This window comes from Candidatus Hydrogenedentota bacterium (genome assembly GCA_013359265.1).
Lineage (GTDB): Bacteria > Hydrogenedentota > Hydrogenedentia > Hydrogenedentales > SLHB01 > JABWCD01.
Genome location: JABWCD010000017.1, coordinates 1 through 114,903, shown reverse-complemented (window position 1 = coordinate 114,903; position 114,903 = coordinate 1). Strand labels below are relative to the sequence as shown.

81 protein-coding genes, 2 tRNA genes and 2 pseudogenes are annotated in these 114,903 nt (G+C 59.6%); 36 read left to right on the top strand and 49 right to left on the bottom strand.

Annotated elements, in window-relative coordinates:
- Nucleotides 1–268 precede the first annotated feature (268 nt).
- From HUU46_15875 to HUU46_15860, 4 genes and pseudogenes are all read right to left on the bottom strand, one after another.
- Nucleotides 269–475, bottom strand: a complete 207-nt coding sequence (locus HUU46_15875; GenBank protein NUM55122.1) for an RHS repeat protein — start codon at nt 473–475, stop codon at nt 269–271.
- 43 nt (nt 476–518) lie between these two features.
- Nucleotides 519–1,295 carry a DUF4265 domain-containing protein gene (locus tag HUU46_15870; protein NUM55121.1) on the bottom strand — a complete coding sequence of 259 codons (777 nt, stop codon included), beginning with the start codon at nt 1,293–1,295 and terminating at the stop codon, nt 519–521.
- 58 nt (nt 1,296–1,353) lie between these two features.
- A pseudogene (locus HUU46_15865) lies at nt 1,354–1,515 on the bottom strand (HNH endonuclease).
- Between the two features lie 430 nt (nt 1,516–1,945).
- On the bottom strand, nt 1,946–3,394 hold the full coding sequence (locus HUU46_15860; GenBank protein ID NUM55120.1) for a hypothetical protein: 1,449 nt from the start codon (nt 3,392–3,394) through the stop codon (nt 1,946–1,948).
- 498 nt (nt 3,395–3,892) lie between these two features.
- Here HUU46_15860 and HUU46_15855 point away from each other — a divergent pair, with 498 nt between their 5' ends.
- Nucleotides 3,893–5,503, top strand: a complete 1,611-nt coding sequence (locus tag HUU46_15855) for a wax ester/triacylglycerol synthase family O-acyltransferase (GenBank protein ID NUM55119.1) — start codon at nt 3,893–3,895, stop codon at nt 5,501–5,503.
- A gap of 22 nt (nt 5,504–5,525) precedes the next feature.
- Here HUU46_15855 and HUU46_15850 read toward each other — a convergent pair whose 3' ends face one another.
- The 5 genes from HUU46_15850 to HUU46_15830 all read right to left on the bottom strand — a co-directional run bounded on the left by HUU46_15850 (nt 5,526) and on the right by HUU46_15830 (nt 12,396).
- Nucleotides 5,526–5,828: a hypothetical protein gene (locus HUU46_15850; GenBank protein ID NUM55118.1), complete on the bottom strand. Its 303-nt coding sequence runs from the start codon at nt 5,826–5,828 to the stop codon at nt 5,526–5,528.
- A 143-nt stretch (nt 5,829–5,971) separates the two neighbouring features.
- Nucleotides 5,972–7,096 carry an SGNH/GDSL hydrolase family protein gene (locus HUU46_15845; protein ID NUM55117.1) on the bottom strand — a complete coding sequence of 375 codons (1,125 nt, stop codon included), beginning with the start codon at nt 7,094–7,096 and terminating at the stop codon, nt 5,972–5,974.
- A complete protein-coding gene (locus tag HUU46_15840) occupies nt 7,093–8,022 on the bottom strand; it encodes a GDP-mannose 4,6-dehydratase (protein ID NUM55116.1) in 930 nt (309 codons plus the stop codon). The genes HUU46_15845 and HUU46_15840 overlap by 4 nt, the downstream gene beginning before the upstream one ends.
- A 6-nt stretch (nt 8,023–8,028) precedes the next feature.
- On the bottom strand, nt 8,029–9,336 hold the full coding sequence (locus HUU46_15835; protein ID NUM55115.1) for a UDP-glucose/GDP-mannose dehydrogenase family protein: 1,308 nt from the start codon (nt 9,334–9,336) through the stop codon (nt 8,029–8,031).
- 42 nt (nt 9,337–9,378) lie between these two features.
- Nucleotides 9,379–12,396: a sulfatase-like hydrolase/transferase gene (locus HUU46_15830; GenBank protein ID NUM55114.1), complete on the bottom strand. Its 3,018-nt coding sequence runs from the start codon at nt 12,394–12,396 to the stop codon at nt 9,379–9,381.
- Nucleotides 12,397–12,586: 190 nt separating this feature from the next.
- Between HUU46_15830 and HUU46_15825 the strand changes: the two genes are divergently transcribed.
- On the top strand, nt 12,587–13,603 hold the full coding sequence (locus tag HUU46_15825; protein NUM55113.1) for a sulfotransferase: 1,017 nt from the start codon (nt 12,587–12,589) through the stop codon (nt 13,601–13,603).
- A 27-nt stretch (nt 13,604–13,630) separates the two neighbouring features.
- Here HUU46_15825 and rfbC read toward each other — a convergent pair whose 3' ends face one another.
- Complete coding sequence (gene rfbC / locus HUU46_15820) at nt 13,631–14,191, bottom strand: dTDP-4-dehydrorhamnose 3,5-epimerase (protein NUM55112.1); 561 nt, start codon at nt 14,189–14,191, stop codon at nt 13,631–13,633.
- 220 nt (nt 14,192–14,411) lie between these two features.
- Between rfbC and HUU46_15815 the strand changes: the two genes are divergently transcribed.
- On the top strand, nt 14,412–16,298 hold the full coding sequence (locus HUU46_15815; GenBank protein NUM55111.1) for an HAD-IIIA family hydrolase: 1,887 nt from the start codon (nt 14,412–14,414) through the stop codon (nt 16,296–16,298).
- 61 nt (nt 16,299–16,359) lie between these two features.
- Entirely contained in the window at nt 16,360–16,926 is a 567-nt protein-coding gene (locus HUU46_15810) for an SIS domain-containing protein (protein ID NUM55110.1), read from the top strand.
- A gap of 42 nt (nt 16,927–16,968) precedes the next feature.
- Here the strand turns inward: HUU46_15810 and HUU46_15805 are convergent, their stop codons facing one another.
- Nucleotides 16,969–18,285 carry an NAD(P)/FAD-dependent oxidoreductase gene (locus tag HUU46_15805; protein ID NUM55109.1) on the bottom strand — a complete coding sequence of 439 codons (1,317 nt, stop codon included), beginning with the start codon at nt 18,283–18,285 and terminating at the stop codon, nt 16,969–16,971.
- A 145-nt stretch (nt 18,286–18,430) separates the two neighbouring features.
- On the opposite strand from HUU46_15805, the gene HUU46_15800 reads away from it, so the two are divergent.
- From HUU46_15800 to HUU46_15790, 3 genes are all read left to right on the top strand, one after another.
- Nucleotides 18,431–19,345 (top strand): hypothetical protein, encoded by a 915-nt coding sequence (locus HUU46_15800; protein NUM55108.1) that lies wholly within the window; start codon nt 18,431–18,433, stop codon nt 19,343–19,345.
- 124 nt (nt 19,346–19,469) lie between these two features.
- Nucleotides 19,470–20,309 carry an alpha/beta fold hydrolase gene (locus HUU46_15795; GenBank protein NUM55107.1) on the top strand — a complete coding sequence of 280 codons (840 nt, stop codon included), beginning with the start codon at nt 19,470–19,472 and terminating at the stop codon, nt 20,307–20,309.
- 191 nt (nt 20,310–20,500) lie between these two features.
- Nucleotides 20,501–22,831: a hypothetical protein gene (locus HUU46_15790; protein ID NUM55106.1), complete on the top strand. Its 2,331-nt coding sequence runs from the start codon at nt 20,501–20,503 to the stop codon at nt 22,829–22,831.
- A 1-nt stretch (nt 22,832) separates the two neighbouring features.
- Here the strand turns inward: HUU46_15790 and HUU46_15785 are convergent, their stop codons facing one another.
- Entirely contained in the window at nt 22,833–24,413 is a 1,581-nt protein-coding gene (locus HUU46_15785) for an exo-alpha-sialidase (protein ID NUM55105.1), read from the bottom strand.
- A gap of 380 nt (nt 24,414–24,793) precedes the next feature.
- Between HUU46_15785 and rpmE the strand changes: the two genes are divergently transcribed.
- The 6 genes from rpmE (at nt 24,794) to pssA (ending at nt 29,443) form a co-directional block, all read left to right on the top strand.
- Entirely contained in the window at nt 24,794–24,997 is a 204-nt protein-coding gene (gene rpmE / locus HUU46_15780; GenBank protein ID NUM55104.1) for a 50S ribosomal protein L31, read from the top strand.
- An 18-nt stretch (nt 24,998–25,015) separates the two neighbouring features.
- Entirely contained in the window at nt 25,016–26,077 is a 1,062-nt protein-coding gene (prfA, locus tag HUU46_15775) for a peptide chain release factor 1 (GenBank protein NUM55103.1), read from the top strand.
- Nucleotides 26,077–26,970: a peptide chain release factor N(5)-glutamine methyltransferase gene (prmC, locus tag HUU46_15770; protein ID NUM55102.1), complete on the top strand. Its 894-nt coding sequence runs from the start codon at nt 26,077–26,079 to the stop codon at nt 26,968–26,970. The genes prfA and prmC overlap by 1 nt, the downstream gene beginning before the upstream one ends.
- Before the next feature lie 161 nt (nt 26,971–27,131).
- Nucleotides 27,132–27,830 carry a DNA repair protein RadC gene (gene radC, locus HUU46_15765; protein NUM55101.1) on the top strand — a complete coding sequence of 233 codons (699 nt, stop codon included), beginning with the start codon at nt 27,132–27,134 and terminating at the stop codon, nt 27,828–27,830.
- Nucleotides 27,827–28,513 (top strand): phosphatidylserine decarboxylase family protein, encoded by a 687-nt coding sequence (locus HUU46_15760; protein ID NUM55100.1) that lies wholly within the window; start codon nt 27,827–27,829, stop codon nt 28,511–28,513. Before radC ends, HUU46_15760 begins: the two co-directional genes overlap by 4 nt.
- 18 nt (nt 28,514–28,531) lie before the next feature.
- A complete protein-coding gene (gene pssA / locus HUU46_15755; GenBank protein ID NUM55099.1) occupies nt 28,532–29,443 on the top strand; it encodes a CDP-diacylglycerol--serine O-phosphatidyltransferase in 912 nt (303 codons plus the stop codon).
- On the opposite strand, the gene HUU46_15750 is transcribed toward pssA, so the two are convergent.
- Both HUU46_15750 and HUU46_15745 read right to left on the bottom strand, forming a co-directional pair.
- Nucleotides 29,350–30,897: an AI-2E family transporter gene (locus HUU46_15750; GenBank protein NUM55098.1), complete on the bottom strand. Its 1,548-nt coding sequence runs from the start codon at nt 30,895–30,897 to the stop codon at nt 29,350–29,352. The genes pssA and HUU46_15750 overlap by 94 nt on opposite strands.
- A 174-nt stretch (nt 30,898–31,071) precedes the next feature.
- A complete protein-coding gene (locus tag HUU46_15745) occupies nt 31,072–32,406 on the bottom strand; it encodes a sterol desaturase family protein (GenBank protein NUM55097.1) in 1,335 nt (444 codons plus the stop codon).
- A gap of 201 nt (nt 32,407–32,607) precedes the next feature.
- On the opposite strand from HUU46_15745, the gene serC reads away from it, so the two are divergent.
- Nucleotides 32,608–33,702 carry a 3-phosphoserine/phosphohydroxythreonine transaminase gene (gene serC / locus HUU46_15740; protein ID NUM55096.1) on the top strand — a complete coding sequence of 365 codons (1,095 nt, stop codon included), beginning with the start codon at nt 32,608–32,610 and terminating at the stop codon, nt 33,700–33,702.
- A gap of 70 nt (nt 33,703–33,772) precedes the next feature.
- Here the strand turns inward: serC and HUU46_15735 are convergent, their stop codons facing one another.
- Together HUU46_15735 and rffA are read right to left on the bottom strand one after the other, a co-directional pair.
- Complete coding sequence (locus HUU46_15735; GenBank protein NUM55095.1) at nt 33,773–34,807, bottom strand: GHMP kinase; 1,035 nt, start codon at nt 34,805–34,807, stop codon at nt 33,773–33,775.
- Nucleotides 34,808–34,823: 16 nt separating this feature from the next.
- Nucleotides 34,824–35,969, bottom strand: a complete 1,146-nt coding sequence (gene rffA / locus HUU46_15730; GenBank protein ID NUM55094.1) for a dTDP-4-amino-4,6-dideoxygalactose transaminase — start codon at nt 35,967–35,969, stop codon at nt 34,824–34,826.
- 272 nt (nt 35,970–36,241) lie between these two features.
- Here rffA and HUU46_15725 point away from each other — a divergent pair, with 272 nt between their 5' ends.
- The 4 genes from HUU46_15725 to HUU46_15710 all read left to right on the top strand — a co-directional run bounded on the left by HUU46_15725 (nt 36,242) and on the right by HUU46_15710 (nt 39,470).
- Nucleotides 36,242–38,113: a family 20 glycosylhydrolase gene (locus HUU46_15725; GenBank protein ID NUM55093.1), complete on the top strand. Its 1,872-nt coding sequence runs from the start codon at nt 36,242–36,244 to the stop codon at nt 38,111–38,113.
- 366 nt (nt 38,114–38,479) lie between these two features.
- Nucleotides 38,480–38,555, top strand: a tRNA-Gln gene (locus HUU46_15720).
- 41 nt (nt 38,556–38,596) lie between these two features.
- Nucleotides 38,597–38,671: transfer RNA gene (locus tag HUU46_15715), tRNA-Glu, on the top strand.
- 370 nt (nt 38,672–39,041) lie between these two features.
- Nucleotides 39,042–39,470: a hypothetical protein gene (locus tag HUU46_15710; protein NUM55092.1), complete on the top strand. Its 429-nt coding sequence runs from the start codon at nt 39,042–39,044 to the stop codon at nt 39,468–39,470.
- Between the two features lie 400 nt (nt 39,471–39,870).
- Here HUU46_15710 and HUU46_15705 read toward each other — a convergent pair whose 3' ends face one another.
- A complete protein-coding gene (locus HUU46_15705) occupies nt 39,871–40,566 on the bottom strand; it encodes a hypothetical protein (GenBank protein NUM55091.1) in 696 nt (231 codons plus the stop codon).
- 178 nt (nt 40,567–40,744) lie between these two features.
- A complete protein-coding gene (locus tag HUU46_15700; protein ID NUM55090.1) occupies nt 40,745–41,623 on the bottom strand; it encodes a restriction endonuclease in 879 nt (292 codons plus the stop codon).
- Between the two features lie 1,457 nt (nt 41,624–43,080).
- Here HUU46_15700 and HUU46_15695 point away from each other — a divergent pair.
- Nucleotides 43,081–44,184 (top strand): hypothetical protein, encoded by a 1,104-nt coding sequence (locus HUU46_15695; protein ID NUM55089.1) that lies wholly within the window; start codon nt 43,081–43,083, stop codon nt 44,182–44,184.
- On the opposite strand, the gene ftsA is transcribed toward HUU46_15695, so the two are convergent.
- The 4 genes from ftsA to cysC all read right to left on the bottom strand — a co-directional run bounded on the left by ftsA (nt 44,165) and on the right by cysC (nt 50,454).
- On the bottom strand, nt 44,165–45,448 hold the full coding sequence (gene ftsA, locus HUU46_15690) for a cell division protein FtsA (protein NUM55088.1): 1,284 nt from the start codon (nt 45,446–45,448) through the stop codon (nt 44,165–44,167). The genes HUU46_15695 and ftsA overlap by 20 nt on opposite strands.
- Nucleotides 45,449–45,596: 148 nt before the next feature.
- Complete coding sequence (locus HUU46_15685; GenBank protein NUM55087.1) at nt 45,597–47,507, bottom strand: hypothetical protein; 1,911 nt, start codon at nt 47,505–47,507, stop codon at nt 45,597–45,599.
- A 295-nt stretch (nt 47,508–47,802) separates the two neighbouring features.
- Complete coding sequence (locus tag HUU46_15680; GenBank protein ID NUM55086.1) at nt 47,803–49,746, bottom strand: hypothetical protein; 1,944 nt, start codon at nt 49,744–49,746, stop codon at nt 47,803–47,805.
- A gap of 96 nt (nt 49,747–49,842) precedes the next feature.
- Nucleotides 49,843–50,454, bottom strand: coding sequence for an adenylyl-sulfate kinase (gene cysC / locus HUU46_15675; GenBank protein ID NUM55085.1), 612 nt, complete (start codon nt 50,452–50,454; stop codon nt 49,843–49,845).
- A 308-nt stretch (nt 50,455–50,762) separates the two neighbouring features.
- Here cysC and HUU46_15670 point away from each other — a divergent pair, with 308 nt between their 5' ends.
- From HUU46_15670 to HUU46_15660, 3 genes are read left to right on the top strand one after another with little or no spacing between them, the layout of a single operon-like run.
- On the top strand, nt 50,763–51,464 hold the full coding sequence (locus tag HUU46_15670; protein ID NUM55084.1) for a DUF1080 domain-containing protein: 702 nt from the start codon (nt 50,763–50,765) through the stop codon (nt 51,462–51,464).
- 41 nt (nt 51,465–51,505) lie between these two features.
- The gene (locus tag HUU46_15665; GenBank protein ID NUM55083.1) at nt 51,506–52,114 is read left to right on the top strand and encodes a lysophospholipid acyltransferase family protein; all 609 of its coding nucleotides are present in this window, start codon (nt 51,506–51,508) and stop codon (nt 52,112–52,114) included.
- Nucleotides 52,107–54,422, top strand: a complete 2,316-nt coding sequence (locus tag HUU46_15660) for a hypothetical protein (GenBank protein ID NUM55082.1) — start codon at nt 52,107–52,109, stop codon at nt 54,420–54,422. The genes HUU46_15665 and HUU46_15660 overlap by 8 nt, the downstream gene beginning before the upstream one ends.
- Before the next feature lie 22 nt (nt 54,423–54,444).
- On the opposite strand, the gene HUU46_15655 is transcribed toward HUU46_15660, so the two are convergent.
- Nucleotides 54,445–55,761 carry a hypothetical protein gene (locus tag HUU46_15655; protein ID NUM55081.1) on the bottom strand — a complete coding sequence of 439 codons (1,317 nt, stop codon included), beginning with the start codon at nt 55,759–55,761 and terminating at the stop codon, nt 54,445–54,447.
- A 185-nt stretch (nt 55,762–55,946) separates the two neighbouring features.
- Between HUU46_15655 and HUU46_15650 the strand changes: the two genes are divergently transcribed.
- On the top strand, nt 55,947–57,173 hold the full coding sequence (locus HUU46_15650; GenBank protein NUM55080.1) for a M28 family peptidase: 1,227 nt from the start codon (nt 55,947–55,949) through the stop codon (nt 57,171–57,173).
- On the opposite strand, the gene HUU46_15645 is transcribed toward HUU46_15650, so the two are convergent.
- A complete protein-coding gene (locus tag HUU46_15645) occupies nt 57,170–57,613 on the bottom strand; it encodes a VapC toxin family PIN domain ribonuclease (GenBank protein NUM55079.1) in 444 nt (147 codons plus the stop codon). The two genes, HUU46_15650 and HUU46_15645, sit on opposite strands and share 4 nt — an antisense overlap.
- A gap of 396 nt (nt 57,614–58,009) precedes the next feature.
- On the opposite strand from HUU46_15645, the gene HUU46_15640 reads away from it, so the two are divergent.
- The 7 genes from HUU46_15640 to HUU46_15610 all read left to right on the top strand — a co-directional run bounded on the left by HUU46_15640 (nt 58,010) and on the right by HUU46_15610 (nt 67,032).
- Nucleotides 58,010–59,815 carry a glycosyltransferase family 1 protein gene (locus HUU46_15640; GenBank protein ID NUM55078.1) on the top strand — a complete coding sequence of 602 codons (1,806 nt, stop codon included), beginning with the start codon at nt 58,010–58,012 and terminating at the stop codon, nt 59,813–59,815.
- Nucleotides 59,815–61,857, top strand: a complete 2,043-nt coding sequence (locus HUU46_15635) for a hypothetical protein (protein NUM55077.1) — start codon at nt 59,815–59,817, stop codon at nt 61,855–61,857. The genes HUU46_15640 and HUU46_15635 overlap by 1 nt, the downstream gene beginning before the upstream one ends.
- A gap of 134 nt (nt 61,858–61,991) precedes the next feature.
- Nucleotides 61,992–63,191 carry a branched-chain amino acid ABC transporter substrate-binding protein gene (locus tag HUU46_15630; GenBank protein ID NUM55076.1) on the top strand — a complete coding sequence of 400 codons (1,200 nt, stop codon included), beginning with the start codon at nt 61,992–61,994 and terminating at the stop codon, nt 63,189–63,191.
- Between the two features lie 33 nt (nt 63,192–63,224).
- Nucleotides 63,225–64,187, top strand: coding sequence for a branched-chain amino acid ABC transporter permease (locus HUU46_15625; protein ID NUM55075.1), 963 nt, complete (start codon nt 63,225–63,227; stop codon nt 64,185–64,187).
- Nucleotides 64,188–64,193: 6 nt separating this feature from the next.
- Complete coding sequence (locus HUU46_15620; protein NUM55074.1) at nt 64,194–65,279, top strand: branched-chain amino acid ABC transporter permease; 1,086 nt, start codon at nt 64,194–64,196, stop codon at nt 65,277–65,279.
- Nucleotides 65,276–66,307 (top strand): ABC transporter ATP-binding protein, encoded by a 1,032-nt coding sequence (locus HUU46_15615; GenBank protein NUM55073.1) that lies wholly within the window; start codon nt 65,276–65,278, stop codon nt 66,305–66,307. Before HUU46_15620 ends, HUU46_15615 begins: the two co-directional genes overlap by 4 nt.
- Nucleotides 66,307–67,032 (top strand): ABC transporter ATP-binding protein, encoded by a 726-nt coding sequence (locus HUU46_15610; protein NUM55072.1) that lies wholly within the window; start codon nt 66,307–66,309, stop codon nt 67,030–67,032. The genes HUU46_15615 and HUU46_15610 overlap by 1 nt, the downstream gene beginning before the upstream one ends.
- On the opposite strand, the gene HUU46_15605 is transcribed toward HUU46_15610, so the two are convergent.
- The 5 genes from HUU46_15605 to HUU46_15585 form a co-directional block, all read right to left on the bottom strand.
- On the bottom strand, nt 67,008–68,471 hold the full coding sequence (locus tag HUU46_15605) for a hypothetical protein (protein ID NUM55071.1): 1,464 nt from the start codon (nt 68,469–68,471) through the stop codon (nt 67,008–67,010). The two genes, HUU46_15610 and HUU46_15605, sit on opposite strands and share 25 nt — an antisense overlap.
- 196 nt (nt 68,472–68,667) lie before the next feature.
- Entirely contained in the window at nt 68,668–69,147 is a 480-nt protein-coding gene (locus HUU46_15600) for a hypothetical protein (protein NUM55070.1), read from the bottom strand.
- Between the two features lie 146 nt (nt 69,148–69,293).
- Nucleotides 69,294–69,710 (bottom strand): hypothetical protein, encoded by a 417-nt coding sequence (locus tag HUU46_15595; protein ID NUM55069.1) that lies wholly within the window; start codon nt 69,708–69,710, stop codon nt 69,294–69,296.
- The gene (locus tag HUU46_15590) at nt 69,688–70,296 is read right to left on the bottom strand and encodes an RNA polymerase sigma factor (GenBank protein NUM55068.1); all 609 of its coding nucleotides are present in this window, start codon (nt 70,294–70,296) and stop codon (nt 69,688–69,690) included. The genes HUU46_15595 and HUU46_15590 overlap by 23 nt, the downstream gene beginning before the upstream one ends.
- A complete protein-coding gene (locus HUU46_15585; protein NUM55067.1) occupies nt 70,296–71,210 on the bottom strand; it encodes a DUF4097 family beta strand repeat protein in 915 nt (304 codons plus the stop codon). Before HUU46_15585 ends, HUU46_15590 begins: the two co-directional genes overlap by 1 nt.
- Nucleotides 71,211–71,540: 330 nt before the next feature.
- Between HUU46_15585 and HUU46_15580 the strand changes: the two genes are divergently transcribed.
- The 3 genes from HUU46_15580 to HUU46_15570 all read left to right on the top strand — a co-directional run bounded on the left by HUU46_15580 (nt 71,541) and on the right by HUU46_15570 (nt 72,687).
- Nucleotides 71,541–71,951, top strand: coding sequence for a hypothetical protein (locus tag HUU46_15580; protein ID NUM55066.1), 411 nt, complete (start codon nt 71,541–71,543; stop codon nt 71,949–71,951).
- Nucleotides 71,952–72,058: 107 nt separating this feature from the next.
- Nucleotides 72,059–72,286, top strand: coding sequence for an AbrB/MazE/SpoVT family DNA-binding domain-containing protein (locus HUU46_15575; GenBank protein NUM55065.1), 228 nt, complete (start codon nt 72,059–72,061; stop codon nt 72,284–72,286).
- On the top strand, nt 72,286–72,687 hold the full coding sequence (locus HUU46_15570) for a type II toxin-antitoxin system VapC family toxin (GenBank protein NUM55064.1): 402 nt from the start codon (nt 72,286–72,288) through the stop codon (nt 72,685–72,687). The genes HUU46_15575 and HUU46_15570 overlap by 1 nt, the downstream gene beginning before the upstream one ends.
- A gap of 92 nt (nt 72,688–72,779) precedes the next feature.
- On the opposite strand, the gene HUU46_15565 is transcribed toward HUU46_15570, so the two are convergent.
- Nucleotides 72,780–75,827: a sigma-70 family RNA polymerase sigma factor gene (locus tag HUU46_15565; GenBank protein NUM55063.1), complete on the bottom strand. Its 3,048-nt coding sequence runs from the start codon at nt 75,825–75,827 to the stop codon at nt 72,780–72,782.
- A gap of 165 nt (nt 75,828–75,992) precedes the next feature.
- Here HUU46_15565 and HUU46_15560 point away from each other — a divergent pair, with 165 nt between their 5' ends.
- Entirely contained in the window at nt 75,993–77,711 is a 1,719-nt protein-coding gene (locus HUU46_15560) for a DUF4962 domain-containing protein (GenBank protein NUM55062.1), read from the top strand.
- Here the strand turns inward: HUU46_15560 and HUU46_15555 are convergent.
- The 9 genes from HUU46_15555 to HUU46_15515 form a co-directional block, all read right to left on the bottom strand.
- Entirely contained in the window at nt 77,697–80,048 is a 2,352-nt protein-coding gene (locus HUU46_15555) for a YfhO family protein (GenBank protein NUM55061.1), read from the bottom strand. The genes HUU46_15560 and HUU46_15555 overlap by 15 nt on opposite strands.
- 12 nt (nt 80,049–80,060) lie before the next feature.
- Nucleotides 80,061–82,421: a YfhO family protein gene (locus HUU46_15550; protein NUM55060.1), complete on the bottom strand. Its 2,361-nt coding sequence runs from the start codon at nt 82,419–82,421 to the stop codon at nt 80,061–80,063.
- Entirely contained in the window at nt 82,403–84,871 is a 2,469-nt protein-coding gene (locus HUU46_15545) for a YfhO family protein (GenBank protein ID NUM55059.1), read from the bottom strand. The genes HUU46_15550 and HUU46_15545 overlap by 19 nt, the downstream gene beginning before the upstream one ends.
- 65 nt (nt 84,872–84,936) lie before the next feature.
- Nucleotides 84,937–85,752, bottom strand: coding sequence for a polyprenol monophosphomannose synthase (locus HUU46_15540; GenBank protein ID NUM55058.1), 816 nt, complete (start codon nt 85,750–85,752; stop codon nt 84,937–84,939).
- A gap of 79 nt (nt 85,753–85,831) precedes the next feature.
- The gene (locus tag HUU46_15535; GenBank protein NUM55057.1) at nt 85,832–86,986 is read right to left on the bottom strand and encodes an acyltransferase; all 1,155 of its coding nucleotides are present in this window, start codon (nt 86,984–86,986) and stop codon (nt 85,832–85,834) included.
- Nucleotides 86,987–88,126 (bottom strand): acyltransferase, encoded by a 1,140-nt coding sequence (locus HUU46_15530; GenBank protein ID NUM55056.1) that lies wholly within the window; start codon nt 88,124–88,126, stop codon nt 86,987–86,989.
- A complete protein-coding gene (locus tag HUU46_15525) occupies nt 88,123–89,322 on the bottom strand; it encodes an acyltransferase (GenBank protein ID NUM55055.1) in 1,200 nt (399 codons plus the stop codon). The genes HUU46_15530 and HUU46_15525 overlap by 4 nt, the downstream gene beginning before the upstream one ends.
- Before the next feature lie 80 nt (nt 89,323–89,402).
- Nucleotides 89,403–90,422 (bottom strand): SGNH/GDSL hydrolase family protein, encoded by a 1,020-nt coding sequence (locus HUU46_15520; protein NUM55054.1) that lies wholly within the window; start codon nt 90,420–90,422, stop codon nt 89,403–89,405.
- A gap of 22 nt (nt 90,423–90,444) precedes the next feature.
- Nucleotides 90,445–93,042 carry a hypothetical protein gene (locus tag HUU46_15515; GenBank protein NUM55053.1) on the bottom strand — a complete coding sequence of 866 codons (2,598 nt, stop codon included), beginning with the start codon at nt 93,040–93,042 and terminating at the stop codon, nt 90,445–90,447.
- Nucleotides 93,043–93,118: 76 nt separating this feature from the next.
- Here HUU46_15515 and HUU46_15510 point away from each other — a divergent pair, with 76 nt between their 5' ends.
- Nucleotides 93,119–94,894 (top strand): hypothetical protein, encoded by a 1,776-nt coding sequence (locus HUU46_15510; protein NUM55052.1) that lies wholly within the window; start codon nt 93,119–93,121, stop codon nt 94,892–94,894.
- Here HUU46_15510 and HUU46_15505 read toward each other — a convergent pair.
- The 10 genes and pseudogenes from HUU46_15505 to HUU46_15460 all read right to left on the bottom strand — a co-directional run bounded on the left by HUU46_15505 (nt 94,853) and on the right by HUU46_15460 (nt 111,305).
- Complete coding sequence (locus tag HUU46_15505) at nt 94,853–97,201, bottom strand: YfhO family protein (protein ID NUM55051.1); 2,349 nt, start codon at nt 97,199–97,201, stop codon at nt 94,853–94,855. The genes HUU46_15510 and HUU46_15505 overlap by 42 nt on opposite strands.
- Nucleotides 97,202–97,235: 34 nt before the next feature.
- On the bottom strand, nt 97,236–99,161 hold the full coding sequence (locus tag HUU46_15500) for a hypothetical protein (GenBank protein ID NUM55050.1): 1,926 nt from the start codon (nt 99,159–99,161) through the stop codon (nt 97,236–97,238).
- Nucleotides 99,139–100,833, bottom strand: a complete 1,695-nt coding sequence (locus tag HUU46_15495) for a hypothetical protein (GenBank protein NUM55049.1) — start codon at nt 100,831–100,833, stop codon at nt 99,139–99,141. The genes HUU46_15500 and HUU46_15495 overlap by 23 nt, the downstream gene beginning before the upstream one ends.
- A gap of 141 nt (nt 100,834–100,974) precedes the next feature.
- Complete coding sequence (locus tag HUU46_15490; GenBank protein NUM55048.1) at nt 100,975–102,645, bottom strand: hypothetical protein; 1,671 nt, start codon at nt 102,643–102,645, stop codon at nt 100,975–100,977.
- A gap of 41 nt (nt 102,646–102,686) precedes the next feature.
- Nucleotides 102,687–105,203, bottom strand: coding sequence for a response regulator (locus tag HUU46_15485; protein ID NUM55047.1), 2,517 nt, complete (start codon nt 105,201–105,203; stop codon nt 102,687–102,689).
- Nucleotides 105,204–105,264: 61 nt separating this feature from the next.
- Nucleotides 105,265–106,176: a diacylglycerol kinase family lipid kinase gene (locus HUU46_15480; GenBank protein ID NUM55046.1), complete on the bottom strand. Its 912-nt coding sequence runs from the start codon at nt 106,174–106,176 to the stop codon at nt 105,265–105,267.
- Nucleotides 106,177–106,242: 66 nt separating this feature from the next.
- Entirely contained in the window at nt 106,243–107,034 is a 792-nt protein-coding gene (locus HUU46_15475; protein ID NUM55045.1) for an aldolase, read from the bottom strand.
- Between the two features lie 460 nt (nt 107,035–107,494).
- Nucleotides 107,495–107,841, bottom strand: a pseudogene (locus tag HUU46_15470) (ATP-binding protein).
- 243 nt (nt 107,842–108,084) lie between these two features.
- Entirely contained in the window at nt 108,085–110,118 is a 2,034-nt protein-coding gene (locus HUU46_15465) for a radical SAM protein (GenBank protein ID NUM55044.1), read from the bottom strand.
- Nucleotides 110,115–111,305: an NDP-sugar synthase gene (locus HUU46_15460; GenBank protein ID NUM55043.1), complete on the bottom strand. Its 1,191-nt coding sequence runs from the start codon at nt 111,303–111,305 to the stop codon at nt 110,115–110,117. The genes HUU46_15465 and HUU46_15460 overlap by 4 nt, the downstream gene beginning before the upstream one ends.
- A 1,194-nt stretch (nt 111,306–112,499) precedes the next feature.
- Here HUU46_15460 and HUU46_15455 point away from each other — a divergent pair.
- Nucleotides 112,500–114,638 carry a hypothetical protein gene (locus HUU46_15455; GenBank protein NUM55042.1) on the top strand — a complete coding sequence of 713 codons (2,139 nt, stop codon included), beginning with the start codon at nt 112,500–112,502 and terminating at the stop codon, nt 114,636–114,638.
- Nucleotides 114,639–114,903 lie beyond the last annotated feature (265 nt).

Here is a 114,903-nt window from a genome sequence, read left to right as displayed (position 1 = left end):
GCGCCACCGGTGCAGGAGCGGAGCAGGCAATGCGCGGCGCGCCTCCGGCGGCCAGCCGGGCGCGTGCCGTCTCGAGAATCGCCGCGCGTACGCTTTGGTGTTGCCAATTACGCACCAGGTTTGCCCCAGGACAAACCAAATCCGGTCAACCCCCTGCCCACAATCGCTGCCGGCAAGGAGCGTTGTGGGACTGATTCCCCTGATTTCCCAAAATAACAGGTGAGTGTTCCTAGTTGTCCCAGCGAGTACTATGCACTACTACAAATACTTATATAGCACCAAATTCGTAGTCTGTCCCCGAATTCCCCATGTAAATACCACTGCCCGACGGCGACACGATCTTCGTCAGGTGGTTCAGCGCGTCGTATTCGTAATCCGTCTCGACCAGCAGCGCATCGGTCACCTTCGTCAGGTTCCCGTTCAGGTCGTACTCGAGCGTCGTCTCGTTCGCTTCCGCGTCAATGACCTTCGTCAGCCGCCCGCCGCCCCCACAGCCCGAACACCCGCTAGAGAATTACCTACTTCAAACGCCCAGTTTCGTATTGTAATCTTTCACTTAGCTCTTGTTGGTGTAGGTAGTCTGCAACTCGCTGCGCGAAATGCGACTGAGCACTGACTGCAAGCAAATCGGTACTCGACCATTCCATTTCACACCCCAAATCCTGGATAGCGCCCACTATTTCACTACGCGCTTTGGAACCTTTTGTTTCACCGAACCAAACACGGAAAGTGTAGTTCTGAGAAGCTATAATTATAGATTTAACTAGAAACTTTCTGTTTGTTTCTACTATGTCTCCAAGATTAATATCGTACGCATAAAATGGTATACAGCATACTTCGAAAGCATACTGTCCAACGCGCCGCGCCCATAATTCTTCCACCTCTGGCGGGGCGAAATCATCATGTACATTGACAATACACGCTAAAATTAGAAAGTCTGCGCGCTGCCCCCATATTGGATTCCTGTGAAACCTACACAGGATCTGTTCCATCTCGTTGCCATTGAAATCCTGCAATTTCACCGACGGATCAAAATGGAGAAGTGTTAAGGTATCGCCCCAACCCGTGTCGCCTTGGCATGTTACAATCGAAGATTCAGAAAGACATCGTCCAAATCTTGGATTTTTGAATAGTCGCTCCTGCAGAATATCCCACAGTTCACGCGGGTGATCTGATCTGAACAAATAGTTGACTACAGGCCTGTCGGTATCGATCTCTGTCATGCTATAGCTATACGCGCCGCCAAACTTGTCCAATGCACTACTGATTGCGTCCTTCAGGGAATCCCTGTCCATAGTATCTGCCCTGTCGGCGTGAAATTGTAGTCTGAGAGTTTTCATTATTGAATTTGCATTAGCGATGATGAGGGGGAAGTGTAACCGGTGCTGCGCGTGCCCCTTTAGAGCGATTACAGTGTTTACATGTTGACTGAGCGTTTTCTGCTGTCGCGTTTCCGCCTTTAGATCGCGGGACTACGTGATCTACTTCTTCAACGGGATCTCCGCAATATGTACAATTGGGGTCTTTTGCCTTTTGATCCCGCTTGGTTTTTTCAGAAAATGGTTTTCCGGCAGATTCACCACCTGCAGAACCTGTCTTCGGCGCGGAAAATTCAGGGACAGACTGCGATTTAAGTTCATTTCAACCGCTCTTCGCCATTCCCCGTAGCGCCGCCGTGTGGAGGCAGCTTGGGCTGAGGTTTGCGCCCGCGTTTGGGGGGCTGCTGGAGACGTCCGACGAGGCCCTCGAGTTGTGCAGGAATCTCTTTTCCACCGCAGGGCGCGGTGGTCGTCGTCGGAGCAAAACACATCGGCGCGGCGGTAGCCCCGTTGCGTGACGTGATGGGCAAACTCCGGCGCCACGATGCGTGCGACACGGCTCATGAGCGTAAGAATACCTCGGATCGGCCAGAGAGAGCACGTAGTCTGCCTGATTTCCGTAGTAGTCAATTCGTGATCCGTCCCTGAATTTCCCGTAGGTACATAAACACTCGACCGCTTGGATAGTAACTTTGTGTCGAGGGATACCAGACGGGTTCGATGACGACCTGTTGCTTCGTTGGCCACGTTCGGACGGGAATCCCTTCGAAGACGTCCCACACCCCGGTAGTACCGGCGGGGATCATGCTTGGATCCGGTTGAAAGATCAGCGGGCCGTTCGATCGCGTAAGCAAGACAAAGCCGTTGTCGTAGTAGCGAACCACGGCTGCAGGAGTTTCCACGAAACTTGCTTGGACCGGACGTCCGAGATCAAGAAAATACACGTCGTCCTCGGCTGTACCGGGGGCGTACCAATCGCTCGCGAACGCCGCCGCATTATCGAGCTTTGCAGCAACATAGCTGTAGAAGATTGCGGGCCGATCCGGACGTTCGCCAAAAAACGGCCGAGGTTGGCCCCCCACGTCAATTGACTTGCCCGTGGGCACTCGCCTTGGTTGGAGGTAGTTGATGTCGCAAATCTTGACGTGTGGGTACTTCACGGCACGTTCCCGTCGTGATGCGCTCGTTCGCTTGTAACCGTTGAGACCATCCCACGGACGATAGAATGTGTCGCGGACCAATTCGTCACCCGCATTTTGCAAATGCAAGCGAGCCTCCGTACCCCACATGAAGCTGGTGGCATTGCTTTCCGAGACATCGTAATCGATCCAGTCGTAGTAGGCCTCGGGCAGTCGGTAAGCCTGATTGCCGAAGATTTTCTTCGCCCCAATCGCCATTCTAAGTTCTCGAAGGAAGAGAACGCCGCAGTCGTCATACGTCTTATCGGGGTGTTTATCGGTCCAGCGTTTCTTGACTTCATCCGGCAATGCCCAGCTCCCTATGTAATCGAAGAAGACCCCATCATAGCGAGACTCTTCCAGGTCGCTTTTTATGGACGCGACAAAGAAACGGCGAAACTCCGGTTCGGCGTAATCAAAAAAGTACGCCGGATGAACTGCGCCTGCGCCTTGCATGGGGGTGGCCGGATTGACTAGCCATTCGGGGCGTCCGTGGATTTCGCGCAGCAGGCCGATCATCTTCGGAAAGAGGCGGTAATAGGGGTCTTGGTCCGCCGACCCTTCACGCACAAGCTCCTTTTCGTAATAACCGTTGAACCACCGATAGATAAAAAACTCGCACCCGGCCTGATGTAATTCGTCCAAGTTTGTTCCCTCGAAATTCTTGTAGCCGTTGGTCAGGCAGATACGAAAACGCTTGAGATACGCAACCCCTGCGTTCCGGTCCTTGGACGCTTCCTCGCTTGCCGGTGGATCAATGAGACCGCTATTGAAGAAGATGAATTCCCCCTTTTCCGCTGCCGGGATGTTGGCCGGATAGAACGAAACGTCACCCCAAGCACCGAGTGCGCTGCTCCAGACCGCCAACACCAGCCAAGTGAATGGGGCTGATTTCATAGCGATGCTCTCCTTCGAATTGCAGTTTTCTTGGATATTCATATAATGCGATTAGCGTTCACTCCGGGGAAAATCAAGACAATCAGAGATTATACCGGCTGACTACGAATACTCAAGTCGATGTATTTTATCCATTTACTTATTTTACGCAGCTAATTTGTCAGTCAAATAGGGGTCGTTTCGCATGCTGCGACGGACCCGAGGCCCAATTTGTCAAGAGTGTTACCCTTGTTTCGCGCGGCGGCGTTTGGCGGCGCCGGACTCCCGTGCTCGGGAGCGCCATGTCCGGCAGCGCCCGGTACCGAGAATGAAATCGCCCTCCAAAGCATCGGCGAATGCGCGGGAGTGCAACACCGTGGGCGAAGAAGTAAGCGGAGTCGCGAGCGGAGACCCCACGCCGCGCGGGACCGGCGTGTGAAGGGTCACATGTCTTGATTCGATACGTTTCAATCGGTCGTATGTTAAACTTGCAGCGGGAATTTGACTGAGGGCACGCGGATGGCCACGCCCAATCTGAAACGGCGGTTGTCGCCGATGGACGCCTTCTTCCTGTATTTGGAGCGGGAAGAGGAGCCCATGAACGTCGGGTTCGTGGCGCAGTTCGAGGGGAAGATCTCGCCCAAGCAATTCCGCTCGCACATCGAATCGCGGCTCCATCTAATTCCACGCTACCTCCAACGCGTAGTTCCAGCGCCGCTCAATGTCGGCCTGCCGACCTGGGAATTCGATCCCGGCTTCGATATCGGCAACCACATTCACTACATCAAATGCGACCCGCCAGGCGACGATGATGCGTTGCGCCGCACCTCCGAGCGACTGTTCCGCGGCACGCTCGACCGCGGCAAGCCGCTGTGGGAGATTTACGTCATCCACGGGATGAAGGGCAACCGCACGGGGATGGTGACGAAAATCCACCATTGCATGGTGGACGGAATTGCGGGCGTCGCGCTGATGTACGTCATCTTCGACGCGTGGCCGAAGCCCGAAAAGGTTAAAAAGCAGAAGTACAATCCCGCGCCGATTCCCAATCAGGCGCAGTTGTTGTACGACGCGTTGTGGGACAACGCGATCGATGCGCTGGACCATTGGGCGCGGTTCCAAAAAGGACTCGCGGACTACGCGCGCGGCTTTACGTCGTCGCAAACGCTGGACGCGGTGAAGGAATTCGCCGCGTCGATGCGGGACTTCTTGTCGCCGGCAAAGCGGATGCCGTTCAACAAGGCGTTTTCCGGCGAGCGCAAATTCGCGTTCGCGGACTTTTCGTTCGCGGAGGCACGGGCGATTCGCGCGGCGTGCGGCGGCACATTGAACGACGTCGCGCTCACGGTATTGAGCGGCGCGTGCCAGCGCTACGCGTTGATGCACGGGGAGAAACTGCGCAAGCGTTACCTGCGCGTGCTGGTGCCGGTGAATATCCGCACCGAAGACGAGCGCGGGGCGATGGGCAACCGGATATCGTTTCTGCCGGTCGAGATTCCCCTCGAAGTGAAGGACCACATCGAGCGCCTGCGCATCATCAACGAAACGACGCAGGAACTGAAGCAGTCTCGCGTGAGCGAGGCCGTGGGGCTGATGTTCAATGCGTTGCAGGGCGCGCCGGCGCCGTTGCAGGCCTTGGCACTCGGCAGCGCCGCACGGCCCACGGTGCAGCAGGCGTTGGGGATGGTCTGGCAGGTGCCGCCGATGCACCTAATCTGCACGAACGTGCCGGGACCGCAGATTCCCCTGTATTCGGTGGGCAAACGGTTGTTGAACTACTACGGACTGCTGCCGATCGCGCTCGAGATGGGAATCAGTTGCGGGATCACCAGCTACGATCAGCGGCTGTTTATTTCCTTCATCGCGGACGGCAATGCGGCGCCGGACGTCGACAAGCTGATGGACTTCATGCGCGAGTGCTTCATCGAACTGCGCGCTGCCGCGGAAGTGAAGGAGCGGCACGTCGTCGAGCTGGCGCACGCCATCCGCGCGCAGGAGGCGGAAATGGCGCGGGGCAACGGCCACGACAATGGCAACGGCGCGGTGAAGCGGCGCGTTCGGAAACCCAAAGCGGACACGCCCAAAGCGATTGCGGTCGCCCCAGCCGACACGGCGGCGAGCGTCAACTGACCGCGGCGCCGCCGCGCGCCCGCTATGTCTCCCTGCCCGCAGACTCCGCTTCGAGGCGCGCGAAGTATTTCGACAAGAGGTCGAAGCTCTTATCGACGGTCTTCGAAAAATCCTTCAGCGAGTGGCGCAACGTGCGCTGCCATTCCTCGACGAGTTTCTGGCCTTCCTTGGGCATCCACTTCGCGCTGGCGACGGCATGGCGAATCGCCTTCTCCGATTGGTCGTTCAGCGAGGTTAGAAGCAATGCCGCGTTCCCGAACGTCGCCCGCTCGAATTCAACCAGGTTGCCGGCGAACTTCGCGGCGCGCGCCGCGGTCGGTTCCATTGGTACGCGCGGCGCCTCCCGCTTCGTTCGCGAAGCGCTGGTCTTCCGCGCAGTCCTGGGCCTCGTTCGCGCAGCACGCTTCTGTCGCGGCGATCCTTCCGGATTCACACTCGCCATCTGCTGTGATTCTTTCTCTTCAACCACTAGCGTCGTCCTCCTCCGCCGGGACCGTCCCGTCTCGATGACCCTCTCATGCGGGAACGTGGCGCGGCTGACTCGCGTTCCGCATCGGGCGCCTGCCCGACTTGTTCCACGGCTGCCAGCGTTTCGGGGGCGGTCGAATCGTATATCGCTACGGCCAGCGCCGCGCCGACCTTGCGGTGACCATCCGGAGACAAGTGGATGCCGTCGACGAAGTCACTGTCGTGAAAGATAACGTCGCGCGAAAGATCGACGAAAGGCACGTTCGCTGCCCGGAAATCGGATACGTGATCGCGCATCGCCTCATACCGAATTCGGCTCATATTGGATGGGAGCAACGCTACCAGCGTTCGTGTTGTACCGCGCAACGCCTCCGCAAACTCGACAATGGCCGTCACGTTCGCCCGTTCCGGCGATCCATAGTACTCGTCAATTCGCCACTGCTGGCGTGGTGGTCGAAGCCAATCCAGGTCGAACCGCCGCGCCGCCGCGATACGCGCAATCTGTACGCTCTCCACGAAAGCCGACGACGGCGGCTGCTCGGGGAATCCGACGTCTTCGCTCGTGAGTTGGGCGACGGGCGGGCGTTCAAAGTCTCGCGGTATGACGCAAAATACGACCAAGTCGGGATTGAGTCCGGTGAGATAGCGCTCGTACAAGCGCGCCATCTGCGTCGTGGAATAGCCGTTTACACCGGCGTTGATTACCTCGGTATTGCCAAGCTTTCGTTCCGCGATTGACGTGAATAGTTCGTCTTGTCGGACGTAGATGCCGCCCCACGTGACCGAGTCACCGAGGCAAACCACGCGCTGTTTCGCGGGGTCGCGTGTGTCGAGCGGCCGCGCGTCGCGCACACCGAAAGAATTAATGACGATTGGGTTGCCGATAAAGGATGACTTCTGGTTGGGCTTGATCCGGTAGCCGAGATCGGGGTTGCGCTCGTATAGGACAGGGTTCGCTACGCCCAGAATCCGGAGTATCAACTCGAGAATCGCGAAACTCAGCGCAATTACGATTAGGCCGTTGCGTACCGCCGTGAATACCGCGCGCGCTTTCTCCGTGGGGTGCGCGGCCGCCCGCTCGGCGCCGGCCGGCGGTGATTCGGGCTCCGCGCGCACGGTGCTCATGGCGCGTTTCGCCAGTAACCCAAAAGGTCGTCGAGCACCCGCTCGAACGGCAGTTCCGGAGTCCACCCTGTTTGGGCCTTGAGCTTCTCGTACGAACCTGAGATTTCCGGTACATCCACGGGCCGCATACGGGTCGCATCCTGTTTCACTTCGATGGGCACGGTCGCGCGCGCGAGCAAGGTCTCGAGCGCGGCGCGAATCGTGCGCCCTATGCCTGAGCACACATTGTACACCTCTCCCGGCCTTCCCGTGAGCGCCGCGAGTTCGTAGGCGCGAATTACGTCGTCGACGTGCAGGAAGTCACGCGCGGCATCGATATTGCCGACGTGCAGCACCGGCGGCTGTTCGCCGCGTTCGATTCGCGCGACCTGCCGCGCGAAGTTGGACAGCACGAAGTGATCGGACTGCCCCGCGCCGGAATGGTTGAACGGACGCATGCGCACGACGTTTGCCCTGTTCGCCCGGTAGGCATATTCGCAATAGAAATCGGCCGCGGCCTTGGAAATCGCGTACGGCTCGCGGGGAACGAGCGGATGGTCTTCCGTGACGGGGACGGACCGGGGCGCGCCGTATACCGCGGCGCTTCCGACGAAGACGAAGCGGGCGCGCGGATGAATCACGCGCGTGCATTCCAGCAGGTTAATCGTGCCCTGCACGTTCACCTGCATCGTCGCCCCGGGATCGGCGGAGGACGACGGGACGAACGTGACTGCCGCAAGGTGGAATACGTGACTCAGCCCATCGGTGCGCGAGATGAGCTTGCGCACCTGTGCCATGTCGGTTATCTCGCACGCGAACCGGTTGGGGCCTTCGGGCTGCCCGGGCATTACCGCTTCCCGGACGTGCCACTCTCGGCCGCGAAGGTATTTCGCGAGGATACCCCCCACGAACCCGTTCGCGCCGGTTATGAGAGCTACGCGCGGCATCGTCGACTAAACCGCAGCGCGCCCGATGCTGAAATACCGGAAGCCATTTTGAGCGAGAACCTTCGTCGTGTAAAGATTGCGTCCGTCAAAAATGACGCGCTCGCGCATGAGTTTCGCCATGCGTTCGTAATCGGGCCGGCGGAATTCGTTCCACTCGGTGCAGATGACAAGGCCGTCGGCGCCTTCGAGCGCCGCATAGCTCTTCTGGGCGATTTCGATCCGGTCGCCGTAGTGGCGCCGCAACGACTGGTCCGCAACCGGATCGTGGACGACGACCTTCGCGCCTGCGGCCAGCAGCGCATCGATAACGCGCAGCGCGGGGCCGCCGCGAAGATCGTCGGTTTTCGGTTTGAAGCTTGCTCCCCAGATGGCGATGTGCTTCTTCGCGATGTCGGCGCCGTAGTAATCGAGGATTCGCTTTACGAACGCATCTTGCTGCGATTCGTTCACGGCGTGCACCGCATCCAGGAGCGGGCTTGGAATACCGCGGTTTGCGGCGAGGTGCGCGCAGGCCTGTACGTCCTTGGGAAGGCAGGAACCGCCAAAGCCCACGCCCGGAAACAAGTAGGACGGGCCGACGCGCGAGTCGGCGGCGAGGCCCTCGCGCACTTCCGCGATGTCCGCGCCGTACGCTTCGCACAGGCGCGCAAACTCGTTCATGAAGGAAATGCGTGTCGCGAGCATCGTGTTGACCGCGTACTTCGCCATCTCCGCGCTGCGGATGCTCATCGTCAGCAACGGCTTTCCCGTGCGAAGGAACGGCGCATAGAGCTCGCGCATGATTTCCGCGACGCGCACGTCCTCGCATCCGACGATGATGCGGTCCGGGCGCATGAAGTCGTCGACCGCCGCGCCCTGACGCAGGAACTCGGGGTTGACGACCACGTCATACGGGTGTTCCGTGAGGCTTTTGAGCGCGAAGCGAATTGCCTCCGTCGTTCCGACCGGACAGGTGCTCTTGTTGACGATGATGCGGTAGCCCGTCATGGCTTTGCCGACGCTTTGCACCGCGGCGAACACCGCGGACGTGTCCGCTTCGCCAGCGTCGCCGGCGGGTGTTCCGACGCAGATGAACACCAGCAAGACATCGCTGACGGCCGCCGCTGCGTCGGTCGTAAACTTGAGGCGTTCCTCCTCGACGTTTCGCGCGACGAGCTCTTCGAGGCCGGGTTCGTAGAACGGGAGCTTGTTCGCGTTGAGGCCGTCGATGAGTTCGCGATTGGTGTCAACGCAGGTGACATAGTGGCCGGTTTCGGCGAGGCCCGTGCCGACGACAAGACCGACATGTCCGGTACCAATTACTGCAATACGCAAAGGACGATTTCTCCAGTGATCTTCTGATGCGTCAGGGCGATGTTACGGGCCCGTGTATCCCAATGCTTTTAGGGCTTCCTCCTGCTCTGCGCTTATTGCATACTCCGGCTTCTGGGCGTTCTCCGCGGCGTATTTCCGCATGGCCTCGAGCGTTTCGCCAAGCTTCTGTTCCTCGGCGTCGCCGGAACCGGCGAGGTTCTTCTGCTCGCCGGGATCGTTTGCCACGTTATACAGTTCGACCGGCGGAAACTTGCGCTTATTCTCGTTGGAATGAATGAGCTTGTACAGCGGGGTGCGGAGGGCGCGCAGTTCGATGCCCTCGAAATTGAGGTGCGAATAGATGTAACCGCCGGAGACATCCCGGAAGTCCGCCGAGATTTCTTTCGCAAACAGCGGCTCGCCCTGCATCTTCGCGTCAGCAATCCGCTTTGGATCGGCGTTTGCCATTTGAAGGATTGTCGGGCCTACGTCAACGTGGCGTGCCAGAAACTTGGATTCCGCGCCGGCCAACTGGTTTTTCGGCAGTTTAAACATCAACGGCACGCCAATTTGTTCGTCGTATAGGCTCAGGCCATGCCACCAGCCGCCGTGTTCATGGAATTCCTCGCCGTGATCTGCGGTGAACACGATGAGCGAATCGTCGTAGAGGCCGCGCTGCTTGAGTCCCTCGATCAGATCGCCAATGTATTTGTCACAGTATTCGATCTCGCCGATGTATGCGCTTTGCAGTTTCTCCTTCCACTCGACCGGATCGATGTCGGTGCCCATGCGGACGCGCGCATAGCCGACACCCGGCTGCGTACGGTCCATGTATGGGTCGTGCGGGTCCATGTAATGCAGGAAGAGGAAAAACGGCGCGTCTTTCGGGCGCTGCTCCCCGTCCAGCCACTCGGTGGCGGTCTTGGTGACCACCTCCGCCGGTTGATAAAAGTCCCTGATGTTAATCTTGCCGCCGGTCAGCTTGCCGACGACTTTCGACCAGACCTGGCGGACGACTTTGTACAGGACCATCTTCTCCGCAGACTGGTTCGCAAACAGGACGTAGCGCGGCCGGAGGTAGTCGTACTCGACGTATCCCTGCCCGTAGTTGTACGTGTCGGCGATATTGGGGTTGTTGCAGTACCCCTGCGTGTAGTAGCCGACGTCGCGCAGGACCTCCGGGAACGTTACGGTCTCGTCGGAAAGCATCGCGCTTTTCTCGTACGCGCCGTGTGTTTCCGGATACTTGCCTGAAAAAATGGTCGCGAACGACGCCTTTGTCCACGACGACTGCGCGTAGCAATCGGTGAAGAGTACGGAGTCCTTCCGCAGGGCGTCAATCGCGGGCGTGATTGCGCGGGCCGATGCGTCGTACGCCTTGAGATAATCCGCGCGCAGCGTGTCCACCGCGATGAATATAATGTTTGGACCGTTCGCACCGGCGACGGGGGCGAAGTCCGTCGCCTTCGCGTCAGTCTTGTTGATGCTCGCTACGGCAAGGCCGAGGAACAAGAAGGCCGCATATCCGGCGGCGGTGGCGCTGATTGCAGTGCGCCTGCTCGATTTCGTGAAGGCCACTACCAGAAAACCAACGATGCAGAAGCCAATACCTAGCGCGAGCGCCGCGCCGCCCAGCATCGCCAGCTGCTTCGCCGAGAGCATATGTTCCGCGTTGACATCTTGAAAGAAGCGGAACCCACCGACGATAAGAGTTGCCGCAGCAACACTGCCGCCGAGGCAAAGACCGAAGACGGACTGTGACTTCAGGAACCGATCCAGCACGAGTGCAATAAACGTCAATCCTGCGGCAATGCCGAGTCCGACGCCGATGAAGCACATGCCGTAGACGAGCGGGCCCCACCAATAGGCAACGGCTTCCTTCAGGTTTGCGGCGTTGCTGATGAGCCAGCCCGCTTCGGCAAATCCCGCGAGGCAACCCGCGAACACGCCGCCCGCAATTCCGGCCAATACATAGTTCGCCAGCTTGTTCCGATAGCCGGATATTTCGTCGTGCGAGAGTTCGAGAAGCGTCTCCTCACCGGCGGCGCTCAGGCGCAGTTCCGCCAGTTTGGCCTGGACCTGCGCGGCCGTCGGGCGCGAACGGAATGCGAGAATCGGCAATCCGATCAGGTACGGCGTCACGTCGCCCACCCACCAGCCGAGGTGAAAGAAGGTCAACGCCGCTGCGGCGCCGGATTGTCCGCCAAGCAGGGCGACACCGACAATCTCGCGCGCGCCGAGTCCCCCCACCGTCGGCGCCAACACCGTCGAGTAGATGACCAGGGGGCTTGCGAACAACACGTCGAAGATGCTGGTGTGCTCGGTCCGAATCGCCATCATCGTGCAGAAGTACATAAGCGCGGTAGCCGCGTGGACGATGAAGCCGAAGAATACCGCCAGCAAGAGGTCAGAGCGTTTGCCGCTGTATGCCGTGATGGACGCGCCAAGCTTGTTGACCTTGGTTCGAATGAATCCGGGAGTGGGAAGGGCCATCACGACAATTTGGATCACGCGCGGGTTGAGCAGCGTAATGAAGGACACGGCAACGAACCCGCCGAGCACGATCAAAGTGGCGGCAAGCATCGGAATGCTGAAGCTGAGTAACTTGAAGCCCATTGGAAAAGTAACGAACACGAGAAATGTAAGCGCGATGAAGCCGATGAGTTTTTCGATTGCGATCACCGTCGTGCACTTGATGACTTCGCCGGTGTAAAGCGCGGAGTCGTAAAGCCGGTAGCCGTCGAGACCGATCGTGCCGGGCAGGAAGATTCCGAACGTTCGGCCGATAAACCAGCTTCCGACCATGTACCAGAAGGGAATGTGAAGGCCCTGACCACGCAATAAGATTCGCCAGCGCAGCACGCCGCAGAGCATGCCCGTCACGCGGACGAGTACGGCGGCAGTCAGCCAAAAAGCAAGGCTCGGCGCGCCTGCATCGCGGACCTCCGCGAGCATGTCGCCGGGTGTTACGCGTTGGAACTTGTCGGCGGGCAACCCGAACCAATCGGGGAAGAAAAGCAGTGCAAATAATCCGGCCGCGATCGATGCCTTGACGACGAATAGAACTAACTTCTTGGCCATGTGCGAGATAACGCCCCTTACTATCGTAATGGTCAGCAAGTCACCCGGTGGAACAAGCCGGATTCTAACACGCTGGGAATAAACGGGCAAACGAATGAGCGCGCCTTTTCCGTATCGGCGTGGAGTTGCGAGGGGGGCGACGCATCGTTAGAGTACCCGAATTCATCCGCGGACTTGAGAAGGAATCGTGATGTCTGTCCAGATGCTCTTTGTCATTAGCTCTCCCCGCTCAGGCAGCACCATGCTCGAGCGGATGCTCGAATCGCACTCCATGATCAAAGGCGGACCGGAACCGCATCTCTTGACGCCGCTTGCGCACCTCGGCGTGTGGGGGAAGGTGGACAAGGCGCCGTACGATCACGTGCTCGCCGCGGAATCGCAAAAACTCTTTGTCGACGGGCTGCCGAACAAGGAACAGGATTACTGGGACGCGTGCCGCGCGTACTGTGACGTGTTGTACGGACGGTTCATGGAGGGCAGCGGGAAGTCCGTCTGCCTTGACAAGACTCCCGCGTACGGGTTGATCCTGCCGTTCATGATGAAGGTGTTTCCCGACGCGAAATACGTGGCCTTGACTCGGCACCCGCTGGCTACGTTTTCGTCCTACGCGAATTCGTTCTTTGACGGGGACTACCAGGCCGCGCAGAACTACAATCCTATCCTGAATCGATACGTTCCAGCGATGGCCTCGTTCCTGCGGCAGACACAGGTGCCGTTTATTCATGTCCGGTACGAAGACTTGGTGAAGGACCCCGAAGTGTGGATGGAAAGAATCTATGCGCACATTGGCGTGCCGTTCGAGAAAGAAACGATTGACTATGGAGAACGCGGCAACGCGGAGCGTAGCAATCAAGGACTTGGCGACCCGATTGGCGTCAAACAGCATTCGCGTCCGACCACCACGTCGGTCAAGAAGTGGGTCGAAGACCTCGCCACAGACCCCGCCAAGGAAAAGCTGATGCGCGACGTCATCGCGCAGTTGGATCCCGAAGACATCAAGACCTGCGGGTATCCGCCGGAATCGATCTGGAAACCGCTCGACGAATTCGGCGGCAAACCGGTCCAGCGCAAGAAGGCCCCACTGGACCGCTATCGGTTGCAGCGCAAGATGATCGTGAAGCTGCGCGCGCAGGCGCAAAAGGGCGGCATGTTTCGAAAGGCGCTCAAAAAGATACAGTTGGTATGCGACGTGCTGCTCAGAGAATGATTGCGGCGACGGGACGCGAAGAAGGCGTCAGGCGTCGTACCTGAAGTTGTATTCCGCTTGATCCAACGTCGGCGCCGCGGCGTCCTTCGGAGAAATGGTCGTCGGGGCGATCGGCCATTCGATGGCGACAGCAGGATCGTTATACACGAGGGAACGTTCGGCGTCACGGTTCCAGGGACCGGTGCACTTGTAGAACAGGAGCGAGTCGTCCTCGAGCGCGATAAAGCCGTGGGCAAACCCCGCCGGAATCCACAAGGCCACGCCTGATCCGCCGCGCAGTTCCTGGCTGACCCACTTTCCAAACGTGGGCGAACCCTTCCTCAAATCGACCGCGACATCGAAGATTGCTCCCGCAAGCGCATACACAAGTTTGCCCTGCGCGTGCGGTTCGATCTGATAGTGCAGGCCGCGAAGTGTGCCCTTCGATGACTTGCTGAGGTTGTCTTGAACGAACGCCGAAGGCAACCCCGCCTCGGCAAACTTGTTTGCTACAAACAACTCGGTGAAGTATCCGCGTTCGTCTCCAAACACCGGGGATTCAACAATGACGACGCCGTCAATTGCGGTCGGAACTACCTTGACCGGCATGACACCTCCTACCATATCGCGTCGGACCTGAAGGCGGGAGTGTAAGAGATGCGGTGGGCGCGTGCAACTTGCCGGTGGATGCGTGTCACGGGCGCTCAGCCGTCCACGAACGAATTCGGCCTTCCGGCGAATGTTGCGCCGGTTTACGTGCTGGGGTACCCTACCCGTTTATCCATTGGGGATTTTTTGTGCGAAATTCGGCATTGAGAGAGGCGCGGCCGTGATTACAAACGCGGTCATTGCCGCAGGCGGTTTCGGCACGCGCATTCGGTCGGTGACGGGCGACTCGCTGCCGAAGGCGCTGCTGCCGGTCGCGGGCGAACCGATCGTGTTCCGGCAGTTGCGCTTACTGAAAAGGTACGGCGTCGAACACGTCGTGGTGCTCGCCGGCCATTTGGCGGACACGCTGCGCGCCTCGGTCGAACCGGAAGCGAAGCATCTTGGCCTCGCCCTCGAGTTTGTTGTCGAAGCGACGCCATTGGGGACCGGTGGCGGCCTTCATGCCTTGCGTGACTGTTTTGGCAAGGACCATTTTCTATTTCTTTGCGGCGACATCGCGCTGGATATGGACCTGGAACGGCTCGTCGATGAGCACATGGAATCGGCCGCGGCCGCGACAATCGTCGCGCATCCAAACGATCATCCGCACGATTCGGACTTGATTGCTACGGAAGAGGACGGGCGCGTGATTGCGATCATGCCGCGCGGCTTGCGTCCACCGGGTTTCTACCGCAATCTCGTGTTCGGTTCGGTGTACTGCCTGTCTCCGCGCGTGTTCGATTACGTACGCCCGAACGAAAAGCAGGACCTGAACAACGACATCTTCCCGCGCATGATTTGCGCGGGGGACCGCGTGTGCGCGTACAACACGCCCGAGTACCTGCGCGACGTGGGGACGGCCGAACGCCTTACGATGGTCGAGAAGGACATCGCCAGCGGCTACATGGAATCGCTGCATTACTCGCGAAAACGCCCCGCGGTCTTCTTCGATCGCGACGGCGTGCTCAATGTCGAACTGGGCGGCCGCGGCATTACGCATATCGACGAACTCGAACTGATACCCGGCGCGGCGGGCGCCGTGCGCGCGGTCAACAATGCGGGCATGCTGGCGGTCGTCATCACGAACCAGTCCCAGGTGGCGAAGGGCTTCATTACCCCGAAGTATCTGGAGCGGATTTTCGCCAAGTTGGAAACGCTGCTTGGAGAAGAGGGCGCGAAACTCGATCGGATTTATTACTGTCCGCACCATCCCGAACAGGGGTTCCCCGGCGAAGTGCCCGAACTCAAGATCGCGTGCGCATGCCGGAAGCCTAAGCCGGGGATGTTGCTGCGCGCCGCGCGAGAACTGCCGATCGATTTGCCAAACTCGTGCTTCATCGGCGATACGCAGCGCGACGTCGTCGCGGCACACCGCGCGGGGGTTGCGGCGTACGGCGTTCGGACCGGGAAAGCGTGCCGCGACTGCACGGGCGGCATTCAGCCCGTGCTGATGTTCAACGATGTGCGCGAGGCCGCGCTGTTCGCCGTGCGCAATCTGCCGGAAGCGGAGTTCTGTGTCGACGAGATAAACCAGCGCATGGGCGCGACGCAGCAGCGCCCGTTGACCGTGGCGATATGCGGCCCGCAGGCCGCGGGAAAGACCACGTTGGCGCACGGGATCGCGCGCGCGTTGCGTAAACGCGGCGTTCTTGTTAATCACATTTGCGCGGACGATCTGCGCCGCTATCACGGCGGCGAGGGCGCGGTCGTCGCTGACGTCGACGCGTACCAGGCGCTGTTCGAATCGTTCGCGCAGGGCGAACCGCACGCGACGACCGCAGACGGCCGGCCAGTCGAGGCGGACGCGGCGGTCAACGTATTCGAGGGGATATTCGCGTGCGTGCCGGAACTGCGGCCTAATATCGACTACGCAATTTACGTCGACGCGCACACCTTCGTACTGGAAGACCGTCTCGCGATGATCGGCCATTGGATGGGCATGCGGCTGAACGACGTCGAAGACCTCCTGAACAAGGCCCGGGCCGGCGAGTGGGCCGCTGCCCGGCAACAAATCGATTTCGCCGACGCAACCGTGCGTATCTCGCAATTGGTTTCGGCGATTGAATAGTGACCGTGTGTCGGCCAGACCGGATCGACCCACATAACTGTCGAGTTGAAGGAAAATGAACATGACGCATACGCAATACGTTTCGGATTATCTCGCGGGCTTGGTCAACGTATTGGAGAACCTAGACCGCGGCCAGATCGCCAATTTCATCGGACTGCTCGATCGCGCGCGCGACGAGGGCCGGCAGATATTTATCTTCGGCAACGGCGGGTCGGGCGCGAATGCCTCGCACATCACCGGCGACTTGGTAAAGGGCGCGAGCTACAAGCGCGAGAAGCGTTTCAAAATGATGTGCCTCAACGACAACGACGCGGCGGTCCTTGCGTACGCCAACGACGTGGGCTACGACGATGTGTTCGTCGAGCAGTTAAAAAACTTCTTGAATCCGGGCGACGTCGTCATCGGAATCTCCGGCAGCGGCAATTCGATTAATATTCTGCGCGCGATGGAATACGCCAACGGACGCGGCGCGGAGACCGTCGGTTTCTGCGGCTATCCGGGCGGAAAGCTCGAGTCAGCGGCCAAGCATGTCGTCCACGCGAACATCCACGACATGCAGTTTGCCGAAGACGTCCACCTCATCGTGGGCCACATTGCGATGAAAGCGCTCGGCGGCGCCTGCTACTAGTAGTCGGCGCCAGACCCCGGCTGCGCTAGACCGCGACCAGCACTACGCCTCCGGTTTCCGCCCTGCCGATTCGTGCTTTGCTTCATACCGCTGCCGTCCGCCGGTTATCAGGCGCGCGGCGCGGTTCCACGTAAGGTAACACCACGCCCACTGCATGAACACGAGGACACGATTCTGGAATTGGACAAGGTGCATCAGGTGTACAAACAGCCACATGAGCCACGCGACAATTCCCGACAGGTGAAACTTGCCAAACGTCGCGACCGCGGCGCCACGCCCTATCGTCGCCATACTGCCAAGGTCCCGGTAGTGAAACGGTTCCGTGTTCTGGCCGGCAAGTCGCCGCTCGATCATCTTCGCGGCGTGGCGTCCCTGCTGCACGGCGACTTGTGCGACGCCGGGCAGCGGCCTTCCGTTTTGGTGCGAGTAACACGCCATGTCCCCAATGACGTAGATGTTTGGATGCCCTTTTATCGATAGGTCTGGCTCGACGACGATGCGTCCGGCGCGGTCGGTTTCCGCGCCCGTCGCGTCCGCAAGTGAGCGGGCGAGTTTCGTCGCGCCAACCCCGGCTGCCCAGAGAACGGTCATCGTCTTGATGGTTCTGACCGCGTCCCCCTGCTGCACCTCGACCTCCTCGCGGGTGATCGCGGTCACCTTCGTTCCGGTCATCACTTTCACGCCCAAATGTTCCAGCGCGAGTTGCGCCTCGCGAGACAAGTCCGGCGGGAACGGCGGAAGCACGCGGTCAGCATGCTCAATCAGGATCACTTCCGCGTCCGCTGGGCTAACGCGGCGAAAATCGTGTGACAGTGTGTACATGGCGATTTCTTTGATTGCGCCCGCCATCTCCACGCCCGTGGGCCCCGCGCCAACGATAACGAACGTGAGAAGCCGCTTTATCAGTTCCGGGTCCGACTCGCGCTCCGCCAACTCAAACGCGAGCAGAATCCGCCGCCGGATTTCGGTCGCCTCTTCGATGGTCTTCAATCCCGGCGCAAGACGCTCCCATGCGTCGTTTCCAAAATACGAGTGGCCTACACCCGCCGCGACGATGAGGCTGTCGTACGAAAGGCTCCCTTCGCGGTAGATCAACTTCCCGTTGGCGACGTCGAAATCCTCGGCTTCGATCAACAGAACGTTCAGGTTTCGCTGCCGCTTAAGGATTGATCGTAGTGGCGTCGCGATGTTGGCGGGCGACAGCGCCCCTGTCGCCACTTGGTAGAGCAGCGGTTGGAACAGATGAAAGTTGCGCTTATCCACCAGCGTCACCTTCACCGGCGACCATCGCAGGCAACGGGCAGCGTGCAATCCGCCGAAGCCTCCGCCGACAATCACAACGTGATGTGGGGCTAACAACCGTGTGTTCCTCCGTCCGCGTTAACGTGGGTTCCGCCGAATTGTGCACCGAACCGCTCTCAAAGTTCACCCACGTACTGTCAAGCGTGACGAGAATGCGGCCAAAGCGTAGAATTCACCGGACGACGAACTGAGGGAGACCACCATGCGCACCATCGCGATTGCGGTATTGTCTATCGCCGCGGCGTCCACGGCGGGCGCGGGCACCTACTACGTGCCGTTCGATTTGCCCGACCAGGTGTTGCCGTTCGACGTGTTCGGCAATCCCCCGGCAACGGTCCTTGCACCGGCGGGGGTATACCAGGGGACATCCGACGATACCGTCATGGAAATCGCCGGCGGAAACCTCGTCGCGAGCGACCCGACGGGCGGCAACGTGGGGGAGTACAGCGCGTTGGCCTTGGTCGCCGGGCCGCCGGACAACCAGTTCACCGGCGGCGCCATTGTGCGCGCTACAATCCTGGGCGCAACGTTGGAGGCCGTGCGCGACGGTCTCCTGCCGGGCGTCGCGGTTGGCATCACGCTCGTGGATACCGCAGACAATACATATTTCCTCGCCGCGATCAATCGGACGACCGCGGGTACTGACTACTTCGACAACGCCGTTCTTGGCGGGCTGGTGAACGAAAACCTCCTAACGCCGGGTACCGGGTATTTTGCCGTATGGCAGGCGGGCCCGGGCGTGACATCCGCCGTCGTTGCGGTCACGCCGATTTCCGCTGGCGCGCTGCCCGATACCGAACTCCGCGTCGATTTCGATGCGTCCGCGGTGGCGGACTTCGCGGTGAATGGCATCGCACTCCAGTCCGGGCACGCCCTCGATGCCCAGCCCGATCGGGCCGGAATTGTGGTCATGTCATGGGGAAGGCCCACCGGAAACCCGTCGTATTCCGGCGTTACGTTTGGCAGCTTGCGCGCCGACGGCGATGAAGTTCCAGATGGTGGCGATCCGGTGCCCGTGCCGGCTTCACGCGCCGGATTCGTTGTTGCCATGGCGGCTGCCATTGCGTGTGCCGGACTGGTGCGAATGAAAAGATCACATACGCGTTCTTCTATTTAGCCCCCGGAAACTAGCATTCTGCGAAAATTGACCCTTGACATTAAGTGCTATAATCACCATAGAATCACGTTAGACGGCGGTTAGATCGGGGTCTCGGGGTTAGACGCCGTCCCGGGCAGGAGTCATGCCGCAGAAGAAGCAGTTGCTCGTCAAAGACCATGTCCCGATGCATTTACCCATCTGGCGGGAATCGCTGATGGGGGTGGATTACGTTCGACTGAAGTCGTCTCTTGTGTACTATGGAATTGGTACTCCAAAGGGAGACGGTTCCGCGGTCGTCATGGTCCCCGGTTTCCTCGCGATTGACGTCTATCTCATCGAACTGTACGCGTGGCTGTGGAGATTGGGTTACAAGCCCTACATGTCCCACATCGGTCAGAATGCCGAATGCCCCAACATTCTCATCGACCACCTGATGGAAACCGTCGATCGGGCGTACCTGAAAACCGGGAAGCGCGTCCACCTCATCGGACACAGCCTCGGCGGGGTCCTGTCGCGCAGCGCGGCCGTCCTCCATCCCGATCGGATAGCGACGGTGATCACATTGGGTTCGCCGATTCGCGGCGTACGTGTGCATCCATGGGTGCTCGGCTCGGCGGAACGGGTGAGGCAGAAGATCTACAACCGCCGCCACCTATTTCCGCCGCACAAGCCCCACGACCACCAGTGCTACACGTCCCGATGCATGTGCGGGTTCTCCTGTACGTGGCGCGAAGGTTTCCCCGATACCGTCCGCCAAGCCGCCGTGTATACCAGGACCGACGGCATCGTCGACTGGAAGGTCTGCATCAACGACGATCCGAAGACCAACTTCGAGGTCTGCGGCACGCATTGCGGCCTCGCGTGGAACCCCGAGGTCTACCGGATCATCGCCGAACAACTGGCCCTCCCACCCCTCCGCAAACGCAAAGCCCGCACCAACGGCGCTCGGCGCTCGCGCAAACCGTTGGCGAAAACCGCCTGACTCGACCTCTCATTCGGCCCCGCCTTGGCGAAACGGATAATCGCAAGCTAACCGGTGCGCCACCGTAGCATTGTTGCTAAATATAGGCAGCGGATGTACGATTAGGTTCGGCATTCGCAAGGTTGTCCGGCGACATTGGGCTGGTCGTTCTGTGCACAGTTCCGGAAATTGCACGGGGGAGGTGGGCCTGTATGCCGTATCGCGCCATATCCGTCCAGGCCGTGAGACTCGCGTTTTGGTCATTACTCGTTCTCGCCCCAGCCCTGTCCGCGCAGGAGAAATACGCGGATTCCCCGGACGGCGTTTGGCTGGATTTGTCCCACGCCGACATTCAAAGCATTCCCGACAAATCCGATGACCTAAAGACGATTGTGCGGCCCACAGCTTACCGCGACGTTTGGTTGGACGAAGAGGCTTTGGCCGGCGCGCTGAGCGCAGCGCCGCTCGAAGTCATAGGAGACCACAACTTCGCGGCGAAAAGCGGCGCAACACTTTGGCTCCCGATGCCCGATGGCAGCAACGTCGAATTCGCTGTGGTCGAGTCGCCAATTATGGAGCCGGAATTGGCGGAGGAATACCCCGACATCAAAACGTACTCCGGCAGATCGTTGGACGGCAGAGACCTATTCGTCCGTCTTGACCGCACGCCGAAAGGGTTTCACGCAATCGTGTTGGGGACAAGCCCGGTTTACATCGACCCCTACCGGCAGGAAGGCGTTTACGTTACGTATTATGCAAGCGATTATCCCGCAGATGAAAACGCACTCGCGTGCGCAGTCGAAGGCTCGGATGACGTCGACGAAGCGAAAGGCGGGGGCGGGCTGGCGCTTCACGGTGACACGCTGCGAAACTTCCGACTTGCGGTTGCGTGCACCGGCGAATATGCAAACTTTCACGGCGCGACGACCCCGGAAACCAAGGGCAGCGCCGTGGCCGCCATCGCAACGACCGTCAATCGCGTTAACGGTATTTACGAGAGCGAACTGGCGATCCGCTTAACGCTAATCGGACAGAACAGCCAACTGGTCTATATCGATCCGGCGACCGACCCGTTTACCGGCACGAGTTCGGACGCGCTGATCGCAGACTCCCAATCCGCCATCAACAGCACGATCGTATCGACGAATTATGACATCGGGCATACGCTAGCGACGACAGGCGGCGGGCTTGCCGAACTGGGATGCGTTTGCAACGACAACAAGAAGGCGATGGGCGTTACCGGTATTGACACGCCGATCGGCGATCCGTTTGATATAGATTACGTTGCGCACGAGATAGGCCACCAGTTCGGCGCCAACCACCCGTTCAACAGCAAGAAGGGGAAGTGCAAAGGGCAGCGCGTCGCGTCAAGGGCCTACGAACGCGGCTCCGGATCAACCATCATGTCCTACGCTGGCATTTGCCCGAAGCCCAGCGGCGGCGACAACATCGAGTTGCATTCCGATCCGTTCTTCCATTCCGAGAGTCTGCGCGAGATACAGGCATTCGTCGCCGCGAAGACGACGTGCCAAACCAGTTCTGCGACGGGAAACCTCGGGCCGATAGTCGATGCCGGCGCGGATTATTCGATCCCCAAGAAGACCGCATTTGTGCTTACTGCAACAGCGGACGATGCCGAAGGCGATCCCGTTTCGTACTCTTGGGAGGAGCGCGACCTGGGTCCGGTCCAGGCCATTACCGATCCAGACAACGGCAAGAGCCCGCTGTTCCGCTGCTTCCCACCCAAATTAGATCCGTGGCGGATGTTCCCTGAGTTGCTGCTCGTTCTGGGCGGAAACGCCAACTACAACGACTTCTATGAACTGCTCCCTTCGCAATCCCGCACGATGAAGTTTTGGGTGGTCGCACGAGACGGCCGCGGTGGTTTTGGAAGTGACGAGACCCAAATCCGAGTCGTATCTACCGCCGGGCCGTTCAAAGTTACGTATCCGAATACTCCTGTCGTCATAACAGGTGGCGCCAAGAAAAAGGTGAAATGGGATGTAGCCGGCACTAACCTCTCGCCGATCAGTACCGCCAACGTGCGTATACTTCTCTCGATCGACGGCGGCGTGACCTTTCCAACCGTCCTCAAAGGCTCCACACCCAACGACGGCTCGGAAAAGGTGAAGTTCCCGAAAACCGGCACGCTGACGGCGCGCGTGAAGGTCGAAGCGGTCAACAACATCTTCTTCGACATTTCGGACAGGGATTTCGGAATCGACGGCGGGTTCAGCATCATTGGTACCTGGAATGATAGCGGTTCAATCCAGACGGCGCCGTCTCGCTACACATTCCACGACGCCACGACATTGACGTGGTGCTTCAATCCGCCCGATTACACGAACTGTCCCTATGTCAACTACCCATACACGTTCGAGCAAGTGGACGATTCGGAGCACCCGTGGGCGTTAACCATTCCTTCCTCCGGGGTGTTTTATTTTGAAATCATCGACAATAACACGATGAACAAGTACATCCGTCTGGGGGTCTATCCTGACCATTTTGACGTGGCTGCGGGCACGCTTACGCGGCAACCATAGCTCAGTCAGGCGACTTCAGGCGAAATTCCTTGTCGCTCCTGTCTCGAATGTTGAAATTGTTCTTCGAGTAGATTCGAACAATATAGCCGTCGCCCTCGGAATAGTTTTCGGGTACGCGCCAACGGAATAATCCATCGTTGTCAGTTGATGCCTTCATCGTTGTTACGAAACTGCTGAAGCGAAACAGTTCTAACCGGACCTTTCCGCCGGTATTGCCGGTCGACTTCCATTCAATCGTTCCCTTCTTGCCGAGCTTCCACTTCTCGCCGCCGTTCGGGGTGGTCAGGGTGAGCGTTCCGGGATACGGCGGCCCGCTGATCGAGCGCCAGAGGTCGAGTTGGGCATTGCCTTCGGTGTGCCACAACACGGCCCAGTGTCCGTCCTCATCCGTTGCGATCGACGGCCCCCAGTCGTGTAGCGAATTGTTGTTGTCCGCGACAAGGCCCGCATCGGTGGGCGTCGTCCACGTCGCGCCATTATCGGACGACTCCGACTTGTACAGTTCGTAGTTGGCGGAGCCGGCTCGCTGCCAGACGACGACCCACCTACCGTTGCGGTCCGTAGCAATATTGGCGTTGACATCGTCATCGCTTTTCGGCGGAATCGTCGAAAGCAATTTCCTGTTGCTCCACGTCATGCCATCGTCGTCAGAATACGCCGAATAGACATCGTACCGCTGGCCATCGGCGTAGTATCCGTCCCATACGATAACCCAGTTGCCGTTGCCGTCGGCAGCGAGACGCGGCGTGTCTCGCACGCCGGTTTCCATAATGAGTTGGTCGTTCACAAGGGTCTGCGGGGACCATGTATCGCCATCATCCGTGGACCGAGAATACACGATATCCGGCGGGTCCTGACCGTCGGCGCCGGTTGAGACCCATGCGCAAATCCACGTGCCTTCACGGTCACTCGCAACGTACGCGGTATGGTTACTCGGTCCGGTGGAGTTGAGCTTCTGCTTGGTGGACCAATTCGCCCCGTCCGTGGAAACCGAGTATGCGATGGACAATGGTTGATCCACACCCATCGTTGGGGGATTTGACGGTTGATGCGTTTGCCAAACAATGATCCAATTGCCAGTACCGTCCGATGCGACGTGCGGATAGTCTACGTAAGGGTTAAAGGGGTCGAAAGACGTGTAGTCCAATTCTACCCTGTCCGACCAAGTTGCGCCATTGTCCGTGGAAATCGCCGTGAATATTCCGTAGTTCCCCATCGTGTTGTGGTCGCCTTTCCAGACGCAGACCCACTTACCGTCGCCGTCGGTGGCAATTTGCGGAACGGTGTCATCCCGCGTATCGCCGCTATTGCTATTCACGAACGTTGGATCGGACCACGTGTCCCCGTCGTCATCGGATCGTATTGCGGCGATGTCGTACTGAAACGAACCGCTCTGGTTCAGCCGCTCGTACACTGCTACCCAGTTCCCGGCTCGATCCGTCGCGACGCGGACATTTCTTTCAAAGAAGGTGTCGGGCAAAACCCCATCGATGCGTTCCGCGCCCTGAAAATCTACCGCCCAAAGTGGGCCCGCACAGAGAGCGCAGGAGACGGATATTGCGACGCACGTGAAGGGACGCATACATGGTTCTCCCATGGTAAGAGTACGACCCGTTCGCCGGAGCTTGCAGCGACGCCAGTCTAGCACGGATTCGCGGGACTGCCAACGGAATCCGGACGCGCGTGCCGCTTTCGGGATTTGGGCACTTCCTCCGTTGCGAACGGTGTTGCGGGTCCGGCTGGCGCTGGTCTGGGATTGGGTCCTAATCACGAGAACCTATGACCTGCTAAAGCGCACATAGACATCGGCTTATGGCGACGACCCGAGGGTGATGCAACCGATTGGGTAAGCAGTTACGTTGAAATGACCACGCCCATTTGGTAACCTATGGCGTTTGCGACGAATCCCAAAATGGCCGCGTGTGGCGCTGGTCGGCCCGCGGCCTGTTCAGGAGAGGTACCGTGAAAGAAGGCATACACCCGAACTACGTTGAGTCCAAAGTCACGTGCGCGTGCGGAAACACGTTTACGACGCGTTCCGTGAAGCCGGCGATCAACGTCGAAATCTGCTCTGCCTGTCACCCGTTCTTCACCGGCAAGCAGAAGTTTGTCGACAGCGAAGGCCGCGTGGACCGCTTCAACAGGAAGTACGGGAAGAAAAACTAAGCCCGTATGGAGCGCGTGATGTACGACAGGCTCCTCGCCCTGTGCGGGGAGCACGAGCGAATGTCGCGCGAGATGGCGACGCAGGAAGTCGCCACCGACCCCGAGCGTTACCGTTCACTCGCAAAAAAGGTAAAGTCGATCGAGGAAACGGTCCAGGAATTCCGCCGCTACCAGCGCATCGAGAAGCACCTTGCCGAGGCCGAGCAAATGCTCCGCGAAGAAACCGATCCCGAACTTCGCGCTATTGCGGAAGAAGAGCGTGACAGCACCACAACGCAGCTCCACGACCTGGAACAGGAACTGCGTATCCTCCTCATCCCCAAGGACCCCAACGACGAGAAAAACACGATTGTCGAAATTCGCGCGGGGACCGGTGGAGAAGAGGCGGGCCTGTTCGTCGCCGATCTCACGCGCATGTACACGCGCTATGCCGAACTAAAGAGCTGGAAGATGGAAGTGCTCGGCTCCAACCCGACCGGTCTCGGCGGGTACAAGGAAATCAGCTTCAAAATTTCCGGCGACAGCGTGTATAGCCAATTGAAGTACGAAGGCGGCGTGCACCGTGTGCAGCGCGTGCCGGCGACCGAAGCGCAGGGGCGCGTGCATACTTCGGCGGTGACGGTGGCGGTATTGCCCGAGGCGGACGAAGTGGACGTGCAGATCGATCCGACGGAACTCCACATCGACGTGTACCGTTCGTCCGGTGCGGGCGGTCAGCATGTAAATACCACCGACTCCGCCGTTCGCATCACGCATATTCCTACAGGGGTCGTCGTCGCCTGCCAGGACGAACGGTCGCAGCACAAAAATCGCGCCAAGGCAATGTCTATCCTGCGCGCGCGGCTCCTCGCGCACAAGCAGGAACAGGAAAACGCGAAGCGTTCCGCCGATCGCAAGAGCCAGGTGGGTAGCGGCGACCGCAGCGAACGTATCCGCACCTACAATTTCCCCGACAACCGGTGCAGCGACCACCGCATCAAACTGACGTTGCACTCGCTCGACCGCATCATGGAAGGCGAACTGCAGCCGGTCATTGACGCGCTCATCTCCGCGGACCGCACCGCGAAACTCTCCGAGTAATGGCCACTGTCCTGGACCGCATTCACGACGCGGTCCAATTGCTGGCGGAAGTCAGCGACACTCCTCGCGCAGATGCCGAATTCCTCATGGCGCACCTGTTGGGTGTGCCGCGTTCGCGCTTGCCGCTCCATTACGGCGAAGATGCCGACGTTCCCGAGTTTCAAATCTTCGTGGAACGCCGGCTGGCCTGCGAACCAATCCCGTACATCCTTGGCGAATGGGAGTTCTTCTCGATACCCATCAAGACGCGCGCGCCGGTGCTCGTGCCGCGGCCCGAGACGGAGCATCTGGTGGAAGTCGTGCTGGAGGAGTTGCGTGGCAAACGTTTGCGCAGTCGTACCGAGACCGCCCCGCAGGGTCCGGAGATCGGCGCGCCGCCGCGCATTCTGGAGTTATGCACGGGGACCGGTTGCGTGGCAGTCGCTATCGCGAAGACTTTCCCGGGCGCGCAAGTCGTAGCGACGGACATCTCCGACGACGCGCTCGCGCTCGCAAATGAAAATGCCGGGATGCACGGTCTGAAATCTCAAATCTCAAACTTGAAGGGTGACTTGTTCGATGCGCTCGGCGAAGGCATTGGTCCATTCAATGTGATTTGTGCGAATCCGCCATACGTGGAAGACGACGCGTTTCCGGGCCTTTCGGCAAGCATTCGATTGTACGAAGACCCGCGCGCGCTGGTCGCCGGGCCGGACGGGCTTGATGTAATTCGCCGAATTGTTGCCGGTGCGCCACGATATCTGGTTGATGGCGGCCTCCTTGCGTTGGAGATTGGCGAGGGGCAGTATGATGCGGCGCGGCCGCTTCTTGAAGCTGCCGGTTTCCGAGACGTCCAGGCGCGAAACGATCTTGCGGGGATTCAGCGAATAGTGTTGGGTCGAAAGCAGGCATAGGTGTCGCAACACGGGCGCGCGTTCGCACGAAGCACCATTGAGTGCCGCGCGGCAGCGTCGCCTTGGAATTCTGCGGGCAGACAACTTCTGATACGTATCCGATTTCGAGTACGAGCATGAGCACGAATTGGAATGCCAATTACGTTTGAGGTGATTGGACGATGGAATACCCCCAATACTCCACCGCTGTCCGCGAACTACCGCCCGAGGAACGGCCGCGGGAGCGCCTCGCGAAACTGGGCCCGGAAGCACTGAAGGACGCCGAATTGATCGCGGTCATCATCCGTTCCGGCACGCGCGACATGGGTGCGGTGGCGTTGGCGGAGAACATCATTCGCAAGTTCGGCGACCTGCGCGGCGTGTCGCGCGCCTCGATCGACGAACTTAAGGCCGGAGTAAAGGGGTTGGGCGAAGTCAAGGCAATCGAGATCAAAGCCGCTCTCGAACTCGGTAAACGCCTTGCCGCACATACAGCCGATCAGCGGCCAAGGATATCGAGCGCGGAGGATGTGTCGCGTTTGCTGATGGTGCCCTTTAAGGACTGTGAGATCGAGGTGTTCAAAGCGTTGCTGATGAATCCTAAGAATGAAGTGATAAAGGTTGCGGACGTGTCGCGCGGGAGCCTCGATGCGTCCGTCGCGTTGCCGCGCGAAGTGTTCCGGCAAGCCGTCCGCGACGGCGCAGTGTCCGTCATCGTTTGTCACAATCATCCCAGCGGCGATCCCGAACCGAGCCGCGCGGATATCGCCCTGACGCGCAGGTTGCAGGAATCGGGCGAATTGATCGGAATCACGCTGCTCGATCATATCGTCTTCGGCGACGGGCGGTACGTGAGCCTGAAGGAAAGGGGCCTGATGTGACCCATCGGTTTAGCGCCGCGACAGAAGCGTGGAAGTTGCGGCGATTCACGCTGTCTGCTTCCGTGTGTTTGGGGTGTCTGGTCATCGTCGCCATCTTCTTCGTCGGGCGGGGATTGTTCGCGGCGGTCTTGCTGACGGCGTGGGTGCTGATCGCCGCAGTCGATGTGTTTTCCGCGTACTTCTTCCGCGATCCTGTCCGCTCCATAACACCCGAGGCCGGCGCCGTCGTGTCGCCCGCGGACGGCACCGTGGTAGGCATCGAGGACCTGCCGTCAACATCCCACTACCCGGGGCCGTGCAAACGTTTATCCATCTTCCTGTCCGTTTTCAACGTGCATGTGAACCGCGCGCCATTCGACGGTACAGTCGAGTCAGTCGCCCACAAACCGGGCGAGTTCAAGAACGCCATGCGCGCGGACACCACCGACGTCAACGAATCGAACACGATTCGTATGCAAACCGCACGTGGATCGATGACGGTGCGGCAGATTTCCGGCCTCATCGCCCGGCGCATTGTCTGCAAGGTCAAAGTGGGGGAGACTCTCGCCAAAGGCGAGAAGTTCGGCATGATTAAGTTCGGCTCCCGCACGGAGTTATACCTGCCCACCGACGCGGAGATATGTGTTAAACTAAAGGACAAGGTACAGGGTGGCGCAACGGTGGTCGCCCGGTTCCCGGAATAGAGGTACGCAGTAATCGCCATGTTGCACGAGAAAAAGCCGCGCAAGCGGCCGAACATCGCGCGCGGGATTCGCCTCGCCACCGCGCAGCGCCGCAGGAAAATGAACCGGCGCCGTCCCATCAATGTGCTGGCCAGCGGCATCACGACGCTGAACCTGTACTTTGGAATCGCCGCCATTTTCGCGGCCATTGAAGGCATGGGCCTGAAGGACTCGGCGGAACAGGCACTTCAATTCCAAAAGGCGGCCTACTTCATTCTGGCTGCGATGGTGGTGGATACAATGGACGGCGCGATCGCGCGCATGACCAAGAGCGTGTCGGAGTTTGGCAAACAACTCGACAGCCTGTGCGACGTCGTGTCGTTCGGCGTCGCGCCCGCGGTTCTGATCTACACGATGTTTTTGCCGGGTGAGACGGGATACTTCCTGCGGACGGGCGCGTTTATCGCGATCATCTACGCGATCTGCACCGCGCTGCGTCTCGCGCGATTCAACGTGTTCCAATCGGAAATGCGCGAATACTTCATCGGCCTGCCGAGCCCTGCCGCCGCGGCTACTGTCGCCACGTTCGCGCTGTTCACGATCGCGACGAACTTCACGCCAAGTTTCTGGGTGTTCGGTCCGCCGATGCTCGCACTCGCCATTCTTATGGTAAGCACGGTGCAGTATCCGAAGAACAAAATGAAGAGCCTGCTGCTGTCGCCGCGCCTGGGGTTCCGTTTCCTTGTAGTGTGCGCGGTTGCAATCGCCGTATTTGACATGGCACGGCGCAAGGACCCCGCGTTGGTGCTGTTCCCGGTAACCGCGGCGTACGCGCTGTTCGGGATCGGCGATACAGCCTACCGGAGGTTCTTTCGGCGTTCGGCGTCGTCGTCCCCCGGAGGCGCCGGTTCGTCGACTGCATCGCCCGCGAAGACCGGCGACGCTTTGTAGTAGGCGACCCCCTCGACGACCAGCACCTTTAGCGCGGCCGCGATTGGCACCGCGAGCAGCAGCCCTAGGAAACCGAGAAAGTTTCCAAACACCATAATCGCGAGGATCACCCACACCGGGTTCAGTCCGACCTGCTCGCCGACGATCTTCGGGGTCAACACGTTGCCTTCGAGGAATTGTGCAACGCCGACGACGGCCAATACACCAATCAAGTGCCAGTCAATTCCGTGCTGCAATATGGTCAACAGAATGCCGAGAATCGCCGTTGTGGCCACGCCAACGAATGGAATGAAGGACGCCATGATCGAGAACATGCCGATGACGATGGCGAACGGGACGCCAAATACGAGGAACCCGATTGTGTACATCACGCCAAGGCAAATGCACACCGTCATTTGGCCACGCAAAAAGCTGCGCAACTGGTCGTCAATTTTGCCGAGTATCGAGAGCGTCTTCGGCGCGTAGCGCGGCGGTATCAACGTGCGCGCGGTTGCTTTCAACGGATCAAAATCCTTGAGAAGATATCCGGCGACAATTGCAAACAACGCGAAGTTCGCAAGGAACAACAGCAAGTTCACAAAACTTTGACCGATACTCGCGACGAACCCGAACAGGTTCACGCCCGCCTGCTGTCCAAACGACGCCAAACTGCTCGCGTGCGTCTTCATGAACTCGACCGTGAAATCGCGCACATTCTTCCCAATGAACTCGGCCAGTAGTGCGCGCGCATCCTTTTCTGCGGCTCCATCCGCATGTGGCTGCGATTCCGCCGCCGCCGCTTCGCCGGTCGCCGTGTCAGCCGGATCGGCCGCGGGCGCGGCGTCTTCGGCGGGTTCCTGGTCTCCGGTTTCCGCAACTCCGGATACGCCCTCGGAAACTGACTTTGGCGGCTCCTGTTGCTCATTCAGCTCCAAAAGGTTCACCAATTGGTTGACCGGCAGAAGGTCGAACAGTCGATCCAGCAGCGCATTCCCGCCTGTCTTGGCCGCGCCCGCGTGGGCCATGGCCGCGTCCCACTCGGTCTCGGAGATGCCGCCGCTGCGGTCCGTGTCGAAGAGAATGAAATCGTTGCTGTCGAATCCGCGATCGGGACGCGTTAGTTCGCTCAGGCTTATCGCGCCGTTTCCGTTCTTGTCAATCGCATCGAACGGGTACACGCCGCGCGCGGACGCGACCAAGGTGCTTGCCTGATGAAACACGGACGGAACGATAATTAGCGGGACGCTGAGGAGGAGCACGACGGCGACGAACGCAAGGCCGACAATCGTCGCCATGCGCGGGATTCTGCGCGCCTCGAAAAAATCGACTACGGGGTCGAGCACGTATGCGACGAGCAGGGCCAGGAACAATGGGACCAGCACCGGCCGTAGCGCATAGGCAAGCAGCCCAAGCAAGACCAGCGCGATCAACGCACCCGCCGCCCGCACCCATGGGTTCTCAATTACTGTGCGCAATCGTCACTCCTTGCTATGTGTACTCGATGACTGCCTATCGGGAAGGCGCCGCATTCTACCATCAGACACCGCACATAGCGTATTTGGACGTGGTTGCGCTGTTCGCAGAGGTGCGGAGAATCGATGCCTGTGCAAGCGGCCGTGCGCGTGGCGCGCGGAAGGAATCTTGAGCGTTTACTTCGCCGCGGGGGCCGCGTCCTGTTCCAGCGGAAAGTCTGGCATCCGCTCGTCCTCAACAGGGGCGATGGTGTCGGGTGCGTACGCGACGGGGCCGAAGGGGCGCGTGAAGACGGCGCGGTACTGAAGCAGCCAGACGAGCATACCCATTGAATAGATCGTTCCGGCGGCCGCGGCGATCACGCCAGCCGGCGAATCCAACCCGAAGGTGAGGCTTGCGAAAATGAACGCAGCCACCGACATTACGGGTTGGCGCGCGATCTCCAGTCCCAGCGCCCAACGCTTCGCCTCGAGAATCCCTCCAATGCAGACAAGCGTCATAATGACCAATCCCGCGACGCCGGCGCGGGTCTGCCAGATCATGTCGGTCTCGTAGCCGAGGAACACGGTCCCAATAACGAGCGCGGGGACGAATTGAAGCAGTGTGTACAGGCTGAGCCCAGCGGGAATTCGTGGGTTATATTTCTCATAAAACTGCTTCGTGAGGTACGCCGGCGGACCCTGCTTTTCGAGCCCTTGCGGCCGCCACGCCGGTTTCTTGAACCAAATCAGCAATCGGTCCTGCCAGCGGGGCGCCTTCACGGCGAGACGCCAAAGGTCTACCCAGTAATGGATATCCGCCCAAACGGGGTTCCAACTGCGGAGCGGCGTCGCCGTTCCGTATATCGGTTCCTCCTCTTCCGCGGCAAATGTACCGAACATTTTGTCCCAGATAATCAGAATTCCGCCGTGGTTCTTGTCTATATATTTCGGGTTCTTCGCGTGGTGAACACGATGGTGCGACGGTGTGTTCAGGAACCACTCGAGCGGTCCGAGCTTTCCGATCGTGCGTGTATGAATCCAGAATTGGTAGAGCGTATCGATCGACGCCATCGTGATAAACAGCGCGGGGGGAAATCCTACGAACGCGAGCGGCAGATAGAACAACCAGAAAAAACAGCCTTGAAACACGCCCTGCCGCAGTGCAACGGTGAGGTTGTACTCCTCGCTCTGGTGGTGTGGGATGTGCGATCCCCACATGATGTTTATGTCGTGGCTGCAACGGTGCGCCCAGTAGTACATCAGGTCGTACCCGAGCAGGCACGCAATCGCCGCCCAAACCGAAGATGCGGAAATATCGAAAAGCGCGTGGTTGGAATAAATGTAGACGTACCCGCCGCCGATGATGGATTTCAGGAAAATCCCACCCACCTGATCGATGATGCCCATGCTGAGGTCGTTGATGCTGTCGGCGTAGCGATAGACGCGGCGCTTGATGAGGTAGCCGACAAAGATTTCGAGAAAGATGAGTACAAAGAAAAATGGAATGGCCATTTCAATGAGATTGACCATGATTGGACTCCCGGTGACGCTGGGCAGCATCATACTGCGGCCAGACCTACCGGTCAATAGGGTCTTGCTCCGCGTGCGCATAGTTGATAGCTGTGCAAACGCTGAGGTAACCTATCTGGATTTAGCGACAGCGTATTCGACGCGCGAAATGGGGGAGACTGCATCCGCGCGGCGCGAACATACCGGAAGGAGTACATTATTATGGAACAGCGCGTACACAACTTTTCCGCGGGCCCGGCGGGGCTGCCCCTGGCGGCGCTCGAAGAGGCCCAGCGCGACCTGCTGGCGTACCCCGGCGCGGGCGCGTCCATCATGGAAATCAGCCACCGTTCGAAAACCTTCGAAGCGGTGCTCCAATCGGCCAAGAGCAATATCGTCCAACTGCTGAACGTGCCGTCGAACTACAAGGTCCTGTTCCTGCAGGGCGGCGCGTCGATGCAGTTCTCGCAGGTGCCGATTAATTTCCTGCGCGGCACGGGCAAATCGGCGGATTACATCATCACCGGCGCCTGGGGCAGCAAAGCCATCAAGGAAGCGAAAAAGGAAGGCGCGGCGCGTGCTGCGTGGAGCGGCAAGGAACAGGGCTTTAACCGCGTTCCCGCGCAGAGCGAACTCGACCTCGACGCAAACGCCGCCTACTGCCACTTCACGACGAACGAGACCATCGAGGGCGTGCAGTTTCAGGCTGAGCCGAATGTGGGCGGTGTGCCGCTCGTGTGCGACATGTCCTCGGACTTTCTATGCCGCCCGTTCGACGTGAGCAAGTACGCCTTCATTTACGCCGGCGCCCAGAAGAACATCGGCCCGGCAGGCGTCGTCGTGGTCATCGTGCGCGAGGACATGCTGGCGCGCGTGCCGGAAGGCCTGCCGTCGATGCTCGATTACAAACTTATCGCGGAGAACGATTCGCTCTACAACACGCCGCCGTGCTTTGCGATATACATGGTGATGCTCGTCACGAAGTGGCTGGCGAGCGACATCGGCGGCCTCGCGAAGATGGAGGCGATCAACAATCAAAAAGCCAAACTCCTCTACGAGGCGATTGACGCTAGCGGCGGCTACTACCGGGGCCACGCCAAGCCGGACTGCCGCTCGCTGATGAACGTGACCTGGCGCTTGCCCAGTGAGGAACTCGAAGCCAAGTTCGTAAAGGAAGCCAAGGCCGCGGGTATGGACGGCCTCAAAGGCCACCGCAGCGTCGGCGGCATCCGCGCATCGATTTACAACGCGATGACGGTCGAGGGCTGTAACGCACTGGCCAGCTTCATGGCGGATTTCAAATCGAAGAACGGCTAAGTCCGCCGTTGTTACTACTTGCCTCCGACCTGTCCGGCGAGCTTGGCGCGTCCGACAGGTCGGACTCGTGCTATCCTGCCGCGCGCCAGGTGACCGTGCCTTGCGGTTCGAAATTGAAGTCTATGGGCTGGCCACCCATATCGCCCAATCGCCGCATGATCACATGCCGTTTGTCGAACGGCGCGAACACCAGCAAGTAACCGCCGCCGCCCGCGCCGAGGATTTTTCCGCCGGTCGCGCCGAGCTTGCGCGCCTCCTCGTACATCTCGTCGATGCGCGTGTTCGTGATTCTCGACGCGATCCGTTTTTTCTGCTCCCACGACGCGTGCATGAGTTCGCCGAATTCGCTTAGCCGTCCCTGAAGCAGCGCGTTCTTCATCTGGACGCACAGGTCCTTGATCGCATGCGTCGCGCGAAGCGCGTCATCGTCACCGCGTTCGATATGGGCAATCTGCTCGTCGATGATGCCCGCGGATTGTCTCGTCTGGCGCGTGTAGCAGAGCACGAGCGAGTAGTGCAGTTCGAGCAGCGTTTCGGGACTCAAACGAAGCGGATTGACGATCGCCTTCTCCGCGTCGTATTCGATGAAGTTGAACCCGCCAAACGTCGCGCCATACTGGTCCTGCATGCCGCCCTTCAATCCCAAGTCTATTCGTTCGATTTCGTAGGCGAGTTCCGCAATCTCATACGAAGTAAGCGGGCGCTTGAAGAACTCCTTGAACACGCTGACAAGAGCGACCACCATCGTCGACGAACTGCCGAGACCGCTGCCCGGAGGCGCATCGCTGTGCATGAACAGGTCGAAACCTTTGGCGGGCGCGCCGCGCCGAAGCTTCGCGATGACCGCCTTCGCAAGATCCAACTCGCCGTCCATGACAAACGCCTGCTTCGTCGAATACTTCGCGACGATGTCGTAATCGAGCGAACGCACTTCGATTGTGTCGTCCGTCCGCGGACGGCAGCTCACGTAGGCGAACTTGTCGATAGTCGCGCTGAGCGTGCATCCGCCGAACTGCGAACGATAGGGATCGACATCGGTGCCGCCGCCTGCAAAACTGATTCGCAGCGGGGCCTTCGCGCGGTAAATCGGAATGGGGCGGGGCATTGCCGGGCGCGGCCCGCTACCCCGCGCCATAGCTCGACACGGCGTCGACAACGCGTTCGAGTTCCTCGTCGGCCATGCCGTTGAACATCGGCAGACGGAGCAAGCGATCGCTGATGTCCTCCGTCACGGGGAAGTCGCCCTCGCGGTAGCCGAAGCGCATGCCCATGTCCGAGGTGTGGAGCGGCAGATAATGAAACACCGCGGTGATGTTGTGTTCCCTGAGGTGCGCGATTAGCCCCTGCCGCGCGGCGAACGACGGCATGAGCATGTAGAACATGTGGTAGGCCTGGTCGCAATGCTGCGGGACAACCGGCTGCCGCACACCGTGCGCCTCGCACCAATCGCCGAGCTCCGTCGCGTAGGTTACCCATATTCGCTTGCGCCGCGCCTGAATTTCGTCGCGGCGCTCCAACTGCGCGTAGAGAAACGCGGCGAGCATGTCGGACGGCAGGTAGCTCGACCCGAGGTCCACCCACGAATACTTGTCCACCTGGCCGCGGAAGAACCGGCTGCGGTTCGTTCCCTTCTCGCGCAAAACTTCCGCGCGGTCCTCGAACTTCCATTCGTTGATGAGCAGGGCGCCGCCTTCGCCGCACGTAAAATTCTTCGTCTCGTGAAAGCTCTGCGTGGCCAATACGCCGAAGGTCCCCAGCCACTGGCCCCGGTATTTTCCGAAGAGACCGTGCGCATTGTCCTCGATTACGGCCACGCCGTGCCGATTCGCAATGTCCATGATGGCGTCCATCTCGCAGCCCACGCCGGCATAGTGCACCGGCAGAATCGCGCGCGTCCTCGGCGTGATGAGGTCTTCGAGGACGGACTCGTCCATGTTGAGCGTGTCCGGCCGGCAATCGATGAACACCGGCTTGGCCCCGCGGAGGACAAACGCGTTAATCGTCGATACGAACGTGAACGACGGGCAGATGATCTCGTCGCCCGGCTGGATATCGAGCAGCAACGCCGACATCTCCAGTGCATGCGTGCACGAGGTCGTCAGCAACACCTTGTGAACGCCGAGCAGGGATTGCAGCAGGCCGTGGCATTTCTGTGTGAACGTCCCATCGCCCGCGACTCTCCCGGACGCCAAGGACTGGGCCATATACTCGAGTTCCTGCCCCTGCGGGAGGACCTTGTTGAACGGTATTGCGTGCGAGTCGTGCATCGATGGGCGTGGCGTAGGACGGGCAGAAGAAAGCTGGACTTCCTGACCTGCGTGCAACACAGCCTCCTTAGACAAAAACAACGAACACCCCCTGCCTGCGAATTCTCGCTATCAACGGCAGCTATGTCAAGCGATATTGACTCGGAAATGTGTGGCGGTTCAGCGCAATGTGCGAAATGACCAATCGCGGCCCGAGGCGTCGTGTCCCACCCGATTGAATTCAAAACGCCGCTAACCCTACGATCTCCGCGGGGAATTCAAAGGGGGTTGCCATGACTCGCGTTCACGTCGTTACATCAATAATGTGTATCGTCGCCGGGCTACTCGTCATGGGGTGCAGCACGATGCCCGGAAAAACGGCGGCGCGCGGAAATTCTCGCGACGAACGCAGCCCCGCCATCGCAGGCTGGCCACTCTTACCGATGCCGCGGCAAATGGAAGTGACTCGAACGTTTCGCAATCGCGGCGTGTGCGAAAACGGGTTCGGCCCGGTTGATGCCGTAATCGATCCACTCCGAGTTCCGCATCCTCAGGGATACGAGTTGACCATCGCCGCCCGGCGCGGCGGTCGATCGCCGCTGGTCAGTATCGTGGCCCACGACGAAGCGGGAGCGTTCTACGCGAGCCAGACGCTGAAACAGATCGCGGAACAGGCGCGAGTGAAGGGTTGCGTTCCCGCGTGCCGAATTGTGGATTGGCCCGACTTTCCCGACCGCGGCGTGATGCTCGACGTCGCCCGCTGCAAAGTCCCGGAGATGAAGACGCTCTACGAACTCGTCGATCTCTTCGCCTCGTGGAAATACAACCAGCTTCAACTCTACACCGAACACACCTTCGCCTATCGGAATCATCCCGCCGTGTGGCAAGACGCATCGCCGATGACGCCACAACAAATTCAGGACCTCGACGCCTATTGCCGCGCGCGCTACATACAACTTGTTCCAAATCAGAATTCCTTTGCGCACATGCGGCGCTGGCTCATGCTGCCCGAATACGCAGCCCTCGCCGAGACTGCCGGCGGCGGCGATTTGTGCCCCACCGATCCGAAGTCCATCGAACTCTTGCGCGACATGTACGCTTCACTGCTGCCGAATTTCTCCAGTTCGATGGCCAACGTCGGCTGTGACGAAACGTTCAGTATTGGCAAAGGCCGCAGCAAAGACGCCGTGGCGGCACGTGGCGCAGGCCGCGTGTATCTCGAATTTCTCCTGCAGATTCACGGAATTGTCGCCGCGCATGGCCGGCGCATGCAGTTCTGGGCGGACATCATCAACAACAATCCCGAACTCATTCCCGAACTGCCCAAGGATGTCATCGCCATGGAGTGGGGATACGACAAAGGGCATCCGTATCCCGAGCATACAAAGCGATTTCACGACAACAACGTCGCGTTTTATGTTGTGCCCGGCACGTCCTCATGGAACTCGCTGCTGGGTCGCACCGACAACGCGCTCGCAAACCTGCGCGAGGCCGCCGAGAACGGGCGTAACAACGGCGCCCGGGGATATCTCGTCACCGACTGGGGCGACGGAGGACACTGGCAGTTTCTTCCAGTTTCGTTCCTGCCATTCGCACACGGCGCGGCAGTGAGTTGGTGTCATGACGCCAATCACAACGCCGACCCAGCAGCACTCGCCGACGCATACGCATTCCGTGATTCCGCCGGCGTCATGGGACGGCTGGCATTCGATTTGGGCAACGCCCACCAGTTGTCGGGCATCACTCCTGGCAACAGCACGGTCTACTACATGTTCCTGCAACGTTACTTCAGCCGACCTTTGGACAACAGCGGACTCGACACACTCAACCCGGAAAACCTCGACAAGACGGCCGCGCGCGTCGACGAGCTGATCGCAAGAATCGACGGCGCAAAAATGGATCGCGCCGACGCCGACCTTATCAAGGCCGAATTCCGCATGAACGCCGCCATGGCCCGCTTCGCCTGCCGCCTCGGCGCGGCGCGCCTGCGCGCGGGAGCGTGCCTGACCGCGGAACTCCCCAAGGACCTGCGCGCGCAACTCGCCGCCGAACTCGAACCGCTCATCCCCGAGTTCCGCCAACTCTGGCTCGCCCGCAACCGCTCCGGCGGCCTCAAGGAAAGCGCCGGAACGCTGGAAAACATCCTCGCCGAACTCAAGAAGTAGCACCCGCCCTCGGGCGTCGGCACCGCCCGTTCCCGCGATGACGTACTGCGTCCTCTTGAAATCCACGACATACCCGATAGACCCGACATACCCGATCATCATCTTCTCTGCTGAACCCGGAACCCGATACCTGCTCGCCTGCATCACAGTCCAGACGCCATTGACCATTTGACGCATCTCTCCGACGTCAACGACATACCCGACAGACCCGATAGACCCGATAGACCCGACACACCCGATCGTCATCTTTTCTGCTGAACCCGGAACCCGGACCCCGGAACCCGCTACTCTCCCCTTTCCCAACTCCCACGCCATCGCCCAAAACCTTGACTTATTTCCAACCCATTCGATACGATCCCCCCATTCTGCCGGATAGCCAAACTGGTAAGGCGCCTGCCTCTGGAGCAGGAGACTCTAGGTTCGAATCCTAGTCCGGCAACCATCAGCCAACACCAGGGCGGCCACGCGCCGCCTTCGCTGTGCGGCCCGTTCATCTAGGGGTTAGGATGCGGGATTCTCAGTCCCGTCACAGGGGTTCGAATCCCCTACGGGCTGCCATTCTTCAAGCTCTCCAACCAGTTGCTCGGGGTTCATCCAATCTGATTCAGTAGCGCCCGGTCTCCGCGCCGGGCGGTGTTCGCATTAAATCGTGGCGCCCGGTCTCCGCGCCGGGCGGTGTTCGCATTAAATCGTAGCGCCCGGTCTCCGCGCCGGGCGGTGTTCGCATTAAATGGTAGTAGCGCCCGGTCTCCGCGCCGGGCGTTACGCGTGATTGGCACCGTCTTTTGCGCAGGCCTTGCGGCTTGTCGTCCATAGCTTTCGCGAAGGAGGAAGCGAAACACGGTGCCTGTCCCTCCTTGCAGTGCATTTCGAGCCACAAGTTCAATCTGGATGAACCAGATGGTAGTATGGCGCCGGAGGAAGATCGATGGCGACCCTACGCGCAGCCGAATTAGACGTCCAAACCTTGGACGGTACCGTCACCGTCGCATACAAGAAGCACGGGCGGGACTGGCACGCCACCGCCCTCCAGTTCGATTTGGTCGGTACGGGCGGGACGCGGGAGACGGCCCTGCGAGAGCTTCAAGAGCTATTCGAGACTTACCTCTCCGCCGTGCTCGAGACCAAAGGCCGCGTCCGGTTCTACAACCCGAGTGACGCGCAGGATTGGGAGGTAAAGGACAAAGAATACTTTCGTGTCGTTTGCATCGTCTCCGCGGAATCGAGTCATGCACGGTCCTACCCTGCGCCAAGTCTCGACGACATCGACACACTCCGGCGCATTAAGTCTCGCATCAAGAGCGTGAAGCTAACTCCCCTATTGATTCGCGTCAATCGATTTTATCGGTGTTTGTAGCGCCCGGTTTCCATGCCGGGCGGTATTCGGCGCGGCTGGAACCGCCATATTCAATTGACGCCGACCACTGGCTGGCTGAACGTGTCCGGTCCGATTTCACTCCACGATTTTATCCGCAAGTGCCAGCACTTCAATATTGCCTCGCTTCCTCGCTTCATGACTACCTCGCTATTCGCTATCTCGCCCCACTCGTTCCCTAGCTTCCGCTTGGGAACGCACTCTTGAGAAGCTCCGCTTCGCTCTTTCGCACGCCAACCCGACCGCAACATGGGTTTTCGCGGGCAAACAACCCGACGAAGAGAGATAACTTGCGCGCCCTTGCATACGACCTCGTTCCAAGTTGTACTTGGGAATGATGCACCCTTACGGGCACAATAAAGAGCAGCGCAGAATCTCGAAACTAGCCCTCGGTCAACGTCTGTTCAATCTCAGCTAAAAGGCCTTCCATGTCAACCAGACTTCGAATATTGTTCTTCACATAAACTTGCCAAGCATGTTTGGTGAGATTCTTGTCTACTACTATGCGTATTGGATGCCATCCGTTCGAGGCAAGCACTGCTCTTTTTTGATTCCAACGCTCAGCGCCTTCGTGAAATCTCTCGCCGTCAATCTCGATTCCGATCTTAGTAACGCGCTGGTCAGTCCGTCGAATCAGGACAATCGGAATATCTACCTCATGAGTACCCAGAATACTCCAGTTCGAGAATCCGATAATTGCTTCATACTCCGGTTTACCTTCCAGTTCACTCTTCAGTTCCCATCTGATTTGCTCCTCGACTCGCGACCCGACTGTCCGGCTTCGAATTAGTGAGCGTCTGGTTTTTGCCGCCGCTTCCTGCATCAGACCTCGTGCCCATCTTTGCTTGCCAGCTTCTGCTCGTGAATACTCAAGTTTAAGTGCGCTTAGCCAACGCTGAAGGGTGCGTCGAGTGAACTGAACGCCGGACACCCGACGAAGTTCCACATAAATCTCCGACGCCGAAAGCCCCTTGGCATGAAGTTCCGTCAGAACATGATCCAGTTCTTTCCCAAGCGCATTTTCCACCGCACGAACAATGTCGCCGCGCAGAGGAAGACATTGGTTTTTGATCTCCATCTCCAGAGTACTCCCAGTTGTTGGAGCGGCGTACTACGTAAATCAGCGATGCTGGCAGGCGACCAAGAAATTGGTTACACATTAATAATAACATAATTATATAAATAATAAAATAATGTAACTGCCGTTATAAATACTTGGTAAATCCTGGACTCTATTTTACCCGTATTAAACCGGTTCAGTAAGTATACAGCTCCCGTACATTGACAAATGGCTTGCCGCTCTCGGCCGCGCGCCGAACCTTTCTCGCCATGACTTCGGCAAATGGCAGCCTCATCTTGAGCATTTCATAGAGATCGAGCCCATCCATGCAAACCACGCGCTTTCCCCTTCCAAACGCTTCAAGGCCCTCGGCGGTGAAGCCGCTTTGACTGACAAATAGGCCCCGCGACCAAGCCGCCTTGTCTGCCACCTTACCCTCAAATGCCCGTAGTTCCGTCGCTCCTATGGCTGGACCCGTCCACTTCGCTTCGAGTAGGTACGTTTCGCCAGAAAGCTCGAAGCTGCCATCGATCTGCTCGCCGACTAACCGGAATGATGCCCGTGCCGCCAAGCCATTCGCGTCAAATAACTCCTTCAGGAAAGCTTCAAAGGCGTATCCTCGCGGATGCGGTTCGAGTTTGCTGAGTTCGAGTAGCTTCTGCATAAGCAATTGCGCGCGAGACAAATCGAACTCAGTAAGAGGTTTGGAAGGGGTTTCAGACGACTTAGCACTTGGCCGCTTCCCGCCAAGGCGCTCAATTAGTTCATAGAATCGTTCCTGCGCGTCCGCGATGCTTTCTGGGTTACCTTTCCGTCTACGGGCGTCCTCCCGGTACTCCCAGAGCGCCAGCAACGTGCGGATTCTAAGTTGCGGGTCGCAACTCTTTAGAAAAAAACGTAGGCGCTTGGCCTTACTTGTCCCTTCGACCTCGAATTTTGCATCATCGATATCCACGTTGAGTTCGTCAACAAAGAATTCCGCGAAAGTTCGGTCGGAAAAATCAAGGACGTAGCCGCCGCCCATTCCAAACAAATCTGCAATTAGCCTCATATCGAGCGGTCGAATTGTTCCCATCAGATTTGGACTTTCTATCGGCAGTAAGGAAGTTCGTTGGCTGACCATCGACTACGGGCCGCATCGCGAACCGACTCTGACTGATCTATCTATTGTAGTTTCTATTGTAGTAGCTCGTTCTGCCGATCTGCCAGCCTTGTGCTGAGTTGGTCGCGCGCCGCGTCACGATCCTCGAGTACCTCGGCAAGAGCATCTACGCGCGAAGGATCTCTTTCGCCGGGGCATTCGCAGCTGCGCAACTGGCTGTCCGTTTATACTTGTTCACCGGGTAGCTGTCTTGTCTGGCCTGCTCCAGCCAGTTTGTCGAAATCTGGTCCAAATTCGCAGTCAATACAGAATCTGTCAAGCCAATACAGGTCGCAACATACAGCAGCGTGCTATCATTCGCTCGTACTATCCGTTAACCAAACACGGCCTAATCTGCGCGGGCGCCCATCGTTTCTCAATCCAACCCGACTCGCCCGAGCTTGTCCTCCATAGCCCGCAAGGCGCCGGAGGGACTCGTCCTTCGTAGCCTTCAAGGGCGAAGGAGGATGCAACACGCTGGTCTAATGGTTAGGGGAGGGGTAGCACATGCGCGCCGCGTCCCCGTGCGTCCGCCCACGGCTTTTGACTCGTTACGAAGTTTCCACTTCGTAATGACCTCTTGAAAAGCTCCGCTTTGGGCAACTGGAGTTCCACGTGGCTAACGAAACATCGCCCCCGCGTCCCCGTGGTCAACTCATCCGCGCCAACTTCTCCAGCCAGGCGTCAACAAGGACATCCATGTCCTCCGTAGCTTTAACGAAGGAGGAGCGTTTCATACTGCGCTCTTTGCGTTCTTTCGCGGCTAATGACGCATCGCCCGATGTCCATATCCCTGCGGAACCCCGAACCCGGCTTGTCCTCCGAAGCCACCTCGGCAAAGGTGGATACTCGGACCCCGTGTTCATTCGTTCGCGACTGTGCCGCCCCGGCCAATCCGCGCCTCAGTACACCCCCCCGGGGGTGCAGAACCCACGGCGACCGAAAAATAAGGACTTACGACGATTTTGCCCCCCTGCCCCCCCTTGAATCGTCAAAAAAAAGTCCGTCACCCCCCCCGGCAGCGTACCGTCCAAAGCCCGCTAGGCGTACGAGGAAGCAAGGCTTCCGTAACCGTCAAGGGCGAAGGAGGCACTCGTCGTCCGTAGCCCATAAGGGCGCAGGAGGATGCAACAAGCTGGGCATATAGATGGAGGTCATTGACTCGCATTGGCGCGGGGAGTCCCGCGTTTACGCGGTTTGGTGTTCGGAGTTCCGCGATTACGCGCGTCTAGTCGTGTGGGTTCGCGTGCGGCCCGGAGCAACGGGTACCATGTCCTTGAACTGCCGAATTGAATCCGTTTCATCCGTGTAATCTGTGGCTACCACGACTGTATCTCGACGTCAGTCTCGTTGGCGTGGAACGTGAGGCTAATCGAACGGGGGAGCGCGCCATGAAATCATCCCGCGGTACGTGGGGAATACGGTTGCTGATACGCGCGCTCACGCTTGCGCTGGGCGTGCTTGTGTTCTGGCTGTTGGGCTTTCTGCTGGGGGACATCGCGTCAATCGAGGGACCGGACTACTCGGAAATCGAGGCGAAGTACGTCGATCCGGCGTTGTACGAGCAGCAGTCCGCGCTGCAACAGCAGATCACCGATCTGGAGCGCGAGATTACGGGCGCGCGCGAGCAGCAGGAGATTGTCCGTTCGAGCTCGCAGAACCTGCAGAACACGATCAACCAGATGTTGCAGTTGCAGCGAATCAGCGTGGAGAAGAATGTCGCTCAGAACGAGACGGACAGGGCGACGCTGGCCACGAGTCAGGCGAGTTTCCTCGAGTATCAGGCCAAGTTCCAGGAACTCAACCAGCAGATCGCCAGGCTGGTGTCGCAACAGCAGAAGCTCGAGCAGGAAAAGAGTACGCTCGACCGGACGATCGAGGAGAACCGCAAACCGGCGGAACGCGAGTTTCAGGAGCTTAATCAGGCGCATCGCATTCGGCTGGCCGCGTACCAGTTGGCGTTGCTCGTGCCGGTGCTGCTCGTCGCGGCGTATTTCCTGGCCAGGCGGCGCGACAGTCTCTACTACCCGCTGTTTCTCGCGGTTGGCGGCGGCACGCTCGTGCGCGTTGTCATCGTTATTCACGATTATTTCCCCGAGCGTTACTTCAAGTACATCATCACGATTGCGCTCATCGTGGTGGTCGCGCGCCTGCTGATCTTTGTGATTCGGCTTGTGGCCCACCCGAAGCGTGAGGCGATCGTGAAGCAGTACCGGGAAGCGTACGAGCGGTTCCTGTGTCCGGTGTGCGAGTATCCGATCCGCACCGGTCCGCGGAAATGGTTGTATTGGACGCGGCGCACGGTCCACAAGGTCCTGCTTCAGCCGGGGTCCGCGGACTCGATCGAGCCGTACGTGTGCCCCGCGTGCGGCTCGGCCCTCTTCGAGCCGTGCGATGCGTGCAAGAAGATGCGCCATTCGATGCTGCCGCATTGCGAGCATTGCGGCGCGGCCGTCGATCCGGTGAAGGACAGGGTTACAGGAAGTAGCGCTTGAGAAAGCGCGCGGCGCGGCGCGAGACCGACACCATCGAGCCGCGCGGTTCGATGCGGCCGTGGCGTGCGGCGGCGCGGTACTCGAAAGCGTGGCGCACGATGCCCACCGCCGCGGAAAACTCCGGCGCCTGGACCGCGTGCGGCAGGACTTCCACGCCCGTGGGCACGCCTACGCGGCAGGGCACCTGGAAGACGGCCTCGGCCAGGTTCGTGTAGTTTTTGATCGAAGCGGCGCCGCCCGTCAGCACGATGCCGCGCACGAGGTTCTTCAGCAGGCCTCGCGCCTGGATATGCTGGCGCACTTTCACCAGCAGTTCCTTCGCGCGCTCGTAGACGATTGCATCGAGGTCTTCGCGATCGACGACCGACGGCGAGCCGGGGACGTTGCTGCGCAGTTTGACGCGCGTGGTGTTGTCGTCGCCGTTTGCGCCGTGCGTCTCCGCCGTTTCGTCGAACTCTTCGGTGATGCACGTGTCGGAGATGCCGTAGTCGAGGATCAATTCGTCCGCTTCTTCGAAGCTGACCTGGAGGCCCGCGGCGACGTCGCGCGTGATGTGGTAGCCGCCCCACTCGAAGCAGTGCGTGCCGAGGATGCGGAAGTCGCGGTAGATGGCGAGTCCGGTTATGCCGCGGCCGAGATCGAGGACGCCAACGCCGAGCTCGAGGTCTTCCGGCGTGAGGCATCCGAGCGCCGACGCAATCGGAAGGAAGATCATATCTTCGAGTTCGCGGCCCTGCGACTCGATGCAGGTGATGATGTTGTCTTCGATCACGGCAGGCAGGCGCGCGAAGTGGATGCGCGTCTTCAAGACCTGGCCGCGAATGCCGATGGGGTCGATGACGCGCATGTCGTCGACGTACCATTCCTGCGCGCTGATAGAGGATGTGACGCGTTTGCCCGCGGCGAGAATGTCGCGCGAGGCAATGTCGCGCGCTTCGATCATGTGGGAATGCTCGACGATGTCGCGCTCGATCTTGCAGGTGCCTTCGCGGATGAACGTTTCGACTTTCTTGCCGTTCACACCGCAGAAGACCGACGTGATCTTGGTGCGCGATTCCTTCTCGGCGAAGTTGAGCGCGCGCTTGAGGGAGAGTTGCGCCGCGGCGCGATCCTGGATTACCCCTTGCGACACGCACCCGTGCGCGGGCGCGGTGCCGTGGCCAATGACGTGAATGGTGCCGTCGAAGTCGCGGCGCGCCACGAGGGCGCGGATGTCCCGCGAACCGAAATCAACAACGCTGACTACCTCGCCTCTACCTCGCACGATATGTCCCCATTTCTATCCGATGCGCGCGATCGCCTGTCCCCGATCGCGCGCGGTGCCTGCTTGCGTCCCATTGAGTCAACGCTCCCTCCCTCGATTCCGCGCGGGAAGGGATTTGCCCCGGCCGCGGGATGCGGGCCGGGAATCGCTAAAAGAGCAAATCGTCGCCCGAGGCGCCGGTCGCTCCTTCCGCGTTGCGAATCTGTTCGATTGTCTGTTCGATGTCCGCGACGGACGCGCGCTGCCGGTTCAGGGCTTCGCGGGCGCGTTCCATGACGCTCTCGTTGTCCGCCTGTTTGCGCTGCAACTGCTTCACGGACTGGCGCGCGTCTTCGAGCTTCACGCGGGCGTCCTGTTCGCCGCTGAGCGTCGTGTCGAGAATTTCCTTCGCCTGGGATTCGAGCGTGCGCGCTTCGTCCAGGGCTTCCATGGCGGCGCCGCGCTGGCGCGTGGCCTCGTCGCGTTGCGCTTCGAGTTCGCGGATGCGCCGTTCGATGTCCGATATGCGGGATTCGATCCCGTCGAGGCTGCTTTGCATCGCCTGCGTGTGCCGGCCGCGGTCCAACAGGAGCGCGCGGCGTTCGCTAACCGCGGTTTCCGCTTCGGCGACGCGCGTTTCGCACAGTTGCACGGAGTTGCGCGAGGCATCGATCGCTTTGACGCCTTCCTGAAGCCGCGTTTCCGCGAGTTTGACGCGGGCCTCGGCTTCGGACGCCTGCGCACGGGCGATGCTCGCCGCCGCCTGCATGGCGAGAAGTTTCGCGTCGGCGATCGAACCGTGCTTTACGGCCCGGCGCGCGGTGTCGAGGAGGTGGGTCGCGGGGTCATCGGACTCGAAGGGTTCGTCATCGTCCGCGGCCGAAATAAGCACTTTGTCGTCATCGTCTTCGTGTACGCGGTCCGCGCCCCACGCGTCTTCGAGCGCGGGAATGCTGTCGTCGGCGCTAGCCACGTGTACTTGCTCCGGCGCCTCGAACGGCACGTCCACCGTTTCGGCGCGCACGGGCAGTGGCGGGGGTGCAACCGCTTCGACGGGACGCGCCGACCAGAACGAAAGATAGTCTTCGCATTCGCCGAGCCAATTCACCAGTATCGCGTCCTCGGCGCGGTCTTGCGCGTCGCCGTACACACCGCCGAACGCGTAGGCGAGTTCGAAGAAGCGGTCGTCGCGCGCGGCGCGGTTGCCTTCCACGAGCACGCTCATTCGTTCCATCATCTCCGCTGCACGGCGCGATCCTGCCCAGCCGTTTGCCGTCGCCCGCTCGAGGAGATCGCGGATGCCTTCGTGCATCGAGGCGAACACAGGGCCCAGCGCGGCGTCGTCTTCCTGTTCGATCCGCACAAGGCAATCGCACAGGCGGTCCAACACGACGGCGGAGTCCGGCGGCGCGGTTGGCGGCACGTTTGGCGCCATGTTTGTCAGGGCGGGCGGCTCGTCGCGCGGCATTTCGAGCACGGGCTCGGGCGCCGACTGCGCGAGCGCATCGATTTCATCCAACTCGAATACTGGCGGGGCCGCGGGGGCAGGTGCTTCCTCCGCGCCGGAAACGTCCGGGATTTCGCCCAGCTCGATTTCCTCGACGTCTTCGTCCGTGAAGGGCCGTTCCGGTTCCAGGATTCGGAGCGCCGGGCCGCGCGTTTCCGGTTTGGCGGGGCGGCGTTCGTCTTCGTCGCGGACCAGGACGAGGCCTTTGGCTGCGATGTCTTCGAGCGCGAGTTGGTAGCGCTCACGCCATTTGCGGATGACGCCCGAGCGGACCTTATCGACGATGAGATCGCCGACCATCAGGCAAAGAATCTCGTAGCTGTCGGCGAGGAAGGACACGCACTCGTTGGCGCGCCCGGCGTTTTCGTAGGTTTGGAGGACGCGTCCCGTTTCGGTGAGCGCCTCGACGAGGTCCTGCCACCGCTGCTCGACCGCAATCTCCACGGATTGGATGAGGTAGTTCATGCACTCGTCCGACCAGTGCTCCTGCGGGGCGCCGTTGCGCGCTTTGACGAATTGTCGCTGGAAACGCCCCAGCGCGGTAAGCAGGCGTTGTGTTGGGTCACTTGTCATAGCTGGGTCTTCCGCAAGGTTGTCGGTTACCGGGAGTGGCGGGGGAGGGGGGGTGTCGAAGCCCGGCTCGGTTTCGTTGGTATGTCCCTCGTGTTCGCTGGTAGATCGGTCGAGAATCCGAAGGGACAGACGGCTCCATGACCGGGACTTTTGGCTGAGTCGACCAAAGCGCATAGTGCTCACCCCTACCTATTGCTCGATTGTAGCACAAAGGGCGGGCATACGCAACATATTGTGGTGGAAGGGTGAATTGATACGAAATTGTCACCTGACTCGTGGCCCTCTAGTCAACCAATTACCCTGCCCTCACCCAGATTTCGGTACCTTCAATGGCGGTGTGGGGCCGGTAGTGGGTGCGAACAAAATCCATCAAAATGGGGTAGCGCTCTTCGTGCGGAATATCGTCGATAAGCGGGTACTTGCCGCGGTAAATGAGGTACTTCACGTTATTCACCTTGAGGTCCTCAATAATTTCTCTTTGAAAGATGTCCGGAGTTGCAAACCATAGTACCGGAAAGCGTGTCGGTGCGGGTTGATTCAACAAGTAGTACCACGAGGCTTCCGAGGTGAGCGTGAATACGGACTCGCCGGGGCCGAGGTTCGATTTGAGGTATGCGACGGTCTCCCGCGTGGCGGAATCGACGAACTGCGCGTCGGCAATTCGATACGGAAAGTTCGCTTCCAGGTGACGCGAGCGGCGCGCATCGTCGGCAATGCAGAGGCACGCGAGCGCCAATGCGGCCAGCGCGGCGTAAGCGACGCCGCGACTGCGATTCGCGGCGAGAATTGGCCGCGCGATGTGCTTGCCTAGAATCACAAGCGCGAGAATGGAGATCGGCAATAGACTGTAGGCCACGTGCTCCCAGTCTGCGCGCCCGGTTGCGTTGCGAACGTAGAGCAGGGAAATGACCAGCAGATGACACTCGATAAAGTATTGTTTCACGAATGCGCGCAGGCCGGCCATGATTCCGCCGCCGTTGTATACCTCCCCAATGAATCGGCTGCACATCCACAGCACGATGGCCGCGTATACGATGGTAACGCGCAAGTACGGCGAGAATGCGATTGGGTAGATGTGGCCGTCGGACAGTTCCTTGTAACGCGGCATTGTCAGGAACACGAAGTCGATGAATGCGCCGAACTGTCCTTGCAGGAGCGTCCCGAGCAATGCGGTCGCGGCAACCGCGCCGAGCACGCACCCGGCTACAAGCGCGACTCGCACGTGACGCGAGGAGTTCACCAAGTAGTACACGGTACTTACTGCGAATACGAACGAAACCGACAGGTAGAGTCCACGCTCGATAGAATATGCGAATGCGCCCAGTGAGATGAAGGCCAAAATGAAGCCCGCCGGACCGATCGCGAAGGACTTTGGGATTGCGGCTTTGCTTGATTCAAACAACGCGGCCGACGCGAGCAGACTCGCCATGAGTAAGACGTCCCGCGGCGGGAAGATGAGCAGAAGGCGCGGGTAACAGACGTAGCTTTTGTCGATGAGATGCCGATAGAAGAAGGTCGAAAACTCGCGCTGCATGAGCGCCAATATGCACAACGCCGGAATGGCGAGCCGGTAGTCGCCTTCGAAGGCGACGAATATGACGGCGGCGAGTAGCACCCACCCGATCACTTTGAGCGCGGACTCGAGCGTGCGCACACTCCCGATCGAGCGGCCGAACAGTTTGAACGCGAGCAACGACCGGTAGGGGTCCTGGAACAGGCCGTGGAGAAAAATGACGTCGCGGTAGGGGGCCTTGCCGTGTTCGAGCGACACGGCGGTCCCGAGGCTCTCGCCTTCGTGAAATGTGTCGAACGTCCCGGAGGCGTGGTAGGTGGGAACAGTGAGCGAGACCAGACCGGAGAACACCACGAATACTACGACGATCGCAATGCGCAGTGCGCGCGGAATCGTCGAAGCATCGTTCGAATCGGGGGGGGATTCGCGACTGAAGAGGAGGCGATTGAGCGCGCGAACTCTCACGGCGGTGATAACGAGCAGAAGCACCGACGGCATTAGTACAAATACCGCGAACCGAACCTGGTTGTTGGCGGGGTTGAAGCCTTGGCGGGCGAGGTCGCCGATTACGTTTAAGGGATTGCGAAACGGAAGCCGAATATGCTCCCACAATGCATAGCCAACACCGGATCCCGCCGCGAGCACACCAAGAAAAAACGCTGCGCGGAACAAGTTTCGCGCAGCGTTATGAGATCGCTCGTTACTCAAGGGACCAGTGTCGGGCATCGACAATTTCCAATGTTTGCGATTGACAAAGCCCCGGAAACGGTACAATCTGGGCGAACGCGGCGTGGCGCGCGGCGTTCCCTCCCCCGAAATCGACTAGGAGACGATTCCCTTGCCGCGTAGATACGCGAGGACTTTCTCCGTGCTTTCGTCAAGACTTTCAGCGCCGGTGTCAACGACCAACTCGGCATTCTCCGGCTCTTCGTACGGCGCGCTGATGCCGGTAAACTCCTTGATTTCGCCCGCGCGTGCCTTCTTGTACAGGCCTTTTGTATCGCGCTGTTCGCAGGTTTCCAGCGAGCACTGCACATAAACCTCGACAAAATTGCCGTCTCCGGCGATTTTGCGCGCCTTGTCGCGGTCCGCGCGATAGGGCGAAATGAACGCAGTCAATGCGATAACACCCGCCTGCGTGAACAGGGCCGCGACTTCGCCGATTCGGCGGATGTTTTCTTCGCGGTCTTCGGGCGAAAATCCGAGGTTCTTGTTCAACCCATGCCGTATATTGTCGCCATCGAGGACATAGGTGCGGCACCCCGCGTCGTGCAGGGCGTTTTCGACCGCGTGAGCCAGGGTGGACTTGCCGGAACCGGACAGTCCCGTGAACCAAATCACGACCGCTTTGTGGCCATTTTGCTTCTCGCGGTCGGCCTTCGTGATGTCTGCATGGTGCCACGTGATGTTCGTGGCCTTTACCTGATCTGCCATGAATCGCTCCATTTCGTTTACAGTTTTCGGCCCAGCAGCGCGGGCAGCACGGAAGCGTAGCAAATGAAGGGCACATAATCGAGTTTTTCGGGTTCGGGGAATTGCTCGCTCAGGAGGAGGCCATCGCCAAGTTCTCGCCAAGAGTCTTGCTCTGAATACTTGATTCAGGCCCTTGATATGAGCATGATTCGCGCACTATCCGATGGGTCACACCGGTCCGGTGCAGCGGGAAGTTCTACATGTCATATTCGGGAGTTGCCACCATGCGAAATCACACCGAGAAATTTGCGCGGCGAAGTTCGATTCTGATGGGAATCTTGTGTTCGCTGTGTATGGCGGGCATCGCCGAGGAAGCAGCGATCGCCGATCTGCCCAAGGCCGGTATTGACGGCAATGGCCCGGGGTGGCGCGCACTAACGGAGGCGGATTTTGTAAACGTGAACTGCGCGCCGGACACATGGTCGTTCAAGGACGGCATGATTCAATGTACCGGCACGCCGGTGGGCGTCATGCGAACGAAAAACAAAGTCACCAATTTTGAGTTGGTTGTCCAATGGCGTCACCTGAAATCGGCGGGCAACTCCGGCGTTTTTGTGTGGGTGACGGACGAATCGCTGAAGGACCTGCCGCCGAACAAGCTGCCGCACGGCGTGGAAGTCCAGGTACTCGATCACGGGTACAAAGAGAAATACGAGAAAGAAACCGGCAAGAAGGGCGACTGGTTTTCCACCAATGGCGACGTGTTCCCGGTGGGCAATACGAAGATGACGCCGTTTCCGCCGCTATCGCCGGATGGTTCGCGCAGTTTTCCGCGCAAGGAACTGGCGAAAGGCGCCGGGGAATGGAACCACTATTACGTGCGGGCGATCAACGGCGAAGTGCGGTTGTGGGTGAACGGCGAAGAGGTTTCGGGCGGCACCAACACGACGCCGAGCACGGGCTATCTTGCGTTGGAATCCGAAGGTTCGCCGATCGAGTTCAAGAATCTGCGCATTCGCGAATTGCCATAACAGGCGAAGAACCACCACAGGCCTTGCCGAAGGCGCAGCGATTGCACTATACGATTTTCGATACCCCCGTGTTGACGCCGGTGCTGCGCGTGATGGCGCATGCGACGCTGCAATTGCTCGGGTGGCGTGTGGACGGGCTGCCGCCTGACGAACCCAAGTACGTCGCGACGTTTGCGCCGCACACGAGCAATTGGGACCTGCCGATGGTAGTCCTGTTCGGATTGGTGCTCGATGTGAAGCTGCTGTGGATGGGAAAAATCTCGTTGTTTCGTTGGCCCGTCGGCGGGTTTCTCCGCTGGCTGGGCGGCCTTCCGGTAGACCGCGGCAAGGCGAACAACACGGTACTTCAAGCCATTCGATACATTGAGGATCGCGAGCGCATCGTGATTGGCATTGCGCCGGAGGGGACCCGCAGCAAGGTGACGGAGTGGAAGATGGGTTTCTATCACATTGCGAGTGGCGCACGGGTCCCCGTCGCCCCGGCGTATCTCGACTACGCGCGCAAATGCGGAGGGTTTGGTCCGATGATGATACCTGCGGGAAACATGGACAAGGAGGTACAGGAATTGCGCGCCTTCTACTCGCGTATCGCAGGAAAGCGCAGGCACGCGGCTGCTATCGAGGCAATGGGTACAAACGTCCATGACTAACCGCATTGCAGCCGCCATGACAATTCTCGTCGCCGCGAGTGCTGCCCCATGTTGGGCGTCTGGAAACGAAATATTGCCGACGGGCGACGCGCGGCCCGCCGTCGCCAGCGCGCATTTTCCCGATTGCGTTCACGAGTTCGTCTGGCGAAACTGGACAGCCGTGCCGCCGGCGAAGTTGGCGGGCGTGTTGGGCGCGACGGAGAACGATGTCGCCGCGATCGCCGAATCTATGGGGTTGCCGCGCGATGCGACGGTTGAGCCGTCGATGCGCCGGCGCGGTTACGTGACGCTTATCCGGCGCAATTGGCACCTTTTGCCGTACGAACAGTTACTCGAACTTCTCGATATGACAGCGGATGAGCTCTCCGTCATGCTGCGCGAAGAGGATTTTCTCTGGGTCAAGCTTGGCCGCGTCAAACCGCAGTGCGAGCCGTTGCGATACGCCGCGCCTGACGACGCGGCGAAGCAGCGCGCGGCGGAAATCCGCGCCGTTATTGAAAAGGACTTCGGGGCGGATTTGAATCGTCCGCGCGAACCGAGGTTCGATTTCGTGAGGCAACTTGCGGAGCCGATGCCGAATTACGCGTCTCGTAGTACTGCGTCTGCCGTATCGGGCGACATTCGCATCGTGTATTCGTATGTTGCGGTCTACGGCGACCCATTGATGAACCCCGAGTTGAATCCCTATCCCGACGGACTGTTGCAGCGGCTTTCGGCGAGCGGCATCAACGGAGTGTGGCTGCAAGGATTGTTGCGCGATCTCGCGCCCGGGGGCGATGTGTTTCCTGAGTTTGGCGTGGGCCATGAGAAGCGTCTCGCAAATCTCCGCGCGATGGTGGCTAGGGCGAAGCAATTCGGTATCGACGTCTACCTGTATTTGAACGAGCCACGCGCCATGCCGCACGGTTTCTTTGAGAAGCGGCCGGACATCGCCGGCGCGAAGGAAACGGAATTGACGGCGCTATGTACGTCACAGTCCGCCGTGCGCGAATGGATGGGCAATGCGCTTGCGCACATTTTCCGCGAAGTGCCCGGCCTTGGCGGAGTCTACACGATTACCGCGTCCGAGAACCTGACGAACTGCGCGTCGCACGGCGATTGGGGATCGTGCGCGCGCTGCAAGTACCGCGGTGACGGCGACATCATCGCGGAGGTGAACGCAGTCATCGAAGAAGGCGTGCATCGCAGCGCGCCCGAGGCCAAGGTCCTGGTGTCGGATTGGGGCTGGCGCGGGCATGGCGATGCGCCGGACATCATCGAGAAGCTGCCGAAATCCGTTTACCTCATGTCGGTCAGTGAATGGCACCTGCCCATCGAGCGCGGCGGCGTCACGAGCAGCGTGGGGGAGTACTCGATTTCATCGGTCGGGCCAGGCCCGCGCTCGTTGAGTCATTGGAAGGTCGCGAATGGTTTGGGACTCAAGACCGGCACCGAGATTCAATTCAACAATACCTGCGAAATCGCGAGCATTCCGTATCTACCTGTACTTGATTTGGTCGCGGAGCATTGCAGCAATCTGGAATCGAAAGCGAATCTTGACGCGTTGTTTATCGGGTGGACAATGGGCGGGCATCCGTCGCCAAACCTGATGATTCCCGAGCGGTTCAATCGTACGCCGACCCCCGGCATCGACAGTGTGCTCGACGAACTCGCGCGCGAACGCTTTGGCGAGACCGGCTCGCCGCACGCGCGCAAAGCGTGGACGATGTTCAGCGAGGCGTACCGCGAGTATCCGTTTCATATCAGCGTCGTCTACACCTCTCCGGTACAATGGGGCGCGGCAAATCCGCTGTATCCGACGAAGACGGGGTATAGCGCAACGATGTGGGGCATTCCGTACGACGATGTGAACGGCTGGCGCGGTCCGTATCCCGCGGAGGTGCTGGCGGCGCAATTCGAGAAGGTGGCCGCGGGATGGCAGCCGGCGATTGACGAGCTACAGAAGGCGGTTGACGCCGCGCCCGAGAATATGCGCGGGACCGCGCAGGCGGATCTCCGTTACGCACGGGCGGCAGCGATCCATTTCCAATCGGTCGCTAACCAAACGCGGTTCGTGAGAGCGCGCGATGCGCTGGCCGATACGGCGAATCCATTGTCCGATGACGAACGCACAGTGCGGCGCGCACAACTGACGCAACTCCTCGAAGCGGAACTTGCGCTCGCGCGGGAGTTGTACGCGCTGACGTGCGAAGATTCGCGCATCGGCTTCGAACCGTCGTGCCAGTACTTTTACCTTCCGCTCGATTTGGTCGAGAAGGTTGTCAACTGTCGCTGGCTGCTTGGACACATTGGGGAATGGGCCGCGTAGCACAGGTGTGACCGGCGAGTGTTTAAGTCTCTTTCCAATACCCCGGCAGGCCGGGCTTGGTTTGGACTACGATTTCACGGATCGCCTTGCGCGTATCGGGTCCGAGATGGACGTGATTCTTGCTGAAAACGACACCGGTCAGCACGCCCCACAGACGCGCGTAAACGTAATCTTTCATTGCGTCCGGAAGCGCGTCGAACTGCTGCGAATAGATCAGGTAGCTCAAAGGAAACTTGAACAGGCGCGTCTGAAGGTCGAAATCGCGTAATGACCGTCCTTCGGCGTCCCGCGGACCCAGTCGCGCGAACACATCGGCGAACCCCGACGTGCCGCTGACCGGGGACGCCATGGGCGCTTCGCCTGCGAACACCATGTAATCGACCAGCCGGTCACCAATCCCCTTGATGATGTGCTGCGTGGTTTCGGAAAGTGCGGCGGGATCGCGGTTTAGTATCTTGTCCACTTCGGCCTGCCGGGCCAGGGCAATGCGCGTCTGAAAGTTGGCCTCCGTGAGCAAGTTGTGCATCCGCGTCTGGTGTTCCAGAACCAAGAGCGCGACAATATCGCTGTGCGGGACCAATTGTTCTTCGAGGACGGTGCGATTGTCGAGTGTTAGCCGGTTAGCCCCCGCCTCCATGTTGACCGTTGCGTCGCGCTCTGTTTCCGTTGCGATGACATTTCCCATGTGGCGCATGTTTCCATGCTGGCCCGTCACGTACCACCCGCCCCAACGTTCCTCCCACGGGCTGGCTTGGGTGGTCACGAAGGATCCGGCCTTCAAGATTGGATACCCGTCGGCCGCGGTGAAAACGGAGCGAACGATGTGGCCGGGTACGCCGCCCGTCAGGACGGAGCCGTGGCATTGCAGGCACATATCGCGCTGGCGCACGAATTGCGGCCGCTCACTCCGCTCCTGCACGAGCGTGTAGAAAACCGTGCCCAAGTCCGGATCCGTCGCGGAGATTTCGACGACTTCACCGCCCGGCACGCGTCCGATGTATACGTCGTCGTTGAAATAGATGGACCGTGGGTTTGCCGGAGAGATGAATTGAATTTGAAGACTTGTCTTTGAAAACACCAGAACTTGCGATTCAACGGGAATCGAGAACGCATCGAGTAAGGACTTTACATAACCAATCCCGGGTTCGTAGCCAAGCGCTGCTGTCCCGTTGTCAATTGCGGCCTGGAGCCGCGAGACGGCGTTGTTCGGAACTGCTTTGCCGTATTCGATTGGTGGCGCGTCGAATTCGTCGTCGGCGATTCCGGCAAACGGAAACAGGTGGGCAAGCAGGACGACAACGCCCCCACTAACTCGCAGCTTCGGATTCCCCTTCTTCATTGAAAGCCTCAACGCGCGGCCCGGCGACAGCGCCAGCAAATTCTGCGCATTCGTACAATCCCCCACGCGACAGTACCCAATTCGACGCGTGAACGCAACGTGGCGGGTCGGCCTGCGCTTAGATTGTTGGCGTTTGCATCGACTACGATAGCGCGGAACGGCGAACGCAAGGCCGCGGGGAACCCATGTTACGCGACGATCAAATCCGGGCATGTGCCCAGTACGTGTTGCAGCGGGCGAGGTTTGTCATCGAAACCTATGGACCGCGTCCGCCGGGAAGCGAAGCGGAACGCAAGACACAAGAGCTGGTGAAGGCGGACCTCGAGGCGTGCTGCGATGGCCCGATAGCGTTTGAAGAGTTTCACGTCGCACAAAAAGCATTCTTCAGCATGCAGGCGGTCGGCGGTGTGCTGACCTTGGCCGGCGTGGGGCTTTACTGGATTCACCCCGCGATTACGCTGCTGACGGGCATCGCCACCGTGACGGTCATGTACAATCAACTGCTCCGCTACCGGCTGTTTCTCGATCCGTTCTTTTCGAAGAAGCCGAGCTACAACGTGGCGGGGCGCCAGTCACCGTCGCGCGGCGTAGAGCGGCGCATCATTCTCAACGGACATCCTGACGCCGCATACGAATGGCGGTTCAACTATCTGGCGCCAAGGTGGTTCCCACTGATCGTGCTGTACACGTTGGCGGGCATGGTCGTGCTGTTGGCGGGCTCGGCGATTGCCACGATCGCGAGCATCGCCGCGCCGGTTGCGTCCGCGACGTTGGTGAATGTCATCGGCATAATCATTTTACTGCTTGCTCCCGCGGGTTTCGTCGGTATTCTATTCAACAATCTGAGCGTCGTCGCGGGTGGCGCGAACGACAACCTGAGCGGGACGTTCATAGCTGTCGGCATACTTCGGGCGATGCGCGAGCATGGCATCCGGCTCGAGCGGACAGAGTTGATGGCTGTGATTACCGGCTCGGAAGAAGCGGGCCTGCGCGGCGCGAAGGTCTGGGCAGAACGCCACAAGTCCGAATGCAACGATGTTGAGACCATCGTGATCGCGCTCGATACGTTTCGCGATTTGCCGTATCTCACGATCTACAACCGCGACATGAACGGCACCGTCGCGCACGATCAAATGGTCTGCGATCTGCTCAAACGCGCGGCGCTTGCAACGGGACGCGAATTGCCGTTCGGATCCATTCATCTTGGGTCTTCCGATGGCGCGGCGTTCACGCAGGCGGGCTTTCGCGTTGGCATGTTGGGCGGCATGGACCCTCACCCCGCGCATTACTACCACAATCGCCGCGATTCGTGGGAGATCATGAACGAGGAGTGCATCCGCGCGACGATCGAAGTACTGATCGAGGCGATTCGAATGTATGACAGCAAAGGTCTCGGAAGGCAATCGCCTTAACCTGGCAGCAGTACTTCCAGTATCTGCTGATGCGGGCTGTCGGTTGGCACGAGGGCGGAGACCGCGCGATCGAATGTCACGAATTTGCCGCCAAAGTGACTGGCTAGACCCAGCAGATATGCGTCGACTACTTGTCTATGGCCGACCAATAATTCCGCGGGTACCGCCGGGGCTGTTAGCGGTACAGCGTCGCTCCAAAATACATGGTTGTCGAGCGATGTAAACCTGCGGAGTAGTGCGATCGCGTCCGCCGGATCGCAAGCTTCCGCAAGGATTTTGGGATTCGACGAGATACGGATGAATGCACATTGCGTGAGCGGGCATGTCGCCCATTGCGCCGAACGATGCGACTTGAACCATGTGCGGGCATATCGATTGTGAACATGGCTCGGCCATGCCAAGGCGAGGAGCACGTTGACATCGAGCAGCGCGACACTCACACCTCGTCCTCAATCCTCTTCACGTCTTCCAGAGTAATTGGCGGCGAGCCGGGCGAGACCTTGAACATCGGAAAGTCACAGTCGTCACATTCGACATCGACTCGCGTTGCAGCTCCAAGCCCGCGTCGTGCGAGGTCGGAAAGCGCGCGGCCAACCGAGATGGACTTGGATTGTGCGAGCGCCTTGGCTACGGCTAGCATATCGTCGTCTATGGATAAGGTAGTTCTCATACCAGCAGTATGGCTTGCGCCAGGCGCGATGTCAAGATGTTAGAGCATCATGATGTCGATAGCCGCCACGAATGTATAGAGGAACCCCACCGGGCTGCCGTTCCGCACGCCCTCCCGGCTATTCGCAGCGTGACTTGCGCCACACATGACCAAGCGAGAGCGTTCCGTGCTTTCTGCGACGCCTGAATTTGTCGGTAGTCTGGCGCAATACGTACCGGCGTTTGCGGGGCCAACGCTTTACGGTGGTCCGTCTTTGGACACCTTCAGGGCATCGCTCGCCGACCGGGCACACACCGTTGTCGACACCGAAGGCGCAGGGCCGTTCGACTGCGTCGTTCGGTTCGTACAACCTGAGGAGGCTGAAAATGGTGGAACGGTCATTCGCGACGTGGCGCGGGCGTTGGGCGCAAATGGTTGCGCACTGTTCGTACTGTTACCCGGCGCTGGCGCGCAATCGCTGGAATCGATTGCGCAATGGCTGGGCACGGAGGCCTTAGCGCTCTACCGGCACCACACCGTGTCAACCGCTGGGTCGGCGGACGGTGGCCAGGGCTATATCGCGTTCGCGGTGCGCTCGACGTACAACCCGCTGCTCCACGCGCGCGACCTGATGATGTCTGGGCATGCCGACTGGGCGTTCGACGTTCTGGTACATATCCCCGCGGAACTTCAAACCGATCCTCAGATCGCGGCGCGCATCGCGGCGGAGAAGTTGGTGTGTCTGCTTGCGTGGGACCGGGCGGCGGGGGAGAAGGATCGGCTCGCGCGGTTCTTCTTTAGTCAGGCGACGTTTTACAACGCGGTCGCGGTGGCGCCAGCGGCGCGCGAGGTGTATCTCTGTCACGGAGAGTTTTGGAGACGTATTGGCGATGTGTCGATGCGTCAACGCCTGTTGCGTTCGGTGTTTCACGTTGCGCCCGTGGCGGAGAGTCAGCAGGTCGAAATCCTGGAGGGCGTGACGGAACCGCCGCGCCGCACGTTCACGCCTCCGGCGTGGCGCGCACCCGCGAAGCTGCCGCGCGTACTTTTTGTGATGCATCCGCGCCCGCACTATGGGCTTGATGTCCAGTACTACGGACTGTGCGAAGTGCTCGGCGACGCGAACGTGGTCGAGTTTCCGTACAAACCGACGTTGCACGGCGCGAAACCGGCCGAACTTGCGCACTATCCATGCATGTTCAATCGCGCGGGCACGCCGCTGCTCCTTGATGAGGTTGTGACGCAACTGCGTCGCGGCGAATTCGATCTGGTCATTTACGGTGATCTCGAGGCAGGCATCGACTCATCCGCGGCCAAAACCATCGTGAGCGCCGCGGGCAACATTCCCGTTGTACTATTTGATGCGCAGGACGATCCGCTTGACCAGTGGGCCAAGATGAACGAGTTTGTCGGCGGCGGATTGCGGCTGTATTTCAAGCGCGAAATGCTGGCGTGCTGGGATTATGGCGAGCATACCGTTCCGATGCCTTTTGCATACGCGGACGAGCGCATACCCAGCCTCGACGCAACACCACGGAACGAACCGCTTTTCTGGGCGGGCCACCGCCAGTTTGGCCTGCGGCGACTGTACCTCGAACAGATCGAGTCGTTGTTCGGCATGGACCTGAACAAGAGCTATTCGCAGGACGAGTATTCCGCCGCGTTGCGCGGAGCGCGTATTGGCCTGAACATATTTGGATTTGGATTCGACACCGTACGCTACTGGGAGATTCCCGCGCATGGCGCAATGTTATTGGCAGAGCGCCTGCCAATTTACGTACCGTTGGACTTTGTTGATGGAGAATCCGCGGTGTTTTTTGATGACTTGCCCGAATTGGAGGACAGGCTGACGTACTGGATGGCGCATGGCGACGAGGCGGCACGAATCGCGGCGCGAGGTCGTGAGCATTTATTGCGGCACCACACGGCGAGCGCCCGCGCGCGTCAAATGCTCGGTTGGGTGCAAGCGCGCGTCGAGGGTTGGGGGAGGTGATGACGAAAACCGTGCGCGCGCCTGGGCTTCGCCCATTATCGTTTTTACTTGTTGCGCTTTCATTGTCGATTGGGTGGGGCATTCGCGGGAATTTTGGCCACGAATACGGCGCGATGATTCCGGGCGCGTTGGCGGGAATCGCCGCGTGCCTGTTATCAGGCCGCGAGGACTGGCGCGAGCGCGTCGCGTACTTCGGCATGTTCGGCGCGCTGGGTTGGGCGTTTGGCGCGTCGATTTCGTACATGCAAGTCATCTCGTACACGCATTCCGGCCACGCGCCGTCTCAGTTGTACGGGTTCTTCGGACTATTCGTCATTGGCTTTCTGTGGGCTGGCATGGGAGGCGCGGGCACGGCGCTTCCCGCTGTCGCGGATCGTGACCGACTCACCGAGTTGTTCCGCCCTCTCATTTGGGTTTTTGCCTTTTGGGCCGTGCTGAAACTTGGCGAGGTCCCCGCCGTGATGGCGTATCGTCACTACGTGTGGGGAGAAGACCCGAACGCGTTCGACAAGTCCGGGCACCGGCAAGAAAGTCCGTTCTATTGGTTCGATGCAGATTGGATGCAGGCGCTACTCGCGGTTGCTGCCATGCTCGCGTTCGATCTGTGGGACCGCCGCCGCGAGCCGCAGCGTGTCGTGCTGTTGCTTCCGTTTGCGCTCGTTGGATCGACCGCAGGCCATTTCGCATTCGTGGCACTGCGCGCAGCGGGTTTGACTGAGAATCTCGCGGCGTACCTCGTTCATCCACAAGGCGACACGACGAAATTCTCAGCCGACAACCTGTTGACCAATTGGCCGCAGTTTCTCTCGGACTTCCCCAATGCGATCGGTGCGCTCATCGGACTGATTCTTGGGTTAACGGCGTATTTCAAGGTCTACGGAAAGTTTCGATCGGGGTCGTCGCTGTATCTCCACATGGCGCTGGGTTGGTTGATCTCGTTTCTAATCATGCCGGTGATTCTCAGCAATGCATTTGCGGAGTACGGCGGATTCCGAATGACACCGCCGCGCAGCGACGATTGGGCGGGCATCTGTGGCGTAATGGCGGGTATGCTGATCTACGTGTTTCGCAACGGCCTCGCGCCGGTCGGGTACGCGTCGCTTGTGAGCGCGTTTGTGGGCGGCATCGCGTTTCCGGGAATCGCGTGTCTGAAGCTAATCATGGTATGGCCGGGCAACCCGTATCGATTGAATCCCGATCGGCTCAGCCCCAGCCCGTCGGCTGATATCGAGGCGGCATGGGCGCACTGGCAAGGCGCGAACTGGCACAGCTTTCTCGAGCAAAGCTACGGGTTCGTGAACGGCATTGGCATCGCGCTCGCCATGGGGCTGCTCGCAACACGCGCGCCGCGCTTGGCCGACAGTGACGTGTCTCGCGCCACGCGCCGATGGACGCAGGTGTTCGCGGCGAGCTTTGTCCTGGTGCTGCTCACCTACCTCAATCTGGTCAAGAACGTCGTTGTTTGGACGAACGAGGGCGTTAAGCCCGTGCAGGCGACGATGAAGGCGCCGCTGTTCGATAGCATCGAATTGAGCGCCGCGGCGTGGTTCAACCTTACCTACGCGCTGATCGCGGCTGTTGTGGTGTTGCTGCTGGCGCGGCACCTTGTGCGCCCGATTGCGCTGATTCCGAGGCCGTCGCTGGGCAAGTGCCAATTGTTCTATCTTGTGTTTATGTGGACGATGATCATTGGCAATTTCGAGCGCGCGCTGAACGGGTTCAACGAGCAGCGGTTGTTGACCGAGTGGATCATCATTGTAAATGGACTGATCTGCACGGCGATGGTCCTGACGCTTCCACGCGACGAGGACACATGCGATGTATCGCCGCTTCGCCGTTGGTCGGCAAGTGTGGGACGCGCGGTCGGTGTCGGCATCGTGGCATCGATCATCGCGATATTCGCGCAGTTCGGCGCCGTTCGCGTGCTCTACGGAGACCGCTTCGCCGGGCACGCCGGAAGGGACGGCAAGGGCCAGACACGTTTCGGCGAGGACGCGGAGTGGAAGATTCGGCCGAACCTCCGCAGAGGGGAGCACCAATAGCGGTCGCAACATCTTGAAATTCGTGCCCTTAACGTGGGAATCTAAGCGAACGACGCTGAATACCTCGAAGGCCATCCGCGTCTGATTTACGTAACGCAAACCCATGGGTCGTACTCGACCGGGAGACCTTTATCATGCGAGGCACTGCACTCCTGATTTGCCTGGCCGCCACGGCCGGTTTGCTGGCCGCGCCTCAGGCCGACGCCCAGCCGAACGTCATCAAGATTGTATCCAGCCTGCCGCACACCGGGAGCGCAAACGCGCAGACGACGACAATCGTAAACGGCATCAAACTCGCTATCGACGAGGCGGGCGGCAAGGTCGGTGACTTCACGATCCAATACGAGCCGTGGGACGACGCGTCGCCCGAACGCGGGCAATGGGATCCCGCCATCGAAGCGGCCAATGCCGACAAGGCCATCGCGGACCCGAACGTGATGGTCTACATCGGCACGTATAATAGCGGCGCCGCGAAGATTGCGATGCCGAAATTGAACGCGGCCCATCTGCTCATGGTGAGTCCGGCGAATACCTGGCCGGGCCTGACGAAACCGGGTGTGGGCGAAGCGAACGAGCCGATGATCTATCGTCCCAGCGGTAAGGTAACGTACTTCCGCGTCGTACCCGCGGACGATATCCAGGGTATGGTGGCCGCGCATTGGGCAAAGGACATGGGCTGCCAGAAGGCATTCGTGCTGCACGATCGCGAGTTGTACGGCAAGGGCATCGCGATGATGTTCGATAAGGCCAGCAAACCGATTGGCCTGGAGGTCGTCGGCTTCGAGGGGGTCGATTCCAAAGCATCGAACTATCGCTCCCTGGTTACAAAGATTCGCCAGAAGCGACCGGACCTTGTCTACTTCGGCGGCACAACGCAGTCTAACGCCGGGCAACTTGCGAAGGACATTCGCGCGTCGGGCCTCAATGTGAAATTCATGGTGCCGGACGGTTGCTTCGAGAATGCGTTCATTCAATCCGCCGGCGCGAACAATCTCGAAGGGAACACGTTCATCACGTTTGGCGGCCTGCCCGCGGACAAGTTGACCGGCAAAGGCGCGGAGTTTTACGCGAACTACAAGAAGAAATACAACAGCGAGCCGGAAGCGTACGCGGCGTACGGCTACGAAAGCGCGCGCGCCGCGCTCGAAGCGATTCGTATCGCGGGCAAGAAAGACCGCGCGGCGATTTCGGAGGCGTGCGGCAAGATCAAGGATTTCGACGGGCTGCTGGGGAAATGGTCGTTTGACGAGAACGGCGATATCACGTCGAAGACCCTCAGCGGCAACACGGTCAAAAACGGCAAGTTCGAGTTCGTAAAAATCCTCGGGCAGTAACGGGATCCGAAGCAGGAAGGCCCCCGCGCAGCGATGACGAACACCGAGGTTATTATCCAACAACTGATCATCGGCCTGTCCAATGGCATGATCATCGCCCTGATCGCCCTCGGATACACGATGGTGTACGGTATCATCGAACTCATTAACTTCGCCCACGGCGATTTGTTCATGCTGGGCACCTTCCTTGCCCTGACGATTCTCGGTGTGCTCGGCATCGATCAACTTCCCGAACCGGCGATGATCTCGTGGTCCGTTTTGCCGCTGTTCATTGCGGTACCGCTGTTCTGCGCGGGATTGAATTGGAGCGTGGACCGGCTTGCGTACCGGCCGCTGCGGTCGGCGCCACGGCTTGCCCCGCTGGTCTCCGCGATTGGCGTGTCCTTTGTGTTCGTGAATATCGGTTTGTTCTGGGGCGGTGTGCCGATGGACGTGTTCAGCGGCGGTGTTGCCGCGGCGGCCCCGAAGGATTTTCCCGCGCTCGTATCGACCGACAATCTGTTGGGCGAAGACAGCAATATCTTCGTCACATGGAACGAAGTGTTGGTGTTCGGCATGACGTTGCCGATGATGATCGCGCTAAGCCTGCTGGTGAAGTTTACGCGCCTCGGCAAGGCGATGCGCGCCGTCGCGCAGAATCAGATGGCCGCGCGCCTCATGGGCGTCGACGTGGACCGCGTGATAGGCGCGACCTTCCTCATCGGCGGCGCGCTCGCGGGAATCGCCAGTGTTGTGTATGCCTCGTACAACCAGACCATTTACTTTCAGATGGGATTTCGCGTCGGGATGGACGCGTTTACCGCGGCCGTGCTCGGGGGGATCGGCAGTCTGCCGGGCGCCGTGCTGGGCGGCATTCTGATCGGCGTCGTGCGCGCGGCCAGCGATCAATACATTGCCACGGAATGGACCAACGTCGTTGTATTTACGATCCTCATTGTCGTGCTCACGTTCCGGCCCTCCGGATTGCTGGGCGCGCACGTCCGCGAGAAGGTGTAGCGCGGCATGCTCGGGGGGATTCGCCGCGGCCTTGTTGTTAACGCCGTTTGGGTGCTGTTCGCGGTCGCGGCCGTCATTCCATTCCTCGATATGCTCGTGCCGCAGGAGTACCGCATCGCCGGATTGATGCGGCCCATCTTTATCTTTGCGATTCTCGGCCTCGGATTGAACATCGTCACAGGCTACACCGGCCTGCTCAACCTTGGCATCGCGGCGTTCATGGCGATCGGCGCATACAGTTATGCCATTCTCACGTGCGAGATTTATCCGTTTCGATTGGGGTTTACGGCTGCTTTGGCGATAACTATCGGCATCGGGGCGATGGCGGGCGTGGTGCTCGGTCTGCCGACGATTCGGCTGCGTGGCGATTACCTGGCCATCGTTACGCTTGGGTTCGGCGAAATGGTCCAGGATTCGCTGAAGAACCTCGACAACATCACGCAGGGTACACAGGGAATCAATCCGCTTCCGGCGCCCGCGGTTTTCGGTCACACGCTCGGTATGCAAACGATTCTTCCCTCGTACTATTTCTTCCTCGCGCTGGTTGGCATCGTTGTCGTGTTCAGTCGAAACCTCGAACATTCCCGGGTGGGGCGTTCGTGGATTTCGATCCGCGAAGACGAAATCGCCGCGACGTGCATGGGCATCAATCCGGTCAAAGTTAAGTTGCTGGCATTTGCGATGGGCGCTGCGCTGGCCAGCATGTCCGGCGGGCTGTGGGCGGCATATCTCGGCTCGACCGGCGAGCCGGGGAATTACGATTTTCAGATTTCGATTATCGCGCTTTGCATCGTCATCATCGGCGGTATGGGAAACATCGGCGGCGTGTTGCTCGGCGCGTTTGTCATGATCGGATTCAACTCCATTCTGCTCGTAAAGCTGACGACGCTCCTGCAACAAAAGGGCTGGATGAACACGCAAAACGTACTGACGGTCCCGGGCAATTGGAAGTACATGATTTTCGGTCTTGCGCTTATTCTCGCGATGCGTTTCAAGCCGGAAGGCCTCCTGCCGTCGCGACAACTCAAGGCCGAACTCCACGAAGCCGCGGACGAGCGGCGATCGAAACAGGGAAAGGTCCGTGTGCCGTGAGCCTGCTGAGCGTGGACAATGTCACCATCCGGTTCGGCGGCTTGACGGCGGTCAACGAGGTGGACCTTCAGGTCGAACGCGGCCAAATCTTCTCCGTGATTGGTCCCAACGGAGCGGGCAAGACGACCGTTTTCAATGTCATTACCGGCGTTTACGAGCCCACCTGCGGCTGCGTGCGCATCGATGGCCGGTCCGGCGCGCGGCCGGTGTCCCTGCGCACCGTGTTGGGCATCGCGTTTATCACGCTTGCCACGGCCGCCGGGTTTGTGATTGCGCTCAATATTCGCGGACTGTGGGACGCCACCGTCACGGCGAACTACGTGTTTCAGGAGGCGTTCCCGTGGGGCAAATCCATCGGGGATGCTGTCGCGTTTTTCCGCGAACTGCCTTGGACGTCGAGCATGCTGCCGGCCCTCGCCGGCGGGCTCGTTGGATTCGCCGGGGCCGTCGCGGTGTGGCGCCGCGCACGCTGCACGCCGGACGTCATAGCCTGCGGGGGCATTGCGCGCACATTTCAAAACCCGCGGCTCTTTCATCAAATGTCCGTGCTGGAAAACGTTCTCGTCGGAATGGATACCAAATTCCGTTCCCGGTTCTGGCACGCGGCGCTGCGGCTGCCGTTGTTCTTTCGCGAGTACCGCGGCGCCGAAGCGAAAGCGATGGAATTGCTCAAGTTTGTGGAATTGGACGACGACGCCAGCGCGCCGGCGGCTTCTTTGTCGTATGGACACCAGCGCCGGCTGGAAATCGCGCGCGCGCTTGCGAGTGAGCCAAAACTTTTATTGCTGGACGAGCCCGCGGCGGGAATGAACCCGAGCGAGTCCGACGACTTGATGGTCTTGATCCGCAAAATTCGCGAGCGCGGCGTTTCCGTGATGCTCATCGAACACCATATGGACCTTGTCATGGAGGTATCCGATCGCATCGCCGTTCTCGATTACGGCAACAAGATCGCGGAAGGCACGCCGGACGAAGTCCAAGCCAATCCGAAAGTACGCAAGGCCTACCTCGGCACGGAAGACGCCTGATGGCCGCGCCATTGCTTTGCATCCAGAACGTCGTTGCCGGCTACGGGCCGATCGAAGCCCTCAAGGGCGTGTCGCTCGAAGTGCACAGCGGAGAGATTGTCACGCTCATCGGCGCGAACGGCGCGGGCAAGTCGTCGACCCTCATGTGCGTGTCCGGGTTGTTGCGCGCGCGCAGCGGCGCGGTGCACTTCGACGGCGCGGACATCACGGGCTACAAGCCGCACACGATAGTCGAGGAGGGCCTCGCGCAGGTACCCGAAGGCCGCAAGATTTTCCCGCGGCTTACGGTGCTCGAAAACCTCGAACTGGGAGCGTACCTGCGCCGCGACCAGCAGGCGATCAAACTCGATATTGAAAAGGTCTATAACCTGTTCCCAATTCTGGGCGAACGCAGGCGGCAACTCGGCGGGACACTGTCCGGCGGCGAACAGCAGATGCTCGCCATTGGCCGCGCGCTGATGAGTCGTCCGAAAATGCTGTTGATGGACGAGCCGTCCATGGGCGTCGCGCCGATACTTACCGCAAAAATCTTCGCGACCATACGCGAGTTGAACAAAGAAGGCATGACAATACTTCTCGTGGAGCAGAACGCACACCTTGCACTGAAGACGGCGCATCGCGGGTATGTCATCGAAACGGGAACGATCGTACTCGAGGAAAAGGCGGAGCTGCTGCTGAAGGACCCGCGCGTCAAGGAAGCCTACTTGGGCGACGACGACGATTGACGCGGCCCGTCTCCGGCCTTCGGCTTGAGCACCAGGTATGAATGAAAGCGTGCCACTGGTTCGTAGTGCTGGAAGACTTTCTCCACAAAACCCGGGGGAAAGTGCAAGCCGCCGTAATGCGTCACGCCGAGCCATGCGCCGTCCAGCTCGAATTCGCCGGTTTCCCTGTTTTCGATCGGCGTCAGCACCACGCCACTGAAGAACTGCGCTTCGATTCTCGACCATAGGTCGTCGCGCACGCGTGGGTCGTTGGCGCTGGCCAGCCGCAGATTGAACGCGTCCAGCACATAGGGCGTGTCGCCGCCGATCACCGGAACCCACGGGTCTTCCGACAGCACCGGGCCTGACGTACCTTTTGCGGCGTTGAACGCGTTGATGCGGTCCCGTTGGAGCGGTTCCGGGAACGCGTAGAGCGCAATCCCACACACGATGAGGATCGCGGCGCTGGAGACAAATCCCGAGATGGAAAGCAGTCGCCGTGCAATTGGCGCAAGTGATGCCTGATTTGCGAGCACAACAAGCAGCACAACGCCCGCGACGTGAAGGTCGAGTAGGTGGTTGAAATCGATTCCGGGCGATCCGAATATGAGTACCGTCGCCGCCAATGTCCATAGAAAATATTGCGCCGGCAGCTCTCGGAACGACGCTCGCCGAACCGTGGCCACACCCAGCGAAGCCGCAAGAAAGAATGGCAGAAACCCGAGATCAGTGCAGGCAAACAAACCGAACTTCAGCGGCGCTTTGAGAATATCGGCCATACCCGCGCCGCCGGAGCCGCAAACGCGCATGGATTCAACTACGCGCCCATCGCTGGCCCAAAATATTGCGGCGACGCACACAAGCATGCCCGCGGCGGCCGCAAGCCCCATACGAACCGCGCACTTCACGTGACGCGCAAGGATCAGCGTCGAAATGCTCGCGGCAAGACCGAACAACGTCGTAATCTTGGCCGAGAACGCGAGCACAAAAAGAAGAACCGGTACCCCCACGTGGATTGAATCCCGGCCGCGTTGGCGCGCCAACAATGCGAGACCCCACGCGTTGAGCGCAGCCGGTAGAAGATCGCCGCGGATTGTAGTGATTGCGAGTTGGCTTGCGATGGACGCGAGGCTGAGCACAGCACCGCAAACCGCCCAGTTGCGCGAAACGCCCAACGCCCGCAACAACGCGAACACGCCGGTGAGCAGACCGGCGGCGGAAGTACCCGTGAGAATCGAGCCGGCAATAACCGGGTCATTCATGGTATTAATCAGTACGCCGTGCAGCGCGAAGTGAAGGGGCATGTAACGTGTGCCGCCGTAACCCAATGGTCCCATGATGGACCTGTACAACGTTCCGTGTGCGGCATCGACTGCCAATGCCGTCCATGACCCGCTTACAAACCGAAGGCCAGCGCCGCGAATGAGCATCACGCAAACGCACACAAGGGTCGCGGCCACCAGTGCCGCGCAGGATGCCCGAAGGAGACGGTCAGGTTGGTGTGGAGTGCCAGCAGGCAAATTGGATGGCGTCACTAACATAACTGCAACACGCTACCGGGGACTCGATCGAAACGTCGCCGGTTTCCGTACAAAATAAAAGTGCTCCCGGGAATGCCCGGGAGCACTTGGCGATACGTACTTTTGGCGCGGAGGTTTATTCCTGCCACTCTTCTTCGACAGTTTCTTCGTCGGCCACGATTTCTTCGTCGCCTTCCCCGCCTTCGACGTCGATGGCCTCGCCCAACTCGGCGTCGGCGGCGACTTCCTCGCTCTCGACTTCCAGCACGGTTTCGGCGACGACTTCCTCGTCGGTACCTTCGTCTTCGTCGGACTCGGTGTCCTCGAAGCCGGTATCGGTGCTGTCGAACTCGGCGGCGGTTTCGAGATCGCCGACGTCAGACACGGCTTCGTCTCCGTAGCCCGCGGGGAGGCTGACGGCCAGTTTGCGCGCGCCTTTCTTCAGCGCGGGTCGGCGTGCAGGCCGATCCTCGGAAGGCCCAAGGCGAACAAGTTCGACGTCGTCGGGATGATCCTTCGGGCGCCACTGGTCGTCCGGGCATTTGAACCCGTATTTCTCCGCGCCCCATTGAGTGAACCTGCGGTTGCACTTGGGGCAAACGTATTTGACAGCCATTATTGGGGAAACTCCATGTCCGACACCCACAAAAGCGCAGGATTATACCAGACGGGTCAGGGTTTGCAAATCGCCCATTTCAGGAAGCCACCGGACTTTGGGTATTTCGGCGGCCGGTTGATTGTAAGTCGTTATTTTATAACAAGTTAGTGCTGGCGAGCGGCTTTGCCGCGAAACCGTGGAATAAGCACCCAAACGAGGACGGCTACCGTCAGCGTGCCCGCTCCGGCCGCCAATGCGAGCAGTATTTGGGCCCAGGACTGCACAACAAACACGGTCATGTAATCGAGGTAGCCCATCGCGCCGGGAAGCGCGCGAAACGACCAGCCCTGATAAAACGCAAGCGCGGGCACAACGACGACGGTAAGCGCAACCATCGCAAATAGAATCATGCTCGCGACCACCCGCGATTGGAACCCGTGGCGTTCGTGCGACGCCATCGCCGCGACACGGACGCGTTCCTCGACGCGCCGGTGGAAACCCGCCGGCACCGCGCGCATCGGCTCGCTCTTCAGCGCGTCCTCGATAAAGCGATCGAGATCATTCATGTTGTTCAGGTCCATTGGTCCCCATCTCCTTCTCGACAATCTTCCGCAGTTGTAGTCTCGCTCGATGCATCCACGTCTTCAGCGTGCCCATCGGAATTCTCATGGCTTCCGCGATGTCCTCGTAAGGCACTTCCTGAAGATAATAAAGCGACACAATGGTCGCGTACCGCTCGGGCAATTTCGTCACGCAGCGCCGGACGAGTTCAGGCATATCACTGGTTTCCCCGGGTTGAGTGGAGACTTCGTCCTCGTGGGACGGCGTGAGTTCCACTTCGCCCCGGCGCTTGCGCCGGTTGAGTTCGGTGAGGCACACACTCGACGTGACGCGATAGAGCCAGGTCGAAAAGCTGCAATCGCCGCGAAACCCGTGCAGCAGCCGGTAGGCCTTCAAAAACGCTTCCTGCGCCATGTCTTCGGCGAGCGAATTGTCGCGCATGAAGCGGTAGGCGAGGTTGAAGACGATGCGTTCGTGACGTCGGATCAATTCGGAGAAGGCCTCGACCTCGCCGGCGCGGGTGCGCTGTACCAGCGCAAGATCGGAGTCGTCCGTCATCCGCGCCCTTTCCGCATTTGGCCAAGCGGCCGCCGTGGTGGAAGCCATTACTCGCTCCTCGCAATCACGATATTACCATTGAGCGTATCGAGATTTATCCGGGCACGGCCGTCGCCGATGGTACCCTTGAGGTACCGGGGCTGCTGTGCGCCCTCCGATGTATTGACTACGAATTGGCTCTCGACGTTTCCACGCAAGGCCGTCGCCGTAATCGACGCGGACGCGTCGTTCGCCATTTTGACGTTGACGCCGCCGTTTTGGCTCGTCAGCGTCGCTTCCTCGACGCCCGCGCCAAGCAAGCTGGCGTGAATCACGCCGTTGTCCGTCGAGGCATCCAGACGCCCCCCCGCCACCGCGGCGTACACGTCGCCGTTTACCGTCCGCAACGTGGCGCCTTTGGGAGCTTCGGCCAACTGAATGCGGCCATTCACACTCTGGACGTCCACGGTGCCCAAGGGCCTCACAATGTCTATGTCGCTGTTGCGCCCGACGATTCGCACGTCGCCGCACCCTTCCCGTACCCAAACATTCCCATTGTTGCTGGTGATCTCGACATTCGTGCCTTCGGGCACGGTGAAATCGTACTGAACGAAGATGTCGAAATCCGCACGCCGAGGTTCCGGCTCTGTTTGAACTATCAGCGTACCCTGCTCCTCACGCACGCGAACGAGGTCCGCGACGAGTCGTCTTAGTTCCTCGTTGCTGGTGTCCCCGCGCCGGAACGCCCGAATAACGGCCTTGCACGCGATCGAATTACCCTGTCCCCGGACGACTGTTACCAACCCGTCAGTACTATCCAACCGCAGCGTTCCCGGGTTGGCGTGCACGAAGTCGCGGACCTCATGCACGTCCGCACGTCCTACAAGTGGCGGTAGCTTGGGCGCGATGAGACGCACGCATAGCGTGATAATTAGCAGGGCGATGCCCGCTGCCGTCAATACGCTTTTTAGGTTCGCGCTCATTCATAAACTTTGACTGCCGCGAGGATTCCCCGGTTTCACTAAGTCGTGACTGGGTTTGGAGATACTGTGGGTGGTGCCAACCGGGTGAAACCCGTACGCCGCGACGAGGGTCGAACATGTAGAAGGCCGACGAGATTGGCCTCGATAATTGACAACCCGGGGCTGCGGTAAGGCCAGTTGGCTCAAGCCCTTACAGTTGAAGGTGTAGTTGCTACCCGGCGGGACGTGACTAGGTAGGGCCAGATCCAGCGTAACAAAAAAACCTCCTTTTCTTGTTCCACTCGACCCCCACGTCCCGCCGGACCCCATTCAACCGGACCGCTCCAGCGTATGGAGACACTTTTCTTACTTATACCGCTACTGCTAATCCTCGTTACGCTTGCGTACGGGGTAGCTCAGGTATTGATCCGCGCGTGGCTCGATTACCGCGTCCGCATCGCCTTCCTGGAAAAGCTCGAAAAGAACCCCGCGCTCCTCGGGCCCCAAGCTGACGTGACCGCCGTAATGAGCAACCTCACCACCACGAGCATCCCGTACCAACGCCAGAACTATTCCGTAACCGGATTGGTTCTTTCCGCCATCGGCGTCGCGTGCTTTGTCGGGGGCCGCTTGATGCGCTCCGGCGAACTTGCCGTGGGAATCTACCTCGGCGGCGTATTCTGCGTCGTCCTTGGCCTCGTAATTGCCCTCTTCGGTTTGATCATTCGGCTCATGTCCCGGCCCTCTGCCCGTCCCGGTTGAGTTCGCCCGGGATGTATTCGGCCGCGCGACGTGCGGGTCATTGCTTTTCCCCCTCGCGTCGGTAATACTATTACCGGTAAGAGTAATGGATTGGAGGCCTGCGTCCGATGAAGGTTACGACGAAAGGGCAAGTGACAATTCCCCTCGATCTCCGCGAAAAGACAGGAATCGTTCCCGGTTGCGAGGTCGAGTTTTCCGAGGAAAAGGGGAGACTGTACCTGCGAAAATCCAAGTCGTCGCCGCGAGGCCGGGAGATCGTCAGAAGCATGACCGGAAAGGGGGCCGTCAGAATGACCACCGACGAAATCCTCGCGCTGACAAGGGGGAAGGATTAATGCCCGTCATGGTAGATTCGTGTGTCTACCTTGACGTTTTCAGTAAGGATGTGACCTGGTACGAGTGGTCGGCGGGGGCCTTGGACGCCGCAATATCGTCCGGCACGGTCGTGCTGAACGCGGTCATCTACGCCGAAATTTCCATTCGGTTTGACCGGATAGAAGAGCTTGAGGATGAGCTTGATGGCGAGGTGTTCGAGTTTCAGGACATACCGCGCGAGGCAGCGTTTCTCGCCGGAAAGTGCTTCGCAAAGTATCGCCAAAGGGGAGGGCAAAAGCGGTTGCCGCTCCCCGATTTCTTCATTGGGGCCCACGCGCTCGTGGCCGGTATCCTGCTCGTCACGAGAGATGCTCGCCGATTTCGCGAGTATTTTCCGGGCCTTGCTCTCACGTGCCCATAGTCGTCGGTTACGTGGGGTAACGCCCGCGCGCGGAATATCCGGTCGCCAGCAAGATCCGGGCTGATAGGGCACGATCTCGCACGATACCGCGCTCATTCCGCATCCGGCTCGGCGAACTCGAGGTCAAAGCGGTTCTCCACTCCTTCCCTGATGAATACCTCGCGGGGTTCCATCTCCGACAGCACCGTGTTCAACGTGGAGGAAGTGTATTTAGCGGTAAGGGTCGCCGGGCCGGAAGGAAGCCCGTTGAGCCGTGGTTCTGGGAGATGTCCGATAGAAGAGTAAATCTTTTCGATTTGACCGCCTTCAGAGACATACGTGAGTTCGACATATGCGTTCCCTTCGGCCCCGGCCAGCGCCGGACCTAGCTTCACTTCGAATACGGCCGACGCCGTGCCGTCGCGCAATCGAACATCGTACTTCTTATTCTCTTCTCCGCTGAATTGGATCGGCACGTCGATTACGCGGCCAAAGCCGCCGAGCATCGGATTGAGGTGCAGTACAAGCTCGCCGGTGGGAATACCTCTGAACGCATACCGGCCTTGCACGTCCGTCGTACATTCCTGGCGGTAGCCGATCGTGTTTTCGTCAATCTGTTGGATTAGCTCGATGCGCACGTCGGCAACACTCTCTTCGCCCATGCTCACGGTGCCGCCCAGGGTCGCGCCACGCGTCAGCGTGATTTCTGCGCGCATTTCTTCATCCGCGACAACGGTAACGGGCACCTTCGCGGGCGCGTAGTCCGGGTGCCAGGCTTCGAGCGGCCATGTGCCCGGCGGCGCATCGGCAATGACGAATTCTCCCTTCGCATTGGTGCGCGCAGACCCGCCAATCCTGCCTAGGTCGAGACCCACGGCGGCGTCGCGCGCGGGTTGGCCGTCCGGCGTGCGGACCACGCCGGAGACGGTGCCTGCCCTTGCCAGTTTGACGACGACGTTCTCTTGGGTTTGACCGGAAGACAGCACGAACTGTTCGGAGAACCCCATCGTGTACCCCTTGGCACGCGCCGCAAGACGCATCTCATCGGGACGCAGCGAATGGAATTCGAAGCGCCCATCCTCGTCGTGAAACGTCGTCCAGCGCATCGCGGGTCCGGGGACCAAGACTTCAAAATCGGCGATGGGCGTTTCGGTGGCGGCATCGAGTACCTGGCCGCGCAATTTCGCCATGCGTGGAACGACGAAATCGACGTTCTCGGCGCCGGCTTCCGCAATTTCGGTGTACCACGCGGGGCCGGACCACGACACGCCCTGCGCGTTCACTTCGTATTCGCCCGCCCCCAAGTCGCGTAGCTCGTAGTTGCCATCCGCGTCCGTGTCAGTACTGCTGTTCGCATTCATCCGCGACGTCCATACGCGAATGCCGCGCTGTGGCGCCCCTGCGTCGTCCGTAACTCGGCCGGAGATCGTCAGTGTGCCTGGGACGACACAGACCAACTCTACACCGCTCAAGTGTTCCCCGGTCGCAACGTCGATCGACTGATTGTCTTCCAACCGCTGCGAGGAGGAGTTTCCCGAAAGCGTGACGTTAAATCGGTAGCGCGATTCGTGTAGCCCGCGCAATTCAAACGCACCGGCGGCATCGGTCGTGACGGATTGGGACGACGTAAACACGCCGCGCGGCCACGGCACAATCGACGCATCGGACAGTGGAGTACCCTCTTGGTCGACCAAACGTCCGGCGATGGTGGATTCGGGCGCCATCGTCAATACCAGTCTATCGACACCGTCGGCGGGAATCTTGATCGGCCCGTGCGGCGCGGCCGCCAGCCCTTCGTAATGCGGCCAGAAATACGCTGGCAGATCGGTTCCGAACCCCGTGATTTCGAATTGCCCCTTCTCGTCTGTGCGCGCGTCGGTTTCGACCTCGTTTGGGTCCGACCACGCGTTTATTAGCGCACCTGCCAAGGCGTTGCCACTTGGCCCTATGACCTTTCCACGGACGGCGAGCCCGCGCACCACGGAAAAGTTGACGTCGCTGACAACGGAGCCCGCTTGAACGCTCAACTTCTTCTCCTGGTCTTTGTAGCGGCTGCGCGGATAACGACGGACGAAATCTTCGTCCCAGTGCAATGAAATCCAATACTCGCCCGGCGATAGCCCTTCGAAAACGTATTTGCCCTCCGCATCGGTCTGTGCGTCGGATTCGCTCTTCGCGCTCGGGCAACCAAGCTGAATTGTTGCCATTGCGACTCCATTGCCGGTGTCCTCCTCCACCAGTCTCCCGGAAATGCTCGCCGTTCCTTGTGCCGCAGTTGCAGTAGTTGCTGGTTCAGGCTCGGGTACTGACGATCTGGTTCCATGCGCGGCACTCGAAGTTTCTTGAGTTTGTGCCGGTGCTTGTGGCGCCAATGCGCGCACTGTCTTGGCAGGTTCTGCGCCGAGTCCGGCAGGTTGATATGTCATAAATGCCGTTACTCCGGCAGCTCCAACCACAACTGCGAGCGCCGCCGCCTTGATCAACGTGGCAATACCTAGCACGCTCGCGCCGGCGGGCGCGGCGTCCGTCCATGATGGACAAACGGCAAACACAGCGGAGGCGATTTGTTTTGAACGCCGATCGCGGCGCGTTTTTTCGGTTGCGTCAGGCTCCATAGACTCCAGCAATGCTTGGCCTAACGCGTGCCGGACGCGTTCGAGTTGCTTACGAACTGCGGAGTGAGACATGGAAAGCAACGCGGCGATTTCGCGCGTTTTCTTTCCCGCCTGGTATCGAAGCAGCACCAACTCGCGATCATGCTCGGACAAGTCTGCAATCAGAGCTGGGAGAAGTTCTTGCATGGCGGTCATTTCGCCAGTGTCCCGTGCGGGTGTTGGCATGGCCGTCTCCAATCGAAAACGCTCCAAGTGTTTGGCTTGCTCGCGATTCTTGCTGAGGTTTGCGCGCGCGACGTTTCGCGCGATGGTGACGATCCAGCCGCCGAACCGATGGCACTCGCGCAAGGTGTCCAACGACAACCACGCCTTTAGAAAGGCCTCCTGCGCGACGTCTTCTGCATCAGCGTAGTTCTTGGTGTACGCCATCGCCACAGCGGACACCGGCGGCATGTGCCTGCGCACCAACTCGGCGAAGGCGTCAGGGTCGCGAGCGAGGGCGCGCCTGACAAGGCGCGCGTCGACCCAATCCCGAACGATTCCCACGTCCAATCCTCCCTCCGATATTATCCATCAATCGGGCACCATACAGACTGGCAAAACCGGTTTTTGTGACATACCCCTACTTTTGCCGTGCGCCGCGGCGCCATTGAATCGGGTGACACGCGACCGGGAGAATCTCTGCGAAACGAACATCTGCGGGGTGTGAATATGAAAGGCGCCAATGGACACGTAGTGGTCGGCCTCTTGGGTCTGCTCACATTCGGGATCGCTAATGCTGATCGTCCAACCTCGTGGCGTACGGGACATCCACGACTGTTCTTCGATTCCGAGGAACTCTTCAAGCTTCGCGCCGCGCGGACCGAGCCGGTGTATGCGGATATCTGGCGCAACATTGCCGATTCGGCGGAGTGGTGTCTCAGGAAAACTCCGCGGGCGGAATGGATCGCGCCGATCGCGGACGACCCGAACTATGAGAACCTCTACGACCGCTTTTACGCGATGATGATGGACATGGCGATCACCGAACATCTCGCCTTCGCTTATGCATTGAGCGGAGACGACCGCTATGGCGACGCGGCGCGCGCGTGGACGCTGGCGTGTTGCCGCGCGTGGAAGCCGGACGCGGACGCGGCGCCGGACGGCGGCAAGGCCTACGCCGTGATGCGGCTGCTCAAGGGCGTTGCCGTGGGGTATGACCTGACATATGAGCGGTTCACCGCGGAGGAGCGCGCGGAAATCGTTGCGATGCTGTCCGCGACAGGAGCGAACTATTTTGAGCGCTACTTCACGACGCCGGCGATTTCCGGCCCGGATTTTCACACCCACCACGCCATCGTCGAGTGGAGTTCGTTTGGTATTGCGGCGCTCGCGTTACTGGACGAAGCACCAGCGGCGCGTCAATGGTTGAATGCGACGATCACCAAGTTTTGCGATCACCTCCTACCGAATGGCCTTGCTCCGGACGGCGCGCAAATCGAAGGCGCGACGTTCTGGGCGTCAACGATGCATTACCGCATCTTCTTCATGGACGCGCTGCGGCGTGTTACGGGCCGCGATTTGTTCGATGAATTTGCCGATGTAATGAACGCCAATCTCGCGCTTGCGTCTATCGCTGGCGAGAAACGCGCCGGATGGGACAAGCCGCACGAGACGATTATACTTTCTCCCTCGTACGGCCAGGTCAACTACTACGCGCCGATCCTTCTCGCGCTTGCAGGGGAATACAAGAACACCCACCTGCAATACCTCGCGATGTGGGACAAGACCCTCGGAAGCATCCAGGAGACGCGTTACATCACGCCGAACCGGAAGGAACAGTTGCTCTTCGAGCTCGGCGGATACGCATATTGTTGGTACGCGCCGGGGGTGAAGCCTGAACCATCCAACGTACCCCTGTCGTACCGTTTTCCGTCTGTGTTTCAAGCCTACGCGCGGGAGTCGTGGCAGCCGCGAGGAATCGTCGCAGCAATCGATCGCAGCGGACAGGTCATCGTTCACGCGGGAGGGACCGCCGTTTTGATTGCGCCGAGCCTATCGAATGAAAACAAGTCGGTTCCGGAGGTCGAAGACGATGACGGCACTGCCCTGTTGCGTTGGCGCGAAGGAGAAGGGATCGGCGTCGTCGTGTCGCTCCAACGTCCCGGCAGCGTTCGTATCGAGTGGATCGGCTTGCCGGATCAGTGGTCGTTCTGGTGTTTGGAGGCGCCGGTATTCTCAGACGGTACATTGACATGGCGTGACGCGGTGCGCATGCATGCGATCGACGGCACCATTTCAGGCGTCGCGCCGGACGGTCATCAACCGGTCCACGCCGTCGGCAACGGGAAACTGCAGCTCGTCAACCCCGAACCGGAGCGCTATCCGTTGATTTCGGTCACGCCCGGAGCGGGTGGCGCATTCCGGGTGGAGATATCACGTTTGAATTAGCGTGACAGTTCCCCGTTGTCGCACCAACAACAGCAGTGCGACCGGACACGCAATTGCCAAGGCTACGAAGGAGATGAATAGCCCGTAACGAAAGCTCGCCGGGCGGTATGTGAACTCGATGATATGTTCGCCCTGCGGAACGTGTACGCCGCGGAACAGGTGATACGCCGGGAAGATTGTGGCCGGCGCTCCATCTACCGTCGCCTCCCAGCCCGGGAAATAAGCATCCGCCAATACAAGCGCGCATTCCTTTTGCGCGTGAGCGCGAATTCGGACTAATTGCGATCGCCACTCCTCGATCACCGCTTCGCCCGTAGGCGTATCGTCGAGTTCCGGAAGATCAAAATCCGTCGCACTATCGGTATACGCGGTACCACGCGGATTAAAGTCCGGCTGTTTCATGGCATCGAACATCGCTTCGGTCGACGGGAACACGACTACTGCGTCCACGAGGCGTGCGCGGGGTATCGGATCGGTGCGCTCCGCGACGATTGTTCCTTCGGCCTCAAATACGGGGCGGTACGCCGCGGGCAGCGGCTGGCCCTGTGCAAACAGCGTGTAGTCGCACGAGAGCAACGCGTCGGCGGTAGAGCCCGGTGTGAAATCCAGCGAGTCGTAGAACCGCTTGAAGCGAATCGGAAAGATGGCGTCGTAACCGCCGTATTCCTCGATACTGTAGAGGGCGGGATAGCCGCTCCGGGCGCCGCACGGATCGAATCGCACCCGGCACGGCGGCGGGATGGCGCGCAGGAATTCGGTGACCTGCGTCCGCGGCGCCATATACGACCGGGGATTCGACGGAATTACTCCGCGCATTGCTTGGGCTTGGTCCAGGATCGCAAGGACACAGAGCGCACCGGCGACGGTCCCCGTTCGATTGGGGTGGCGCACGCACTGCGCCAAGAGCAGAAATGCCGCGCACGCGAGAGCGACGGCAATTCCGTATTGCGTTACCGTGTATGTACCCAGGTCGGCCCCTTCGCTGATGATCGTGGCGTATTCGAGGGAAAGGTACGGTGCTGACACGGCGATCGCGCCGATCAGCAGACCCAAAACCGCAATCGAAATGGCAGGCGTTCTGAGGTCCCGCGTGGAGGGTCTTGCATCGATCCACGCTTGCAGCGCCACGACGGCGCAGAGTGGTAAGGCCAGCGTCGGGAACGCAAGGAAATACGCAGGTCGGCTCTCACGGATTACCGGGAGTGCATGGACGATCGGCGCCAGAGGGAACTCGGTCGCGCAGTAGAAACAAATGAATGAGACAACGAGCAGCACGCGTGTCCGAAGCCGAAAAAGCGGATCGGCGATAGGGCGGCGCGTCAGCAAGGAAAGGCACACCCACGCCGTCATGCCAAGGTACAGCATGCCGATGTAGGTGTGCGGATTCGTGCCCCAAAGGTTCTGGTCCCAGCCGGTGCCCCGCATGCGCCCGCCCCAGAGGCAAAGCAGGTCGAATATCGAGTAGCGATACGACTCCAACGGCCGCGACCCAGCCATGTTCGTGAGCCGGGCCGCGTGGGGCAGATACTCGGCAAACGGCAACACCTGTACGGCCGCAAGCGCGAATGCCATTACAAACGCGACTAAGGCGCTCGATGCGGAGAGTGCGATATGACGAAGCGTGGGCCTCGATGTCGCGAGCCTGAGTAGTGCATATAACAAGATTCCGATGCAACCAAGCAGGAGCGTCGACGGATGGGCCGCAAGAATCCCCATCGTTGCTGATACGACCGTCAATGCAACGCCGGTGCGGTATCTTCCGATCAGTATTGACTCGACACCGGCAAACAGCAGCGGAAGCCACGCCATGACATCGGGTGGCGGATAGAATGTCCAGTGCAGGTTGTATCCCGCGAGCATGAACAGAATCGAATAGAGGTTCGCGAAGGGAACACGCAGCCCGAGAATTCGCGCGGCGATGAACGCGTTAAAACCGCAAAGCCAAAGGCGAAGCAGGAAATAGACCGTCATCGCCACATACGTGTCGCCCACCAGCCGGAACAGGAGACGCGGCGGGTAAAACACCGCGGTCTGCATATCTCCAAGCAGTGGCGCACCAGTGAATTGGTAGGGATTCCACAGCGGCACCTCACCGCGATCGAAGGCCGCGTCGGTGAGCGAATACCACGCCGCTGCCGCGACCGTCGCCTCCGCGGCGGTAGGATTCTCGTAACCTGGATCCGCGGGACGATGCGCGAACCACGGCGGCACTTCATACAGATTGTCGATCGGCAACAGTATCTCGCCGCGCAGGAATACCCCGGGATAAATGGGAACGAGGGCGGCCACGAGCAGCGCCGCCTGGATCACGTATTGCGACAAGCTACGAACGCGCATGCAGGCGCTGCCTCACGATTGGCCCATCACACGCTGGCCGCGCCGCTTCCGCTGGTACGACAGCACTGCGGCGGCAAACGTCCCGGAAACAGCCAAACCCACGTACGAGACAATCTGCCCGGCACGAAATCCCGCAGGACGGTAGCGGAAATCCACCGTATGATCGCCGGGCGACAAATGGACGCCGCGGTAGATGTGGTACGCGGGAAAGACCTCTGCCGGTTTGCCGTCGACCGTGGCTTCCCAACCGGGCGCGTATCCATCCGCGAGCACGAGTATGCATTCGCTGTTCGCATTCGCATCGACGCGAACGTATTGACTTTTCCACTCGACGATCGAGGCATTGCCTGGCGGCGATTCGCCCTGCGCGGACATCGTGACACCGGTCGGTGTGTCGGTATAGACGACATGCTCCGGGTCAAAATCCGGTTCGTTCATCGCCTTGAACATCTCTTCCGGCGTCGCAAAGTGCCGCATCGACCCGACGAGCCGCGCGCGCGGAAGCGTTTGGGTATACCGTGCGACGGTGACGCCTTCGGTCGTCACAATCGGTTCATAACTGTCCGGTATGGGCGCGCTATCGCGAAATACCGCCGCGCCGCAGGACAGCAACGCGTCGACCGGGGCGCCGGGCGCTGTGTTCAACGAGTCGTAGTATGGTTTGAACCGTTTTGGGTACACGGCGTCGTAACCGCCCAATTCCTCGATGCCGTACAGCGTAAAATAGCCGCTCCGTATTTCCTCCGGGTTGTATCGCACGCGGCATGGTTGCTCCTGCGATAACAGAAGATCGGTGACCTGCGTTTCGGGCACGACGTATCGGCGCGGCGTTGACGCCATTACGCCCCACATCGCGATCGACTGGTCCAGTACGCATAGCGCACAAAGCGCCCAGACACAATAGTGCGCGCGGCCCGCGCTCCGGCCACACTGGACCAGTGCGAGCAGTACGCCGCCCCCGATGGCCACTGCGATGGCCCACCGCGTGGTCACGAACGGGCCAAGTTCGACGTCTTTATCGATCTGTTCGATGTACCCGTCCGACAAGTATGGCGCGGTCAAGATAACAACGCCGATCAACAGTGCCCCCGCCCCCGTGAAAAGGGCCGGCCGGACCAGGCTGTGTACCGGCGCGCCCCCATTGACCCACGACTGTAAGGAAAGCGCTGCGACGAGCGGCAGCGCCGCGGTCGGAAACGCGAAGAAATATGCGGGCCGCGTGCCGCTGATGATCGGCAGGCGCCGGACGAACTCCGTCAAGGGCATGTCGCTTGCCAGATACAGGCAGATGGCGGACGCCGCCATGTACGACACGACGCGGGACCGTGCGGTGAAGTCCAGCGGTATGCGCGACGCAATCAGCGACAGCAATACCCAGGTCGTGATGCCAACGTACAACATGCCGGTGTACGTGTGGTTCGTCACCCCCCAGAAATTGCCGTCATGTTGTGTGCCGACCATTCGGGAACCAAAGAGTCCCAGCAGATCGTAGCCCGAATACGTGTAATGTGCCGCGCCTTCCGGGAAAAAACGGTCGATAAAATACTCCGTTTCCGGCAAATACTCGATGAACGGCAACACCTGAATGGCGGACACCGCCAGCGCCAGAGCGAACGCTCCCGCGGCGCACAGCGCGCACGCGAAGGTATGTCGCCACAGTCCCCGTGAAGCTGCCAGCCGGAATAGCGCATAAAGCGCGAGACCGATGCAGCCGAGCATTACCGTCGACGGATGCCCCGCGAGAATGGACATGGTCATCGCGATGGTCAAGATCGCGGCGCCCGCGCGGTACCGCATGTTCAACAGCAACTCCGCCCCCGCCAGGAGCAGCGGCAGCCAGGCCATTACGTCCGGCGGCGGATAGAATGTCCAAAGCTGGTTGTACCCCGCGAGCATGAAGAGAAATGAAAACAGGTTGGCGTACGGCGACCGAAGCCCCAGCATGCGCGCGGCCACGAATGCGTTGAATCCGCACAACCAAAAGCGGACCAAGATATAGAACGTCATCGCAGCGTACGGGTCGTCCATTGCGCGAAAGATCAGCCGTGGCGGGTAGAACACGGCGCTCTGAAAATTCCCAATCAGCGGGACGCCCATGAACTGGTACGGATTCCACAGCGGCCATTCGCCACGGTCGAATGCGTCGTTCGCAAGTTTGTACCAGACGCAGACCGCCGCCGTGACTTCCGATCCGAGCGGGTTCTGATCGGCGAGATCGGCCGGCCTGTGTGCCGACCATGGCGCTTTCTCGTACATGTGCGACATAGGCACCAGTACTTCCCCGCGAAGGAAAACGCCCGGGAAGAAAGGCGCCAGCACAACGGCCACGAGGACCGCGTGAACGAGATACGGCTTTACGGATTGGAAATGCATCGAGTCGCCCGTCGTTTCGCGGCCCCCTTGTACAGCACCGCAGTCGCGCACGCAAGCATTCCGGCGAGCGAGGCGACGGACAACCAAGCCCCCATGCGGAACAGCGGTGGACGATAGCGAAACGAAACCGTATGACGACCGGCGGGCGCCTCGACGCCCCTCATAAGGTGGTATACGGGAAAGATGCTCAACGGCGTAGACTGGTCCAACGTCGCTTCCCAGCCGGGGTAATACGACTCGGCCAGGACCAGCACGGCATCCTCGGTTGCTTCGAACTCCACGTCGACGCCATTCCAATCCCACCGGGTAACGCGCGCCTCGCCGGGCGGCCCGCCTGCCGAGGTCCGATTGGGCGGCGCATCTTCCCCTTCCACGAGCGCGAGATTCGTAGGATCGAAATTGGTCGAATTGATGCGCGCCAACATGGACTCAACCGAATCGTGCCGCTCCACACCGCCAACCAACCGGGCCCGCGGCAACGCACGGGTGTTCTTCGCCACGATTACATCGTCACGAACGAACTCGATTTCGTAACCCGGCGGTACTTTTGCTTCGCCTGCCCGCGGCGCCGGAAAAAAGTAGCACGGTGTGGCGAGCGCCGGCTCGAATGCGGCCCGGCCCGATGGCGTGAGTTGGTCGATCAGGACTTTCGCGTAGCGCCGCGGGACAATGGTGTCGTACCCCTCCGACTCCTCGATGTCGTAAACAATTGGCAGGGCGCTGGCGACGAGTTCCAGCACCGATACCCTGTACGGGTGCCCGCGTTGCTGTATTTCCTCGAACAGCGGCATTGGCGGAAATACATGGGACCGAGGCGAGGTCGGCTGCATGCCATGCCATGCGGACAACAAGTCAATCGCAAGCGCGCCCGAGATTGCGATGATACCGAAGCGTCGAAACCGCTGTGCGAAGGCCAATGCGAGGCACGCGAGCGAAAGCGCCAACATCCCAATCGTCCAAAACACTTGCTTCCACACGTAGCCGTCAAGGCCGCCGTCCATCGGCTCGAGGGGCACACCCGCCTTGCTGTCGACAAGCAGGTCCTTCAGCAGCGTGCCATGCGCAGTCATGGCGCGGTCATGCTCGGCAAGTTCAGGTCCGCTCGACCACAGGTGAACGATAGTGATTACGACGATAATCGTGGCGAGCAGCGCCGCGGGTACGAACTGCCGGAACTCGGCCCGGGATTCATACCAACGTTGCAGCGCGAACGCAGTAAACAACGGTACGCCGAATATGAAGAAGGAAAGGAAATAAATCAGCCGGACCTTGTCGAATAGCGGCAACGACAACACCAGCGCCGCCCCGGGAAGACTGAACGCGAACCACATTGCCGCGACCGACGTGACCTGAAGCGCGCGGACGCGCGCGCGGGCCACGGGTGTAAAACCCTCGCCCCGAAACGACAACGCCGCCCCCAGCCAGCAGGCGACGCCGATGTACGCCATCATCACGTACAACGCGTTCATCCGGCCCCAATAGTTTCCGTGCAAGTTCGTGCCGAAGTAGGCCGGCGTCCACAAGACCGGGATGTCCAGCGGCGACAGGTAGTAGTTGCTCGCGCTGTCCTTGAAAACCGTGTCGAGCACAGACTCGCTCAAGCGGAGCGTCTCCACGAAGGGCAGAATCTGTATCGAGGTGACGAGCAGCGCGGCGCCCCCGGCGCCCGCGGCGGTCCCTATCGCGCGCAACGCGTGCGCCGGCGAGCGCAACGCGGCGAGCCGCACTAAGAAATACAGGCCGAGCATGAGCGAGAACGTGAGCGTGTGTTGCGCGCCGGCCGCGAACGCCATCATCGTCGCAGAGACGAAACTCGCAGCGAACCCGCGCCGCCATCGCCCTTCCACCAGCATCTCCAAACCGGTGTATAGCAGCGGCGCCCATGCCATCGAATCGACCGTCGTATAGCTGCACCACGTGATCATGTAGCCGCCGAACATGTACGCGATCGAAACGAAACGCGCGTAGGCCGGCGGCAGCGAGACGTACCTCGCGCACACGTACGCCAGCATTCCGCCCAGCCACAGCTTCGACAAAATGAACAGCGTGAACGCCACGTAGAGATCGTCGATCAGGAGGAACATGAGGCGGGGCGGGTAAAAAATCGCGGTCTGGTACGAGCCAATCAGCGGCACTCCCATAAACTGATACGGGTTCCATAACGGCCATTCGCCCTCGCACATCGCCTTCGCGGTCAGGTAGTACCATGCGTTCGCCTGACGCGGGGTCTCAAGGACCATGTTCTGAGGTTCAAGATCGGGTGGCATGTGCGCGCGCCACGGCGCGTAGAGATAGATGACGTTTGCGGGAAACGCTACTTCGCCGCGCAGAAACACATCCGGAAATACCGGCACAAGCAGCACTGCCAGGAGGAGCGCGTGGATGACGTACTCGCGAATTGATCTTGCGCGAATCGGCGCGGACCACTGCCGTGGCGGACCTACATGCACTACAGCGTGTCCCAGCGTCTTCTGCCGCCCAGTAGGCCGACGCACAAAATGGACGGAAGCATTCGTCAACTCCCGCGCGAGTGGTCGCGCGCGGCGGGCATGGACGTGGGGGAGAAGAGGCGCTCTGCTCCGAGACGCAACACGACGAGAAATGCCTCGAACGCGATATCCAGGTTCATTTTCGACACGCCGGTAGTGCGTTCGTAAAAGATGATGGGCACATCCTTCAACCGGTACCCCATTCGCCATGCGCGGAACACGGTTTCCACCTGAAAAACATACCCATTCGCACGGATTTTCGTCAGGTCCATCGCGCGCAGCACATCGGCCCGATAACATTTGAAACCCGACGTGAGATCGGTGATCGGCATGCCCGTCACGAGTTTGGCGAAGCCCGTGCCGAAGCGGCTGATCAGGAGCCGGTGCAAGGGCCAATTCACGATGCTTACGCCGTGCACGTAGCGCGAGCCGACGGCCACGTCGGCGGAATCCATGGCGTTCAACAAGTCCGGAACATACGCCGGGTCGTGGCTGAGATCGGCGTCCATTTGGATGAAGTACTCCGCGTTCGAGAAGCGCTCGAGCGCGTGCAGATACCCGGCGACGTACGCCGCGCCCAGGCCGCTCTTTGCCTCGCGGCGCAACATGCTGATGTGCGCCGGATTCGCGTCGATACTCTCCTGAATGACCTCGCCGGTACCGTCCGGCGAATTGTCGTCCACGAACAGGACGTGGGCGTCCGGCACGCATTGCAGCAGCTTCGATAGAAATGGCCGAATATTGTCGCGCTCGTTATACGTCGGCACGACAACAACTACGCGCGGCGAAGACCCCGGCCCCGGCGTTCCGGTCTCACCCGTTTTCCCACCCTGCACACCCATGACCCTCATGAGGATGCCGTATACAGGGTTCGGCAATCAATTAGCGCGCCTGAATTGGATTCGGCGGCTTGATCGCATCCTACACCGGCCGGGACTTCACGAACGCGAACCGCTCCTTGATCCGCAGGAACGGTTTTTCGAGCACCGCATAGGAAATCGCCGCAAGCGCAAGCACGACGGCCGCCGAAAGAACCATGTGGGCTACAAGCCGTACGCTGGGCGTTAGCGTTACTTGCGCCAAGAGGTACTGCGAGGTTCGCCCCGCGATAATGTGCCAAATGTAGAGTCCGTAGGAAATCTTTCCAAGATACGCAATTCCACGAAGCAGTCTCGATGTATAGGTTCGAGGCGGCGCCGTCGCAGCGCTTGCCACAAGCAGCATGCTGCCCGTCGCCGCACATGAATACATCCAAGTGACCGGAATCCCAACCAGGAATCCCCGGCCCGCGGCCACCAGCGCAAACATGCTGACACCGGCCGCAATCATTCCGCACCGTGCGGCCGCCGGAAAGGATGCGGGCCAGCGATGCAGCCCGTACGCCAGCATCCCTCCGAGGGCAAAACAGTCCATCCGCGTAATAGTGCTTTGATGCGCCGCAACATTGAAGTCCGGAGCGTCGATGGTAACCACCAATCGGTACAGGGTGGAGCATAGGAACAATCCCACGAACGACGAAAGGAGTACGGTGGGACGCGTCCAACGTATGAGAAGCGGCCACACCAGATAGAACTGCTCTTCCACGGAGATTGTCCAAAGATGCCCGGTGATTGTCGGTATCTCACCCCAGAGTACCGCGTACCAGTTCCCGACAAACACAAAGGTCATCGCGTAATACAGGAACGGATTGTCAGTCATTGCAAGTTCGTACGAAAACGTTAAGAGCACGTAGCAGTAATACAGTGGCCAGATACGAAGGAGCCGGCGAATGTAAAATGCCTTGACATGAATTGTTCCGAGTGCGTCACGTTCCCGCAGCAACAATTCCGTTATCAGGAATGCGCTCAATACAAAGAACAAGTCAACTCCGTGCCCTCCGAATCTGGCGAATGGCACGAGAACATAGTGCGCTAACCCTGCCGGAACTCCCGCCGCCGTGTAGTCTCCGGCTTCGAGTGGCATGACGTGCACAGTGAACACCAACAGAAATGCCACAAATCGCAGCCAGTCCAGCTCCGGGCGGTAAAAGCGCGGCCCGGTAACAGGTAAGTCTTCGGTTCTTGATGAACGATCCATCTACTCCGGCCTCGATTGTACGAATGTGAATCGGCGCTTGAGTCGGAGGAACGGTTTTTCCAGGAGTTCGTAAGACACGGCGGAGATTACCAGCGTCACCACTCCCGCTACAATCGTGCGAGGAATCCATGTCCACTCAGATGCAGGCCATATTTCGCTGATTGCCGCGTCCATGGCGTGCAAAACGGCGAAGTGAAAAACGTACGCCCCGTAAGAAACCTTGCCCAAGTACGAGAATACGCGGCCGATGCCACTTGTCGTGTTCGTGCCCAGCGAGCCAGCGAAGGCGAGTATTAACAGGGCGCTGGCGCCGGCGGCTAATGCATATGTCCATACAGCCGCAGGGCCGAACTTTCCCGCAAATGGTGCGCTGCCGCACAGCCAGAATGTGGTAAATGCCGTAATGGCAAGCAAGATCCGGCCGGTTCGCGAAACGCGAACAGCCCGCCGGTGCAACTCGAGCGCAAGCAGTCCCCCAACGGCAAAGCCATCGAGCCGGGCCAACGTATTGCACCACACGCCAATTGCCGGTTCCGGATCGCTGTGCACGTATACATATCGATACACGCACGTGAACGCGAACAGCGCGCAGAGAATGGTTGCGAACCGTCGTTGCTTCGCGTGCTGTACAAGGTTGGGCCAAACCGCGTAGAACTGTTCTTCGATACATACGCTCCAAAGGGGGCTGCAAAGCGACGGCAGCAGTCCGTGGTAGACGAGGTACCAATTGCCGGTAAAGGCCAGGTGCGTCACGTGGTATTCGATGGGTATGTTGTACCACAGCACGTCAAATGGCATGGCCACCAGAATGAACGTCACGTACAACGGCCAAATCCGGAGAATACGCCGGACGTAGAACGACCGGATGTGGACCCGCCCCGTGAGTTCCTTTTCGCGCAGGAGCAGTTCCGTAATGAGAAACGCGCTCAGCGTGAAGAACAAATCTACGCCGTATCCACCTGACTCTACGATTGGCAGGATTATGTGCTGGCCGATCCATGTGGGGATGCCGAGAGCCCGATACGCCGCGGCGTCCTGCGGAAAGGAATGCATCATAAACACGAGGGAAAACGCTACGAAACGCAGCCAGTCCAACTCGGGCCGGTAGTACCGGTCGTGTCCGGAATCAGCTTGCGTCATTCCGGGCGCGACCTGACGAAGGTAAACCGCCCTTTCATTCTCAAGAACGGTTTTTCGAGCACGGCATACGAAATCATCGACAACACGAGCGTGAAGATGCCCGCGAAGGCCATGCGCCAAATCCACGACCATTCCGGCGACGCGCCAGCGAGCAGGTAGTCGGCGAGGCGCAATGCGGGACCATGAAAAACATACAGTCCGTACGAGATCTTGCCGAGATACGATAAAGCCTGAAGCAAAGGCCCAAGCGTCGTTCGTGGGGGCGACGCAGCAAACGCGAAGATGAGCGCAACACTGGCGGCTGCCACGAGCGGATAGGTCCATGCCGGGGACTCTCCGTAATACCCGCCATATGGCACGCGGCCAATCCCCCAGAAGATGCCTACCGCAAGAATGAACACTGCCGCACGAGCCAAGAACGGCAGAACGATTCTTCTGCCATGCAGTGCGCACGCGAGCAGCCCTCCAAGCGCGAACCCGTCTAGGCGCGTAAACGTGTTGTACCAAACCGCAAATGGGAAAGGTGGCGTACCGTACACGTAGATGATTCGGTACAAGCACGTAAATGCGAAGAGACCAATCAGCATTGCAGCGAACCGCTTCGTCTTTGCCCGCGCCATCAAATTGGGCCAAACGATGTAGAACTGCTCCTCGACGCACACGCTCCACAGGTTTCCACAGAGGGATGGGGACCCACCTGTGAAAACGATGTGCCAATTCCCAGTGAAGGCGAGTAGTGCGACGTGGTAAGAAAACGGGATTCCCAGCCAGAACACGTCGAATGGCAGCACGGCGACAATGAACCCGATGTACAATGGCCAGATTCGCAGGATACGGCGTAGATAAAACGCCCTGATATGGACCTTGCCGGTTGCCTCCTTCTCGCGCAGCAACAACTCGGTGATCAGAAATGCACTCAATGCGAAAAATAGGTCGACGCCGTACCCGCCCGCCTGGACAATAGGGGCAATGATGGCCTGCGCAAACCACAGCGGTATTCCAAGGATGGCATACTTGGCTGGATCGGACGGAAACGCGTGGAGCAGGAAAACCATCGCGAACGCCAAGAATCGCAGCCAGTCCAACTCGGGCCGGTAATAGCGAGAGGGCGTTTGATCCGCTCCTTCCCGGGATGAAACGTCCGATTCGGGTTCTGGCCCCCGGTGCCCCAATGTCACCGGTGTTGGGGTCGCCATACGCGCTCCTCCGCCTTACTGGCGTGGCTCGCGATTTTAACGACCGCCCTCCGAAGGAACAACCGCCGGGGGACGCCCGTCTATTGCCGGGCTGCCGGGCGAATGCCAATGGCCCCGTCTGCAACGATCGCTTGAGCGACGAATGCGGCGACGTGCTCCGCGCCTTCGGCGTTGGGATGGACAGCATCAACCGGGCTGAACTGGTCCTCTGAAAGGGGAGTGTCCACGAAATGCACGCCTGACGCTTCGGCGACTTCGCGCGCCGTGCCGATGTAACGGCGATGCACGTCCTGTAAATCGTCGAGCGAATGGGCGACACCCTTGTGAATATGGAGGTAAAGGGGAGCATTCTCGACAATCTGCTGGGTCAGGCGCGTCGGGTAATCGACGAAATAAAGTGCAACGTTGCGCTCGCGCGCGATGCGGACCATTGTGCGCAGGTTGTTGGCAAACTCGTCCAGGCTGACAGAGGGCTTGTCGGTCGGCTGTGGACGCTGCGCCGATAGAAGGACCAGGCGGCCAACTGCAAACGTATTCAACCAAGCAGCCACCTTCGAGTCGGCGTTGTCCAGCCGCATGGGATTGCCATGCGCGTGATCGTTCCACCCGACCCGAACCACGATCGCATCGAGCGGGCCGTCGTATTGACGCAACACGCGCACGCAGTGCCACGATGTGTAACCGACGGTCCCGGCATTAACGACCGTGCAGGATAATTTCTCTGCGAGAAACTCCGCGTAACTCTTGAAGCGGATTTCGCCATCGGTCCAGATACCGAAGGTGCCGCTGTCGCCGAGACACAATATCGTCGGGGCGTCCGGTTTCGTTTTTGTCCCCCGGTAAATTTGGTAACCGCTCTCCTCAATCGGCAATCCGACGCGGGCCGCGCTTCTCGAATCGTTGCGCCACCCAAGATATGGATCGGACTTGTGCCAGTAGAAAGCCCCGTCTTCCGGTATTCCGACAAACCACTTTTCGGCCAGCCGTGCGCCGAGTTCGGTAAGCACGCACGTCGCTACGCTGAGAACGAGTATGTACGACAGCAGCCGTCCAACCCGCCCATCTCGCGATGCCGCTTGTTCTTGATGATCGGCAGACATTTTGGTCGTGCGCGCCTTCCCGTCAGTTGGCCCCAGCGAGTGTTGGACCTCGCCGCCGCAGTTGCCAAACCGCCCATCCGAGACATAGTGAGACGTAGCCGAGAGTCCCAATGGACGAAACCCACATGCCCCCCGCGACGATCGCGGGCGCGTACTCCAGCCGGATGCGGTGATGTCCTGCGCCCAACGGTATCGCCTGGAAGGCGTGGTTCGCGGGCACAATCTCGTAGGTACGCTGTTCGCTTCCCGGCAGTGGCGCCGCTTTCCATCCATTGCTGTATGCGTCTGTGATGAAGAGTATTCCGGCTGCGGCAAGCTCGACTTCGAGTTCGACGTAATCCGTGGACTCATCAGTCACTGTAATTCGTTCGCTCGAGAACCTGCTTTCGTCGGTCTGCGTCGAAGGCGCGGGCTCCGGTTCGCCTTCAAGCACGAGCGCGTGTTCGAGATCGAAGCCGGCCTCGGTCAACGATTCGAGCGCAGCGCGGTTATTCGGGGCGACAACATAGTCGCGATAGATCGAGAAGCGCGGGAGAGGACCGCGCACTTGGTACACCCCCTCGATCCCGCCGAGAATGCCATCGACCGGCTCCGGCCAGAAGTACACATACTTGCACCGCGTCAGCCGGAAGAGCGGCGGCATTTTCACAAAGCGGTGCTTCGTTTCGCCGTCCGGCGGTTCGAACTCGAACCGGAAGATTCCCGTCATTACCGACACACTGATCGGGTCGAGAATGTTGGTCAGGATCACATCATTCACAAGGTAGTCCTGTCTGTCCTCGCCACCCAGGGCGAACGCAAAAAACTCCGCGTAGCGCCTCAGCATGACCGGATCGTAACCCCACGCCGTCTTCATACCGATGTCCACCGGAAAATTGCGCCGCCAATTCGGATTGATGGATTTTGCCTGCAGTTCGCGGTAATCGCCGCGGTCATTCTCACGCAACTCCGTAAGCGCCTCGCTCGTGAGCGTATCGATGTCCGTTGTTACGCGGATATACCGCGCGAAAACCAGAACTTCGATCGCGCTGAAACAGAGCAGCACGATTCGATAGTTCCGGCTGCTCCGCGAGCGATGCATCAGAAACGCCGTCGCGATGCATGCGCCCGCGCCAACAAATGCGCTCATACTCGCAATCCACACGGACGTGTCCATCGCGGCGTCATCCATCTCGAACCACCAGTACGCCTCGCCCGACTGTTCCACACCCGCGACGAGCGCCGTCCACAGTCCATTGGGCCTGTCGAGTATCGATGGAAAACTTTGCAGGCCGATTCCCGCCGCGGCCAGGCACACGGCAATCGAAATGGCCACGAGAGCGAACCGTCCTGTACGTCTCGGACCTTTGACAAATGCATCGGCGCCCAGTCCCACCAGCATTGCCGCAAAGACCAGCGCAGGCAGCAGGAATTTCGACGGGGCGCGAAAGCTGCCGAGGCCCGGCACGACGTAATAAAGCGCGGTGAAGAATGGAGTGTAGCGTCCCAACGCCGTCAAGAGCAGGATGACCAGCATTGCGCCTGCGTACAGGCGCGCGTTTCTCGGTGCGTACGCGGCGCCGTACACGAGCAGAAAAAGCGAGCCCACGCCGATGAAAACGCACACGTCCCACAGGCACCAACGCCCCCAGTAGTTCACGTGCGTGTAGTCGCCGAAGAACAGCGGCGTGATCGCGGTCAGCAGGTTTTCGATCGGCAACGACCACGACGACGCGAATTCGAGCGACGTGCCCTCCGCGCGCAGGCTTTCTCGCGTGGTGTGATAAGCCGTGGCAATGGGCGCCGCGGCAATGAGCACAGGCGCGGTTGCGACAACTAGCAGGGCGCCCGTGGTCCGCAACCGGTTGGGATGCCGCGCGAGCCGCAGGATGCAGTAAACGGCGACGGCGAACGCGTTGTTGTAAACGGATGGCGGATATCCCGCGACAAGTTGCATGGACACGGCCAGAATCCCCGCGAGTATCCACCCCGGCGAAATGCGCTCGAGTAGTTTATCGACCGCCAGCAGCGTCAGCGGCAGCCACGCAAAAACGGCAATGACGTTGAGTTGTCCCAGGTTGAGGCGCATGCTCACCGGCGCGCCCGCCATAACGACAGCCGCAGCCACCACCGAAGGCATCCAACCTGCGCCGCGGTTGCGCACCCACGCGAGCGTCGAAAAACCCGCAAGCAACGTGTGAAACATAATCTCCGCGTTGATCGCGTTTGCCAGCGGCAGTGTCAAGTACAGTAGTGCGTTGACGGGGTAGAACATCGCCGACTGCATGTTCCCGGCAAAAGGCGCACCGCAAAACACGTACGGGTTCCACAGCGGCAGGTTCCCCTTGGCCAGTTCGCCAAATCCAAATCGGCGCCAGCCTACGAACGCGCCGCACGTATCGCCAAACACGTGCGACACAACCACGTTGCTTCGCGAGACCAGCAGGTCGCCGTAAAGAAAACATGCGAACGCGAGCAACGCAAAGCTCGCATACAAACCGCCGTTGCCACGTATCCGGTGGACCGTGTCCGGTACGCTCGGCGTAATATGGCCGCTTGTCGAGGTCATAAGCCTGCGTACATTACCAACAACGGTACGCCCGCGCGAACCATGCCCCGCCAAGCCGAATCGGTTATCCATAAGGAGTTTTGCTATCGTACTGCGGAGTCAAACGGATACGATTTGTTTTCGGTTAAGAGGAAACCGGGCTGCCCATATGTCAGCGCATCATGAAACGCACAGGCCGCTGGAACGCCTGCCGCACCTTGCGCCCATCGCCGCCTGGGCGCGCGCATCGCTGCGGGGATATCACCTCGTCCTTGTTGCCGCGATTGCCGGCGCAGTCGTTGTCACGCTCAATCTCATCCTGGTCACGACCACTCGAGGGAACGACGATGCCGGGATTCTTTGGAACTACGCGCGAAACGTTGTCGACGGACACGGTCTGGTCTATAGGCCCGGCGAGTACGTCGAAGGGTACTCCAGCCTCGCATACGTGCTGCTGCTTGCCCTCGGGTTGTGGGCGGTTCGGAACGTGGGGGCGCTGCTCTCCGTTCACGTTGACCCGTCGGCGATCTACTGGATTTCGCTGGGCCTGAATTTCGCCGCGTGGATGGCGGTGATTGCGATTATTTTCAAATTCGTGAAGGAGGAACTAAACGAGACTGCCGCCGCCGTCATCGCGCTGTTGCTTGGAGTGTGCCCCGCAATCGCATTTTGGGTCGCCTCAGGCATGGACACGCCGTATGCGATGCTCTCGCAAGTCCTGATCTGGGTCGGCGTCGTGCGCCTCGAACGTCGCGCGGGCACGAAGGACGAACGCGGGGCGATGGTGTGGCTCGCCGCGGCAATGATCTTTTCACTCGTGACGCGCGCCGAGGGTTTCCTCTGGCCGGTGCTGGCGCTCGCTTGGCTGCTCTGGCGGCGCCCACGGCAGGCCGTCGTCCTGGGGGCGGTCTTCGGCGCCTTTGCGCTGTGCTTCATATCATGGCGGCTCTGGTACTACGGCTATCCGCTCCCGAACACATACTACGCCAAACTCACCGGCTCGTTGACCGAACGGCTCCACAGCGCATGGTACCTGCAGGCCCGCCAGGTCATATTCGACGCCGGCTTCTTGATAACGGTCGCAGCGGTAATTGCGGGAATAGTCGGGCGGCTCGATTCGATGATTCGTTTTACGCAGACCCGCGCACTCATCGCAACCGATTTCGAAATACTCGCCGCGCTCGCATGGATCGCATACTTTCAATACGTCGGCGGAGACGTCTACTTCGAACGGCCCATGCTCGTGCTCATTCCGCTCGGCCTCGTCATCGCGGCGCGCGTACTATTCCCGTCGCTGAAGTCGGCCGGCAGCGCGGCGCTGGCTGTGCTGGTCGCATTCGCCGTGATCGTCTATCCGCTCTGGGGCTACTACCGCCCGCGTGCCGAGAAGTTCCAGGGCGACGGCCTCGCAAAACTCGGCAGGCTGCTCGGTGAAACTTATCCTGACGCGACCGTCGCGCTGAACCTCGCGGGTAAACTCGCCTACTACTCGGAGTTGCCCTGCATCGACATGTTGGGACTGTGCGACGAACATGTGGGTCATTCCGAGCCGACAGGTCCGTTCAAGGTGGGCCACTCCAAACGCGGGTTCGGCTACGCGTTGTCGCGCAAACCGGAGCTCGTCGTCGTGTGCCCACAGCTCTACACGGGTGATGTGTGGAGCCTCATCATTGATGACGGATACACCATCGGACAAATGCACGACATCGGCTACGAACCAGTTCTCGCGTGCAGGTGGGAGAAGGGGCTGATCTTGCGGCGCGCATTCGAGAAGGAGTTATCCGAACTTACGGAAGAAGAGTTCAAATCTTTTGTCAATAAGAAGTTGATCGACCTGCTAGTCTTCTACAATCCCAACCCGACCGGCGAATTGCCCAAGAGTGACGATACAGACGGCAAAACGTCACGAGCGACGTCGGCGCAGGAAGTAGATCGCGGACCCTGAAGAAGCCACGAGCGCGATTGCGGACATCGATACTCCGGCAATGAGGCTGGACGGCACGTACCTGAACGCGACGACATGATCGCCTTTGGGCACGCATATGCCACGGAAACAGTAGTAAACGGGAAAGATCGGCGTATCGACGCCGTCCACCGTCGCGCGCCAGCCGGAGAAGTAATTCTCCGCAACAACCAGAACGGCGTCTTGCTCCGCGCGCACCTCGATGACGCTGTGCTCCGGGCGATGAACTGTGAGTGTTGCGGTTCCGGGAGATTCGGCCTGTCCACTGGGTAGCGCCGCAACGGGCGGCGACTCCGTGATTGCGGTGCTACTCGGGTCGAACTCCGGATCGAGCATGCGCTCGAAAAGTTGTTCGGAGTTGTGCGCTATCTCCAAAGTACCCACGAGCCGCGCGCGGGGCAACATGCGTACGTGCCGGTAGACGTCTATGCCGTCCAGCGTTGTTTCGAGTTCGATCTCTCCGCGGTCTGCGAGCTTGCCGATCGGGGCCAGTTCCGTATATTGGGGATCGTTGAGGTAGTAGTCCGTGCTCGATACGACATACATCTTGTCCCAAATCCTGCGCGCGAGCCGCTCTCTAAATCGTATGGGCCGCTCCGGGTACAAACCGTCGTACCCTTCCCACTCTTCGACATCAAAGTTTCCGGCCGCGCCCGGCGCTATTGCCGCCCCCAGCACGTCGACGCGGCACGGCTTCGCCTTCTCCTGCAGGTAGGAGATAAGCGGCGTTGCCTGCGGAAGCTCCGAGCGCCGCAAGGACGGGTTTAATCCGCGCACGGGCCACAATACGTCGGCGCAACTCGCGGCAATCAATATCGCCCACACGAATCCCCGCTGCCTTGTCAAGCAATGCGCCGCCAAAATCGATAGCGAGACCATCGCAATACATATCGCGGTGCCGATTTCTCGCATCACATACTCCCGGACTCCCGCCATCTGGATGAGCCGTTCGTTATACATCCAGATTCCCGCAAGCAGGGTGGCCGCGGGCACGAGAACGGTTAGTGTCATGGTCAATTCGCGCAATTTGCGCGGACGTTCAAACCATGTGTCTAATCCGATTAGGCCCAGTAGCGGTAATGCGAACAACGTGAAGTAGACGTGGTAAATCGTGCGCATGTGGGAAAAGCCGGGCAGATTCTGGGCCCATCCCAAGAGTGGCGCATCGACCGCCATCAGAACGGAAGCGGCAACTGCAATCAGCAGTGCGGACACCCGCGCCCGCGCGGCCGGGCCTGTCGCGTTTGCTCCGCGACGTAGGTTCGCGACAGCAATTGCGGCGCCGAGCCACGCAGCCATCCCCACATACTGTTGAATCGTCAGGTTGGCGTTATGCGTGTTCTTGTCCCAAAAAGTGCCTTCGGCATTCGTTCCGAAAAAGCGGGGTACCCAGAACGTCGATAAGGCGCTGAATGTGAGCGGCATATCGACGCGGTCCTCGACCGGCGCGCTTTGACGGAGATATTCAATGAACGGTAGGAGCTGCGATGCGTACGCGGTTGTCGCAAGCACCCATGCGCCGGCAAAGATCGCAATGGGACGCCAAGGCGCCAAGCCTCCGGCCCACGCAAATGCCAGTCGCAACGCGAAGTACAGCGTCACATACGCGCCGATCGCGAACGCCGTTTCGGGATGCCCCGCAAAAAGGAGCATCGTTCCGCCGAGCGCCAATGCAAAAAAACCCTTTCGGTAGCGGCGCTCGATTGCCCACTCCGTACCGAGAAATACGACCGGCGCCCAGACCAGCACGTCCGTGATGGGCCAATACGCCCATATATGCGCGAAACATCCGAACCCCCAGACGATCGAAAACCAGCGGGACGGCCAAACCCCGAAGTTCAGCGCTCGCGCGCAAACATACGCGACAAAGGCGGCGAGCCATAGCTTGCACACGATGAAGCATGATATCGCGGTATCGACGTCAAGGATCCGAAGCGCCAGGTGAGGAATATAGAATACGCGGCTTTGGCAGTTCGCAAGCAACGGAAGACCGCCCATCTCCAAATCGTTCCACAACGGCCATCGGCCTTCTCGAAGCGCCTCCTGTAGCCGAATGAAGTCCGGACGAAATGCCATCGCAGGGTCGTACATGAGCGAGTTCACCGGCTCCGTAAAGCCCGGCGGCCGGTGTTCGCTCCATGGCCGGATTTTGAAAAGCAGATCGGAAGGAGCGAGTACTTCACCCCGTACGAAGAAGCCGGAAAAATTAACGACTTGAATGAGCAGCAACACGAGGGCCCAAATAGCGCACTCCCGTGCGCGTAATGGGCTATTTCCCGCTCTGCTCATGCATCCACCTTGATGGTTCAATCGCTATTCGGCGCTAATCGGCCAACGGCCAAGATTCTACGTTCGCACACGGTACGAACCTTCTGCCGACGAAGAGCCCTACGACGAGTTCCGCGTCCGGCGGGACTCCTTTTCGATGCACATGCACGTTGTGTACGAACGATCGCGGAATGTCGATTGGCAACGTTTCCGCCTCGCGTACTTCGGCGATGGGTCTGCCGCGCACTTCCCACCGATACCCAACGGTCACCGGAATTGGCCGGTCATTCTCATTGCCCGGCGACACGCGAGACGGCATCGGGCTTGTCCCTTGATTGGTGAACGTGACTGGGACCGAATAGACGACCTCTAACGGTTTGAGATAGTCCTCGCGGGCGCCGCCGACGTAGCTTAAATCCGTGGGCTTCCTGGGGTGTTCGAGTTTCAAATTGAGCGCCGCTTTGCGAAGCGCTTCCAACGAGACTACCGAATTCACAGCATGCGGGCTAAAACGGTCCGCGGGCGGAATATCGAAATACCGTTCATTCATTCGATACCGGTACCGTTTGCGATAGATGTCCGCCTCGCCTTCCTTCCACGCATAGGGAGGAATAATCATGCACGCCATTTTCGGGCCGTCATACGAAGAGATAAGCAGCGAATCGTCCCAGAGTGTCAGGTCGTTCTCGCGTAGGAGAGGATTGGTCGAGAACTGGTCGTCGATCAGGTAGATGGGCGGGGCGTCGCCGGCGAGCGCGTCTCTCACGCGCGCGATGAACAATTGCCGCTCCCGCGAGAGTTTGAAGTCCATCGCGCTGCCGAACCCGGCCCAAACCAACGACACAAGACAGATCAACAACCGCATCCGATAAACGTTTCGTTGGCTCCCTGCCTCCTGCGGCAAGGGCCCACGATCGAATATTGGAATCATGAGAACGAAGTAAATGGATAGGAAGTACATCCATGTGTACCCGGAGAACTGCCAATTGCTGTGTTCATAGAGTGGAATCCAGGAGCAAAATGCGGCCAGCAGGACGAAAACCATTCCAACAGTGAGCGCGATGATGCCCCGGGCATTGGGGCCTCGCATTGCGGCGAACATGAACGCTGCCAGAAAAAGGGCAAGCGGCCAATGGGCTCGCAACAGGTAATTTGGCAGCAAGGGAAGGCTTTCCAGCAAGTGGCTAAGCATCAATGTCTTTATGAACGCTCCCGATTCGTATCCGGCGCCAACCGTAAATTTCGACGCTGCATACAGCGCGATCGGTATCAGCGTCACCACGAGTAATTGCCTGTCGAAACGCCGGCGCCTAAGCATTACGAACGCAATGCAGTACAGCGTCATCAGCGCCATAAGCGGATGGCCGAAACATGCCGTTAATCCGAAAAGTATCAGGAGCGCCTTCCGCAGGTTTCCCCGGCCGAATCGAAGTTCCGGCGGCGCGTCCGCAACCGAATACAGCAAGAGCATGTAGCCCATTGCATGCATCAGGTCGGCCTGGATGAAAATGTTGTTGTGTACCAGGTGCAGCAGAATGCTCGCAACGAACGCCACGCCAAGATCGATTCGGCGAAACGCGTACACCAGTAACAACCATATTCCGTAGTGAAAGAGCGCGAAATTGAATGAGTACGCCATGGCCGCGAACTGAGACGAGCCGCCGAAATGCACCACGATGAGCGGCAATACTTGTGGTGGGATTTGGACAGAAAGCCGGTCGAGCGCGCGGAAGGGGACGCCATCAAGCAACGGGCCGGTATTCAGGAAAACGGAAGTGTCGTATAGCACCCGATCCCGCCAGAAGACCACCGCGTGCGCGAGATACGCAAGGAAAAAAAGATGTCCAACCCACGCCATTGCCACGACACCGGATTGCGATCGGGCGGGCGCGGCGCCGTTACAGTCGCCGTTTTCGGGGGCGGAATATGTTGCGGCGCCGGTAGTTTTCGACGCCACCCTACCGAACCATTTCATCGTCATCTGACTTGTCTTCGAACGGCCCGCGCTCTTTCACCACCGCATCCTGAGTCTTTCGGTCTGATTCAGCCGTGGGCGACGTGTTCGATTCCCATACCCGGAATCCGGTCGATTCCAGCGCTACGAAATAGCGCTCCCGCAGTATCGCGTCAAGTTCCGGAAACTCCCGGCTGCAATCCCTTCCGTCGACAAAGTCCATTTCCATCTTTGTCTGAACGACGAAACGTGGCTCGGATTCCGACAGTTGCCTGATGAAATCCCCTTTGAGTTTCCGCACGAATGGGTTACTAACGTGGTGAAAGAAAACTTCTCCCCAGATTGTCTGCGTCGCCGGTTTCGCTTCGAGACGCAATAGCGCGTGAGTCGACCCGCAGAATGCCCACTCGATGGCTTGTGCGGTATCGTCTGGCTGCATCCGCTGCCGGAGCCAATTCGTAAGCCGCTCCGTCTGAAAGTAGGGGTCCATCTTGGCAGGGGTAAACTGAAGCAAACCAAAATTCACGTAGAAGATTCCTACGACGACGAATCCCGCTATCCCGTATGAACACAGCCTTACCCGCAGGGGCGTGTCCGTGCCCCAATTGCGCAGGCAGAACGCGATCCATATCACCGATAACAATCGGAATGGATAGTAGTGATGGTCGTAAAAGCGGGCGGCTATCGCGGGATACACAAAATACACCGCTCCAAGCGCAAGGAGGAGGTAACCGTACTTCTTCTCGTTCCCGGCCCCTGACGGGCTCGTCAGGAACAGCGCGATTCCTCCCGTCACGCCGATGGCCAGTTGAAAGTAGTCCCACGGATACTTGTCAAACACTCCGGCGAATCGGTATGTCAGCTTTTCGCCTTCGTCGAAAACGACATGCCCGCCGTTGATATCCGCGTGAAGCGGGAAGTACTGGGTGAGGACAGTCACGAATTCGGCGAGTACCCCGTAGTACGCGAGGTATGCGATCATCCACAGAATCGGCACGACACCGCCAACCACGCACCACAACCCAATCTTCACCGCCCGGAAGAGCCTGCCGCGGCAGTCCACGTTCGCGGTGTTCGCGGCATCGATCGCCAAGTAGGCGTATAAGACCAGCCCCCCCAGCATGAGGTGTGGCTTAATCGTCGCAAGCAAACCGGTGAAGAGCCCGGTCATGAACCAGCGCAGCCGCTCGCGCCTGCTAAACCATGTGCTTGCGGAAAGTATCGCAAGTTGCAGCGGGACCAGCGCCATGTAGTCTCGCTGCAAGTAAACGTGCGTGCCGAGCGTGATGTGCAGGATGCCGAACAACACGGTCCCCGCCCATACGACGCGAAGCCCGAACGGTTTCAGAATGCGCGCGAACAACACCAGTATCAGGGCCAGTATCAACGTGTCGGCAAGGCGCATACCGAGAATGCTGCTTCCGAAGAAATGGTATATCCAGCGGAAGATGACGTGTGTGCCCGGCATGTTGTACGTGAAGAAGTCCCGCACGGGCGCCATGCCAAGCTTGTCCATGAGGAACCCCGAATACATGAACAGGGGCGTATCGATCGTCGTTTCCCACCACATGGATTTCACGACGATGAGGACAAACAAGTACGTCAACGGAATGTGAAACGCCGCGGCGATAAGGAGTGTTTCCAAATCGATGGAGCGAAACGCGCGGGTCCCTCGTTGGCGTAGTGACTGAAACAGCATGCGGCCCTTCAACGGTTAGAGTGGGCAAATCCTAGCATGCCGCCGTCCGGGACCTTCAACTCGCGCGCTGCTCTCGCCGCGCGATACCGGTCCGTCTTGGAAAGGGCACGCCGATCGAATCCAATTGCGGGCGCCGTCCATTCAGGCAGGCGCCGCGTCGTCGTCGGACGTTGTTTCGAGCGACTCGTCGCGCAGCAGTCGGTCCTTTTCTGCCGTGGGGGAGGCGTTGGACTCCCAGATCACAAAGTCCTTGGTTTCAAGCGCCACGAAGTAGTTCTCCGCAAGGTACGCGTCAAACTCGGGGAACTTCTCGGTGCAATCGTCCCCGCGCACGTAATCGAATGCTGTCTTGCTCCGAATTACGAAACGGGGTCTGGACGACTTAAGCTGATCCATAAAGTCCTGCCTGAGCTCTTGAACAAACGGATGGCTTACGTGATGAAACAGCACCTCGCCCCACAAGGTATGCGTCGCCAACTTCGACTTCGTAAGCAGCAGCGCGTGCGAAATGCCGCCGTAGGCCCACTCGATCGGTTGTACGGTGTCCCCGGATTGGACGCGAGGCTGCAGCCATGCCGCGATGCGTTGCGTGCGGTAGTACCCGGTAGACCGCGAAGGCGGCTGCAACAGTTCGTTGTAGTTCACGTACAACATCCCCGCGACGACGTAAATCGATATGCCCAGCGAGAAGGCCCGTACGCGAAGCGGCGTGTCCGCACTCCAGCGGTACATACAAAACGCGGCCCACACCGTTGACAGGAGAAGAAATGGGTAGTAGTGGTGGTCGTAAAAACGCGCGCCAATCGCCGGGTAGAGTAAATATGCGATGCCCAGCGCCGCGAGCAGACTCCCGTATTTCTTCAGTTCCGGCGCAAGTGTGGGCGACGACAGGAACAGGGCAATTCCCGATCCCGCGCCCAATGCGAAGTGTACGTTGTCCCACGCTTTCGCGGCGAACAGGTGCGAGAGGAGATAGGGGATTTTGCCGCCCGGCTCGAATACCGTGTTGTCTCCGCTGATGTCCGCGTGCATCGGAAAATAGTCGATCAAGACCTTGATGAATTCGACGAGCTGCCCGTAGTAGGCCAGGTAGGCCGCCATCCACAGCACCGGCACGAGACCGCCCAACCAACACCAACCGGCGATTGCGATTGCGCGCCACGTCCAGTAGCGCTTGGCCGACGCACCGCCGTCGTTCGCGCGAAGCACCAAGTACGCGTACAACACCAGCCCGCCGATCATCAGGTGCGGTTTTACCAGCGCGAGCGCCCCAACGAAGAATCCGGTCGCCACCCAGCGCGCGCGCGGCCTGCGTCCGAACCACATCGTCGCGGACAGCACGGCGAGTTGCAGCGGAATGAGACCGATAAAATCGCGCTGTAGGTAGCAATGCATCCCGAGCGTCACGTGAACGATTCCAAAGAGCACGGCGCCCGCCCACGCGACCCTCCACCCGAACGGCCTCAACACGAGCGCGAAACATCCAAGCACGATCGCCAGCAGGGTTGTGTCGGCCAGACGCATTCCCAGCACGCCGCTTCCAAAAAAATGGTATAGCCAACGGAACAACACGTGCGTGCCCGGCATGTTGTACGTGAAGAAATCCCGCATCGGCGCCATGCCGTACTCGTCCATGAGAAACCCGGAGTACGTGAACATCGGCGTGTCCAGCAGCGTTTCCCACGACATCGATTTCCAAAGAATCGCAAGAAACAGGAGGGACATCGGGATGTGGACCGTCGCGACGAGTAGCAGCGATTCCAACCGGCCGCCCGGTGCTGCGCGTGGCTCTCGCGATTCGTTAAACGGCATCGGGCGTGTCCCCGGTCGATGTGATCGGATGGGCGTTACGGCTAGGCCCGTTGGTGAACGAGCACCGACTCGACCTCGGACAACAGTTGGCCAAGTTCGAACGGCTTTTGGAGGAACGAGCGCGCACCAAGGTCCATCGCCTCCTCGCGCATTTCCGCCGACCGGCTCCCCGTCATGACGATGACCGGCGTTGCCGGCGACTCGTCCCGCAGTTCGCGCAGGACCGCCAACCCATCGCGATTCGGCATCAGCAGATCGAGCAGCACGAGATCGACGCGATTTTGGCGCAGGAAGCGAATTGCCTCGTCGCCGTCCTTCACGGTCTCGGCAGTATAACCCTTCCGCGCGAGCGCCTGTTTCATTAAGTCGCGCATCACTTCGTCGTCGTCGACTATCAGTACGCGCGCGCCCCCGCCGCTCTCGCTTCGAGGCTTGGCCGTATCGACGGGAGCGAACGACACGATTCCCTGCGCGACCGTGGACGCGTCTCGTTCCACGGCCAGCACGGCGTGGATGGCCTCGAACTCGACCGTGAGAACGACGCCGTCGGCCGATGTCGATGCGCGGATCGACCCGCCGATCGCATCGACAATCGCGCGGCACGCTGCGAGCGAGAGCGCGAACTCCGTGGATGCGCTCTCACGCTCCGCCAACGGTTGGAAAAGGCCCTCGGCCTGCGATTGCGTCAGTGCCATACCCGTCACGCCTATTGTCACACAAACTGACGCGCGGTCCTCGCCGGGAGCGGTCGCCACGGTGATCGTTCGGCCCGTATGCCCCATGCGCTGCTCGATGAACGCGAACAGATTGGTGAACAGGTGGTTCAGCTCGCGCACGTCCGCGCGTATCCGCGGCAATCCTTCCGCAAAGCGTTCGTGTACTTGAATTGCGCGGCGTTCCAGGCGCGCGCGCGCAGCGTGGAGGAATTGACGCAGCGGCGCGTTGATCAGAATGAACTCGTTCGGCGCGTCGCCGCCGCCCGCCACGGCCCGCAGGTCCGACAGGACGCGCGCGGCGTTGCGCGCCTGCTTCGCCAGCTCCTCGACAAGCCCCTGCGTGCTCGGGTCGGCCGGCTGCGCCACAAGCTGGTGCGCCTGTGCGGTAACCGCGCTCAGCGGCGCGTGCAATGCCGCCATCACCGCGCGCGCGATATGGCGCTGCGGCACGGACGGCGCGGCGCCAGTGTCCTCGGACTCGTCAGAAGTCCCGCGCAACTCGTCGATCAAGCGGCGCAGTGTATCTATCCGCGCATCGTCGCGCGCTGCGTCGTCAATATGGCTGACAGCGCGCCCCAGTGCGGCCGCCCACTCGCGCACGTGTTCGCGCCACGCGTCCGCAGGCATGCCGCCGTGCGCGACCGCGACGTACCCCGCGTGCCGTCCCGCGGGCGTATAGACTGAAAGTATGTCTGGCGCGGCAGCGGCGTTGTTTGCGACGGGCCACACGTCTCCGGCAAGAAGACGTTGGATCGATCGCTCGGCCGGCGCGCCATCGACTTCCAACTGCAACGGCTCGAGCGCGCCGCTCCGCGTGTTCCAACGCGCGCCATATGCCGGCGCGCCGCATTCTGGCCACGCAACGACAAGCCCGGCGGGTATCGCCAGCGCGGACCGCAACCGGTCGGCGCACGTGATCAGCACTTCGTCCATCGCCATGGACGGCGTCGCCGCGCGCTCGAAGGCAACAAGCGCATCGAGGTGTTTCACCCGTTCGCGCAGCGCCGCCGCACTGGTCTCGTCGACGCGCCAATACAGGAGCAAGTGGTTTGAGAAACGCAGCAGCGCGGCGTGCAATTCCCGCGCCGGCGAGGGATCGAACGCAAACAACGACATACGCCGTTCCAGCGAACGCGCGGCGCGCTCGCGGACTGATTCGAGCGCTTCCGTGCCGGGTCCAGCGCGGCGAAAGGCCGCAGCCCTCGACGGCGTGATCGGTTCGTCCGAAAGGATTTCCAGCGCAACCGTCTTCGCGGCGCGCAAAATCTCGGCAATTGCCGGCGATTCGCCGTACGACGGCGAATACACGTCCTGGCCTTCGATGCTATCGATAAGCCACGCGGGAAACTTGTACCTCCGCGCAATCGCGCGCACATTCCCAGTTCGCTCGGGAGCAAACCGGTCCTCCGGTTGGACGGCGGCCGCGTTGTGCAGCAGCCCCGCCAGATACGCGGCGTCCGGTGAGACATCACCCCGATCCTGGGCGATGCATTCCGCGGCGATCGCGGTTGCAAGCGCCTTGCGCCACGCCTCTCGATCCTGGTCGGAGAACGAACCGTGATGGGTCGCGAGCGCATCGACCAACCCGGGGTACAACGCCGAATGCAGCCGCGCGGGCGGCAACTCCGCAATTCGCGCCGCGATGGAGGCGCCCATGGCCGCGGGTTCGGTCGCCCGCACGAGCATCGCGGTGAGTCCGGGATCGGAACCGATAACGAGCGCCAGCGTGGACGCGTCAAGCTCGCCGACCGAGAGCACGCGCAACGCCGCTTCGGCGGCGATGGGGGAGGGGCGCAGGTAGGGCGTCCAAGTAACGTTCAGATGACTGGTTACCGCGCTCATGGCTGGACGTCATAGACCCCTTGGTTCCGCAGCCGGAGTCTACGGCGCGCCCGGCGGAATGTCAATGCGAACGCGGCATGACAAACGGCAGCGCCGCGGGCAGGAGTTCAATTGCCGCCGGGAGTTGGCCCGGCTGTTCGCCATCGAGATTGAGCAACACCCGCTCGTCGGACTGCGCCGTCACGCGCGTCCCCGTGAACCGGCGCACGAGGTGCGGGTAGCGCAGGTACGTGCCGAGATAAAACGTGTGCAAATAGCGCAGGGCTGTCAACAGGCGGATATCGCCCAGCACATATACCTCGAACTGGCCGTCGTCCATCCGCGCGTCGCGCGCGACATGAATCCCGCCGCCGTAGTACTGCCCGTTCGCGACGATGACGTTGATCGTGCGCGTCTCGAACAGTTCGCCGTCGATCTGAATCGAGACCATCGGGTTCTTGAACGTCACAAGCGTGCGCAGGACCGCCCACAGAAACGTAACGAACGGCCCGAACCGCTTGGTTTGGCCGTTCACGCGCTCGGCGACGGCGCCGCCAATTCCGAAGTCCGCCACATTCAGGAAATAACGGACCGAGGTGCCGCCGTGCGGCAGCGTCAACGTGACGCGGCCGATATCGATCTTCGATATCACGCGCGCGGAAAGCATCGCCAGCGCATCGTTGAACTTGCGCACGCCCATCCCGCGCGCAAGGTCGGAACCGGTGCCGTGCGGAAAGATCGCCATCGCCGCGGCGGGATTGATCGGAAGGTTGCCCTCGAAAAATCCATTCACGACTTCGCAATGCGTGCCGTCGCCGCCCACGCTGATGATCAGGTCGTGCCCGTCCTGCAACGCCCTGCGCGTGAGGTCAACGGCGTGCCCCGGGCGCTTCGTGCTGAACGTCACGAACTCGCCCAGGACCCCGCGCAACCGTCCCTCGATCTCCGTCCAACGCTTGCCCGTCCGCCCATTGGCGGAACTGGGGTTCATCACGACGGCTATTTTCGATGCATGCGGCATACAACAGCAGGATAATGCGTGCGCCCATGCGAATTCTTGTCAGTGGACGCGCGCCGGTTCGGGTGTGATGCGGTCATGAATCACCCGCTTGAACGCTTCGAGCGCCGCCACCGGGTCCGGCGCGCCCCAGACGTTTCGACCGATCGTCGCGCCGCGTGCGCCCGCCTCGACCGCGCCGTCCATAAGCCGCAACGCGTCGAGCAACGTGTTCGCCTTGGGCCCGCCCGCCGCCACGACCGGCACCGGCGACGTCGCGACGATCGCGCGAAATGATTCGACATCGCCGGTGTACGGCACCTTGATTACGTCCGCGCCCAACTCGACGCCGCACCGCACCGCCCAAAAGATATTCTCCGGATCGTGGACCACCCTGGGTTCGCCCGAAAAATCGCGGGGGTAGATGTGCGCGATGACCGGCAAATCGAACTCCGCCGCTTCCTCGACAATTGTCGCGAGCTTCTTCAGATAATCGCCCTCGCGCGGACTGCGCAACGCAATCGCCGCGGATATCGCGTCCGCGCCAAGCCGCACGCACTCGTGCGGCCGCGCCATCTGGTGCATGATCGTGTCGTCCACCGTAAACGCAATCGACGTAATAATCAGCGGAATGCTGCCCGCGTACGGCGGCCACGCGTTTTGCGCCATGCCCTTGTACATCGTGATCGCGTCGGGTTTGCCCTTCACAAGCGCCGCGATGGTTTCCGGCACGTTCCGCAAGCCCTCCGGCAACCCCTGCTGGTACGCCACCAAATGATCCACCGCCACCGAACACAACCGGCCCGACGGATGCCCAAAAATGCGGTTCAACCGAATCTGCTTGCCAAGTCCCATTAAATGATTCCCTTCCATATACATTTCGCCACCACCGACAGAATCGGCGAAGTTACTTGTTCTGTACTACTCACATTCGATTTTGTGAATTCTTGTCGCAATTTTCCGGCACTGATCTGTGGCATCCGTGAAATCTGTGGTTCAAATCTCTTTGTGTTCTTTCGTGGCTGGTTTGGTTGCGGCTACGCCGCGTTGTGAAATCTGAAATCTTAAATCTGAGATCGATTTGGGAACTCCGCGCCGTTCTCGAAACCCGATAGCCGTCTTGTCCTCCGAAGCTCAACGAGCGAAGGAGGATGCCCAATTCCCACTCTGTTGAACCCTATTCCTCGAACCCCTCGGCCATCGCCAACACCGTCAAAATTACCGCCGATGATAGTTGAACCGTCCTGCCGGGATCATGCGGCTGCCGGCGCCCTTCCTGTTCACCCGTGTCGTTTGGGTCAAACCTACCGATCCTCTATGTCGCGAGCGGTTTGATATCGGTTAGAAGCCTGGACAACGCTACCGCGCGAATGTTTTTCGCCAGCGGAAACGTCGTGTCCCCCGCGTGGATAACATCCAGCCGCTTGAGTTTCAGGTCCGCGAGCGCGTGCCGCATCGACGGCGTAACCCGAAGCGCAGTCGTGCGCTTGATCTCGAAGCCGAGCCGCGCGCGGCCGCGGACCACGAGCAAATCGAGTTCCGCTCCGGCGTGCGTTGACCAGAAAAAAATTCGGACCGGTCCGCGCGCAAGGCCAACCGGACCTGCTCGATTGCAAACCCTTCCCATGACGCGCCGATCGTACCTTGAAATTTCGATGTGATGAATCGAAATTTCAAGGTAAGGAATTCGGAGAGTTGTTTGGATGAAGTGGACAGTATGCTTCTCGCCATAGAACCCCGAATTACGCAATCGCCGAAAGGCAACCGTGCAGAGAAGGAAATCCGGGAAGGATGGGACGCAATCTTGCATTCAATGTCCGGACTTGCGATCCAAAATAACCCAAAATAACCCAAAATAACGATGTGAGTTACATACATCCCGGGCAATGGGTCAAGAATTTGGCGTCATAACCACACAGGTCCCGCTCTATTCCCTAACCGTCTCGAAAGCGAAGCAAGCGCGTCGGCACTACCACTAGCGGAAACCTGTGTGCACATTTCATACATCTCCGACATCCATACATTATGATTACAATGACGTGTGCACGTACCACAAGGCCGGAACTTCTCGCTGCTCGGTGAAACTACTCTAAGTTCTTTTCTAAGCGCCTCGTATGCGTTGCCGCGCCAGATATTCTCGAATGAGTTGCGATTTATATTTCCAAGAGCATGCTGCGCGCGCCTGCGTCTAATGTCGTCCCCGTATCCCTTATTGTCTTCAAACAGAAAGCAACAAGGGTAGACATCGCCTGAGGGATCTACTAAGGCAAACAAATATGGTGTAAAGCATCGCGTCTTTCGTCGCGAATAAAGCCCCTCTGTGGGCCTCCCTTTTATAAGGTCTGGCAATTCCGTTTGATAGCCCAAGAACCAGCGCAGGTATGGAATATTTGCTGCGGTCGTAAAGTCAGGGTTGGCGAACACTTCTTCGTACAGCCATTTTAGTTGATCCTCCGTGCACAGAAACCCATTTTCGCCGTGCGCAAACTTAAACGTCAAGCATTTGTCACCGCCGGGAATGCCGGAATCGCGTGCCCACCGTATCATGTCAGGAACGTCCGACGCATTCGCTCGCTGAATCGTGTAACAAATCGCAAGCTGGCAGTTCTTGTTGGTTCCAACTCTCGCCTTCAAGCGAAAGATCGTGTTCTGGACGTCATCATACGAGTCCCTGCTCGTACTGATAGATCTGCGTATCCTTCCGTAAACTTCTCGACAGCTTCCGTCTACCGAAAGCCTTAACCAGCGCGCATATTGAAGAATACAATCAATGCAATCATCGCTCAGACCGACACCGTTACTAATAACGCCAACCAGTAAACCTTCTGTGTAAGCGTGAAGGAGGAGTTGAGAGAAGTCATGGTGTTTGGTGGGTTCTCCGCCCGAAAACGTTACAGTTCTTACGCCGAATGCACCCAACTGTGACAGCAAATCCTTTGCAGTATCCAAACGAATGTCCTGGTTCGTTGACGCGGAACCTTCGAAGCGGTAACAATGACTGCAAGCTGTAGTGCATTTGTTCGTCAACTCAAGTTGAACACTCAGTGGGGGGGGTGCTTGGTTGCCCAGGCGGATGGCCTCGAAAATCGGGGGTATTGCGGGTACCATTCGCGTAAGCCCGTTTTGGCGGACTGGTTCGCTCTGTGGGTGGGAGTCAATGTACTTCTGGAGTTCCTCGGCTACAACCTCTATCCCATTCTGGTCAATGACTTGGTTCTTAGCCTGGTAGCTTAACTCGTGATCGAGTTTAGAGCGGTCCGCTGCAGGCGTGAACATTTGTTGATAGAATTCGCGTAAACTATTACAGAAGTCAACTTCAACCTTGTCTTCACTATGTTTCCTTTCGTAGTACTGGATGAACTTGCGTTCCTTTCCAAAACTGAAATCGTAGGTTAGGTGCATTGTCTTGCCTTGATTTTTCGGGACGTGAATCACAACACTACTTTGCACCACGACTGTTGAGCGGTAAACAAGCATCGATCCTGTGCATGCCGTACGTTCGCATTCCCTGCGAAGTTCGGTTAGGTTTAGTTCGACGTCCTTTAGGTCCTTTGATAGCTCCCAATGAGCGTCATTTATGCCGAGTGATCGTAGGTCAACGTTTGAATGAGCACCAATACCTGAAAGAGCGCCGCGATCGAGAATGAGCATTTTGATTACAGCGCCCTTTGCAAGGGCGTGAACGAACAGCCGATAATTATGACGAAGCAGCCCGTGATTCGTCCGTCCGACAATTAGCAACTCGTCGCCCGGCATTAGGGCCTTAAACGTCCTTTCCAGTAGTCTTTGTGCGTGCTTGTCACTTCGCACGTAAGTACCTTTTAGCCCCGCTCTCCCAGCTAGCCAAATGAGATAAGCCGCGCTCCATATCCACTTACACAACTCGACAGGAGGATGGAAAACTAAGGCGAACACGGCGGCCCAAATCATATGACTCATCGATATTCTCCTTCATAAAAGAGTCCATGTTGCGCATCCTCGGGCAGGATGAAGGTTCCTCCCCCTATGCGTGACCACGCACCTACGGCAGTTCCAGGAGAAACGTTCGCGTCCGGGCTCACGACGCAGTGTTCGGCGAGTATTGAGCCATCGACAATGGCCCTGGCGCCAACTAACACACCCTCTAGAACCACCGAGTTTCTTACTTGAGAAAGTGGACCAATGTGGGTACCTTCCCCAATGATCGAATTCTCGACCATTGCAGATTCTTCTATCTCCACGCCTTCCGCGACGAACACGGGGGGAACTAAGCGCGCAGTTGGATGAACAACCGCTCCGTGATGAATTTGGACTCCAGCCGTTCCAAATGCAGCATCGCGTGCAAGATTGATCTTCCCCTCGAGGACTGCGAGTTGGGCCGTGCAATAGTGCGAAAGTGTGCCAATGTCGATACGGTGGCCTGGCAGAATGTCGAAACCGTAAACGGGCATAGATCGTTCGATAAGCCACGGTATGAGATCAAATCCGAAATCCAGCGTGTCGAAACGCGGCACTTCGCGGAAAACAGTCGGTTCGAGAACATATACCGCCGCGCTAGCGACTGGGTTCGTGAATTCCAATGGGATTCTGTGAAGGTGTGGCTTTTCCTCAAAACGAGTTACTCGGTCGTCAGACCGCAATTGCATCACTCCGAAATTCGTTCGTGGTTGGTCGTTGGGATCCCCTTCGAACAAGAACCGATCAAGCCGCGGTCTATGGTATGCAATTGTAAACTTCGAGCGCTTTGCCCGGTGAAAGTCGATCAACGCGGAAAAATCCATTCGGAGCAAGCTGTCGCCGTAAATAACAACTACCGTGTGATCCGTGAGAGACTCGTACACTCGAATGAGGGACAAGACAGTACCGGCCGTGCCGTGCCACTTGGCTGGAGGCGCGTACGACAGACTCATTCCATAGTCTTCTCCCTCTTGAAAATGGCGCTGGATGTCTCCATTCAAACCTCGGTCTGTCACCACAACATCCGTCAAGCTGGCAGCGCGAAGTTGGGCAAGCAGATAGCTTAGTAAGGGTTGCCCCAAGAAGGGAAGCATTGATTTTGACCGAAGCAGAGAGATCGGCCGCATTCGCGTGGCCTGCCCACCCGACAATATGACGCACATAGGTTGATTCTGATCGCGTTTACTCATATAGCACTAGTGGTTTATGGCACCTTAATTTGATAATTTTCCTATCTTTTATCTTCATCCCAGAAGTCAAAAAACAATCGTGATCGTCGAATCTCCCTCATTGTTAAGAGGCACGATCCACGTGTCGCAGCTACAAAACGTTGTCTCATGCCTCAGCCCTTGTCTAATACCTTACAATAATGGGAGATCTGAAGCGAGAGATTTCTTGAAACATGTGCAAGCGCGCGGCTTGCTGATGCTCACCGCGCCGAATTCGCCCTTCACGCACCATCCTGCGCTACACAAACCGCTGAGCCAAGACAGTTCTGCTGAAGCACACCCCCACTCCCGAAGTGCTCCCTCGACAGGCACACGACACCGGACGTCTGGCTCCAGTCACTTCCCTCCTGGTTCCCGATTCCCAACCCTCGACCCTCCGCTACACCCTAAACCCTTTCCACCCCAAACACTGCAACACCCCGGGCCTCCTTTATAGGAGGAATCTCAGTCATGCAACTACAAACCACCACCCTCGGCACCCCCTGCGCACGCTCCTGGTCAGAAACCTGGATCGCCGCCATCGACGCAAAAGAATCCGAACTCAACCACCGCATCTGCGGTGCCCGGCTCCCCGACGCCACCCCCTGCACCAACACCTCGGACCACCCCACGGGCCGTTGCAAATACCACGGAGGTTGCGACCTCATCGGCGCTCCCAAAGGTAACCGCAACGCCGTCGTTCATGGCCTCTACTCCCGACGCTTGAGAACCTGCACGCCGCGCTGTCCCTACTGGCAATCCTGTCCCTGCGCCTCGCCCGAGATCGCCTCCATGCCGCCGGGAAAAGCGCCCACCTGTCCTTACCAACTCATGGAGTACAACACAGTCGTCACCGACGCATTGGCCATCGCCGAAACTCAGCCTCATCCGAATCCCATGGGAATCCACGCCGCTCATAACGTCGCAATGCTCCAAGTCCTCGTCAACACCGCCGCCGCACACCTCAACAACACCCCCCTGACAGGGGGAGGGGTGTCACAAGATCCGGGCACAAGTTCCCGCGAAGCCCCCAGCTTCGCTAACCCCAACGCCACCTTGGCGTTCATTCGCCTCATGCGAGAGTTCCGGGCCAACTTACGCGTCCTCCACTGTCCCCTCAGCACCCCTTTGTTTCACCAAAAAAACAATTTCGCACCCCCGTCGCCCGAAGGCATCATGCGCCACACCAAACGAACGCAGCACGACATGGAAATCGACCCCGATTCCCTCGTGGATTCCCAGATCGGGCCGCAGGCCAATCGCCCTCATGCGCAAGCCTACCTGCAACAGGCCATCCTTGCCGGGTCCCAAGGCCGTGACGTAGACATGGCCGAGGCCTTTGACAACGTCATCCAACTCGACGAGCCCCTCGCCGAGGCCGAACGCGACCATGTCCTCGCATCCTACCGCCCGGCCAAACAAAGCGTTTCCAAAGAACTCGCCGCCCACATACTCGGCAATCTCCACCTGCCGCCATTACCCGAAGACGAAAAAGGAGAAGCCCCCGATTCCCCCGACCCCTGGACCGATAACCCCCTTGGCGGATACAAAAACGGACCCAAGGACTACCTCGAACGCTTTCTTGCCGGCGGAATCCCACCCGAAGCCTTCCCGCTCAACACCCCCATCCGCGCCTACGCCGAAAGCGTCTTCAAGAATCCACCCCTCGGCGCCGCGCACGCCCCGACCACGCACGAACCCTCCACCAAGGAGTCCCAACAAATGCCGCACGTTCTAAACCAAACTCGTCCAAACACCTCACAACCCAATAGGTCCACCACGTCCACCATGTCCACCCGATCGCACCTGTCCATTTCGTCCATCACGTCCATATCGTCCACTCCGTCCATCAAGTCTGCCTTGCATTCACGAAACCCGAGTCCCTCCACACCCCACGCGCGATTCCTCAGCCCGCGAGCCGACTTCGCCCAGTTTTTCTTCCGCAATCGCCGCGGACAAGCCTGGGTCCCTCGTCCATACCAATACGACTCGCTCAATTCGATCGCGCCGCGCAAAGTGCACTGCGATGGACGCGATGTCGGCAAGACGTCGGAGATCGAGATTGTCGCGGCGTGGGCGTCGGTGGCGATGCCGAATCGGGAGATGCTGATCGCGACGCAGTGCGAGAACCATTTGTTTCCGCTGATGGACCGCGTCGTGCGCGTGTTTGAGCGAAGCCCCGCGTTCAAGGGGACGCTGGTCGATGTGAAACGCACGCCGTCGTGGTGTCTGCGGTTTGCGAACGGGTTTGTGTTGTGGGGGCGCATCGCGGGGCCGCACGGGATGAATTTCCAGGGGCTGCACGTGGATTGGCAAATCGTCGACGAAGCGCAGGAGATGACGGACGCGGCGTGGGAGGAAATGTTTCAGGCGTTGAACGCCGGGGGCATGCGTTGGGTGTATGGCGTGCCGAACGGGTTGCGCAACACGTTTCACCGGATGACGACAGACCGGAACGCGGAGCAGTACAACTGGCCGTCGCGGTTGAACCCGGAGTTTTCGGCGGAGAAAGACGCGGAACTGGCGCTGTTGTACGGCGGGTGCGAATCGCCTGGGTATATTCATCGCGTGTTGGGTCAACACGGTTCGCCGGCGTACGCGGTCTTCGATCTCAATGCGTATCTCGCGTGCGTGGACGACGCGCTCGAGTATTTCGAGGTGTCGCTCGGCGAGCACGACCCCTTCGAGGCGCCCACGGGCGTGCCGAAGGGGATCTATTACCTCGGGTGCGACCTGGGCTACGTGCGCGATCCGTCCGAGTTTGTGGTGTACCGGAACGCGCCGCCCGATCTCGTGAACGTTGCGCGCATCAACTTGCACGGCGTCAATTACCATCGGCAGCAGCGCATCGTCGAAGAGTTGGACCGCGCGTATCGTTTCCGCGCGATCGGTATCGACGCGGGCAACAACGGCAGCGCGGTGGCGCACAACCTCAAGAACATCGATGTGGAATGGCACGACAAAGTCATGGCGTTCGAGTTTGGCGGCGTGATGGACGTGGGCGAATTTCCCGACGGTACGCCGGACCGGCGTCCGACCAAGCTGTTCATGACGGAGTTGCTGCAACGCCGGATGGCGGACCGGACGATCGTGTTCCCGCAACTCGCCGATCGCGAAACGCAATATGCCGGGCACACGTATTCGGGCGGAATACGAAACCAGATCGTCTTCGAGAAAGGCGACGATCACATCATCGACGCGGACCGCTGCGCGCTGCTGGCGCATTATCTCGATACGCAGGAGCTCGGCAGGTCCGAGACCGTCCGATATTATCCGTCGTGCCAGGTCGCGACGTTTTCGACGGAAAATTGGTAGCACTGGAAAGGAGCACGGGCGTCTCGCCCGTGAGTGGCAGTTTGTACTCAAATTCACAGGCGGGACGCCGGCATTCAGACTCACGGGCGGGACGCTGGCGCTCAGACTCACGGGCGGGACGCCCGTGCTCCTTTCTACGTTTCCTCGTTACGAAATTGCTATTTCGGTAATTCTTTAGCCGAGTGAAGCATTTATGGAAACTGCCGATAAACATAATGCTTGGATTCAGTCGAGGGACGGAGGTTTTGGTGACCCAGCAGACGGA

Excerpts from the sequence above, each read along its gene's own strand:
- HUU46_15870 (NUM55121.1), bottom strand. The coding sequence starts at position 1,295 with ATGGACAGGGATTCCCTGAAGGACGCAATCAGTAGTGCATTGGACAAG.
- HUU46_15860 (NUM55120.1), bottom strand. The coding sequence starts at position 3,394 with ATGAAATCAGCCCCATTCACTTGGCTGGTGTTGGCGGTCTGGAGCAGC.
- HUU46_15855 (NUM55119.1), top strand. The coding sequence starts at position 3,893 with ATGGCCACGCCCAATCTGAAACGGCGGTTGTCGCCGATGGACGCCTTC.
- HUU46_15850 (NUM55118.1), bottom strand. The coding sequence starts at position 5,828 with ATGGAACCGACCGCGGCGCGCGCCGCGAAGTTCGCCGGCAACCTGGTT.
- HUU46_15845 (NUM55117.1), bottom strand. The coding sequence starts at position 7,096 with ATGAGCACCGTGCGCGCGGAGCCCGAATCACCGCCGGCCGGCGCCGAG.
- HUU46_15840 (NUM55116.1), bottom strand. The coding sequence starts at position 8,022 with ATGCCGCGCGTAGCTCTCATAACCGGCGCGAACGGGTTCGTGGGGGGT.
- HUU46_15830 (NUM55114.1), bottom strand. The coding sequence starts at position 12,396 with ATGGCCAAGAAGTTAGTTCTATTCGTCGTCAAGGCATCGATCGCGGCC.
- HUU46_15825 (NUM55113.1), top strand. The coding sequence starts at position 12,587 with ATGTCTGTCCAGATGCTCTTTGTCATTAGCTCTCCCCGCTCAGGCAGC.
- rfbC (NUM55112.1), bottom strand. The coding sequence starts at position 14,191 with ATGCCGGTCAAGGTAGTTCCGACCGCAATTGACGGCGTCGTCATTGTT.
- HUU46_15810 (NUM55110.1), top strand. The coding sequence starts at position 16,360 with ATGACGCATACGCAATACGTTTCGGATTATCTCGCGGGCTTGGTCAAC.
- HUU46_15800 (NUM55108.1), top strand. The coding sequence starts at position 18,431 with ATGCGCACCATCGCGATTGCGGTATTGTCTATCGCCGCGGCGTCCACG.
- HUU46_15795 (NUM55107.1), top strand. The coding sequence starts at position 19,470 with ATGCCGCAGAAGAAGCAGTTGCTCGTCAAAGACCATGTCCCGATGCAT.
- HUU46_15790 (NUM55106.1), top strand. The coding sequence starts at position 20,501 with ATGCCGTATCGCGCCATATCCGTCCAGGCCGTGAGACTCGCGTTTTGG.
- HUU46_15785 (NUM55105.1), bottom strand. The coding sequence starts at position 24,413 with ATGCGTCCCTTCACGTGCGTCGCAATATCCGTCTCCTGCGCTCTCTGT.
- prfA (NUM55103.1), top strand. The coding sequence starts at position 25,016 with ATGTACGACAGGCTCCTCGCCCTGTGCGGGGAGCACGAGCGAATGTCG.
- prmC (NUM55102.1), top strand. The coding sequence starts at position 26,077 with ATGGCCACTGTCCTGGACCGCATTCACGACGCGGTCCAATTGCTGGCG.
- radC (NUM55101.1), top strand. The coding sequence starts at position 27,132 with ATGGAATACCCCCAATACTCCACCGCTGTCCGCGAACTACCGCCCGAG.
- pssA (NUM55099.1), top strand. The coding sequence starts at position 28,532 with ATGTTGCACGAGAAAAAGCCGCGCAAGCGGCCGAACATCGCGCGCGGG.
- HUU46_15745 (NUM55097.1), bottom strand. The coding sequence starts at position 32,406 with ATGGTCAATCTCATTGAAATGGCCATTCCATTTTTCTTTGTACTCATC.
- serC (NUM55096.1), top strand. The coding sequence starts at position 32,608 with ATGGAACAGCGCGTACACAACTTTTCCGCGGGCCCGGCGGGGCTGCCC.
- HUU46_15735 (NUM55095.1), bottom strand. The coding sequence starts at position 34,807 with ATGCCCCGCCCCATTCCGATTTACCGCGCGAAGGCCCCGCTGCGAATC.
- rffA (NUM55094.1), bottom strand. The coding sequence starts at position 35,969 with ATGCACGACTCGCACGCAATACCGTTCAACAAGGTCCTCCCGCAGGGG.
- HUU46_15725 (NUM55093.1), top strand. The coding sequence starts at position 36,242 with ATGACTCGCGTTCACGTCGTTACATCAATAATGTGTATCGTCGCCGGG.
- HUU46_15710 (NUM55092.1), top strand. The coding sequence starts at position 39,042 with ATGGCGACCCTACGCGCAGCCGAATTAGACGTCCAAACCTTGGACGGT.
- HUU46_15705 (NUM55091.1), bottom strand. The coding sequence starts at position 40,566 with ATGGAGATCAAAAACCAATGTCTTCCTCTGCGCGGCGACATTGTTCGT.
- HUU46_15700 (NUM55090.1), bottom strand. The coding sequence starts at position 41,623 with ATGGGAACAATTCGACCGCTCGATATGAGGCTAATTGCAGATTTGTTT.
- HUU46_15695 (NUM55089.1), top strand. The coding sequence starts at position 43,081 with ATGAAATCATCCCGCGGTACGTGGGGAATACGGTTGCTGATACGCGCG.
- HUU46_15685 (NUM55087.1), bottom strand. The coding sequence starts at position 47,507 with ATGACAAGTGACCCAACACAACGCCTGCTTACCGCGCTGGGGCGTTTC.
- HUU46_15680 (NUM55086.1), bottom strand. The coding sequence starts at position 49,746 with ATGCCCGACACTGGTCCCTTGAGTAACGAGCGATCTCATAACGCTGCG.
- cysC (NUM55085.1), bottom strand. The coding sequence starts at position 50,454 with ATGGCAGATCAGGTAAAGGCCACGAACATCACGTGGCACCATGCAGAC.
- HUU46_15670 (NUM55084.1), top strand. The coding sequence starts at position 50,763 with ATGGGAATCTTGTGTTCGCTGTGTATGGCGGGCATCGCCGAGGAAGCA.
- HUU46_15660 (NUM55082.1), top strand. The coding sequence starts at position 52,107 with ATGACTAACCGCATTGCAGCCGCCATGACAATTCTCGTCGCCGCGAGT.
- HUU46_15655 (NUM55081.1), bottom strand. The coding sequence starts at position 55,761 with ATGAAGAAGGGGAATCCGAAGCTGCGAGTTAGTGGGGGCGTTGTCGTC.
- HUU46_15650 (NUM55080.1), top strand. The coding sequence starts at position 55,947 with ATGTTACGCGACGATCAAATCCGGGCATGTGCCCAGTACGTGTTGCAG.
- HUU46_15635 (NUM55077.1), top strand. The coding sequence starts at position 59,815 with ATGACGAAAACCGTGCGCGCGCCTGGGCTTCGCCCATTATCGTTTTTA.
- HUU46_15630 (NUM55076.1), top strand. The coding sequence starts at position 61,992 with ATGCGAGGCACTGCACTCCTGATTTGCCTGGCCGCCACGGCCGGTTTG.
- HUU46_15625 (NUM55075.1), top strand. The coding sequence starts at position 63,225 with ATGACGAACACCGAGGTTATTATCCAACAACTGATCATCGGCCTGTCC.
- HUU46_15620 (NUM55074.1), top strand. The coding sequence starts at position 64,194 with ATGCTCGGGGGGATTCGCCGCGGCCTTGTTGTTAACGCCGTTTGGGTG.
- HUU46_15610 (NUM55072.1), top strand. The coding sequence starts at position 66,307 with ATGGCCGCGCCATTGCTTTGCATCCAGAACGTCGTTGCCGGCTACGGG.
- HUU46_15600 (NUM55070.1), bottom strand. The coding sequence starts at position 69,147 with ATGGCTGTCAAATACGTTTGCCCCAAGTGCAACCGCAGGTTCACTCAA.
- HUU46_15595 (NUM55069.1), bottom strand. The coding sequence starts at position 69,710 with ATGGACCTGAACAACATGAATGATCTCGATCGCTTTATCGAGGACGCG.
- HUU46_15590 (NUM55068.1), bottom strand. The coding sequence starts at position 70,296 with ATGGCTTCCACCACGGCGGCCGCTTGGCCAAATGCGGAAAGGGCGCGG.
- HUU46_15585 (NUM55067.1), bottom strand. The coding sequence starts at position 71,210 with ATGAGCGCGAACCTAAAAAGCGTATTGACGGCAGCGGGCATCGCCCTG.
- HUU46_15580 (NUM55066.1), top strand. The coding sequence starts at position 71,541 with ATGGAGACACTTTTCTTACTTATACCGCTACTGCTAATCCTCGTTACG.
- HUU46_15575 (NUM55065.1), top strand. The coding sequence starts at position 72,059 with ATGAAGGTTACGACGAAAGGGCAAGTGACAATTCCCCTCGATCTCCGC.
- HUU46_15570 (NUM55064.1), top strand. The coding sequence starts at position 72,286 with ATGCCCGTCATGGTAGATTCGTGTGTCTACCTTGACGTTTTCAGTAAG.
- HUU46_15560 (NUM55062.1), top strand. The coding sequence starts at position 75,993 with ATGAAAGGCGCCAATGGACACGTAGTGGTCGGCCTCTTGGGTCTGCTC.
- HUU46_15555 (NUM55061.1), bottom strand. The coding sequence starts at position 80,048 with ATGCGCGTTCGTAGCTTGTCGCAATACGTGATCCAGGCGGCGCTGCTC.
- HUU46_15550 (NUM55060.1), bottom strand. The coding sequence starts at position 82,421 with ATGCATTTCCAATCCGTAAAGCCGTATCTCGTTCACGCGGTCCTCGTG.
- HUU46_15540 (NUM55058.1), bottom strand. The coding sequence starts at position 85,752 with ATGGGTGTGCAGGGTGGGAAAACGGGTGAGACCGGAACGCCGGGGCCG.
- HUU46_15535 (NUM55057.1), bottom strand. The coding sequence starts at position 86,986 with ATGGATCGTTCATCAAGAACCGAAGACTTACCTGTTACCGGGCCGCGC.
- HUU46_15530 (NUM55056.1), bottom strand. The coding sequence starts at position 88,126 with ATGACGCAAGCTGATTCCGGACACGACCGGTACTACCGGCCCGAGTTG.
- HUU46_15525 (NUM55055.1), bottom strand. The coding sequence starts at position 89,322 with ATGGCGACCCCAACACCGGTGACATTGGGGCACCGGGGGCCAGAACCC.
- HUU46_15520 (NUM55054.1), bottom strand. The coding sequence starts at position 90,422 with ATGTCTGCCGATCATCAAGAACAAGCGGCATCGCGAGATGGGCGGGTT.
- HUU46_15515 (NUM55053.1), bottom strand. The coding sequence starts at position 93,042 with ATGGATAACCGATTCGGCTTGGCGGGGCATGGTTCGCGCGGGCGTACC.
- HUU46_15510 (NUM55052.1), top strand. The coding sequence starts at position 93,119 with ATGTCAGCGCATCATGAAACGCACAGGCCGCTGGAACGCCTGCCGCAC.
- HUU46_15505 (NUM55051.1), bottom strand. The coding sequence starts at position 97,201 with ATGAGCAGAGCGGGAAATAGCCCATTACGCGCACGGGAGTGCGCTATT.
- HUU46_15500 (NUM55050.1), bottom strand. The coding sequence starts at position 99,161 with ATGACGATGAAATGGTTCGGTAGGGTGGCGTCGAAAACTACCGGCGCC.
- HUU46_15495 (NUM55049.1), bottom strand. The coding sequence starts at position 100,833 with ATGCTGTTTCAGTCACTACGCCAACGAGGGACCCGCGCGTTTCGCTCC.
- HUU46_15490 (NUM55048.1), bottom strand. The coding sequence starts at position 102,645 with ATGCCGTTTAACGAATCGCGAGAGCCACGCGCAGCACCGGGCGGCCGG.
- HUU46_15485 (NUM55047.1), bottom strand. The coding sequence starts at position 105,203 with ATGAGCGCGGTAACCAGTCATCTGAACGTTACTTGGACGCCCTACCTG.
- HUU46_15475 (NUM55045.1), bottom strand. The coding sequence starts at position 107,034 with ATGGGACTTGGCAAGCAGATTCGGTTGAACCGCATTTTTGGGCATCCG.
- HUU46_15465 (NUM55044.1), bottom strand. The coding sequence starts at position 110,118 with ATGAGTCATATGATTTGGGCCGCCGTGTTCGCCTTAGTTTTCCATCCT.
- HUU46_15460 (NUM55043.1), bottom strand. The coding sequence starts at position 111,305 with ATGAGTAAACGCGATCAGAATCAACCTATGTGCGTCATATTGTCGGGT.
- HUU46_15455 (NUM55042.1), top strand. The coding sequence starts at position 112,500 with ATGCGCCACACCAAACGAACGCAGCACGACATGGAAATCGACCCCGAT.